Genomic DNA, 115,343 nt, shown 5'->3' with positions numbered 1-115,343 from the left:
GCCGATATTCACGTCGGCCACGCCATAAAAACTCCAGCGGAAGCCGCTGACCAGATAGAGCACCGGGTTGAACAGCGTGACCTTCTGCCAGAAGGGCGGCAGCATATCGATGGAATAGAAACTGCCGCCGAGGAAGGTCAGTGGCGTCACGATCAGCATCGGCACCAGTTGCAGCTTCTCGAAACCGTCGGCCCAGATGCCGATGAGGAAGCCGAACAGGCTGAATGTCACCGCCGTCAGCACGAGGAACAGCATCATCCACAGCGGATGCTCGATGTGCAGCGGCACGAAGAGCGCCGCGGTCGCAAGGATGATCAGCCCGAGGATGATGGATTTCGTCGCGGCGGCACCGACATAGCTGACGACGATTTCCAGCGAGGAGACCGGCGCGGACAGCAGCTCGTAGATCGTGCCGACGAACTTTGGAAAATAGATGCCGAAGGAGGCATTGGAGATACTTTGCGTCAAAAGCGAAAGCATGATCAGCCCCGGTACGATGAAGGAGCCATAGCTGACACCGCCGATTTCCTTCATATGCGAGCCGATGGCCGAGCCGAAGACGACGAAATAGAGCGAGGTCGAGATGACCGGCGAGACGATGCTCTGCAGAAGCGTGCGCCACGTGCGGGCCATTTCGAACAGATAGATCGCGCGGATGGCATAAAAATTCATGACCGCTGCTCCCGCACCAGGCTGACAAAGATTTCTTCCAGCGAATTCTGCTTGGTCTGCAAATCCCGGAAGCGGATGCCCGCTTCGTTCAGGTCGCGCAGCAGCGTGGTAATGCCGGTGCGTTCCTGCTGCGTGTCGTAGGTATAGGTCAGCTCGTCGCCTTCCTGCGACAGCTCCAGCCCGTGCTTTTCGAGTGCTGTGGGAATGTTTTCCAGCACGCCCTGCAACTGAAGCGTCAGCTGCTTCTTGCCGAGCTTGCGCATCAGTTCGGCCTTTTCCTCGACGAGGATGATTTCGCCCTGGTTGATAACGCCGATGCGGTCGGCCATCTGCTCCGCCTCTTCGATGTAATGCGTGGTGAGGATGATGGTGACGCCGGTGTCGCGCAACGAGCGCACGACTTCCCACATGTCACGCCGGAGTTCGACATCAACGCCGGCGGTCGGCTCGTCGAGGAACAGGATCTGCGGCTCGTGCGACAGCGCCTTGGCGATCATCACCCGGCGCTTCATGCCGCCGGAAAGGGTGATGATCTTGCTGTCTTTCTTGTCCCACAGCGAAAGCTCGCGCAGCACCTTCTCGATATGGGCCGGGTTCTTCGGCTTGCCGAACAGGCCGCGGCTGAAGCTCACCGTCGCCCACACCGTCTCGAAGGCGTCGGTCGTCAGTTCCTGCGGCACGAGCCCGATCCGCGAGCGCGCGGCGCGATAATCCTTGATGATATCGTGGCCGTCGGCCATCACCGACCCTTCGCTCGGATTGACGATGCCGCAGATGATGCTGATCAGCGTCGTCTTGCCGGCACCGTTGGGGCCGAGCAGCGCAAAGATCTCGCCCTTGCGGATATCGAGATTGATGTCCTTCAGCGCCTTGAAACCCGTGGCGTATGTCTTGGACAGATGGGAAACGGAAATGATCGGCTGCATGAAGGTGCCTGTCGATGGCCGCATTTGCGGTTGCTGTGGAGAATGCGGCGGAGAAGCCCGGGGCCCGAGTTGGGAAGCGAATGGAATATATGGTTCGCATTTCGATGCACAAGGGCAATCGGAGCCCCTCCTGACATCATCAGTGAAGAAAAAACATCCAAAGTTTCGTCATGAAATCCAAGGTCGGTGGATGGCAGCGCACGCTCCCTTGACGCGCCCATCGCCGTGGCCAACAGTCCGCAGTCGAGGGAGAAATCATGCCATTCGACAGCCAAAGGCTTCATGAGTCGCCAACCGGCGCAAAGCTCAACCTTTATATGAAGCGCGCCAAGGGTGCGCCGCGCGGCGTGATCCAGATCAATCACGGCCTGGCCGAACATGCCGCCCGTTACGCGCGCTTTGCCGACTTCATGGCCGCGCGCGGCTTTCACACCTACGCGCACGACCATCGCGGCCACGGCTACACCAAGGCGCCGGATGCGCCGCAGGGCATGTTCGGGATCACCGGCGGCGGCGATAAGGTCATCGCCGACATCGCCTCTATCCACGAGTTGATCCGCAAGGAGCAGCCATGGCTGCCGGTGATCATTTTCGGCCATTCGATGGGCGGCATGATCACCCTCAACTATGCCATGCGCCATCCCGAGGGGCTTCGCGGCGCAGCCATCTGGAACGCCAGTTTCTCGGCCGGGCTGCTCGGCCGTGTGGCGCAGGCGGTCCTTGCCTATGAGCGTTTTCGCCTTGGCTCCGACGTGCCGTCGCGGATATTGCCGAGGCTGACCTTCCAGGCATGGGCGAAGAAAATACCCAACCACCGCACCGGGTTCGACTGGCTGTCGCGCGACCCGGTGGAGGTCGACAAATATGTCGCCGACCCGCTCTGCGGCTGGGATGCAAGCGTCTCGCTGTGGCAGGATCTGTTCGGCTTTGTCTTCCATGGCGCCGATGACGCCAATTTTGGGAATGTGCCGAAGGACCTGCCGTTCAACATCGTCGGTGGAGAAAAAGACCCGGCGACCGATGGCGGCAAGGCCATAACCGATCTTGCCGGCCGCATGGAGCGGCTGGGCTTTTCGAATCTGGTTTCAAAGGTTTACGGGCAAACCCGCCACGAAAGCCTGAACGAGATAAATCGCGATCTCATCTTGGAAGAATTCGCCGCCTGGGCCGAGCAGGTGGTCAGAAAATAGCGCCGGCACAGGCTGGCACAGCGCATCGACGGTGACAGGCCGGCGCAAGATTGTTACAGCGTGCCAGCACCGCAACCGTCAGGTCCTTCATGGCTCAACCTCCCCTTCACGGCATCCGCGTCATCGAACTTGCCCGCATCCTTGCCGGCCCATGGGCGGGCCAGTTGCTGGCCGATCTCGGCGCTGATGTCATCAAGGTCGAGAGCCCGGACGGCGGCGACGACACGCGCAAATGGGGTCCGCCCTTTGTCGAGGGCCATGACGGCGAGAACCTGTCGGCCGCCTACTACCATTCCTGCAATCGCGGCAAGCGCTCGATCGCCGTGGATTTCTCGACGCCGGAAGGTGCCGAGACGGTCAAAAAACTCGTCGCGACGGCGGACGTGCTGATCGAGAATTTCAAGCTCGGGGGCTTGGAGAAATACGGGCTCGACTATGAAAGCCTGAAGGCGATCAACCCGCGCCTCGTCTATTGCTCGATCACCGGATTCGGCCAGGACGGCCCCTATGCGCCCCGCGCCGGCTACGATTTCATCGTGCAGGGCATGTCGGGCCTGATGTCGATCACCGGGCCGGCCGGCGGCGAGCCGCAGAAGGTGGGCGTGGCCGTCACTGATATCTTCACCGGCCTCTATTCCGTCGTCGCCATTCAGGCCGCTTTGCGCCACGCGGAAGCCACCGGCCAGGGTCAACAGATCGACATGGCGCTGTTCGACGCGCAGATGTCCGTGCTTGCCAACCAGAATCTGAACTATCTCGTCTCGGGCGTTCCGCCGAAGCAGATGGGCAATGCCCATCCCAACATCGCGCCGTATGAAGTGCTGCCGGTCAAGGACGGGCATTTCATTCTCGCCGTCGGCAATGACGGCCAGTTCCGCAAATTCTGCGCCGTCGTCGGGCTCGATGCCATGGGTACCGACCCGCTCTATGCGACCAACGCCGCGCGCGTGGCGAACCGCGTCCCCCTGCGCGAAGCCATGGTTGCCGCCCTGGCAAAGTTCGAGCGCGAGGCGCTGCTGGCGGAACTGGAAAAAGCCGGCGTGCCGGCAAGCCCCATCAACACCATCGGCGAGGCGTTCGCCGACCCTCAGGCGATCGCGCGCGGCATGCGGCTCGATCTGGAAGATAGCGACGGCAACAGGCTGCCGTCGGTACGTGCGCCGATGGTGATGAGCGCGACGCCGCTAGTCTATGAGCGGCCCTCGCCGCGCCTTGGCGAGCACACGGCGGAAATTCTGGCGGAACTGGAGAAGGCAGGCGGATGAAGACTGGCGGAAAACTGATCGTCGAAGCCCTCGAAGCCAATGGCGTCGACCGCATGTATTGCGTGCCTGGCGAATCCTATCTCGCAGTGCTCGATGCGCTCTACGATTCCTCCATCAAGAGCATCGTCTGCCGGCAGGAAGGTGGCGCGGCGATGATGGCCGACTGCCACGGCCGGCTGACCGGCAAGCCCGGCATCTGCTTCGTCACGCGCGGTCCCGGCGCGACCAACGCCTCGGCCGGCATTCACATCGCCATGCAGGACTCTATCCCGCTCATCATGTTCATCGGCCAGGTTGCGAGCCACGCCCGCGAGCGTGAGGCGTTCCAGGAAGTCGACTACCGCGCCTTCTTCGGCCCGATCGCCAAATGGGCGACCGAGATCGACGATGCAGCGCGCATCCCCGAAATCCTCACCCGTGCTTTCTCCATCGCGACATCCGGCCGCCCCGGCCCAGTCGTTATCGCACTGCCGGAAGACATGCTGACGAGCGAGGTTGAAGCGTCCGCCGCGCTGCCCTTCACGCCCGTCGAAACACGGCCGGGAGAGGCGGAACTGGCCGAACTGGAACGACTGCTCACCGGCGCCAAGCGTCCCTTCGCAATCCTCGGCGGCTCGGGCTGGAATGAGGGGGCCGTCGCCGGCTTCCAGGAGATTTCCGAGAACTGGTCGCTGCCGGTCGGCGTTTCGTTCCGCCGGCAGATGCTGTTCGACCATCTGCACCCGAACTATGCCGGCGATGTCGGCATCGGCATCAACCCGAAGCTCGCCGCCCGCGTCAAGGAAGCCGACCTAATCCTGCTGGTCGGCGGGCGCTTCGGCGAGATGCCGTCGTCGGACTACACGCTGATGAAGAGCCCCTACCCGGACCAGACGCTGGTGCATGTCCACCCGGACACGAACGAGCTTGGCCGCGTCTATCGCCCGACGCTTGCCATCAACGCTTCGCCCGCGGCATTCGCGCAGGCTTTCGCCAAGAGAAAGGGACCGACTTCTCCGGGCTGGGCAGAGGCAACGGCTGCGGCACACGCAGACTATCTCGCTTGGTCGACACCGCCCGAAACCGGACCCGGCGCGGTGCAGATGGGGCCGATCATGACCTATCTGGAAAAGGTGCTGCCGGAAGACGCGATCCTGACCAACGGCGCCGGCAACTACGCCACCTGGGTGCATCGCTTCCACCGCTTCCGCCGCTTCGCCACGCAGGGCGCACCGACATCCGGCTCGATGGGCTACGGCATGCCGGCAGCGGTCGCGGCCAAGGGGCTGTTTCCCGATCGCGAGGTGGTCTGCTTTGCCGGCGACGGCTGCTTCCTGATGAACGGCCAGGAATTCGCAACAGCCGTGCAATATGACCTGCCGATCATCGTCATCGTCGTCAACAACGGCATCTACGGCACCATCCGCATGCATCAGGAGCGCGAATATCCTGGCCGTGTCGAGGCAACCGACCTGAAGAACCCGGATTTCGCAGCACTGGCCCGCGCTTATGGCGGTCATGGCGAGACGGTGGAAAAGACCGCCGACTTTGCCGCGGCCTTCGAGCGCGCCAAGGCAAGCGGCAAACCGGCGATCATCGAAATCAAGCTCGACCCGGAGGCGATTACGCCGACGCGGACGATGACGGATATTCGCGAGAAGCGGTAGGCTGCAAAGACCCCCTCTCCGTCTCGGCTTCGCCGAGCCACCTCTCCCCCGCTTCGCGGGGGCGAGGAACCGGCGCCCACCGAGGTCACGGGAGAGCGAAGGTTGCGGCGTTGCAGAACCTGGGTTCCTCGCCCCGCTTGCGGGGAGAGGTGGCGCGCGAAGCGCGACGGAGAGGGGAATATCGCTGCACGCCATACGTTGCGACAGCTTCAACCCCTCAAATATCGATATCCACCCACACCGCCGCGTGATCCGATCCGGCATCATGCGGCTTGGTCAGCTCAGCATAACAATCCCACCGCCGAGGCCGTGAGCCCGGCCACATGCCCGTCCGGAACACGCCGCCCGCCACGACCTTCTCAAACAGCTTCGGCGACAGGAGAATATAGTCGATCTTGTTGCCGGCGTTGCAGAGGCCGAAGGTGCCGGGAAAGCCACCATTGTCGAAGCCCGGATGCGTAAACACATCCCTGAGGTTCGTGCCCTCGATCAGCGGCTTGAGTGGATTGCTGCCCGGCGTATCGTTGAGGTCGCCCAGCACGACGATCAGTTCGTTGCCTGCCACCACCAGCCCCTCATAGATCGCCTTGACGCGCTCCGCCTGCGAACGCCGCTTGGCGTTGGATGACGCCATCGAACCAAAACCCTTGCTCTTGAAATGGTTGACCATGACGATGAGCGTCTTGCCGGACGGCAGCGTCACATGGAATTCGGGACAGTCGCGCGAAAATATCCGCTCGCCGTTCGGCGCGAGATCATCGACATGGCTGCGCATCAGGCCGATGACATGGTCCGGCTTGGTAACCAGCCCGACATCGATGCCGCGCTCGTCATTGCCGTCGATGACCATGACTTGCCGGAACGGCACGCCGCCGATCGCCGGCAGGATGGTGTCGTTGAAGGCGGCGAGAACGGGACGGCTCTCGGCCTCCACCACCGCCAGAATATCAGCCTCGATGTCGATCATGACGCGGGCAGTGTTGCGCATGGAATGTTCGTTCACCGGCTCGTCGCGCAGTTCGAGCGAGCCGACCCAGTCGGCGCGGCCATCAGCCAGGATCTCGATGCCGCCGGCCGTCGGCCTTTTCAGCAATCCGCCGCGGTTGCGGCGCAGGATGACGAAGGGACCGGTATCTGATTTCTCGAGGCCGAGCTTGATCATCAGCTCGACCATCTTTGTCTTCATCGCCGGCGTGTAGGTGATCTCACCCAGAAGCGCGTTGAGCGCTGCGAAGGCCTCCAGAACCGGACGGCCCTCCTCCCAACTGTCGAGGTTCATCGCCTTGGCGCGATCGAACAGGTTTTCGACATTGTAGCTTGCGATCCGCATGGCTTGGTCCTCGAACAAGAATGCAGGAACGCCAATCGTCTCACGGTCGGTTTACGGTGTCATGACACCAAAAAGGGGCGGTTGCCCGCCCCTTTACTGTCTTGCGCTTTGGAAAGCGGATTTTACTTGATCGCCTTGTCGGTGATCACCGTCGTGAAGGCACCCTCCGGCTCCTTGGTGATGATCTTCTGTGCCAGCAGAGCCGCTGCCGTGCGCTCGTATGCGGCCGGGATCAGCTTGCCGTCGGCATTGTCGATCAGCTTGGCGACTTCGCCCATCATACGCTTCTGGTGGTTCTCGTCCTGGCCACCATTTTCCACGACGATGCCGGCTGCCTCATCCGGATTCTCGGTGGCGTATTTCCAGCCCTTCATCGAGGCGCGCACGAACTTGACCATCTTTTCCTCGAAGGCCGGGTCCTTGAGCTTGTCGCCAAGCGCATAGAGGCCGTCTTCCAGAAGGTCGTTACCCATCTCGGTGTAGTTGAAGACAGTGAGGTCCTCAGGCTTGAAGCCGGCATCGATCAGCTGCCAGTATTCGTTATATGTCATGACCGAGATGCAGTCGGCCTGCTTCTGGATCAGCGGCTGCACGTCGAAGCTCTGCTTGAGAACGGTCACGCCGTCCTTGCCGCCTTCGGTCGGCAGGCCGAGCTTGTTCATCCAGGCGTAGAACGGATATTCGTTGCCGAAGAACCAGACGCCGAGCGTGTGGCCCTTGAAGTCGGCTTCGGTCTTGATCGGGCCGTCCTTCGGGCAGACCAGTTCCATGCCGGCCTTCTTGAAAGGCTGGGCGATATTGACCAGCGGAACGCCCTTTTCGCGGGCAGCCAGCGCGCCGCCCATCCAGTCGACGATCACGTCGGCGCCGCCGCCGGCAATCACCTGCTCAGGCGCGATATCGGGACCGCCCGGCTTGATGTCGACGTCGAGGCCTTCCTCTTCATAAAAGCCCTTGTCCTTGGCAACATAGTAGCCGGCAAACTGCGACTGCGTCACCCATTTGAGCTGCAGCGTCACCTTTTCGGCCGCCCAAGCCTGGACAGCCGCCAGCGACATCGCGCCGGCCAGCATGGAAACCATCAGTTTTTTCATTTTTTTCACCCTCTGAAGTGCGCCTACCCACCACGGACAGACGGATGCCAAAACGTAACGGCCCTTTCGACAAGGGCAATCGCGCCATAGAAGACCGAACCCGCAAGTGCTGCAACTGCGATTTCAGCCCAGACCATATCGATATTCATGCGGCCGACCTCCGTCGAAATACGGAAGCCCATACCGACGACGGGGGTGCCGAAGAACTCCGCGACGATAGCGCCGATCATCGCCAGCGTGGAATTGATCTTCAGCGCGTTGAAGATGAATGGAGCAGCCGCCGGCAGCCTAAGCTTGAACAGCGTCTGCCAGTAGCTGGAGGCATAGGTGCGCATCAGATCGCGCTCCATATGCCCGGACGCGGCAAGACCGGCGACCGTGTTCACCAGCATCGGGAAGAAGGTCATGACGACGACGACTGCCGCCTTGGACGGCCAGTCGAAGCCGAACCACATGACCAGAATGGGCGCGACGCCGATGATCGGCAGCGCCGAAACCATATTGCCGATTGGCAGAAGCCCGCGCCGCAGGAACGGCACGCGGTCGGCCAGGATGGCGGTGGCAAAGCCCGCGCCGCAGCCGAGGATGTAGCCTGCGACCACCGACTTGAAGATCGTCTGGTTCACATCCGCCCACAGGATCGGCAGGGAGTTCGCAAGCCGCACGCCGATAGCGCTGGGCGGCGGCAGGAGCACGAAGGGAATGCCGGCGCCCCGCGTGATCGCCTCCCACAGGATAAGAATCCACGCGCCGAAGATGACGGGAATCAACAGCCGCAGCAGTGTATTCGCCAGGCGGTCCACCGGGCGGAGCACCGACAGCACGGTCACGCAGCGCCAGGCCAGCAACCAGGCAGCCGTTATCAGCAGGAAGAACGAGGTTCGCGCGGTGCCCTCATTGCCGGTAATGCCGGCAATGAGCAGCCAGGCCGCGCCATGCGCGCCGACGAACAGAATGGCGGCGGAAATCAAGTTCGGCAGGGAAAGAGCAGACGCCAATGCCGCGCCGGCAACAAGGATGAAGATCAGAGCGGTGGTGCCGCCGCTATAGGGAGCAGCCGCACCCGCCAGCGGCAGCATGATGGCCGCGGTCACGCAGAAAAGCAGCGCCAGTCCCGCCTGCCATGAAAGCTTCAGCCCGCTCATGCCGGCCTCCCGCCCATGGAGCGCTCGACGATGTTGCCGACGATGCCGACGACAGTGACCAGCAGGATCGCCACGATCGACCCAGCGACGAGGGCCGCCCATATGTCGATGGTCTGGCTGTAATAGGAGCCGGAGAGCAGCTTTGCGCCGATGCCGGCGACCGCGCCTGTCGGCAGTTCGGCAACGATGGCGCCGACGAGGCTTGCCGCCACGGCCACTTTCATCGAAGCGAACAGGAACGGCACCGAGGCCGGCACGCGCAGCTTCCAGAACGTCTGCGAGGCGCTGGCATTATAGGTGTGCATCAGGTCGAGATGCATCAGTTCGGGCGAGCGCAGGCCCTTCACCATGCCGACCGCGACAGGGAAGAACGACAGATAGGTTGAGATCAGCGCCTTGGGGATGACGCCGGTGATGCCGATGGCGGCGAAGACGACCACCACCATCGGCGCGATCGCCAGGATGGGAATGGTCTGCGAGGCGATGATCCACGGCATCAGGCTGCGGTCGAGCGAGGTGAAATGCACGATGCCGACAGCAATCAGAATGCCGAGTGCCGTGCCAAAGGCAAAGCCCAGCAGCGTCGACGAAAGCGTCACCCAGGCATGGTAGACGAGGCTGCGATTGCTGGTGACTTTGCGCAGGAAGGTGTTTTCAAAGAAATTCGCCGCCACCTGATGCGGCGCCGGCAGCGTCGGCTTGGGCTGCGACCACGTCTTGCCGACGAACTCGACAAACCCCGGCGTCTCGCCGGCGCGCCGATCGAGATCGCGCTGGAACGGCCCGTTTAGGATGATGGCGAAAACGTACCAGACGATGACCAGACCCAAGAGAATGCTGGTAATGGGTACGATTTTTTGGCTTAGACGATCCATCGGCGCTAACACAGTCCCCCTCCCCCTTGTGGGGAGGGGCTAGGGGTGGGGGTAATTTCCAAATCCGGCATCAGCCCAAGTTCGCGCAAAATTTCTTCCACGCAACCGTCAAAAGATTCGGATAGCTCGCCTGTGTTGAACCTCAGTGTCTTATAGCCTTGGCTAGCTAACCACTCGTCCCGTTTGCGATCGCGCGCATGCCCGGTCGCCGTGAAATGATGTTCGCCATCAACTTCGATGATGAGGTGCCTCTCATGAATCACAAAGTCGGCGATGTACGGACCTAGCGGCGCCTGCCTCCTTACATGAATGCCGTAAAGTCGGCGAAACTCCCTGAGTTCCAACCAGAGCTTTCGCTCGCCTTCAGTCATGTTTCGTCGCAGTCGCCGAGCACGGCGAATTGCATCTGGACCGATCCCGGTCGGCATGAGAAGAACCCCCACCCCTAACCCCTCCCCACAAGGGGGAGGGGAAACTTTCCACGCCTCAATCATCATAGCTGTGCCCTGCCCGCAGGCCATCCCGAACCCGTGCGGCGATGGCCAGGAATTCCGGCGACTCGCGAATATCCAGCGGGCGCTCATGCGGCAGTGTCGATTCGATGACGTCGGTGACACGGCCGGGGCGCGGCGACATGACGACGATGCGCGTCGACAGATAGACCGCTTCCGGAATCGAATGGGTGACGAAGCAGATCGTCTTGTTGGTGCGCTTCCAGAGTTCGAGAAGCTGCTCGTTGAGGTGGTCGCGCACGATCTCGTCAAGCGCGCCGAAGGGCTCGTCCATCAGCAGAAGGTCGGCATCGAAGGCCAGCGCACGCGCGATCGAGGCGCGCTGCTGCATGCCGCCGGACAGCTGCCAGGGAAATTTCTTTTCGAAGCCCGACAGGTTGACCAGTTCCATGGTGCGCTTGATGCGCGCTTTCTGGTCGACCCCGGAAATGCCCATGATCTCCAGCGGCAGCGCGATGTTGCGCTCGATGGTGCGCCATGGATAGAGCGCGGCAGCCTGGAAGACATAGCCATAGGCGCGCGCCTGCCGTGCCTGCTCCGGTGTCATGCCATTGATGGAAATGGTGCCGGAAGTCGGCTTTTCGAGATCGGCGATAACACGCAGGAACGTCGTCTTGCCACAGCCGGACGGGCCGATGAAGGAAACGAATTCGCCCTTCTTGATGGTCAGGTCGACATCGGACAGCGCCTGCACGGGGCCGTCTCCGGTCTGGAAGGTGAGACCGAGTTTACTGGCTTCTACGACGGTTTGTTGTGCTGGCTGCAAGCTGGCTCTTTCCAAAAAATTCCATCGCTCTATTAGAGCAGTTTTCCAACGATGGGGACACTGGCTGATGAAAGGAAGATTCGCGAAAACAACAGGATAAGCGCCGACCTTGATTCAGTTTGAACCAAGCTGCCTGCCGTAGTCAAAAGACGGCAATTTCCGTCCGCCAACGTCCGGTGACGCAGCACGCCCCATGCCAAAAATCCCGCCCTGCACGAAGATGCAGCCGGTCATGGCGCGCCATTTTCGATTTTTTCGATCATTCTCCCAGTTCCCCTTTTTAAACCGCGCGCTTCTTTGCGAGCGCGTCGGCTCTTGGTTAAGTTATGTTGCCCTCGGTTCAGAGCCTTTCATAAACGCCTGAATCTCCCTTGCCAGTTTGGCATCGAAGCTTGATTGGTCAAGCTTGCTCACGATCGTTCGTAACCGCTCATGTAGGTCGGAAGCTGATGTCCAGAAATCGGATTTCACACGAAGGCAGGCAGAAAGCAGGTCACCCTCATAGTGGGTGACTCCAATCATCGGGTTTATATCCAGACCAGCAAGAGCCTTAGGCATCAGGTATTCGAGCCCGAAACCTTGTCCAATCAACAACCTGATCTGCTCCATGCTGAGAGCACCTAGCGGGGTGTTCAACGCAATCTCACATCTCTCGATGAGCGATGTCGAATAGGGTGGCTCGCTTGCCGGCCAGGCAAGCAGAACCCTAAGCGTCCGCTCCTCGTCGAGATTGCGCCTTGGCTTCACTCCACGATCACCGCCGTTTCGACAACCGCGTGGAACAGCACGTCGCAGCCGGCGGCGGCCCATTCCGGAAAGATTTCCTCGGCCTCGTTGTGGCTCAGCCCGTCAACGCAAGGGCACATGACCATGGCCGTCGGCGCGACGCGGTTGATCCAGCAGGCATCGTGGCCGGCACCCGAGACGATGTCGCGGTGCGAATAGCCCAGACGAACGGCGGCATCGCGGATCGCCTTGACGCAGCCTTCATCGAAGGTCACCGGGTCGAAATGGCCGACCTGCTCGATTTCGAAGGAGATATCGAGCGCCTCGCAGATGGTCGAAATGCCGTCGCGGATGCGCTCGTCCATCTCGTCCAGCACTTCCTTGTTGGGCGAGCGGATGTCGATGGTGAAGACCGTGCGGCCGGCGATGATGTTGCGCGAATTCGGGTAGACTTCCATGTGGCCGATCGCACCGACGGCGTCGGGCTGGTAGTCCATGGCGATCTCGTGGACCAGTTCAGTCACGCGCGCCATGCCGAGGCCGGCATTGCGGCGCTTGGGCATCGGCGTCGAGCCGGTGTGTGCCTCCCTGCCGGTCAGCGTCACCTGCAGCCACTTCAGGCCCTGGCCATGGGTGACGACGCCGATATCGACCAGTTCGCCCTCAAGTATCGGCCCCTGCTCGATGTGAAGCTCGAAGAACGCCTTCATCTTGCGCGCGCCGACCTTCTCCTCGCCTTTCCAGCCGATGCGCTCCAGCTCATTGCCGAAAAGCTTGCCTTCGGCGTCCTTGCGGCCATAGGCCCAATCCTGCTCGAGCACGCCGGCAAAGACGCCGGAAGCGAGCATGGCCGGCGCGAAACGGGTGCCTTCCTCGTTCGTCCAGTTGGTGACGACGATGGGGTGTTTGGTCTTGATGCCGAGATCGTTGAGCGAGCGGATGATTTCGAGCCCGCCGAGCACGCCCAGCACGCCGTCAAACTTGCCGCCGGTCGGCTGCGTATCGAGATGCGAGCCAACATAGACCGGCAGCGCATCCGGGTCGGTGCCTTCGCGGCGGGCAAACATCGTGCCCATCTGGTCGACGCCCATTTCAAGCCCGGCCTCGTCGCACCATGTCTTGAAAAGGTTACGCCCCTCACCGTCGAAGTCCGTCAGTGTCTGGCGATTGTTGCCGCCGGCGATGCCGGGGCCGATCTTCGCCATCTCCATCAGCGAATCCCACAAACGATCTGAATTGATTCGCAAATTTTCGCCGGGGGCGGCCATGCTCGTCCTACTCTAAAAAACTCTTGCAATGAGAAACGCCGGGAAGCCTTTCGGCCTCCCGGCGTTACTGTGTTAGTCGATCAGATTCAACACTTCACGCACATGATCGATCAGTTCGTCGATCTGGCCCTTGGTGATGATCAGCGGCGGCGACAGCGCGATGATGTCGCCGGTGGTGCGGATCAGCGCGCCGCGCTCGAAGGCCTTCACGAAGGCCGAGAAAGCGCGCTTGGTCGGTTCGCCGGCAATGGGCTGAAGCTCGATCGCACCGATCAGGCCGATGTTGCGGATGTCGATGACATGCGGCTCGCCCTTGAGCGAATGCAGGGCTTCCTCCCAGTGCGCAGCAAGCTCGGCGCCGCGCGTCAGAAGCCCTTCTTCCTTGTAGGTATCGAGCGTGCCGAGAGCGGCTGCGCAAGCCATCGGATTTCCCGAATAGGTGTAGCCGTGGAAAAACTCGATCATGTGTTCGGGGCCGGTCATGAAGGCGTCGTGGATTTCCTTCGTGACGAACACAGCGCCCATCGGGATGACGCCGTTGGAGACGCCCTTGGCGGTCGTGATGATGTCCGGCGTGACGCCGAAATAATCCGCCGCGAACGGCGTGCCGAGGCGACCGAAACCGGTGATGACCTCGTCGAAGATCAATAGGATGCCGTGCTTGGTGCAGATGTCGCGCAGCTTCTGCAGATAGCCCTTCGGCGGAATGAGAACGCCGGTGGAACCGGCAACCGGCTCGACGATGACGGCGGCGATGGTCGAGGCGTCATGCAGCGCGACGATGCGCTCCAGCTCGCTGGCGATATCGGCGCCATGCTCCGGCTCGCCACGGCTGAAGGCGTTCTTTTCCGGCAGATGCGTGTGCGGCATATGGTCGACGCCGGTCAAAAGCGTGCCGAACATCTTGCGGTTGGAGACGATGCCGCCGACGGAAATGCCGCCGAAATTGACGCCGTGATAGCCGCGCTCGCGGCCGATGAGGCGCGTGCGCGAGCCCTGGCCTTTCACGCGCTGATAGGCGAGCGCGATCTTCAGCGCCGTATCGACCGATTCCGAACCGGAATTGGTGAAGAACACATGGTCCATGCCTTTGGGCGCGATGTCGACCAGGCGGTTCGCCAGTTCGAACACGATCGGGTGGCCCATCTGGAATGCCGGCGCATAGTCGAGCACGGCGGCCTGTTGCTGGATCGCCTCGGTGATCTTCGGACGGCAGTGGCCGGCATTGACACACCAAAGGCCGGCAGTGCCGTCGAGGATCTTGCGACCGTCGCTTGCCGTGTAATGCATGTCCTTGGCCGCGACCATCATGCGCGGCGCCTGCTTGAACTGCCGGTTCGAGGTAAACGGCATCCAGAATGCGCTGAGATCGTTCGGCGCGATATTTTTTCTATTCGACATGACCAAGCTTTTCCCTTGTGTCCCCTGTTTCGATACGGCCAACGCTTGGTCTTTGCTTCGCTTCTGTGCTACGCAAATTTTGACCGATTGGACAAACGTTAGCACCGCCAGATGGGCGGTCAAGGGAATAGTAGCCCAGATGCGCGGGCAAAATCGCGTTCCACACAACGAGAGAAACTGGTCCAGCGGATTGGGCCACAGCCGGTACTCTCCCGGCATCGCGAAGAGGCCGCAATGACAATGGAAGGCTCCACTGCTCCGCGCCGCACCCGCATCCAGCAGGAGAAACGCGAGCTTATCCTGGAAGCCGCGCTCGAGGTGTTTTCCGTCAACGGTTTTCGCGGCTCGACCATAGACCAGATCGCGGAAGCCGCGGGTATGTCGAAGCCGAACCTGCTCTATTATTTCCGCCGCAAGGAAGACATCCACGAAACGCTGATGGAGCGCCTGCTGGAAACCTGGCTGGCGCCGCTGCGCGAACTGGACGACATCGGCGACCCGATGACGGAACTCAGAAGCTACATTCGCCGCAAGCTGGAAATGGCGCGCGACTTTCCGCGCGAAAGCCGGCTCTTCGCCAACGAGATCATCCAGGGGGCGCCGCGCATCATGCCGCTTCTGGAAGGCGAGCTGAAAACGCTGGTGGACGAGAAGGCCACCGTGATCCGCGGCTGGATGCGGAGTGGCAAGATCGCCAAGACCGACCCCTATCACCTGATCTTCTCGATCTGGGCGACGACCCAGCATTATGCCGATTTCGACGTGCAGGTGCGCGCCGTGCTCGGCCCCGACCGCGGCGGCGAAGGCCGCTTCGAAGACGCCGCGCGCTTCCTCGAGAACCTGTTCATTCAGGGCCTCCTGCCCAAGCGCGACTGATCCACCGGATGCACGAATAGGGGACTTTGGTCCGGGTTCTCAACATTCCGGCGATAGTTCATCGTGCCTCGCTTTCAGCGGAGGAGACGTCGATGGCTAAGCTCATAGCAATGTACAAGACACCGAAGGACGCGGCCGCTTTCGACCGCTATTATTTCGCCACCCATGTGCCGCTCGCCAAGAAGATACCGGGCTTGCGCAAATATGACGTCAGCACCGGTACGGTCGAGACGCCCGGTGGCCCTGCCGGCTATCATCTCGTGGCTACGCTTCAGTTCGATTCGCTTGCCGCCTTAAAGACCGCGCTTGGTTCGCCCGAGGGACAGGCGGCCGCCGGCGATATCCCCAAATTTGCCGATGGCGGCGCGGATCTGTTTTTCTTCGACACCAAGGAGGTCTAACCGGACGGCTCTACGCTGAAGCTGCCATGGCAAGGATAAAACCGCCGGTCAGCGCGATATTGGCAACGACGCCATTGATGCGGGCAGCGCGCTCGGCGCCCTGATGGTCCCAGAAATTGTGGAACATCAGGGTGGCGACGATCAGGAACCCGATCAGTCCCGCCGCCGCCAGCGCCGTCCAAAGACCGGCGATCAGCAAAGCGCCGCCGACAATCTGCACGATGATGCCAGCCCATAGCAGCAAGCCGGCCTGCGGCACACCGCGCGCGGTCATGATGCTCGTCAGCAAAGGCCTGTTTGCGATATTGCGGATGCCGGCGAAAACGAAGGCACCGCCGAGCAGAAGGCGGCCGGCAAAGGCGAGTGCGGGAAGGGCGTCTTCGAACATGTTCTTCTCCCTTGCGAGGGCGACCGGACGGCCGCCCTTCTGACGAGTTGATTAAAAGCTCAGGCGGCCTTGGCTCTTTCGACCGGATGAATGGCGTGGAAAGGCACGCACAGGCGATTCCAGACATTGATCATGCCGACCGCGACAGAGAGTTTCACGAGTTCCTGCTCGCTGAAATGCTCCAGCATCTCCGTATAGAGGCTGTCCGTCACCGGCTTGTCGGCGAGCCGCGTCAGCGTTTCCGTCCATTCGAAAGCGGCGCGTTCGCGGTCGGAATAGAGCGGCGACTCCCGCCAGGCGGAGACGAGATAGACACGCTGCTCGCTCTCGCCGTCAGCGCGTGCTTCGCGCGTATGCATGTCGACGCAATATGAGCAGCCATTGATCTGCGATGCCCGAAGCTTGATCAGATGCAACAGGCTCTTTTCGAGGCCGCACTGATCAACCTTTGCGTTGAGGGTTTGCACGGCTTTCAGCAGTTCCGGATCAGCTTTGAAGAACTCGAGACGTGGTTTCATGGTCTTTTCCTTTCCTTGGATGATTGATGAGGTTCAGGCCTGTGGCCGCTGGTTGCGGGCGAGATATCCGCAGGCGAATGTGATGGCGCGCGGGTCGGCTTCGGCCTGGTAGCCGGCGATGATGTCCGAGAGCTTGGTTTCGGCCAGAACCGTGCGATAAGCCCGCTCGGCCCGCAACATGGCGGCATTGATGCCGCAGGGTTTGGTGTACGCCGCAGGCTCCAGCTTGCCCGGGCCACGCTGCCGGATTTCGGCGCAGCGGAATGCAGGCTCCCTGCCCTCCACCGCCAGCACGATATCGAGAAGGCTGATGCGGTCGGGAGTGCGGGCGAGACGATAGCCGCCGTGCGGTCCGGACACGGATTCGAAAACCCTCGCCGCGACAAGTTCCTTCAGATGCTTGAGCAGATAGCTCGGCGAAACGCCGTGATACTCGGCCAATGCACTCGCCGGCAGCGTGCGCCCCTCTTCGAGGCCTGCCAGCATATTCGCGCAATGGATCGCCGCTTCTACGCCGTCACCAAGTTTCATCGCTTATCTCCAATTGTGGATAATTTATATCATGGATATTTTTTATCTACAATAAGAAAAACGAAGCCCGCCACATAACTATGCGGCGGCGGCTCATTACCCGATCTTCCAGATCGTGCCCTGCGCGGCGGCGCACTGTTTCTCCTCGCCATTGTCGACGGAGAAGATATCGCAAGCGCAGACCGCCTGGTTCGCGCCGCTGCCGATCACCCTGGCACGCGCGATCAACCGAGCGCCTTTGGCCGGGCGCAGATAGTTTACCTTGAACTCCAGCGTCAGCACCTTGATGCCGAGGACTGAGCCGCCTGCGAAGGTGAGCGCGTTATCGGCCAGGTAGCTGAGTATGCCGCCATGGGCGAAACCGTTCTGCTGCAGGTGCTCCGGCTTCAGGTCCAGAGCAAGCTCCGCCCGGCCTTGCTCGAAAACCAGAAGCTCGGTTCCCAGCAAGGCGCTGAAGGGTTGTGCGGCAAGTACCTTCCGTCCGGTTTCCAGCATGCGGCTCTACTCGGCCGCCACCTTCGCCATCGGGTTGTTGGGATGTTGCGTCCAGTTCGCATAGACCGGCGAGACTGGCTGGCCGGTGCGCTGGTCCATTACGCCTGCGGCCAGCGGCTCCATGGTGATGCAGTTCTCGACCGGGCAGACGTTGACGCACAGGTTGCAGCCGACGCATTCCGCCTCGATCACCTCGAAGTGGCGCACGCCGTCGACCATGTTGGTGATCGCCTGATGCGAGGTGTCCTCGCAGGCGATGTGGCACCGGCCGCACTTGATGCAGGCGTCCTGGTCGATATGCGCCTTGGCGACATAGTTGAGGTTGAGATACTGCCAGTCGGTGACATTGGGCGTCGCGCGGCCGATGACATCGTCGAGCGATGCATGGCCCTTCTCGTCCATCCAGTTCTTCAGCCCCTCGATCATCTCCTGGACGATCTTGAAGCCATAGGTCATCGCCGCCGTGCAGACCTGCACATTGCCGGCGCCAAGCGCCATGAACTCGGCCGCATCGCGCCATGTGGTAATGCCGCCGATGCCGGAAATCGGCAGTCCCCGCGTTTCGGGATCGCGCGCGATCTCGGCCACCATGTTGAGCGCGATCGGCTTGACTGCCGGGCCGCAATAGCCGCCATGGCTGCCCTTGCCACCGATGGAAGGCTCGGGCGAGAACGTGTCGAGATTGACGGCCGTGATCGAGTTGATCGTGTTGATCAGCGACACGGCATCCGTGCCGCCGGCGTGCGCGGCGCGCGCCGGCTTGCGGATGTCGGCGATGTTGGGCGTCAGCTTGGTGATGACCGGCATGCGCGTGTACTGCTTGCACCAGCGCACGACCATTTCGATATATTCTGGCACCTGGCCGACGGCGGCACCCATGCCGCGCTCCGACATGCCGTGCGGGCAGCCGAAATTGAGCTCGATGCCGTCAGCCCCCGTCTCTTCGACCACCGGCAGGATTGCCTTCCAGGCATTCTCCTCGCAAGGCACCATGATGGAGGCGATCAGCGCCCGGTCGGGCCAGTCGCGCTTGACCTGCTTCATCTCCTGCAGATTGATCTGAAGCTGACGGTCGGTGATGAGCTCGATGTTGTTGAGGCCCAGCAACCGACGGTCGGCACCCCAGATCGCGCCGTAGCGCGGGCCGTTGACATTGACGACCGGCGGACCTTCTTCGCCCAGCGTCTTCCAGACCACGCCGCCCCAGCCGGCCTGAAAGGCGCGGATGACGTTGTAGGCCTTGTCGGTCGGCGGCGCAGACGCCAGCCAGAACGGGTTCGGCGACTTGATGCCTACGAAATTGTTGCGGATGTCTGCCATGCTCATGCCCTCCCGTTAGAGGTGAGTGCCCGGTGGATGCTCTCTGCCGCGTCGCGCCCCTGCGCGACGGCCGAAACCGTCAAATCGTCGCCGCCCAGAATGCAGTCGCCGCCGGCCCATACCTTGGCAAGCGAGGTGCGCCCCTCTGCATCGACGACGATCCTGCCGCCTTCCATGGTGATCGACGCGCCGCTTCCATTGAGTGCCGCCGGCTCAAATGCCTGGCCGATCGCCTTGAACACCTGGTCGGCAACCAGCCGGACGGTCTCGCCGGTGCCAGTGAGTTTATCACCTTTCAGCGCGGTGTATTCGAGCTCGATACCCGAGACCTTGCCATTCTCGGCAATGACCTGTTTCGGCTGGAGCCAGTGGCGGATGATGACGCCGTTGGCGGTGGCGAGATCCTGCTCGAACTCGGAAGCGTTCATATGCTCCTGCCCACGCCGGTAGCAGATGGTCACTTCCTCAGCGCCAAGCAGCTTCGACTGCACGGCCGCATCGATCGCCGTCATGCCGCCGCCGATGACGACGACACGCCGCCCGACCGGCAGCTTGCCAAGATCACTGGACTGCCGCAGGTCTGCGATGAATTCGACGGCGTTCTCGACGCCCGCCGCATCCTCACCTTCGGCACGCAACGCATTGATGCCGCCAAGGCCAAGGCCGAGGAACACTGCGTCATAGCTCTTGGTGAGTTCGGAGAGAGAATAATCGCGGCCGAGCGCCTTGCCATTCTCGATGGCGATGCCGCCGATGGCGGTGACATAGTCCACCTCGGCCTGCGCAAAATCGTCGGTGCTTTTATAGGCAGCGATGCCGTATTCGTTGAGACCGCCGGCCTTCGGCTTGGCCTCGAGCACCGTCACCTCATGGCCATGGCGAGCAAGGCGGTGAGCGGCGGCAAGCCCGGACGGGCCAGCGCCGACGACGGCGATCTTCTTGTTGGTGGGCAGCGCGCGCTCATAGAACTGCTTGTTCTGTTCCATCGCGATGTCGGTGGCATAGCGCTGGAGCCGGCCGATCTGCACCGGCTTGCCTTCGGCCACCTCGCGCACGCAGACCTCCTCGCACAGCGTCTCGGTCGGGCAGACGCGGGCGCACATGCCGCCAAGAATGTTCTGGTCGAAGATCGTCTTGGCGGAACCGACCGGGTTTCCGGTCGAAATCTGGCGAATGAACATCGGAATATCGATCGATGTCGGGCACGCCTGCATGCAGGGCGCATCGTAGCAAAAATAGCAGCGATCGGATTCGACCAGCGCCTCGTGATGATCGAGCGGCGGGTGCAGATCCGAAAAATTCTCGGCATACTGCGCCGGCGCGAGGCGCCCTCCGGCTATGCCTTCCTTGAATTGACCTTCGGCCATTCCAGTTCCCCATTATTGTGGTTTTGAGGAAGGCTAGCACGTTTTATTTTTTTATCAATTGGTCAATTTTCTGGATAAGCATTTGAATTGGCAGGATAAAAACATGATTTTTCTAGTCATGTTTTATCCCACGCTTAGCCGTAACGCTTGGGAAGAACGTATCGCTTACCGCAGCCGCAATCCGGGCGGCCAAGCAGTGATGTCCACGACGATCCAGAAAAGCCGCGCCTGATCAAGTGGATGCTCTGCTCAGCGGCAGGAGCCGGCGTAAGATCCCGAGCCGATCGGTGGGCAGCCCGGCTTCATGACGGGCACCTGCGGTTGCTGCTGCGGCACGATCCGGCGATCCTGCTCGCGGTTGAACTGCTGCTGCAGCTGGAAGATCTCGCGCTGCTGGATGCCTTGCTGGATAGCCTGATTCTGAATGGTGATCTGGGCCGCCCTCGCCTGCGCTGCCGCCTGTTCGGAAGCAGTCTGGGCCGATGCACCGGGAATGCCCGCTCCAAGCGCCGTCGCTATCGTGAGAACGCCGAGCGTCGATTTTATCGCGGAATACGAACGCATGACCGTCGCCTTCATCGAGTTTGAAACCATTTCACTCTGAATGTAGGGCGTTACCGCCTCGATTCCATGCTGAATCTGTCCAGCGCGCGCAAATGTGAATGCCGTTTACCCCCGCATCCGGCCCTGATTGGCATCGAACAGAGGTGCTGCCTGCATCCTAGCTGAATGCCGCTTGCCGAGCAGTTCGATCTCGAAGCCGTCCGTCTCTTCGGCAATCTCCTTCGGCACATAGCCCATGGCGATGGAAACTTTCGCACCATGCGCATAGCCGCCGGAGGTGACCCAGCCGCGCACTTCATCGTTGAACCAGATCGGCTCGTCGCCGATGACGTCGGCATCGACTGCGTCCATCACAAAGGCGCGCAGGCGCAGCTTGCCGCCTTCCTTGCGCTCGGCAATTGCTGCCGCCTTGCCGATGAAATCCGCATCCTTGCCGTAGGCTACGAAACGGTCGAGGCCGGCTTCCAGCGGCCCATAGATCGGCCGGTATTCGCGCGCCCAGGAGCCATAGTTCTTTTCCAGCCGCAGCGCATTCAGCGCCCGTGACCCGAACAGGCCGAGCGAAAACTCCTCACCGGCATCCATCAGCACCTGAAAAACGTGGCGCTGATATTCCGGCTCGATCCAGATTTCGTAACCGAGATCGCCGGTATAGCTGACGCGGCCGACCAGACATGGCGCCATGCCGATATCGAGCTTTCTGATATCCATGAACTTGAAAGCATCCGCCGAAACATCGGCGCGCGTCACCTTGCTCAAAAGTTCGCGCGCCTTCGGCCCGGCGATGGAAAGCCCGGTGAGTTTCTGGCCGACCGCTTCAAGGCTTACCGAACCGTCCGCCGGAAGATGCTTTTCGAACCAGCGCATATGATACTGCTCGGCGATGCCCGAGCCGGCGATGAACCACTCGCCATTGCCGAGATTGGCCAGCGAAAAATCGCCGATCAGCTTGCCGTCTTCCTTCAGCATCGGCGCCAACGTCATGCGGCCGGGCTTCGGCAGTTTGCAGGCCAGCAGCCGATCGAGCCAGGCTTCAGCGCCCGGCCCCTTCACGCAGTACTTGGCGAAGCTCGAAATCTCCGACAGGCCGACGCCCTCGCGAACTGCCTTCACCTCGTTGGCGACATGCTCGAAATCGGTCGAGCGACGCCATGAGAATTCATCCTTGACGCCTTCCGGCGCATACCACAGCGGCACTTCCAGCCCATAGGCCACGCCCCATTGTGCGCCCTTGGCCGAAAGCAGGTCGTAGATCGGCGTCGTCTTCAGCCCACGGCCGGCCGGCAGTTCCTCATTGGGAAAGCGGATGGAGAAGCGCCGCGAATAGTTTTCGCGCACCTTGGCATTGGTGTAGCGCATAGAGGCCCAGTCGCCGTAGCGCGAAATATCCATCGCCCAGATATCGGCGCCCGGATCGCCGTGGATCATCCAGTTCGCAAGCGCCAGCCCGACGCCGCCGCCCTGGGAAAAGCCGGCCATGACACCGCAGGCCGACCAGAAGCCCGGCAGGCCGCGCACCGACCCGACCAGCGGGTTGCCGTCCGGCGCGAAGGTGAAGGGGCCGTTGATGATCTGCTTGATGCCGGTGTTCTGGAACGCAGGGAAATGGCGAAACCCGACCTCCAGCGACGGCGCTATGCGGTCGATGTCCGGCTCCAGCAATTCGTGGCCGAAGTTCCACGGCGTCTGGAACTCCGACCACGGCTTGTTGGCCTTCTCATAGGTGCCCATCAGCATGCCGCCGCGCTCCTGGCGCAGGTAAAGCTCGCCGTCGAAATCGACAGCGTGGATGATCTCGGTGCCGGTCTTGTCATTCCAGGCCTTCACCTCAGGCATGTCCTCGGTGATGAGGTACATGTGCTCCATGGCGAGCACCGGCAGTTCCAGCCCGACCATGCGCCCGACCTCGCGCGCCCACAGCCCGCCGGCATTGACCACATGTTCGGTGACGATCTCGCCCTTGTTGGTGATGACGCGCCACATGCCGTCTTCGCGCCGGACGATATCCTCCACCTTGGTGAAGCGCTCAACCTCAGCACCAAGCTTGCGCGCCGCCTTGGCGTAGGCATGGGTAACGCCTGACGGGTCCAGATGCCCGTCCTCCGAATTGCGCACCGCGCCAACGAACTGCTTGGGGTCGAGCAGCGGCATAAGCTCCGCCGCCTCCTTCGCCGATATCTCCTCGAGATCGAGGCCGAGATAGCGTCCCTTGGCGACGACGCCGCGCAGCCAGTCCATGCGCGCCTCGGTCGCCGCCAGAAGCACGCCGCCGGTGACATGCACGCCGGTCGCCCGGCCGGAAAGCTCCTCGATCTCCTTGTAGAGGCTGATCGTGTATTTCTGCAGCTTGGCGACGTTCGGATCGCCATTGATCGTGTGCATGCCGCCGGCCGCATGCCATGTCGAGCCGGAGGTCAGCTCGTCGCGCTCCAGAAGCACGACATCGGTCCAGCCGTGCCTTGCCAGATGAAACAAGACGGAGCATCCGACGACGCCTCCGCCTATGACCACGACCTGCGCATGCGATTTCATGATTTTGCTCTGTTTTCAGTAAGTTGGATGGGTTATGGGATTCTGGATGGGAAGTGGTTGAATCTGATTGTGAACGCTCAAGGCTCCTCCACCCCGATCTCCTCTTTCCGCCGAGCCACATAAGCCTCCAGCGCCTCCCGCACGGAGACATCCATCTCCGGCTCGACATATTCCTCCAGCGCTTTCTTCCACAGCCGCGTCGCCCGCGCGGTGGCATCGAGCCCGCCACCTTCCTGCCAGGCTTCATAATTCTGCCAGTTGGACAGCATCGGCTGGTAGAAGGCGGTGGAATAACGCTCCAGCGTGTGCGGCTCGCCGAAGAAATGGCCGCCGGTCGGGACGCGGCCGAGCGCGTCCAGCGCCAGTTCGCCTTCGTTCACCGCGATAGGCGTCAGGAACTCCATCATGTGCTGGATCATCTCGACATCGATGATCAGCTTCTCGAAACTCGCCGTCAGCCCGCCCTCCTGCCAGCCGGCGGCGTGGTAGACGAGATTGCCGTGGCCGAGAACCGCGCCCCACAGCGCCATCATTGTCTCGTATGTCCCTTGCGCGTCGGCAGCGTTGGAGGCCGAGCCGGGCGTCGTGCGATAGGGCAGCGAATAGCGCCGCGCGAGCTGGCCCGAGGCGATGTTGGCCTTGGTGTTTTCCGGCGTGCCGAAGGCGGGCGCGCCCGAACGCATGTCGACATTGGAGGTGAACGCGCCATACATCACCGGCGCTCCGGGGCGGACAAGCTGCGTCAGCACCACGCCGAACAGCGCCTCGGCGTTCTGCTGGGCGAGCGCGCCGGCAAGCGTCACCGGGCTCATCGCCCCCATCAACGTGAAGGGCGTGACGGCGACGGACTGGCCGAACTCGGCCATCGTCATCAGGCCTTCCGCCATCATGTCGTCGAAACGGCGCGGCGAGTTGACCGAGATGATGGTGGTGACGCCGGGATCGGCGCGCATCTGGTCGAGCGTCAATCCGCGCGAAATCGCCATCATGGAAATGCCGTCCAGTGCCCTGCCCCGGCCGATTGCCGAGACGTGAAAGCTCTTGTCGGTCAGCGTGACGTTGGCGAAATAGGTGTCGAGGTGACGGGAATTGGCCGGCATCTCGACCGGCGCACAGACCTGATTGCCGATCATGTGAATGCAGTTGAAATGCTGCGCCAGCCGCACGAGATCGCAGTAGTCGGCATAGTTGCCGGCGCGGCGTCCGCGCTCCATGTCGTGGACATTGGGCGGGCCGGCGACGAGCGTGAAATTGATATCGTTGCCGCCGAGATTGATTTTCCGCGCCGGATTGCGTGGCGTCAGCGTGTAGCTGGAGAGCGTCGTTTTCAACGCCTCGGCAACCAGCCCGCGATCGAGCCTGACGGTCTGCGTCGCGTGATCGACCTTGGCCCCGGCCTTCTCGAACAGCGACAGCGCTCGCGGGCTCATCACCTCGATGCCGAAGTTTTCGAGGATGTGCATGGAGGCTTCGTGGATAGCCTCGATCTGGTCGGCAGACAGAAGCGCCATCGGCGGATAGGGGTTTTGCACGCGGCGAAGCGGCAGTTGCGGGATGGCCGCAGTTCCCCTGCCCTGAGATCGTTCGCTGCTGCGTCGACGTCTTTCCGTGCTCATGGCAAGCATTGATAGGCCGCAAATCCGCGCGCTCTGTCAGAAAAGCGTCACCGGCGGACGGGTTTTTAGCCGGAGCGTCACTTTGGACTTTCTCCTAAGAAAATAGCGGCATTCAGCGCCGCTATTTTCAAACATCGCCAGATGAGGCTTCCGCCTATCTAGGCTTCTTGCCGAAGACCTTGATGTATTCGGCCTCGCCGCCCTTCGCGAGCGCCTTGGCCTGCCTGACCCAGTCCTCGCGCTCGATGCGGCCGTGGAAGCTCAGATGGTCGTCGACCCATTCGCGTTCCGCCTTTTTCCACGCGGCAACCTGCGCAAATGTGAAAACGCCGAGTTCATGCAGGATGCCCTCGATCTTCGGACCAACGCCGGAAATCATCTTCAGATCGTCCGGAGCAGCCGGACGCGCAATGCCTTGCGGACGGCCTTTTACGACCGGCGCGGACGGCTTGGCCGTTTTCGTCTGCGCGGGCGCGACGGCCTTCGTGCGCGACGGTGCGGTGGGCTTTGCGCCGTTGGCGGCACGTGCTGCGGCTGGAGACGACGCGGTCTTTACCACGCGAGGCTTCTGCCCGACCTTGCCCTCGGCGCTCGCAGCCTCCTTCGCGGTAGCAGCCGTTGCAGGCTTGACTTCGCCGCTGACAGCCTGACGCCCCTCACCCGTTTCGGTCAGGGACTTTTCCGGAGCCGATTCACCGGGCCGCGCGGACACCGCTTTTGAGGATGTCACTTTGGGCTGCGCCTTTGACTTCACCGCTTCGGCAGGCGTTTTCGGCGCTTCCAGATTGGCAAGGCCCACCGTTGGTGCAGCATGCGTCGCCTGGCGCGGCGCATCCGACGCAGGAGGCGCAACCGCCGGATCCGGCTTTTTCTCGTCCTTGGCGAAACTGATCACCGGCTCCATGCCGGCCAGCACGTCATCGGGCAGCCAGCACAAGCTCTTATGCCCGTCGCCGAGGTCCTTAAGCGGCGGCACCCTTGTCTCGCACAGATTGTCAGGCACCAGCGATTTATAGCGGCAGCGCGTCTGGAACGGACAACCGGAAGGCGGGTTCATCGCCGAGGGAATGTCGCCCTCGAGCACGATATGCTTCTTGATCACGCTGGTATCGGCGATCGGAATCGCGGAAAGCAGCGCCTCCGTATAGGGATGATAGGGCGGCGAGAATATCTGGTCGGTCGTGCCCTGCTCGACGATGTGGCCGAGATACATGACCACCACGCGGTCGGCGATGTAGCGCACCACCGAAAGATCATGGCTGATGAACAGCATGGTCGTCTTCGACTCGCGCTGGATATCCATCAGAAGCTCGGTCACCGCAGCCTGCACCGACACGTCCAGCGCCGAAACCGGCTCGTCGGCGACCACCACGCGGGCACGGCCGGCGAAGGCGCGGGCAACGCCGATGCGCTGCTTCTGCCCACCGGAAAGCTGGCGTGGCATGCGCTCGGCGAAAGCACGCGGCAGCTTCACGAGATCGAGCAGTTCCAGCATCTTCTTGCGGCGCTCGCCGGCATTGTTGCCGATCTTGAATTTCTCCAGCGTGCGGATGATCTGCGAGCCGACCGAATGGCTTGGATTGAGCGTATCGAACGGATTCTGAAACACCATCTGGATCGAGGAGACGGTATCGACGTCACGGTTTTCGATGGCGATGGACTGGATGTCGCGATTTCCCAGCGAAATCGTTCCGGAACTCGCCGTCTCCAGCCCGAGCAGCACCTTGGCGAGCGTCGACTTTCCGCAGCCGGATTCGCCGACAATGGCAACCGTCTCGGATTCTCGCGCCTCGAAGCTGATGCTTTCATTGGCCTTGACGACGCGGCCCTCGCTGCCGCCGAACACTTCGTTGGCCGAAACCTTGTAGTATTTCTTGAGGTTGTCGATCTTCAGCACGGGCGCGCCGGGAGTGATCGGCGGCTTGCTGGTCTTGGCTCCCTCGGGCAGCGCCGTCCAGTCGATCTCGTCAAAACGGACGCAGCGGCTGTGGTGGTTGTCGTGGCCTTCGACAGGGATCATCGGGATTTCGGCGGCGTTGCAGACGCCTTCGACGAAATGCTGGCAGCGCGGGCCGAAATTGCAGCCCGTGGGCCGCTCGTGCGGCAGCGGCAACTGGCCGGGAATGGCAATCAGCGGCCGCGAATTCTTGTCGGCGCCCGGCAGCGGGATGGAGCGGAACAACCCTTGCGTATAGGGATGGCGCATGCGGTCAAACACGTCCTCGACCTTGCCGGTTTCCACCGCCTCGCCCGAATACATGACGGTGATGCGGTCGCAGGTTTCCAGGATCAGGCCGAGATTGTGCGACACGAAGATCATCGACGTGCCGAATTCCTTGCCGAGCCCCTTCACCAGTTCGACGATGCCGGCCTCGACCGTCACATCGAGTGCGGTCGTCGGCTCGTCGAGCAACAAAAGTGCCGGCTTCGACAAAAGCGCCATGGCAATGACGATGCGCTGCTGCTGACCGCCCGAAAGCTGGTGCGGATAGGATTTCATCATCCGCTCGGGATCGGGCAGGCGCACCGACTTCAGCATCGCCAGCGAGCGGCTGTAGGCCTCCTCCTTCGACACCTTGTCGTGGATCAGCGGCACTTCCATCAATTGCTGGCCGACCTTCATCGCCGGGTTGAGGCTCGCCATCGGCTCCTGATAGATCATGGCGATCTTGTTGCCGCGAATGGCCCGCAGTTCCTCGTCCGACATGTCGCCCATGTCCTTGCCCTGGAACTTGATGCGTCCGCCGACGATCTTTCCGACATTGGACAGGTCGCGCATGATGCCGAGCGACACGGTCGACTTGCCGCAGCCGGACTCGCCGACGATGCCCATCGCCTCCCCCGGCATTACCGTGCAGGAGAAGTCCATCACAGCCGGAATTTCACCTCGCCGGGTGAAGAAGGAGATGGAGAGGTTCTCGATTTCGAGGATCGGCTTGGCGGGATTCCTTACAGCCTCGTTCATCGTCTCTCTCCGTCAGTCTTTCATCGATTGTTCGCGCAGCGCATCGGCCAGAAGATTGAGGCCGAGCACGAAGGTCATCAGCGCGATTGTCGGCGGTAGTGCCGGGTGGATGAAGGAACGCAGCAGCCGGCTCGCATCCTTGATGGCCGTGCCCCAATCCGGGCTTTCGGGTGCAAGGCCGAGGCCGAAATAGCCGAGAGTTCCAAGCAGGATGGTGGTGTAGCCGATACGCAGGCAGGCATCGACGATCAGCGGGCCACGCGCATTGGGCAGGATTTCCCAAAGCATGATGTACCAGGGACTTTCGCCGCGCGTTTGCGCCGCCGCCACATAGTCGCGCGTCTTGATGTCCATCACCAGGCCACGCACGATGCGGAACACGCCGGGGCTGGATGCGAACACCACCGCCACGAAGATATTCAGTTCGTTCGGGTCCATCTTGACGATGCCGAACGGGTCGGCGTTGAAGACGAGCCCGATATAGACCCAGCCACCAAACAGCAGGGTGAGGCCGAGAAGCAGATAGAGGCGCTCCGGCCGGTTCTTGAAGCGCGTGTAGAAGAGCGTGCAGAAGAAGATGATCGGGAACAGGAAGAACAACCCGGCCATCGCAAAGGGGATTGGCGTGTCCATGATGCCCGGCGTCACCAGCAGGTAGAACAGCAGGATAACAGGGAAGGCCAGCACCAGATTGGCGAGGAAGGACAGGAACGAGTCGATCCTTCCGCCGTAATAGCCTGCCGGCAGGCCGAGCGTGATGCCCACCATCAGCGCGAAGCCAGTCGCCAATGGTGCGATCGCCAGCACGATACGGCTGCCATAGATCATGCGGCTGAAGACGTCGCGGGCGAGCTTGTCGCCGCCGAACAGATAGGCGAGGCCCGAATTGGCGTCGATGGCGCCGGGCAGCGCATCCTTCATGATCGGTATCTGCCCGAGCGGATCGAACGGCGCGACCCGGTGGGCGAAGATCGCCGTGAACAGCCAGAAGAAGCAGATGACCACGCCGGCGATTCCCACGCCGCTGTCGAAGAGCTGGCCGTAGAGGCCGAGCTTCTTCTTGAACCAGAAGCTGGCGCCCAGCACGATCGCCATCGCCACCCAGACGGGCCAGAAGCGCGCAAGCACCGCAAGCACGATCTGGGTTGCGGACAGGAATTCCATCGTACCCATCTTACTGCACCCTGATGCGTGGATTGAGGTAGGCGTAGCCCAGGTCCGAGATGAGCTGGGTGAACAGCACGACGAAGACCGAGACAAGCGAACAACCGAGCAGGAGATCGATGTCGTTGTTGCCGGCAGCTTCCACCAGCGTGTAGCCGAAGCCCTGATAGCGGAACATCACTTCGACGATGACCACGCCGGTGAGCAGCCACGGGAACTGCAGCATGATGACGGTGAACGGCGCGATCAGCGCGTTGCGCAGCGCATGCTTGATGACGACGCTGGAGAAGCTCAGTCCCTTCAGCCGCGCGGTGCGGATATATTGCTGCGTCATCACCTCGACCATCGAAGCGCGGGTCATGCGGGCGATGTAGCCGATGCCATAGATGGCCATGGTCATTACCGGCAGGGTGAAATTGTAGAAGGTGATGCCTTGCGCCGTCGCTGTCGCGGCAGAGCCGTTCAGCCAGCCGAGCCATGAGGCAAAGATGACGGTGAAGATGATACCGGAAACATATTCGGGCGTCGCTGTCGTCGCGATCGAGGCGACAGACAGGGTTCTATCGGTTCGCGTGCCTTCGCGCATGCCGGCCAATATGCCGATGAGCAGCGCAATGGGCACCATCGTCACCATAACCCAGAACATCAATATGCCGGTCGCGCCCAGCGCCGGAAAGAGCTTGGCAGCTACCTTGGTCTTGAACTTGGTCGAGCAGCCGAAATCGCCTTGCAGCACCCCGCCATAATGCGGCTCTGGCGGCTCATTGCAGTAGGAGAACCTCGGTATGGCCTTGCCCGTGGCGTCTATGTTGGGCTGCTTCTTCACCACGCCGATCCACTGGCCGTAGCGCACGAAGAAATTCTGCCGGTAGCCGTTCTTGACCAGCCAGCTCTCGATCTGGTCGGCGGGAGTGCGCATGTCGAGTTGGCTGATCGCCAGCTTCTTCAGGTTCGGTTCCAGATTCACCATGAAGAAGACGACCATCGTCAGGCACAGCATGGTCAGAACCATGGTCCCGAGACGACGAACAATAAAAGCAAACATGGTCAGCCCCTGCCGTTGGGTTGGGGTCAGATGCGGTCAACCCGTTGGAATCGGGAGAGGGACACGGATGCCCCTCTCCGACGGTTGAAGCAGTTTCACGCCTCGGCGAGCCAGACCTTGCCGAAGTCGTGTTCGAAGGTCGGATGCATGCCGTGGTTCTTCACGGTCTGCGCCGAGTGATTGTAGAGCTTGCGCCAGTACGGCTGGATGATGATGCCGGAATCCTGGAGGATCTTCTCGATATCGGCCATCACCGTCTTGCGCTTTTCGGCGTCGGCGATCGACAGGGCCTCGTTGACCTTGGCGTCGAAGTCCGGGTTCGCATAGGCGGATTCGTTCCATGCCTCGCCGCTGCGGTAGCCGATGGCGATGACCTGGATGCCGAGCGGACGCATATTCCAATTGGTCATGGAATAAGGATACTTCGTCCAGTCATTCCAGAAGGTCGAGCCCGGCAGAACCGTACGCTTGACCTTGATGCCGGCCTCGCGAAGCTGGGCAGCGATCGCATCGCCCGTATTCTTGTGCCAGTCCTCGTCCACCGTGATCAGGTCATGCTCGAAATCGGCCTGGCCGGCTTCGGCCATCAGCGCCTTTGCCTTGGCCGGATCGCGCGCCACTTTCGGCAGCTCCGCATATTCCGGATGGATCTGGCAGACGTGATGGTTTTCAGCAGGCACGCCGGCATTGCCGTAGCCGAGCTGGAGCACCACAGCATTGTCGACGGCGAGCTGGAGCGCGTTGCGCACCTTCTGGTCGTCATAAGGCTTGTTTGCCACGTTGGTGCGCGCAACGATGGTCGAGGCGGTAACCACCTCGGACTTCACGAGGTCCAAGCCGTCGAGGATGGTGACGTAGTCGGCCGTCGTCTCGTGATTGGTCTGGACTTCGCCAGCCTCGAAAGCGCTGACCATGGCCGCCGGATCGGTGCCGTAGTCGATGAATTCGACGCCGTCGAGATAGACTTCGCCGTTCCACCATTTGCCGTCTTCACGGCGCTTGTAGACGACCTTGCTGCCGACATCGTAGGAGACGAGCTCGAACGGGCCGGTGCCGATCGGGGTCGCGACGAAATTCGCGCCCTTCTCGTCGAAGCTGCGATGCACCACCAGACCCGGATAGTCGGTCAAGTTCGGGATGAGCGCGATATCGGACTTGCTGAGCGTCAGCTTGACGGTGTTGTCGTCGACCTTGGTGATCGCGCCTTCGCGCAGCTTTTTCGTAGCGTCGTCGACCAGGCTGCCCATGCGGCCCGGCATGGAGTTGCCTTCCACCGTCTTGTCGCACCAGCGGGTGAAATTGAAGATCACATCGTCGGCGTTGAAGACGTCGCCATTGTTCCAGGTCGCGCCCTGACGAACCTTCAGGACATATTCCGTAGCGTCGTCATTCACTTCCCAGCTTTCGAGAAGGTAAGGCTCGAAGGTGAACTCGCGACTGTATTTCACCAATGGTTCGAGCGTCTGGCGCTCGGCGTTGGCGATTTCGGACCAGTCGGCGGTGCGCGGGTCCTTCGGATCCTTGATGGACATCGCCACCTTGAGGACGCCACCCTTCTTGGGTTCTTCCTGCGCCATCGCAGGGGTGGGCGCGGCAAGACCGATCATGCCGTACGCCATTGCGGTGGAAGCGCCGAACACGCTCGCCAGTGCGAGGAACTCGCGGCGGTCCATACCGCCGGCATTCACGCTCTTGGCCATTTCGACGATATGGTCTGGAACGCGATCCCCGTTGTTCTTGTAGAATGTCATCTTAGAACTCCCATTGTTGGCTTTCCGCCGATTAGCATTCCGCATCCGGCCCTCGATGTCAAAAGGAGCGGATCACAGAACTCGGGAGTAAATGTGCAACTTTGAATGGCTGGCAGTTCGCGCGAATACGACAAACTTGGCGCAAAATTGCTATTGCGCGGGCGGATTCGGCAGAATCTTCTGCGGACAATAAAACTGATACATTTGGAGCGTGCCGGCCAGCGCCAGACCGGTCATTCCTTGAGGCCAGGCAAGGGCTCGCGGGGCATCACCCACAGCCCTGACGTGTGGCTGCCACTAAAAATTGTGGAAACATGTATAGGCATATCTTTTGGTCGATGCCTGCGCCCCATATTCAGCACCTGACCGAATTCCCGATCGGGCTACATCCAAAAGACATGGGTGGAGATTAAACCTGCCGGGGCATCCATGTTGACAAGCGCCGGCCAAGCCGGATTCATGGGTCTCGAAACGACAGCGGTGTGGAGGAGACAATGTCTATGCGCGCGGCACGTGGTTTGTCGGTTTTCGTCTTTCTTTTATCCCTGCTGTTTGCTGGTGCCGGAGCGGCACTAGCCGTCGATGCGCGAACGATCGCCACCAGCGAGAATGGCGACTATTTCGGCTTCGACCTCAGGTCAGAGCAGAACGTCACGCTCGATCAGTGCAAGTCGACCTGCCTCGGCGATTCTTCCTGCCGCGCCTTCACCTATAACCAGAAGGCCAAATGGTGTTTTCTGAAGTCCGATTTCGCCACGCTGAAGCCGTTCCCGGGTGCGGTTGCCGGCAAGGTCGTGACGCTGAACAGCGATCCCGATATCGGCGCGCCGCCGGAGCTCTCTTTCTTCTCCGCCGGCATGATCGACGAGGCCCGCCAGTTCCGCACGAAGCTGACTGACGGCTCGGTGACGATCGGCCAGGAAGGCCTGGCCGCTCTGACCGAAGCAGCCGGCCAGGCGCTGCAGAACGGCGACCCGCGCACGGCAATGCAGAAATTCACCACCGCGGTCGCGACCTCACCCAATGACGGCACGCTTTGGCTCGGCCTCGCCCGCGCCATCGTCGGCGTCGCGCCCGCCAACGGTGAAGAGACCACAAAACTCCAGCGTGACGGAACCTCAGCCGCCTGGAACGCCTACCAGCTTCTGCGCACCACGCAGACACGCGCCGAAGTGCTGGCGGTGATGGCAGCGGCGCTCGACAAGCGCGAGATGTTCCGCCCTGCCCTGCAGGCCTATGAAGCAAGCCTGGCGCTGGTCAATTCGGCAACGATCCGCGCCGAATATGAAGACCTGAGGGCTCGCAAGGGATTCCGCGTCATCGACCATTCCGTCGACAATGACAGCGCAGCCCCGCGCATCTGCGCGCAATTCTCGGAGGAACTGGTCAAGAGCGGCGTCGACTACGCACCTTTCGTGACCGTCGACGGCGCAGCGCCCAAGGCGATCGAAGCCAAGGACAAGCAGATCTGCGTCGAGGGCCTCGAGCATGGCCGTCATTACAACGTCACCTTCCGCGCTGGTTTGCCTGCGGCGGTCGGGGAAGTCATCGCCGCGCCGGTCGTACTCTCCATCTATGTGCAGGATCGCACCGCCTCGGCGCGCTTCACCGGCGACAGCTTCGTGCTGCCGGCAACTGCGAGGCGTGGCATTCCGCTGGTCACCGTCAACATGGCGGCAGCCGATGTGAAGCTTTACCGTATCGGCGATCGCTCGCTGGCCCAGTTGCTCACCGGCTACCAGTTCCTGCGCCAGCTCGACAGCTACGACATTTCCAACATCTCCGACCAAATGGGAGAGCCGATCTGGGAAGGCCAGATCGAGATAGCCAACGAGCTCAACAAGGAAGTGACCACCAGCTTCCCGGTCGACGAGGCGCTGCCGCAGCGCAAGCCCGGCGTCTATGTGCTGACGGCGCAGCCGGTGAACGACCGTAGCGAGGATTACTCCTCCCGCGCCACGCAATGGTTCGTCGTCTCGGACATTGGCCTCTCGACCTATACCGGCCAGGACGGCCTGAACGTCTTCGCCCGCTCGCTTGGTTCGGCCAAGCCGAAAGCCGACATCGAACTGACGCTGCTGGCCCGCAACAATGAAATCCTCGGTACAGCCAAGACCGACGCCGAGGGCCGCGCCACCTTCACCCCCGGCCTGACCCGCGGCAGCGGCAGCATGGTGCCGGCGGTGCTGATGGCGAGCCAGGGCGACAGCGATTTTGTTTTCCTCGACATGACGCGTGCCGGCTTCGACCTGTCCGACCGTGGCGTGACGGGCCGCACAGCGCCCGGTGCGCTCGACGTCTACGCCTGGACCGAGCGCGGCATCTACCGCGTCGGCGAGGAAGTGCATGTCGCAGCGCTTGCCCGCGACGATGCAGCCAAGGCGGTCGAGAACCTGCCGCTCACCTTCATCTTCACGCGCCCTGATGGCGTCGAGGACCGCCGCATCATCTCGGACGGCGCCAATGCCGGCGGCCATGCCGTCGACCTGACGCTGGCGAACAACGCCATGCGCGGCACCTGGACGGTATCGATCTACACCGACCCCAAGCAGGCAGCCGTCGCCAGCCAGATGTTCCTGGTCGAGGATTTCGTGCCCGACCGCATCGAATTCGACCTGACAAGCGACAAGCCCGAGATCGCCGCCGGCGAAGCAGCCAATGTCACCGTCGATGGCCGCTTCCTCTATGGCGCGCCGGCTGCCGGCCTGGCGCTCGAAGGCGAAGTGACGCTTTCGACCACGCAGGAATGGGAAAGCTTCCCCGGCTATTCCTTCGGCCTCGCCGATGAGCAGGAAGGCGAAGCGACGCGCATTCCGCTGGCCGACCTGCCCGTCGTCGGCGACGACGGTAAGTCGACCTTCCCCGTCGCGATAGAGCAACTGCCCTCGACCACCCGCCTGCTGAACGCCGCAGTGACGGTGCGCATGCGCGAAAGCGGCGGTCGCGCCGTCGAGCGTGCGCTCGACATCGGCATTCGCCCGCAAGGCCGGATGATCGGCATCCGTCCGGATTTTTCGGGCGGCGAGGTGCCGCAAGGCGGAACCGCCAAGTTCAGCTTCATTGCCGTCGACCCGCAAGGCAAGCGCGAGGCGCTGCAAGGCGCGCAGTGGTCGCTCGTCAAGGTCGAGCGCAATTACCAATGGTATCGCAGCGGCAACGCCTGGAACTACGAGCCGGTAACCTTCACCAAGGCTGTCGCCAACGGCCAGATCGATCTTGCCACTGATAAGGAAGCGTCGATCAGCGCGCCGGTAGACTGGGGCCGCTATCGCCTCGAAGTCGAGACCGCCGACCCGGCAGGCCCGGCCACCAGCTTCGAATTCGACGCCGGCTGGTATGTCGCAGCGACCTCCACCGAGACGCCGGACGGGCTCGAAATCGCCCTCGACAAGGACCACTACGCCGCCGGCGAAGTCGCCAAGCTGCAGGTTTCGCCGCGCTTTTCCGGCGAACTGCTGGTGACCGTCGGCGCCGACAAGCTCCTCAAGACGATCACCGCAAGCGTGCCGGAAGGCGGCGCGACCATCGACGTGCCGGTCGGCGACGACTGGGGCGCAGGCGCCTATGTCACGGCCACGCTCTACCGTCCTGGCGAAGCGCAGGAATCGCGCATGCCGGCGCGTGCCATCGGCGTGAAATGGCTGAAGGTTGATCCCGGCGCGAAGCAGCTTGGCATCACGCTTTCGCCGCCTGAAAAGACCGCGCCGCGCCAGACCCTGTCGATCCCGGTTGCGGTGACGGGTGCGGCACCGGCCAGCGACGCCTATGTCATGGTCGCAGCCGTCGATGTGGGCATCCTCAACCTGACGCAATACAAGACCCCGGACCCGGAAAACTGGTTCTTCGGCCAGCGCCAACTCGGGCTTGAACTGCGCGACCTCTATGGCCGCCTGATCAACGGCTCGCTCGGCACGACGGGCAAGCTGCGCACCGGCGGCGACGGTGCGAATATGGCCTCCGAAGGCAGCCCGCCGACCGAAAAACTGGTCGCCTTCTTCTCCGGCCCCGTAAAACTCGACGCTGAGGGCAAGGCGACGGTCGATTTCGACATTCCGCAGTTCAACGGCACCGTGCGCATCATGGCCGTAGCCTGGAGCAAGGAGGCTGTCGGCCACGCAACAAGCGACGTGATCGTGCGCGACCCGGTGGTGATCACCGCCGGCCTGCCGCGTTTCATGGCCCCGGGCGACGCCGCCGAAATGCGGCTCGACATTTCCAACACCGATGCCCCGGACGGCGATTATTCTCTGGCTATCGATACGACGGGTAGTGTTTCAACCGGCACGGCGCCCGAAAAAGTGACGCTGACCGCCGGCAAGCGCCAGACGCTGACGGTCCCGCTCACCGCTCAATCGACCGGTGACGCCGGCCTGACCATTCGGCTCGCCAATGCCGCGGGCCTGAGCATCGAACAGAACCTGACCATCCCGGTGCGGCCTGCCGAACTGCCGGTGACGACGCGCACCGTGGTCGACCTGAAACCCAATGCCAGCCTACGTATCGATAAGGAATTGCTGGCGGCGAGCCTGCTCGACGGTGCTTCCGTCAGCGTCGGCGTGTCGCGGGCTTCGGCCTTCGACGTACCGTCGCTGCTGATGACGCTCGACCGCTACCCCTATGGCTGCGCCGAGCAGACGACCAGCCGCGCGCTGCCGCTGCTCTATGTCAGTGAACTGGCGGCAAGTGCGGGCATGGCCGACGACACCACCCTGCACGACCGCATCCAGCAGGCGATCTACCGCGTGCTGAACTATCAGGCGTCGTCGGGCAGTTTCGGCCTGTGGGGGCCGGGCTCGGGCGATCTCTGGCTCGACGCCTATGTCACCGACTTCCTGACCCGGGCGCGCGAAAAGAACTACGAGGTGCCGAGCGAGGCGATGCTGTCTGCATTGCAAAACCTGCAGAACGCCATCTCCTACGACATCGACCTGCAGGATCGCGGCAGCGAGATCGCCTATGCGCTGTACGTGCTGGCCCGCAACAAGAAGGCGTCGATCGGCGACCTGCGCTATTATTCCGACACGCAACTGGAAGCTTTCTCGAGCCCGATGGCGGTGGCGCAGCTTGCCGCCAGCCTCGCGCTTTACGGCGACCAGCAGCGCTCGGAAAACACCTTCCAGGCCGCACTGACGCTGGCCAAGACCAACACCGAGCATGATTATTCGCGCTCGGATTACGGTTCGCGCCTGCGCGACGGCGCTGCCATGCTGGCACTTGCCGCCGAAAGCCGCCCGGCACCGAAGATCGTGCCGGAGCTGATCAAGCTCGTCACCGCCGAGCGCAAGGCTGCGAACTACACCAGCACGCAGGATCAGGCCTGGATGCTGCTCGCGGCCCGCGCCATGCGCACCAACAGCGATACCATCCAGCTCACCGTCAATGGCGAGCAGCATGGCGGCGCCTATTCGCAGCAGGTGTCCGGCAACGACCTCGCCGACAACCCACTGGTCATCGCCAACACCGGCAAGGATGCCTTGCAGGCAGTGGTGACTGCGGTGGCGGCACCCGCCCAGCCGCTGCCTTCCGGCGGCGACGCCTTTCAGATCGCGCGCACCTATTATGCGCTCGACGGCTCCGAGGCCAATGTTACCAGCGTGGCACAGAACGAGCGCTTCGTGGTTGTGCTGAAGATCGACGAGTCCAACGACTGGCCCTCGCGCGTGCTGGTGACAGACCTGCTGCCTGCCGGCTTCGAGATCGACAATCCGGGACTGGTGTCCAGCGCCGACCTGGGCAATTTCCCCTGGCTCGCCCGCACCGAGGCCGCGCATCTCGAATTCCGCGACGACCGTTTTGTAGCCGCCTTCGACCGGACCTCCGGCGACAACGGCCAGATCACGCTGGCCTATGTCGTGCGCGCCGTGACGCCCGGCATCTATGCGCATCCGGCGGCAAGCGTGGAGGACATGTACCGGCCGCAATATTCGGCCCGCACGGCGAGCGGGATGATGGAGGTGAGGACGCCGTAGTCATGAAAGCGCTTGGCTACATGTCATCGACAGCGACTTACAATTCAGCGTCGAGCCGCCCCTCACCCTTACCCTCTCCCCGTAAACGGGGAGAGGGGGGCGTCAGCGTTGCAGCCGGCCTTCTTCTCCCTGTGAACGAGGAGAAGGCTGAAGCGTCAACGTTGCGGCCAGCCTTCTTCTCCCCGTCACTATACGGGGAGAAGGTGCCGGCAGGTGGATGAGGGGCGGCTATGCGCGTCCCAGTCAGAGTGCTGCGAAAATTGGCGGCTTACGCCACAGCCGGTGCAGCGGCCGTCGCAGTAGCGATTGGCGCTCTCTACACCCTCGACCGCGCCTACCCCCCGCCCCTGCCCGCCCAACTCACCGTCTCCTCGGAAGTGCTAGACCGCGACGGCGCGCTTCTCCGCGCCTACGCAACGCCCGACGGCTACTGGCGTCTCGGAACCTCTCTCGACCAGGTCGATCCGCAATTCGTAAAAATGCTGATCGCTTACGAGGACAAACGCTTCTTCGACCACGACGGCGTCGACGTGCTCGCCCTATTGCGCGCGGCAAAGCAGTTCGCGGGAAACCGCCGCATCGTTTCGGGCGGCTCGACACTGTCGATGCAGCTTGCCCGGCTGATCGAGCCGCGCGAAAGCCGAAGCTTCGGTTCGAAATTCCGGCAGATCCTGCGCGCCATACAGATCGAGCGGCGGCTTTCCAAGCGCGACATCCTCGAACGCTACCTGACGCTGGCGCCCTATGGCGGCAATCTCGAAGGCGTGCGTGCCGCCTCGCTCGCCTATTTCGGCAAGGAGCCGCGCCGGCTAACCGTCTCGGAAGCAGCCCTGCTCGTCGCCCTGCCGCAACTGCCGGAGCGCCGCCGCCCCGATCGCAACCTGAAGACCGCGCAGGCCGCGCGTGACCGGGTGCTGGAACGCATGGTGACGGCGGATATTCTGGGTGAGCGCGAGGCCGCGCGCGCCGCAAACGACGCCGTTTCCGAGGTGCGCTTCGCCCTGCCCGCGTTGGCCGCCCATGTTGCCGATGCAGCGCTGCGCAAGGCGCCATCGCAAAGCCGGCATCAGGTCACGCTGCGCAAGCGCGTTCAGGAAGGGCTGGAAGCCGTCGCGAAAAGTGCCGCAGCCAAGCTCGGCCCGCGCATTTCGGTGGCCATGGTCCTGGCCGATGCCCGCACCGGCGAAATCCTTGGCGAGGTTGGTTCGGCGAACTATTTCGACGCCAGCCGCTCGGGCTGGATCGACATGACGAAGGTATCGCGCTCGCCCGGCTCGACCTTAAAACCCTTCATCTACGGGCTGGCGATGGAACAGGGCCTCGTCGCGCAGGAAACGCTGATCGAGGACCGCCCGGCAGATTTCGCCGGCTACCGCCCGCGCAATTTCGACATGAGCTACCAAGGCGATGTCAGCGTGCGCCAGGCGCTGCAACTGTCGCTCAACGTTCCGGCCGTGCACCTGCTCGATGCTGTCGGCCCGGCGCGGCTGACGGCACGGTTCCGGCAGGCCGGCGTGACCCCTGCCTTGCCGAAGGATGAACCGCCGGGGCTCGCCATCGGCCTTGGCGGCGTCGGGCTGTCGCTGCGCGATCTCGTCCAGCTCTATACCGGCCTCGCCAACAGCGGAAAGGCGCGCATCCTGCGCGACGGCACCGAGGCGGTCGAGCCCGTGCAAGGCGGCGGCACGATCCTCGACGAGCAGGCAACGTGGCAGATCGCCGATATTCTGTCCGGCGTGAAGCCGCCGGAAGGGGCGAGCCATCGCGGCATTGCCTACAAGACCGGCACGTCCTACGGCTACCGCGACGCATGGTCGGTCGGTTTCGATGGCCGCTATGTGCTGGGCGTGTGGGTCGGGCGCGCAGATTCCGGCTCGGTGCCCGGCCTGTCGGGCTATGTCTCGGCAGCCCCCATCCTGTTCGAGGGCTTTGCCCGGTCCGGTCTTGCCGCGGTGCCGCTTGCACGCGCGCCGGCTGGAGCGTTGCGCACGGCGCGCGCCGACCTGCCGGTGACGCAGACGCGTTTCACCTCCGGTTCGGATGAGCTGATCGCGCTGGCCGCTCCGACCGAACCCCCGCCGCGAATCGTCTTTCCGCCGGACGGGGCGAGGGTCGATCTCGGAACAATCTCAAGCGCCGCCTCGCCGCTGGTGCTGAAATTGCAAGGCGGCCGCGCGCCGTTCCGCTGGCTCGCCAACGGCAAGCCGCTTGCCGAACTCGACCGCCGCCGCACCGCGACATGGCTGCCCGACGGCACCGGCTATTCGACGCTGACCGTCATCGACGCCGCCGGTAGAGCGGCGAGCGTGAAGGTGTTCGTGGAGTGATGGTTCGACGGGTTCGTTGCAGAGATGAACTCGTGAAAGTCCAGTTCCTTAGCACCCCCCTCTGGCCTGCCGGCCATCTCCCCCTCAGGTGGGGAGATTAGCAGCTCCGCCGCATCGCCTATCCTGCAACGTTCGTGATTAGCGAAAGTCGCAATGAAGGCTGATCTCCCTCCTTGCGGGGGAGATGGCCGGCAGGCCAGAGGGGGGGCGCGAAGGAACTCGGCCTATCCAAAGGCCCAGAACATCCCGTGGCTGTGTCTCTAACCACAGCCTCCCGCCACACCCGGCTTCGCCCAACACACCCTGTTCAGTTAACGGGGCTCGCACCCATTAGAAAAATATTTTCCTCCCTCACCCCCTCCAAAGCGAGGAAAATTGCTCACGCTCCCCTAAATTAGCATGTTTGGGTGCGTCTAATTTCTATCAAATCGATAGAGTACCCTTCGCGAACAACGGAGGCAGACATGACTCATTATCGACCTCGTTTCCTTATTGCCGGCCTCCTTGCCGGAGCACTGCAACTCGGGTCTCTCGGCTTGGCTGCGGCCGATACGACGATCCTCAACGTGTCCTACGACCCAACCCGCGAACTCTACAAGGACTACAACGAAGCCTTCGCCAAGCATTGGAAAGCCGAGACCGGCGAGACGGTGACCATCCAGAATTCGCATGGCGGCTCGGGCAAGCAGGCCCGCGCGGTGATCGACGGGCTCGACGCCGATGTCGTGACGCTGGCGCTGGAAAGCGACATCAACGCCATTGCCGAAAAAACCAAGAAGATCGCGCCGGACTGGCGTGGCAAGCTGCCCAACAACTCCTCGCCCTACACCTCGACCATCATCTTCCTCGTCCGCAAGGGCAACCCCAAGGCGATCAACGACTGGGGCGACCTGGTGAAGGACGACGTGCAGGTGATCACGCCGAACCCGAAGACGTCCGGCGGAGCGCGCTGGAACTATCTGGCCGCCTGGGCCTGGGCCGACAAGGAGTATGGCGGCGACCAGGCCAAGATCAAGGACTACATCGCCACCCTCTTCAGCAAGCACGTTCCGGTTCTGGATACCGGCGCGCGCGGCTCGACGGTGACATTTGCCGAGCGCGACCAGGGCGACGTTCTTCTCGCATGGGAAAACGAAGCCTATCTGGCGCTCGATGAATTCGGCGCCGACAAGTTCGACATCGTTTTCCCGCCCTCCTCCATCCTGGCCGAACCTCCGGTCGCGGTGGTTGACGGCAATGTCGATGCCAAGGGCACCCGCAAGGTCGCGCAGGCCTATCTCGAATATCTCTATTCCGAGGAAGGCCAGCGCATCGCCGCCAAGCATCATTACCGCCCGTCCAAGCCTGATCTTGTTCCGGCCGACGAGTTGCAGAAGCTGCCCGAACTGAAGCTCGTGACCATCGATGACCCGATCTTCGGCGGCTGGAAAAAGGCGCAGCCCGAGCATTTCGGCGACGGCGGCATTTTCGACCAGCTTTACAAGCCGGCCCAGTAATTCGGACTGTCTACTGACCAAGCCCTGCCGGGGCGTTTGACGCGACTTTTTTAAAAAGCCACGCCATTCGCCTCGGCAGAGCATGTTAAGACTAGCTGCGCAGCGATAAGGGACGACATGACCACAGAACCCGCCCAGGCGGGGTGGCGATTCAAGGCGCCGAGCGTCATTCCGGGTTTCGGATTGACGCTCGGCTTCTCGCTTGCCTACCTCACGCTCATCATCCTCATCCCGCTGACGGGTCTCGTCTGGCGTTCGGCGTCACTTGGCTGGACCGATTTCTGGGCAATCGCCACCGACCGCCGCACGGTCAAGGCACTGGAGATCAGCTTCGGCACGGCGCTGATCGCGGCTGCCGTCAATGTCGTCTTCGGCACCATCGTCGCCTGGGTTCTGGTGCGCTACCGCTTTCCCGGCCGCCGCGTCATCGATGCCATGGTCGACCTGCCTTTCGCCCTGCCGACGGCAGTGGCAGGCATCGCGCTGACCACGCTCTATGCGTCCAAGGGCTGGATCGGCAGCCTTCTGGCGCCGCTCGGCATAAAGGTCGCCTATACGCCGCTCGGCATCGTCATAGCCCTGATCTTCATCGGCCTGCCCTTCGTCGTGCGCACGGTGCAGCCGATCATCGAAGAGATCGACAAGGAGGTCGAGGAGGCCGCCGCCACGCTTGGCGCCAGCCGCTTCCAGACCATCACGCGCATCCTGTTTCCCGGCCTCGCACCGGCCATCGTCACCGGCTTCGCTCTGGCCTTCGCCCGCGGCGTCGGCGAATACGGCTCGGTCATCTTCATCGCCGGCAACATGCCTTATGTCTCGGAAATCGCCCCGTTGCTGATCGTCATCAAGCTCGAGGAATACAACTACGCCGCAGCAACCGCGATCGCCACGATCATGCTCGTCATCTCCTTCGCCATGCTTCTGGTCATCAACCTCCTCCAGTCGTGGAGCCGCAAACGCTATGGCTGAGCTTGTCGAAACCTCATCCAGCCGCGCTCGCGAAAACCGCGCCTCGGCCATCAACGAGAGCCGCACGACGCGCTGGGTGCTGATGGCGCTGGCCTTCGGCTTTCTGGCGATCTTCCTCCTGTCGCCGCTGGTGCTCGTCTTCGCTGAGGCGTTCAAGCGCGGCATCGGCCCCTACACCGAAGCGCTGGTCGACCGTGATACGACCGCGGCGATCCGCCTGACCTTGCTCGTGGCGGCGATCTCCGTGCCGCTGAACCTCGTCTTCGGCGTGGCGGCCGCTTGGGCAATCGCCAAGTTCGAGTTCAAGGGCAAGGCCTTCCTGATCACGCTGATCGACCTGCCCTTCTCGGTATCGCCGGTGATTTCCGGCCTTGTCTACGTGCTTCTGTTCGGCGCAAGCAGCGTGCTCGGCCCATGGCTGAAAAGCTACGGCATCGAAATCCTCTTCGCCGTTCCGGGCATCGTGCTGGCAACTGTGTTCGTGACCTTCCCCTTCGTCGCGCGCGAATTGATACCGCTGATGCAGGAACAGGGCACCGGCGACGAGGAAGCAGCCCTTTCGCTCGGCGCCAATGGCTGGCAGGCCTTCTGGTATGTGACGCTGCCCAACATCAAATGGGGGCTGCTTTACGGCGTTCTGCTCTGCAACGCCCGCGCCATGGGCGAGTTCGGTGCGGTTTCGGTCGTGTCGGGCCACATTCGCGGCCTGACCAACACCATGCCGCTGCATGTCGAAATCCTCTACAATGAGTACAACGCTGTCGGCGCTTTCGCCGTCGCCTCGCTGCTGGCGGGCCTAGCGCTGGTCACGCTCGTTTTGAAGACCATTCTGGAAATCCGCTTCGGCCACGCCATCGCCGGCAGCCGCGGACACTGACAAGAAGAATTCGGGGAACAAGGGTAGTTTTATGGAAGTTCGCGTCGCCAATGTGCGCAAGGAGTTCGACCGGTTTCCGGCGCTTCACGACGTCTCGCTCGACATCAAGTCCGGAGAGCTGATTGCGCTGCTGGGCCCTTCCGGTTCGGGCAAGACGACGCTGCTGCGCCTGATCGCCGGGCTGGAGAAACCGACCAAGGGCGCGATCTATTTCGGCGAGGAGGACGCATCGCATCGCACCATCCAGGAGCGCAATGTCGGCTTCGTCTTCCAGCATTATGCGCTGTTCCGGCACATGACGGTGGCCGACAATGTCGGCTTCGGCCTGAAGGTTCGTCCGGGCGCAACCCGGCCCGCCGCAGCCGAAATCCGCCGCCGCGCCTCCGAACTGCTCGATCTCGTCCAGCTTTCGGGCCTTGAAAAGCGCTATCCGGCGCAGCTTTCCGGCGGCCAGCGCCAGCGCGTGGCGCTCGCCCGCGCCATGGCGATCGAGCCGAAGGTGCTGCTGCTCGACGAACCTTTCGGCGCGCTCGACGCGCAGGTGCGCCGCGAATTGCGCCGCTGGCTGCGCGAAATCCACGACGCCACGGGGCACACGACGGTCTTCGTCACGCACGATCAGGAGGAAGCGCTGGAGCTTGCCGACCGCGTCGTCGTCATGAGCCAGGGCCGCATCGAACAGGTCGGCACCGCCGACGAGGTCTACGATACGCCCAACTCGCCCTTCGTCTACGGCTTCATCGGCGAATCCAGCTCCTTGCCGGTGAAGGTCGAGGACGGCCAATTGTGGGTCGCCGACCGCCCCATCGGCCTCTCCGTTCCGGACGCCCCGAACGGCAAGGCAGAGCTCTATTTTCGTCCGCACGACGTTGAGCTGCTGGAGGAATGCAACGGCTGCATAGCCGGCACGGTGGTGGCCAGCCGGCGCGTTGCCGGCACGCGGCGTGTCGAACTGGAGATCGGCGGCGAGAGGCAGCGCGTCGAGATCGAACTGCCGATCGAGCACCCTGCCGCGCAGAAAAGCCGCGTGGCGTTCCGGCCACGGCGGTGGAAGGTTTTTCTGGCTGAGGGTTGAGTGCGTTTCCCCACCTCCACTCGGCGAAGCTACCGCTCTACGTTGCCCCCCTCTGGCCTGCCGGCCATCTCCCCCACAGGTGGGGAGATCAGCCTTCAGGTCGGCTTTCGCCAATCACCAACGTTGAAAAAAGTGCGGGGCGGGAGACACAGCTAATCTCCCCGCCTGTGGGGGAGATGGCCGGCGGGCCAGAGGGGGCGCGAAGGAACGCAGCTTCGAAGGACAGCCTCAAGCCGCCCGCGCAAACTTGAAGCACGAAGCCAGCGCATAGCCATCCTCCCAGCGGCCGAAGCCGCTGGCGACGTTGATGTGCCCGGCATCGCCGATATCGACCAGCCCGCTGCCCCAGACGCCCGCATATTCCTGCGCGATATCGAAATCCATGTAGCTGTCGTTGCGGCTGGCGACGAAGATCGACGGAAACGGAAGCCGGCGGCGCGGCATTGCGCCGAAGTCGATCAGGCCGGGATGCCTAGCATTGGTCACGTCGATATCGCACGGCGCGACCAGCACCGCACCGGCGACATGCTCGGCAGCCGGCCGCCCGGCGAGCTTTGCCGCCAGGATGCAGCCGAGGCTGTGCGCGACGAGAACAGCGCCGGGATGGGCGACGAGTTCGCTTTCCAGCGTATGCAGCCAGTCTTCCAGCACAGGCTTGTCCCAATGCTCCTGTTGGACGAGGATCGCATCGTCATGGTCCACCAGCCAGTGGCGCTGCCAATGGTCCTCGCCGGAACCGTTCAGGCCGGGAAGTATCAATGTGGTCATGCTGCACTCCTCTGGAAGCCCCAGCCGGATTGGCGGCCCGTCGCCGCCGATTCATGTTTCTATTTTAAAGGTGCCGCCGCGCGGACAGAGGATCGCGTTTTGCGAATTTTCGCCGACATCGAAAACACTATTCCGCCCACTCGCAGCGATCGGCGAAAATGGATTCTCGCAGAGATGATTTTTCCCAAAATGGCAAAAATATCCGTCACACGAAAAGACGATGCGTCACCGGTGAAATGAAATTCTAACAAGGTGAGATCATTAGAATCCTGTTCTCATGCCACGCCGTCGAAAGGCAGCTACTTCCTCGCGGGGTTACATGCGCTTCGGCTAGGTTGAGCCTCAAACACAAAACAACTTTTGGGATCATGGAGTTATCCGAATGAGACGTTTCCTGCTCGTTGGCGCGGCAATTGCCGGCCTGCTCGCCGCCCCCGTATCGGCTTTTGCCGCCGACAAGCTCCTGAACGCCTCCTATGACGTTGCGCGCGAACTGTTCGTCGCAGTCAACAAGGCCTATGTCGCCGCCCACCCCGGCGTGACCATCGACCAGTCGCATGCCGGCACCTCCAAGCAGGCGCGCGCCATCGTCGAGGGGCTGGAGGCCGACGTGGTGACCTTCAACCAGGTGACCGACATCGATTTCCTCGCCAAGAACGGCTTCGTCTCGGACGACTGGAAGAGCGATTTCCCGAACCAGTCTTCGCCCTTCTATTCGCTGCCTTCCTTCCTCGTGCGCGCCGGAAACCCCAAGAACATCAAGGATTGGAACGATCTCGCCCGTGACGATGTGAAGGTGATCTTTCCGAACCCCAAGACCTCGGGTAACGCCCGCTACACCTATCTCGCTGCTACCGCCTACGCCAAGGAAGCCTTCAAGGGCGACGAGACCAAGGTGAAGAAATTCATCACCAAGATCTTCGACAACGTCCCGGTCTTCGACACCGGCGGCCGCGCCGCCACCACGACTTTCGTCGAGCGTGGCATCGGCGACGTGCTGATCACCTTCGAATCGGAGACCACCGGCATCCGCAAGGAGTTCGGCGAAGACAAATATGATGCCGTCGTGCCGCCGGTCAGCCTGCTCGCCGAATTCCCGGTGGCGATCGTCGACAAGGTGGTCGACAAGCGCGGCTCGCGCGACCTCGCCAAGAACTATCTCGACTTCCTCTACACGCCGGAAGGCCAGACGATCCTCGCTGAAAACGGCAACCGCGTTCACGACGAGAAGGTCGCCGGCGAGTTCAAGGACAAGTTCCCCGAAGTCCGCCTCGTCACCGTCGAGGACGTCTTCGGCGGCTGGGACAAGGTGCAGGCCGAGCATTTCGCTTCCGGCGCACTGCTCGACCAGATCTACGGCGAGCGTTGACCCTTCAGCTCGATTGCTGTTCAAGGGCGGGAAGCCGGTCATGCCGGCTTTCCGCTTTTTTGAGTTTCGATTTTCCGGAAGGCTTTGTCCGTGGCTCGTCGCGTCCTGCCGGGTTTGCCCCTGGCGCTCGGAATAACTCTGGTCTACGTCTCGATCATCGTCGTGCTGCCGCTCAGTGCGCTGGTCTACAAGGCGGCGAGCCTCGGTTTTGAAGATTACTGGCGCATCGTCTCGTCGGGCCGCGCGCTGGCGAGTTATCGCGTCACCGCGCTTTCTGCCCTCGCCGCCACCGCCTTCAACCTCGTCTTCGGCTTCGCGCTCGCCTGGGTTCTGGTGCGCTATCGCTTTCCCGGCCGCCGCTTCATCGACGCACTGGTCGACCTGCCCTTCGCCCTGCCGACCGCGGTCGCCGGCATAGCGCTGACGGCACTTTTCGCGCCCAACGGCTGGTTCGGCTCGATCCTCGGCGAAGCCGGCATTCAGGTTGCCTACACACCGCTCGGCATCATGATCGCCATGGCCTTCACCAGCCTGCCCTTCATCGTGCGAACCATCCAGCCTGTGCTGGAGGACCTCGACCCCGCACTTGAGGAAGCCGCCCAGTCGCTTGGCGGCTCCGACGCTTCAATCTTTGCGCGCGTCATCCTGCCATTGCTGACGCCCGCGATTCTTGCCGGCGTATCGCTTGCCTTCGCCCGCAGCCTCGGAGAGTTCGGCGCCATCATCTTCATCGCCGGCAACCAGCCCTTCTCGACCGAGATCACCGCGCTTCTGGCCTTCATCCGGCTTGAGGAATACGACTATCAGGCCGCTGCCGCGATCGCCTCGGTGTTGCTGATCACCGCTTTCGTGATGCTCGCCGTCACCAACATCCTGCAGGCCCGTGCCCTGCGCTACACGGCGAGGGGCTGAGCGATGGCTGGCAAAACCAGAAAACCACCGCGTGTCGGCGACCAGCCCGGCTTCCGCCGTGCCTTGATCGCCGCCGTGTTGGTGGTGACCGCGATCTTCATCGTCGCGCCGCTGGTCGTCATCGGCGTGCAGGCGTTTTCGCAAGGCTGGGCGGTCTATGCCGCAGCAATTGCCGATCCCGACACGCTCCACGCCATTCTCCTGACCGTCACGACAGCGCTCATCGCCGTGCCGATCAACACCGCCTTCGGCGTCGCAGCCGCCTGGGCGATCACCAAATTCGATTTCTGGGGCCGGCGTTTCCTGCTGGTCGTCATCGAAATCCCCTTCTCGATCTCGCCGATCGTCGCCGGCGTCGCCTATCTCTTCGTCTACGGACTACAGGGCCTGTTCGGGCCTGCCCTGCAGTCGGCCGACATCAAGATCCTGTTTGCGCTCCCCGGCATCGTGCTGGCCTCGATGTTCGTTACCGCCCCCTTCGTCGCCCGCGAGCTGATCCCGCTGATGCAGGCGCAAGGGCGCGATCTGGAAGAAGCCGCGACCTCGCTCGGCGCATCCGGCTGGCGCACTTTCTTTTCGGTGACGCTGCCCAACATCCGCTGGGCGCTACTTTACGGCGTGGTGCTGTGCAATGCCCGCGTCATGGGCGAGTTCGGCGCGGTGTCGGTCGTTTCCGGGAATATTCGCGGCCAGACCAACACGCTGCCACTGCATATCGAACTGCTCTACCACGACTACCAGACCGCCGGTGCCTTCGCCGCCGCCTCCATCCTCGCCGTGCTGGCCGTGGTTACCTTGGTTGCCAAAGTGCTGCTGGAGCGCCGGGGAGCCGGCCGTGGCGGCCGTCCGACACTGGCCGCAAACCAAACCGTTCCGGAGACAACGACGTGAAAATCCGCCTCGACACCGTCGTAAAAACCTTCGACACCTTCCGCGCCGTGCATGGCGTTTCGTTGGAAATCGAAAGCGGCGAACTGGTGGCGCTGCTCGGGCCGTCAGGTTCCGGCAAGACGACCATATTGCGCATGGTCGCCGGCCTCGAATATGCCGATGGCGGCAAGATCTATTTCGGCGACGAGGACGCCACCGACATTCCGGTGCGCGACCGTGGCGTCGGTTTTGTCTTCCAGCACTACGCGCTGTTCCCGCATATGACGGTGGCGGAAAACATCGCCTTCGGCATGAAAGTGTCGAAGGTGAAGCGCTCGAAAGCCGAGATTACCACCCGCGTCGCCGATCTCCTGCGGCTGGTGAAGCTCGATGGCCTCGGACAGCGCTTTCCCGGCCAGATTTCCGGCGGCCAGCGCCAGCGCGTTGCGCTCGCCCGCGCGCTCGCCGTTGACCCGAAAGTGCTGCTGCTCGACGAGCCCTTCGGCGCGCTCGACGCCAATGTGCGCCGCGACCTGCGCCGCTGGCTGCGCGAAATCCACGAGGAACTCGCCATCACCACCCTGTTCGTCACCCACGATCAGGAAGAGGCGCTCGACCTCGCCGACCGCGTCGTCATCCTCAAGGACGGCAAGATCGTCCAGCAGGGCACGCCGGAGGAAGTCTGCCGCGAACCCAATTCGCCCTTCGTCATGGGTTTTCTCGGCGACACCAACCGCCTGCCGGCAAATGTGTCGGGTGGACGCGCAGTGGTCGGAAATGCCGCCCTGCCCGCGCCCGGCGTGGCCGACGGCAAGGCGGAGATTTTCGTGCGCCCCAGCGACCTCGACTGGACCGAGCACGGCGACGGCGTGCCGGCAAAAATCCTGCGCGTTATCGACCGGCCCGACGGCAGGCGTCTGCTGGCCGCGACCGACCAGGGCGAGACGCTGGAACTCGACGTTGCGCCCGAAATCCAGGCCAAGGCCGGCGATGAAGGCTTTGTCACGGTCCGGCGCGGACGCATTTTCGCTGCGGGTTAAGGCACAGGATCGCATCTTTCGGCGGTTTGCGCGATCAGCGGTCAATATTCCTGACTTGCCTTGGTTCTTGGCAAATTCATGCTGATGATAAGTTTGGAGCGCAATGTCGTTCCAAGCCAAGCAGCTGAATGTCTACTACTCTTGTAGAATTATCTTCGAGGAGTGGCCGCCGTGACGAAACATTTCTCCCTGCATTCGGTCGATTCGGCTTCGCTGGTCGGGATCGAGCTCGCAGCCCGGCAACTTGCCATCCTTTTGGCCGCAATGCGGGCCGGCGGGGCTAAACACGGCGAAAATTGCATCAAATCGGCCACAGCAGCCTGAAAAGTCACCAAAAATCAACGAGTTTGAGCTTGTTTATCATGTCGCTCGATTTTAAGTCTGGGTGGTGCAGCGATGCGGGGGCTATCCGCCATGATTTGCACACAAACGATCGCCACAGGCTTAGGCGAACTTCTGATGAAATGTTGCGGGCATGCTCACTAAAAAAGGCAAATACGGCCTCAAGGCTCTCGTTCATCTTTCAGGCATGCCTGTCGGCCAGCTGGCGTTCGTCAACGACATCGCGGTTGCCAACAACATCCCGAAGAAATTCCTCGACGCCATCCTCGGCGAATTGCGCAATGCCGGCTTCGTCCAGAGCCGCAAGGGCAAGGACGGCGGCTATCGCCTCGCCCGCCCGGCTGCCGAGATCAAGATCGGCCATGTCGTGCGTGTTCTCGACGGCCCGCTGGCCCCGATCCCCTGCGCCAGCCGCACCCAGTATCAGCGCTGCGAAGATTGCGACGAGGCGACATGCCAAGTCCGGCACATGATGCTCGAGGTACGTCAGGCGGTTGCCGACGTGCTGGACAATCGCAGCCTGGCTGCCATGCGCGACGCCGACAACGACGACGTGCTGCAGGACATCAAGTACCACATCTGACATGCCCTGATATTCTGACGGGGCGGAGGCCATCTCATGGCTGAGCGCGCAACCGGCAGGCAATCGATCCTCATAATCGGCGGCGGCGCCAGCGGCGTCGTGCTCGCTGCGCATCTGTTGCGCGACCCCGATGCCGACATCCGCGTCACGCTGATCGAGAAGCGGGAGGCCTTCGGCCAGGGCGTCGCCTATTCCACCAACCTGCCCGACCATGTGCTGAACGTCAGTGCGTTCGGCATGAGCGCCTATGCCGACGATCCCGAGCACTTCTTCCGCTGGCTGGTCGGGCGCGGGCTTGCCGAACCGGACAATCCGCAGATCTACGTGCCGCGCAGCCTCTACGGCGAATATCTTCGCGAGATTCTCGATCGCCTCAACGAGCAGGAAAAAGGCACCGGAAGGCTGCACACGCTGAACGAGGCCTGCCAGTCGGTGACGACGACGCCTTCCGGCGTCGAGGTCAAGCTTGCCAATGGAACAAGCCTTGTCGGCCACATCGCTGTCCTTGCCGTCGGACATGAGGAGCAGGCGCCGCCAGATCATCGCGGCGCCATCCGGCCCGGATCGACCGAAGACACGCCACTGCCCGCCGACGCGTCCGTTCTGGTTCTGGGAACAGGACTCAGCATGATCGATCTCTGGCTGTCGCTGGAAAACCGTGGACACAGCGGCAAGATCGTCGCGCTCTCCCGGCGCGGGCTGCTGCCGGCGATCCACCGGCGCGGCAAACCGATAAGGCTGGACGCCGCAGACGTGCCGCTCGGCACCGACCTCTCCTATTTCATACGCTGGTTTCGACAGCTCGTGCGCGAGACCGAAGACGCCGGCGGCAACTGGCGCGATGTCGTTGACGGCATCAGGCCATTCAACCAGCGCATCTGGCAGAGCTGGCCTTCGGGCGCGAAGCGGCGTTTCATCGAACACACCCGCGCGTGGTGGGATATTCACCGCCACCGCATGCCGCCTGCCCTGCATGAGCGCGTCTCGCGCGCCCTGGCGGCAGGCGATCTGGAATTGCTCGCTGGCAAACTGGAAAGTGTGCACAAGGACGGCGATGGTTTCACCGCCACCATTCGCCCACGCCACAAGCAGGAAGCCGTGACGCTGCACGTAGCGCGGATTTACGATTGCACCGGCATCACCACCGACCTGTCGACGGGATCGAACCCCATCGTGCGCTCCCTGATCGAGCGTGGCCTTGCCCGGCCTGACCCGCTGCGCATCGGCCTCGACGTCACGCCGGGCTGCGCCATCGTCAATGCGGAAGGCGCTGCTTCCACCCGCCTGTTCGCCATCGGCCCGCTGACGCGCGGAACCTTCTTCGAGATCGAGGCGATCCCCGACATACGCACCCAGTGTTCGGCACTGGCCAGACGCCTGACGGAGAAGGTTGCCTGAATTTCCGTACCCTCTCGAACGTGATCGAGCCGGGATGGACACGCCGGAAAATCCCGTCCAGTTTCTGTTTGAAACGGCGGAGGAAACCGGCTCATGCGTGAAGGCTGGCCTGAAATACCCTACCTTCCGTGGCGCGACACATGCTCCGCGCTTCACCTCTACACCCAGATCGTCGGCAAGTACCGGCTCGCCCGGACGCCATGGGTCAACCATTCATGGCACGCCACGCTCTATCCGAACGCTCGCGGCCTCACCACTGGACTGGTGCCTGACCGGTCCGGTGGCATCGAGGTGAGCTTCGATCTCATCGACCACCAGATGGTCGGAGCTTCCACCGACGGGCGCAAGGCGAGTTTCGCGCTCGGACCGATGTCCGTCGCGGCCTTCTACCGGCGGTTCATCGATCTTGTCCGTTCGCTCGGAGGGACACCCCAACTGCACGGCTCGCCCAACGAAATCCCCGACGCCCTACCCTTTACCGAGGACCGGGCGGAGCGTCCTTACGATGCCGAAGCAGTCACCCGCTTCTTCCGGGCCCTGACCTCGGTATCCGGCGTGTTCCAAACTTTTCGCACCGGCTTTCTCGGCAAGGTCAGCCCGGTTCATCTCTTCTGGGGAAGTTTCGATCTCGCCGTGACGCGCTTTTCCGGCAGGCGAGCGCCGCTGCATCCCGGCGGCATACCTTCATTGCCCGACGACGTTACCCGCGAAGCCTACAGCCACGAGGTTTCGTCGGCAGGCTTCTGGCCGGGCGGAGGCGGCGTCGATTTTCCGGCATTCTATTCCTACGCCTATCCGGCACCAGCGGGGTTTGCCAATGCAAAAGTGGTGCCCGAAGCCGCCTATTTCGACAAGACGCTCGGCGAATTCCTGCTGCCTTATGATGCGGTTCGCCAGGCAGCAGATCCCGAGGCCGCTCTTCTGGTTTTCCTGGAAAGCACTTACCGCGCTGCAGCGCAGTCGGCCGGATGGGACGTGGCTACGCTCGAATGTTCAATCGGCCAGCCGCGCAGGCCCAGGCCCGTGTAAGGGCCAGAGCCGGCTCTCAACCTCGCTTAGCTCTCAACCTCGCTTAAGACGCGCGGCTACGGAACGGGAGGTAAATCGCCTCTCCGAATTCCGGCTGAGGCGCTTCGGACTCCTGGCGCGCCACCGAACGCTTGACGATCGCGGCCACGTCCCTGCCGAAGGTCGCAAGGTCGTGCGGTTGGTCGAGGCCGTGCAGGACGAACTCGCGAACGCCGAGATCGCAATAGGAAAGCAGGGCCAGCGCCACCTGCTCCGCGGTTCCGACAAGCCGGATCGCTTCGCCGTCATGGCCGAGCCGGTCGGCCTTGGCCCAGGCTTCGGCCCGCGTGCCGGCGATCACCGGCCGGACGGGCACGGAGAAGCGTATCTTGTCCGTCCGACCATGACAGGCAGCAGCAGCGCGCACCCGCGAAATGATCTGCCGCGCCTCGGCAACAGTGCCGGCGGGCAATTCGAACAAATCCGCATGTTTCGCTGCAATCTTGATCGCCGTGCCGGACAATCCGCCGAGAATGAAGGGAATTTGCGCGCGGCCAAAAGGCTTCGATCCGGCAAAGGCCTGCTTCAGGCTGTAATGCGGGCCTTCGTGGTCGAAAGGCTTGTCGTTTGCCCACAGCCGCTTGAGCAGCACGAGATATTCGTCTGTGCGGGCAAGGCTCGCCTCATGATCGAGCCCGCTATCACCGGCCACGATGCGGATGGACAGCCGCCCGCCGCTCAACTGGTCGAGCGTGGCGAATTGCTGAGCTGCGACCTGCGGCGCCAGAACGCCAGCGCTGTGGGATACGACCACGCCCAGGTTAAAGGTGTTGTGCAGAACGAAAGACGCAAGCTGGCCGTTGTCCGCAAGACCCTGATTGTCTGCGATGAGCAGCCGGTCAAGCCCGGCGCCTTCGACCGCGCGGGCAAGGCGATGCGCCTGGCTCTGGCGGGCGAGCAGATCGGATGAACGGGCAGCTTCAGCCTCGGTCCATCTTTCGATACGGCTGGTGAATTCGACATGCATGGCATTCTCCTCCATCATGTTCCCGGCAGCGCTGTTCAGCGCAAAACCTGATTTTCAGTTTTGTAAGGCTTGTTTTTTAGGTCCGCGCCCCCGCGCGGATTGCCTCTATTTTGTCTCGCTCCCGTCAGGGGATCAGCCCGAGCACGACGGCAACGGTGAAGCCGAATGCGAGCGCAAAGATCAACGTTTCAAGACCGACACGAATGCCGGCCGGGCGGGACGTCACGGAACCGCGAAGCGAAAGCCGCCTGGTTCCAGATTGCTGTATTAAAGACATCACGACCTCCGTAATTACAGATAGTCTATGAGTTTTGTAGACATTGTCGAGTGCGAAATTTACGCCGAAACGAGGAACACGTTTCTATCAAACATTAGTTTCGCGAACGAAATTCTACAAAATCAGGGAAATGCGAAACGGGCGGAATCGCCCGTCAGTTTCTGAGTCTGTCCACGCAGAGGGCCCGGAGCAACAGCGCGGCATGCGCATAGGTGATCTGGTCGCTGGCCAGTTCCTGCGCAGCTTTGGCGCCAACCACGTCACGAACGGCATCGAGCGTGCGGATCGGCAGGATATCGGTGCAGGTCCGCATCCGGCCGAACACGGCACTTATGGCGACATTGTTGCGGTCGAATTCGACAAAGGGTTCGGGTGCATCGAGCGCCCAGTCCTCGTAAGCATCCAGCGCGTCGTGGAAAGCCTGATGAAGAACGAATGGGGCATGGCCTTCATGAAGCGGGGGCAGCAAAGTTGGCATATCTGTTTCCTCACTTTTTCGGTCGTTGCGACAGTCTTCTTCTGAACTCATCCTCTTTGGGGGAACGCGAGTGAACACGGGTTACAGGCGGGCATGAAACCCGCTGAGGGGGTGTTGCGCTGAACCGGCCCTGGCTGGCAAAATGGCTCGGGCCTGGGGCAATCCTAGCACCAGTTTTCGGTTTTACCAAAGCCCGGGATACTGCCAGGCCCAATAAAAACCCTCCTCGCGCTCGGGAAGCCGGTTCTTCTCCGCCTCCTCCTTTGAAACCACTTGGCTTTTCCGTTTTTCCACAGGACGGCATAAAGCATCGGTCCTGCCTGCCCGCAAAAGATCGGCCAAAGCGCGAAACATCACAGTGTCTGTATGTGCCATAAAGGCCTCCTGATATTCATTCAGGAGACAAGCCTCGCTAATTCTACAAATATTGTAGAGTTAAAAAATTTCAAGTTTGGCCGAAATGGCGCAAAAATTCTGCGGTTGGATGAGAGCCCATTCATCCAGCCGCTATTTGCCGGACTTCAGTTTCCTCACGTCGATGGTGCGCCTGTCGGCCCAAACCGTGATCTCGAAATGGTCGGCCTGCACGACGTCTTCGATCTTTGACGGCCTGTAGGCAGCAACGCAGATACCGCCACGCAATCTGACCGAGTCATAGAGAATGCCGTCATTCCTCGATGCCCTTACGCCCTCTCCATAAGGCTGGGATTCGGCATAGCTGTGGGGCGCATAAAGCGCTGGCAACGATGCTTGCAGCCCTCTTATGTCGACATATTCGCCTTCCAGCCGGGCCGTGTAGGCGCGGTATTTCCGCTTCAGTTCCGTTAGTCCCCGCGCGACCGCCTCGCGGCGCAGATGGTGGCCGACCTCAGTGGCGGCTGTGGTCAGGTCGGCCGCCGCATACCATGCGCCCAGCTCAGGCCCGTTGAACCGTGCGCCGGTGGGCGGGACATGCAGGAAAGCGGCCATGACGATGCTGGCGTTCGGCCGGCCATAAACCCACTCGCTTTGCGGCAGGCGATTGATGCGATCGGCCACCAGCCGATCATTCGTCCAGCCGACGAGGTCCATGACCGCCGTCAGGTCGGCCGCTGTCGCGACGGTATCGAACAGGCCGATGGGCGGGAATTGCGACGGGATGAGGCGATGCGCCGGCCGCGGCGCGGGCGAAAGCGTCTCCGTCACCGGAAAACGACATCCGTTTCTTCATAGGGCTGAAAGGCCGCATCGACCGCGTTCGGTTCCATATAGATGCCGCCGCGCGCGCCATCGAGAAAACGGCGAACCGTCAGAAGCGCATCCTGCGAGCCGCTGGTGACCAGCGCCAGCGGCGGCCGCCCATTGAAGATGGTTCCGTCATGCGGTCCGCGCAGCCAGGCCACCCCTTCCCGGTCGCCACCATAGAGAATGCCGAGCGCCTGATGAATGCCGAGCACGGCCGATATGCGCGTCAGCGTATCCACGTCCAGCGTGAACTCCCGGTGTTCGCGGGCAAGCTTCGTCCAGTTCTGATAGGTCGAGCGCGATGGATAGCCAAGGATCAGCCGGCGCTCCTCCTCGTTGAGGCCCCACAGATCGGCGATCGAAACGAAGGTGCGCAAGGCCGGCGCGCTGAGCCGCCGCCTGTTGGCCGGCGCAAAGCGCGCGCTATCGAGCCGCTGCGGCTCCGGTGCGATGGTCTCGGTATGTTTGCGAAGGGCCTGGCTCATGATCACTTCCTTGTCCATGAATGGATATAGTCCATATTTGGACAAAAATCAACAATCTGTTGAATTGCGTCGTCGGATGATAAATTTGGGTCATGACGCATCGCAGCATTGAATGCTGCATTGCACAATTTGCAAGGCAGCCATGCACTATTGAGGGTTGCGAAAAGGAGGAAATAAACCGATTTTATATGAGTGATTTCGGCGGCGCCTACCTCCTCCCAGGCAATGCCGGATACGGTCGACCTTCACCTCCTCCCGATCGTCGACCGAACCATAGAACACCCGCCGAACCTCCTCCCTCGGCGGGTGTTTTCTTTTGTGGATGATCCTCGCAGCAGCCTACGCGGCCTCAGCGACATACTCAGCGCTGACGACTTGCGATAAACGCACCGCCTTCGTCATTCCGGGCGACCGGAGCGAAGCGGAGGAAAGACCCGGAACCCATTGGTCTGAAAAACATAGAGCACGGCCCGGTTCTCACCCTGGCGTGATCGCTTCGCATTGGCGCGGCTCACCACGCTTCCGTCACCGGCCGTGCTGCTCAATAGATTCCGGCTCGCAGTCGCTTCGCTCCCTTGGCCGGGATGACGATGGAAACTCTTCACCGCCGCGCGGATAAACCTCAGCTCCCGTACCCCACGATCCCCTTGGTCTCCAGGAAATCGTGGATGCCCCAGTCGGCATATTCGCGGCCGTTGCCGGACTGCTTGTAGCCGCCGAAGGGCGCGTGCGTGTCCCAGGCGGGATAGTTGAGATAGACCGAGCCGGCGCGCATCTTGCCGGCGACGCGGCGGGCACGTTCGAGATTTTCCGACTGGATATAGGCGGCAAGGCCATAGACCGTGTCGTTGGCGATGCGCACGGCCTCATCCTCGTCCTCATAGGAGATGACGGAGAGAACCGGCCCAAAAATTTCCTCGCGGGCGATCGTCATGTCGGGCGTGACATGGCCGAAGACCGTCGGGCGAATGTAATAACCGCGATTGAGCCCTTCCGGCCGGCCGGGCCCGCCGGTGACCAGCGTGGCACCCTCGGAAATGCCGGTTTCGATCAGCCGCTGGATCTTGTCGTACTGAAGCTGGCTGACGACGGGGCCGAGTTGCGTATCCTCGGAGGTCGGATTGCCGACCCGGTGCGCCTCGGCGGCTTCCTTGGCCACAGCCAGCGCTTCGTCGTGGCGATCGACCGGCACCAGCATGCGCGTCGGCGCATCGCAGGACTGACCGCTATTGCCGAAGCAACCATTGACGCCCTCGCGCACGGCATGGGCGAAATCGGCGTCCGGCAGGATGATGTTGGCGCTCTTGCCGCCAAGTTCCTGCGCCACGCGCTTGACCGTGTCGGCGGCAGCCTTGGCGACGATGATGCCAGCGCGCGTCGAGCCGGTGAAGGAAACCATGTCGACGTCGGGATGCTCGGCCATGACCTGCCCGACATCCGGCCCGGTGCCGTTGACGAGGTTGAACACGCCCTTCGGCACGCCGGCCTCGTCCATGATCTCGGCGAATACGATGCCGCTGATCGGCGCGATCTCGGAAGGCTTCAGCACCACGGTGCAGCCTGCCGCGATTGCCGGCGCGACCTTGCAGACGATCTGGTTGAGCGGCCAGTTCCATGGCGTGATCAGCGCGCAGACACCGATCGGCTCCTTAACCACCATGGTCGAGCCGCGCAGATGGCCGAATTCGTAGTCTTCCAGCGCCTTGATGGTCGATTCCATATGGGCCTGGCCGGCAGCCGCCTGCGCCTCGCGCGCCCAGGTGATCGGCGCACCCATCTCCTGCGAGATTGCCTGCGCCACGTCCTCGTAGCGCCTGTTATAGACTTCGAGAATTTTGTTCAGCAGCGCCAGGCGCTCTTTCTGCGTCGTTTGCGAAAAGCGGACGAAGGCCGCCCGCGCGGCAGCGACCGCCTTGTCGACATCAGCCTTGGAGCCGAGAGAGATCGCCGTATAGGCCTCTTCGGTCGAGGGGTCGATCACGTCCAGCGTAGCCGGGACCACCGGCGAAACCCATTTGCCGTCGATGTAGAAATTCAGGTGATTGCTCATGCTCTCTGCTCCGAACTTGGAAATGGGGTTTCGCGAAATGACGAGAGGCGGACAACCGCCTGCCTCTCAGAGAATGTCAGGCATTGTCGAAGCCGGTTAACACGCCAACGGCATTGATGCCGATTTCCTCGACAGCATAGCCGCCTTCCATGACGAACAGCGTCGGCAGGCCGAGCCTGGCGATGCGCTCGCCCATCTTCGGATAATCCGAACTCTTCAGCTTGAACTGGCTGATCGGGTCCTTCTCGAACGTGTCGACACCGAGCGAGACGACGACGACATCCGGCGCGTAGGCCGCGACCTTGGCGCAGGCGTCATCAAGTGCTGCGCTCCATTTGTCCCATGCCGTACCGGGAGCCATTGGATAATTGTGGTTGAAGCCCTCGCCCTTGCCCGCGCCGCGCTCGTCGGCATGGCCGAGGAAGAACGGATACTCGGTCATCGGGTCGCCATGCAGATTGATCATCAGCACGTCGTCGCGCTCGTAGAAGATTTCCTGCGTACCGTTGCCGTGATGATAGTCGACATCGAGGATGGCGACGCGCGCCGCACCCTGGTCGCGATACCACTGGGCAACGACGGCGGCGTTGTTGATGAAGCAATAGCCGCCCATGAAGGCCGCACCGGCATGGTGACCCGGCGGCCGGCAGAGCGCGAAGGCAGCACGTTCACCGGCCTTGACCAGTTCGGCCGCGGTCAGGCCGACTTCGTAGGAAGACTTGATCGCATCCCATGTACCTTTGACGAAGGTCGCGCCGGCGTCGAAGGAATAGTAGCCGAGCAGTGCGTCGATCCGCTTCGGCGGAACGTCGCCGCGCAGGCCGCGCGTCGGCCAGGTGAAGGCCATGGCAGAACCGGGAAAGCCGGCCTTCTGCCATTCCGGCCAAACCGTCGGCAGGAAATCGATGTAGTCGCTGGAATGAACGCGCTTGGCCGCGTCCAGCGAATGTTCCTTCGGCGCAAGGATGGGCCCGAGCTTCTCGGATTCGACCCGCGCCTTGATGAATTCGGCCCGCGAAGGCTTTTCGAAACCCGGCACGATCTGGCCCGAGACAAGTTCCATCTGGCCGCCATGACCGGCGTGGAGAGGAGAAAAAATCGTCTTCATTTTGTCTTTCTGTTCACCCCTGTTGGTATCGTCATTTCTTGACCGACTGCTTTGTGACAGAGAGTTTTGATGCCGCCAAGGGGCAATCGCGAATTGTAGTGAGCCAGCACCGAGACGGCTTGCCAGATGCCAATACTCTGCTAGCCTGAGCAAAAATGGGTGAACAGAATGCCGCAAAAGGCCGATCTTATCGTTGTGAATGCAAGTATTCTCACGATGGATCCAGATACCCCTCGCGCCGAAGCGATTGCCATCGAGGGCGGCGAAATCATTGCGATCGCAGATCGCGATACGATTCTGCAACTGAAAGGCCCGGACACCCGTATAATCGACGCGCAGGGCAATTCTGTACTGCCCGGCTTCGTCGAAGCGCACATGCATCTGTTCGCCGGTGCTGCCGAACTCGATCACCTTCAGCTGATGGGCGTCCACGGGTTTGATGCGCTTTCGCAGGCGGTGCGGTCTTATGCCGCAGCGCGGCCCAACCAGACCATCCTGCAGGCCCAGGGAGCGGACTACACCATTCTCTCAGCCGCCGAACGGGTCACCCGCCACCATCTCGATCGCATCCTGCCCGACCGGCCCTTCGTCATGGCCGCACCGGACCATCATACGATGTGGGCCAACACCAAGGCGCTTGAGATGGCCGGCCTGCTGCACGGCAAAAAGCTCGGGCCGGGCAACGAGATCGTCATGGGCGAAGACGGGCTTGCCGAAGGCGAATTGCGCGAGGGCGAGGCTTTCGGCCCGTTGCTTGCGCTTGCAGGAGAGGGTCGCGTGCGGCTTGGCCTCGCGACCGGCGGCGAGCCGGACCCGAAGCCGACGGCCGCCGAACAGGCTTCCGACCGCGCGATCATGAAGAGCGGCCTCGAATGGTGCGCCAGGCACGGCATCACCTCGATCCAGAACATGGACGGCAATCTGCACCAGCTCGAACTCCTTTCGGAGATCGAAGCCGAGGGCGGCCTGCTCTGCCGCGTGCAGATACCGTTCCACTACAAGAACTTCATGACCGTCGATGCGCTCGAAAAAGCCTCGCTGATGGCCGAGCGCTACAAGTCCGAATGGATTTCGTCGGGCATGGTCAAGGTGTTCATGGACGGCGTCCTGGATAGCTGGACCGCCGTCATGGTCGAGCCTTATGCCGACCGCACGGACTGGGTGGGCGAGCCGCTGTTTACGCAGGAGCAGTTCAACGCGGTTGCCACCGAGGCCGACCGGCGCGGCCTGCAGATCGCCGTACATGCGATCGGCGACGGCGCGGTGCGCTCCGTGCTGGACGGTTATGAGACGGCGCAAAAGGCCAACGGCAAGCGCGACAGCCGCCACCGCATCGAGCATATCGAGGTGACCACGGAGGCAGACATTCCACGTTTCGCCGATCTCGGCGTGCTGGCGTCCATGCAGCCTCCCCACCCACCCGGTGCGATGGGCCTGCCGCTGGAGCCGACCGTCTCGCGTATCGGCAAGGAACGCTGGCCGCTCTCCTACGCATGGCGGACACTGAAGAACGCCGGCGCGCGCGTCGTCTTTGCGTCCGACTGGCCGGTATCGCCGATTGATCCGATAGCGGGCATTCAAGCGGCTGTCGTGCGCAAACCTTGGGCAGACGGAGATCCGGACCAGAGCTTCAGCCTGCATGAGGCTATCGCCGGCTATACGGTCGAAGGCGCCTATGCGGAATTCATGGAGAACCGCAAGGGCACGCTGAAACCCGGCTATGTAGCCGATCTGGTGATCCTCTCGGGCGATCTAGAAGCTGTCGACCCGCATAATCTCCATACCATCCGCCCGGTGACTACGATCTGCGGCGGCAAGGTCACGTATCAGGCGTAAGCCTGGCACGGCGATTGCTAGACTGAATGCGATAATTGAACCGTGATTCAATTCCGGGTTGCCAATGTCCCGGCCGTGTGATCACAATAAATTGGGGACGTACTCCGCCGACAAGAGCGGGGCCAACAGTGAGGCGTAATCGTGCCGGACAAACCGGATAGGAATGCGATTGAAGTTATTGGGGTCAGTAAAATTTTCGGAACGGGTGAGGCGCGGGTAGCCGCGCTGGACAACGTTTCGGTACCGATCCGCGAAAATGAGTTTTTCACCCTCCTCGGCCCATCCGGATGCGGCAAGACCACGCTGCTCCGGCTGATTGCCGGTTTCGATTTCCCGACCGACGGGCAAATCCTGCTTTATGGCAACGACATCGCGCCGCTGCCGCCCTTCAAGCGACCGGTCAACACCGTCTTCCAGAACTACGCCCTGTTTCCACATATGACGGTCGCCGAGAATATCGGCTTCGGTCTCCAGATGCTGGGCAAGCCGAAAGCCGAGATCGAGGCCCGCGTCAGCCAGATGCTCAAGCTGGTCAAGATGGAGGCACTGGCCAAGCGCCGCACCAGCCAGATTTCCGGCGGCCAGCAGCAACGCGTTGCCCTCGCCCGCGCCCTTGCTCCACAGCCCAAGGTGCTCCTGCTCGACGAACCGCTTTCGGCGCTGGACTACAAGCTGCGCAAGGAAATGCAGATCGAGCTTAAGCGCCTTCAGAACGAAACCGGCATTACCTTCATCTTCGTCACGCACGACCAGGAAGAAGCGCTGACCATGTCCGACCGCATCGCCGTGATGTCGGCGGGCAAGATCCTGCAGGTCGGCACGCCCTGGGACATCTACGACAAACCGGCGGAGCGTTTCGTCGCCGACTTCATCGGCGAGACCAATTTCCTTACCGCGAAGATCGACAACGTCGCCAACGGCAAGGCAAAGGCCACTCTGAAATCGGGCAAGACGATCCCCGCGACTGTCGCCGAAGGCTTTACGCCCAAGGGAGAAGCCACGATCGTCGTGCGGCCCGAGCATGCCAAGGCGGTCAAAGGCCCGGGCGAGCTTTCGGGAACGGTGGAAAACATCGTCTATTTCGGCACCGACACGCATATCCTTGTCCGGCTTGACGATGGCGACCTCTTTACCGTGCGCCAGCAGAACAGCCGCAGCGCATCCTGCGGCTTCGAAGAAGGTGAGCGCATCGGCGTGTCGATCTCGGATGACGCGGCCCAGGTTTTGAAAGATTAAACCATGGCAACCGCACAAGAGACTGCCGAAAAGGCTGAAAGCGACGACATCCGCACGCGCTGGCTGTTGTCTGCGCCTGCGTTGCTGATCATCTTCTTTGCCGCGATCGGGCCGCTGTTCATCGTGCTCGTCTATTCCTTTCTCGCGCCGGGCAATTACGGCGACGTGAAATGGCAATTTTCGACCGATGCCTGGATGAACGTGCTGTTCGAGCGCGACATCTTCGATGACACGCTTTCATTCGCTAAGGCGAACCTGTCGATCTTCACACGATCGATATCGCTGTCGCTGCTGACGACGATATTGACCCTGATCTTCGGCTTTCCGACCGCCTATTTCATCGCCACCCGCCCCGAGGGACGACGCGAGATCTGGCTGTTCCTGATCACCATCCCGTTCTGGACGAACCTCCTGATCCGTACCTTCGCGATGATGGAAGTGCTGCGCAACGAGGGCCTGATCAACTCGCTGCTGCGGTTCCTCGGCCTCACCACCGCACCGATCCAGTTCATGTACACCGACTTCGCGGTGCTGGTCGGCATGACCTATGTCTACCTGCCGCTGATGGTGCTTCCGCTCTATGCCAGCATGGAAAAGATCGACTTCCGGCTCGTCGAGGCCGGCTACGATCTCTATGCGAGCCGCATGCAGGTGCTGCGCCGCATCATCGTGCCGCTGGTCAAGCCGGGCATCATCGCTGGCTCGATCCTCGTCTTCATCCCCTCGCTCGGCGCCTATGTCACGCCGCGCGTCATGGGCGGCGGCACCAATCTGATGATCGGCAACCTCATCGAGCTTCAGTTCGGCCAGGGCCGCAACTGGCCGCTGGGCGCCTCGCTGTCCATCACCCTGATGGCGATCGTCATGATCACGCTGATGTTCTATGTCCGCAACGCCAGCAAGACGGGGGCCGGACATGGCTAAGCGAGCAACGTTCGATATCCGCCAGCAGACCGGCTTCACCACTGTAGCGATGATCTGCTTCTTCCTGCTTTATCTGCCGATCGTCACGCTGGTGGCCTACGCCTTCAACGACAATGACTCGGTCGCCATCTGGAAAGGGTTTTCGCTGCGCTGGTTCTACTCGGCGTGGAACAACACCCAGGTCATCGACGCCTCGATCCGCTCGTTCCAGATCGCCATCGCGGCTGCCCTGATCGCGACCGTCGCAGCCACCATGGCGGCACTCGCCACGACCAGAACCAAGCCCTACAAGGGCCTGACCTTCAAATATGCCTTCATCAACCAGCCGCTGATGGTGCCGGAAATCGTCACCGCCGTGGCCTTGCTGGTGTTCTTCTCGCGCATCAAGATCTGGACCGGCTATTCCGGCCTCGGCTACCTGATCGCAGCACACACCGCCTTCTGCATTCCCTTCGCCTACCTGCCGATCCGCGCCCGCCTGGAGAACATGGACCTGTCGCTGGAAACGGCTGCAGCCGATCTCTACGCCACGGGATGGAAAACCTTCCGCTATGTGACGTTGCCGCTGCTGTGGCCGGGCATCCTCGCCGGGCTGATGCTGGCCTTCGTCGTGTCGCTCGACGACGTGGTGATCACCGAATTCGTCAAGTCAGGCGGACAGGACACGCTGCCGACCTACATGCTCGGCCAGCTCCGGCGCATCGTGACGCCGGAAATCAATGCGATCTCGACAGTCTTCCTGCTGCTGTCGGTAGCTATCGTCACAATCTTCTTCATCATCAGCAGGAAGCGGACCTGAAGCCGCAAAACGGCCGGTCCCAACAATGGGAGTAAGACGCATGAACTGGAAACTGACTGCGACGGCCGTGGGGCTGTCGTTGCTGGCCTCGGCGGGCATGGCGCGCGCCGAAGGCGAGCTCAACATCTACAATTGGGGCAACTACACCAGCCCCGAGCTGATCAAGAAGTTCGAAGAGCAATTCAAGGTCAAGGTTACCGTCACCGACTATGATTCCAACGACACCGCGCTGGCCAAGATCCGCCAGGGCGGCCATGGCTTCGACATCGTCGTGCCTTCAGCTTCGGTGATGAATGTCTGGATCGACGAAGGACTGTTGCTGGAAAGCCGCCCTGACCAGATGGAGAACTTCAAGAACATGGACCCGAAATGGGTCGACGTGCCGTTCGATCCGGGCCGTCATTACTCGGTGCCGTGGCAGTGGGGCACGACCGGCGTGACGGTCAACACCTCGGTCTATTCGGGTGACCCGAACACGTCGGCGATCTTCATGGACCCGCCGGCCGAACTCGTCGGCAAGGTCAATGTCGTGCCCGAGATGAGCGACGTGATGGCGCTCGCCATCCATTATGTCGGCGGCAAGCAGTGCACCGGCGACAAGGAAGTGCTGAAGAAGGTGCGCGACACGCTGGTCGCGGCCAAGCCGAAATGGCTGTCGATGGACTACGGCAACGTCGATCGCTACGGCAAGGGCGATATTTCGGCCGGCGTCAACTGGAACGGTGCTTCCTTCCGCGCGCGCCTGCAGAACGACAAGATCGTCTACGGCTATCCGAAGGAAGGCTACCCGATCTGGATGGACAACGTCGCCATTCTCAAGGACGCCAAGAACACCGAAAATGCCAAGCTGTTCGTGAACTTCATCATGGCCCCCGAGAATGCGGCCATGATCTCGGCCTTCGCCCGCTATGCCAACGGCATCAAGGGTTCCGAAGCTTTCATGCCGGAAGACATGAAGACCGCGCCCGAGGTGAACATCCCGGCCGAATTCGCCGAGAAGGGCGAGTTCAATATCGCCTGCCCGCCGGACGTGCAGACGATGTACACCAAGATCTGGACCGATCTTCTGAAGTAGGTGCGATCAAGGCCCTGGCGGCAAGCCGCCGGGGCCTGTTTTAAAACCAAGCCAAGAGATTTTTCGATACCAGCCCGCGTCCGGACATCGTCCGGCGAGCAATGGGGCATGGACACGAAGGAGGTGTGTCTATCATGAGCGATCTCGACCTTTGCTACATGCCGGCAAGCGAAGCCCTGAAGCGCTTCAAGGCCAAGAAGCTTTCGCCCGTCGAACTGATGGAAGCGGTGATCAAGCGCGCCGAGGCGACCAAGGACAAGGTCAACGCCTTCACCAACACGCATTTCGACGAGGCGATGGATCTGGCCAAAAAGGCAGAAGCCAAGTACGCCAAGGGCAAGAAGACCGGGGCGCTCGAAGGCCTCCCCATCGGCATCAAGGACGAGAGCTACATCAAGGGCAAGCCGACCACCGGCGGTTCGCTGATCATGAAGGATTTCGTCGCCGACTCCTCCTCGACCATGAACGAGCGCGTCATAAAGGCCGGCGGCATCGTCCATGCGCGCACGGCAACGCCCGAATTCTCCTGCGCGGCCTACACGTGGTCGCGGCTGTGGGGCGTCACGCGCAATCCATGGAACACCAAATTCACGCCGGGCGGCTCGTCGGGCGGCGCCGGCGCTTCGCTCGCCTCGGGCACGTCGTCCATCGCCACCGGCTCCGACATCGGCGGCTCGATCCGCATCCCGGCCTCGACCTGCGGCGTCGTCGGCTACAAGCCGCCTTATGGCCGCAACCCGGACGATCCACCCTTCAACCTCGATTTCTACTGCCACACCGGCCCGCTGGCGCGCACGGTGGAAGACGCGATCCTGCTCCAGAACGTCATGACCGGCCCGAGCCCGCTCGATATCGCCTCGCTGCGCCCCAAACTGACGCTGCCGACCAAGTTCAAACCGATCAAGGGCTGGAAGATCGCCTATTCGATGAATCTCGGCGGCTTTGAGGTCGATCCGGAGGTGGTGAAGAATACCAAAAAGGCGCTCGACGTGTTCCGCTCGCTCGGCGCAGAGGTCGAGGAAGTCGATCTAGGCTGGGGGCCGGAGGTGCTGGAAGCCGGGATGGCCTATCTGAACCATCTGTTCGGCGCGTTCCTGTCGAAGCTCCTGCCCGAGCATGCCGACGAGATGACCACCTATGCCCGCAAATTTGCCGAGGACGGCGCGGGTTCCAAGGCGACCGATTTCGTCAACAGCCTCGAAGTGGCCGGCCGCATGTATATGACGCTCGGGCCGCTGCTCGAAAAATACAATGTGCTGATCTGCCCGACCACGGCGCTGCCCTCGGTTCCGGCCGACCACGATCAGTCGAAGGACGAGGTCAGGATCAACGGCAAACTGGTCAATCCCTCGCTCGGCTGGGTGATGACCACGCCGTTCAACACGATGAGCCGCTGCCCGGTTCTGTCCTTGCCGTCGGGCCATGCCAAGAACGGCGTGCCGACCGGCATCCAGATCGTCGGCCGCACCTATTGCGACGAGGACGTGTTCCGCGCCGGCATGGCCTATGAAAAAGCGGTCGGTGGCTGGTACGGCGAAAAGGCCAAACGGCCGAAGCTGTAACCATCGGAACACCCAAGCTGGAAAGGCCCCGCAGGAATGCTGCGGGGTTGCATTTCCGTGGAGCAGGCAATGACTTCCTATCGCAACAGCGACCCCGCCCCTGCCATCATGCAGGGTTCGCCGCCGCAGATGGTGCCGCCAAGGCTCGACTGGGACCGCCCGCCATGGAACCGCTGGGCGTTCCAGCACATCCGCGAGATCCTGCCGACGGTCGAAGTCTGGCGCGGCGATGGGCCGGTGCGCGAGCTTGCGCGCAATGAGGTCGAGCTTGACGATGTGCCGACAGTGGACAGCACAGGTGCGCCAACCACCCTCGCCGGCCATCTCGACGAGACATACACGGACGGGTTTCTGGTGCTCAAGGGCGGCGCGATCGCCTATGAGCGTTATTTCAACGGCATGACGCCCCGCACCCTGCATCTGTCGCAATCCATGGCGAAGTCGGTCACGGCTAGCGTATTCGGCATTCTCGTCGGACGCGGTTTGATCGACCCCTCGGCACCAGTTACCCGCTATCTGCCGGAACTCGAAAACACCGGCTGGCGCGGCGCGGCGCTGCAGCATGTTCTCGATATGACGACCGGTGTTCGCTACAGCGAGGAATACACCGACCGCTACTCCGAGATGGGCCAGACGGACGTTGCGGCAGGCTGGAAGCCGATTCCACCCGGCAGCGATCCTGCATTCAAATGGCCGACGCATATCTGGGAGCAGATTCTCGGGCTCAAGGAGACCGAGCGTCCGCACGGCGAAAAGTTCGTCTACCGCTCGATCGAGACCGACGTGCTTGCCTTCACCATGGAGCGGGTTACCGGCAAACGCCTGGCACAACTGGTGTCGGAAGAGCTGTGGCAGAAGATCGGCGCGGAAGAGAGCGCCTGTTTCACCGTCGACCGCGCCGGCTACGCGCTGGCGGATGGCGGCTTCAACGCGACGCTGAGGGACTTTGGCCGCTTCGGCCAGGCCATCCTCGAAAACGGCGGCGGCATCGTTCCACCCGCCTGGATCGAGGCGACACGAACCGCCATCCACGGCCCCGCATTCAACGAAAGCCTTCCCAACGGCTCCTACAAGAACCAGTTCTGGCTCGAGGATGCCAAGTCGTGCACGCTGATGTGCCGGGGTGTCTTCGGGCAGCTCATCTACATCAACTGGGATTACGACATGGTCGTCGTCAAGCTGTCGACCTACCCGGATTTCGGCAACATCGCCTATTCGGTCGCGACGCTGAAGGCCATCCACGCCATCGCCGCCGCACTCGCCTGAGGCAAGACAAAAGAACATTCCTGAAGGACCATCATGACCACCCCGACAGCATTCGAAAACAAATACGGCTTTCGCCGCCCCGATGTGACGCTGGAGAACTGGCGCACCGAGCCCTACAATCGCTGGTCGTTCCAGAATGCCGGCGAACTGGTGCCGAGCGCCGAGATCGAAGTCGCGGAAGCCGGCCCGGAAGCGCCCATCGGCGACCTCGAGGATTTGCTGGCCAAGAAAGTTACTCTCGAAGGCGAGACGGAAACCATCGCCGCATTCCTCAAGCGCTCGCATACCGACGCTTTGCTGGTCATGAAGGGCGGCAAATTCGTCGGCGAATACAATGCCCGGCATATGAAGCCGGCGGGCCGCCACATCATCTTCTCGATCAGCAAGTCGCTGACCGCCATCATCGCCGGCGTGGCTCAAGCCGACGGACTGCTCGATCCTTCGGCCCCGGTCACGACCTACGTTCCCGAAGCCAGGGGCTCGGCTTTCGGCGACGCGACGGTCCAGCATGTTCTCGACATGACGGTGGCGCTCGATTTCGAGGAACTCTACCTCGATCCCGAAAGCGCCTTCGCCCGCTATCGCCGCGCCATGCTGTGGAATCCCGCACGGCCGGGCGCTCAGGAGACGCTGCCGGCCTTCCTGCTCAGCCTCCCCAAACTCGCCGGCAAGGAGCATGGCGAAGTCTTCCGCTACCGCTCGCCCTGCTCCGATTTCCTCGGCATCATCGTCGAGCGCGCTTCGGGCCGGCGCTATACCGACCTGATGAGTGACCGTCTGTGGGCACCCTTGGGCGCAAAGCTCAGCGGGCAGATCACGGTCGACGCCGAAGGCACGGCCCGAGCGGCAGGCGGCGTCTCCGTCTCGGCGCGCGACCTTGCCCGAGTCGGCGAAATGATGCGCTGCGGCGGCTCATTCGAAGGCCGGCGCATCCTGCCGCAAAGCTGGGTCGAGGACACGACGACCGGCGGCGACCGCGAAGCCTGGCGCAAGGGCGATTTCGCGTTCCTGCTTCCCAATGGCTGCTACCGCAACAAATGGTACCAGACCGGCTACGACAACGGTGCCTTCTGCGGCATCGGCATTCATGGACAGTGGCTCTATGTCGACCCGGCGACCGAAACCGTTGTGGTCAAGATGTCGTCGCAGCCATTCCCGGTCGATGACGCGCTGGACAAGCAGGCGCTGGCCTTGTTCCAGGCGGTCTCAGTCATGCTTTGAGACGGCTCATTCACCGGCCTTCAAGGAAATTCAGCCGGAACGCGTTATCTGTGCGGTTAAAACGGGCGGGGTTGGTAGTTTTGCCGCAATGGTGTAGGAGCAGGCGCCGTCGGATGATACAATTTGCCGGCGCAGACACCGAAGAATGACGTTGCACGATGACCTCTAGCAAGCCCGGCAGATCGCCAAGGCGCGGATTTTCCTCCGCCGCCTTGCTGTGGCTTGTCGTAGCGCTCGCTGCAGCACACGGTTTTCTCGGCGCAAATTCGCCGGTGCGCGCGGCGCGGCTGCTTGCCGACGGCATGGCTGCATCAGGCCAGGGTGCCGGCACCCCGAGCGGTGACCGGTCCGGCGCAGCCAACCCGCAGCGCCTGGTCGCCATTGCCGACTGGCGCGGCCTTGCGCTGAAATCCTTCCTCGCCGGCAGCGACACCGGCCCGGCCATATTGCCTGCCATGCAATGGCAGGTCACCGCCAGCCTGCATACTGGCCTCCTGGATCGCATCCCGGAGAGTTTTCGCGGGACTGCCACGACAGTCCTTCGCGCACGAGCGCCACCGCTGGCCGCGTAAGGCAGACGCCTTCCGCTCCGAAACGAATTTCCGAACGCGATCGCGTTTTGCCCGGTCAATTCAAAGCCGGCATTGCGCGCAGACAGGACCAGAACAATGAGAACATCAAAATGGGTGATAGGGGCCTATACCTTTATCGTCCTCATCGGCGTCATCGCCGCCCTTCCGAACATGTTTACGCCGGCACAGCTCGCCAAGCTGCCGAACTGGCTGCCCAAGCAGCAGATCACCCTCGGCCTTGATCTTCAGGGCGGCTCCCACCTCGTTCTCGAAGTGGACGCCAATGCCCTGAAGACCGACCGTCTACGCTCCCTGCTTGACGATGCGCGCGGTGCGTTGCGTAACGAGCGCATCGCCACGCAGTCGGCCCGCGTTGCCGGCGATGCAGTTGTTCTCACCATCACAGACGACACGCAGCGTGCCAAGGCGCTGGAGGTCCTGCAGAAGCTTGCGGTGCCCGTCAGCGCGACCGGTTTCGGCGGCGGCACTGCCGACATCGATGTAGCTTCGGCGCAGAACCAGATCACGATGAAGCTGACCGAGGCCGGTCTGCGCGATCGCCTCGATGCTGCCCTCCAGCAGAGCCTGGAAATCGTGCGCCAGCGCGTCGACCAGGTCGGCGTTGCCGAGCCTACCATCCAGCGCGTCGGCTCCGACCGCATGCTCGTGCAGCTTCCGGGCCTTCAGGACCCGACACGCCTGCGCGAACTGCTGGGCAGCACGGCCAAGATGGAATTCCACATGGTCGCCAACAATGTCGAGCAGGGCCAACCCCTGCCTCCCGGCGTGACCATGCTGCCGGACGCCAAGACCAGCCAGCAATATCCGATCGAAGATCGCGTCGCCCTCAGCGGCGAGCGCCTGACGGATGCCCGCGCCGGCTTCGACCAGCGCACGCAGGAGCCGATCGTCTCCTTCCGCTTCGACAGCGTCGGCGCGCGCCAGTTCGCCGAAATAACCACCGCCAACGTCAACCGCCCCTTCGCCATCGTGCTCGACGGCAAGGTGCTCAGCGCACCGGTCATCCGTGAGCCGATCACCGGCGGTTCGGGCCAGATCAGCGGCAGCTTCACCGTGGAGGACACGACCGTGCTCTCCGCCCTGCTGCGCGCCGGTGCCCTGCCCGCACCGCTCACCGTCATCGAGGAACGCACCGTCGGTCCCGATCTCGGCGGCGACATCATCCGCATGGGCGTCTACACCGGCATCGCCGGCTTCCTGCTGGTCGTGATCTTCATCGTCGCGCTCTACGGGGCGTGGGGCATGATCGCCAATTTCGCCCTGCTCCTGCACCTCGTACTGACCATCGGTGCCCTCGCCATGATCGGCGCGACGCTGACCTTGCCCGGCATCGCCGGCATCATCCTCGGCATCGGCTTCGGCGTGGATGCCAACATTCTCATCAACGAGCGAATAAGGGAAGAAACCAAGAAAGGCATGAGCGCCTTCGCGGCTCTCGACCACGGCTTCAAGCGGGCCTACTCGACCATCGTCGACGCCAACGTCACGTCGCTGATCGCCACCAGCCTGCTGTTCATGTTCGGCTCGGGCCCGGTGCGTGGCTTTGCCATCACCATGATGCTCGGCACCTGTATCTCGATGTTCACCGCCGTGGCCATCGTGCGCGTCATCATGGCGTCAGTGGTACGCCGCCGCAAAATGAAGACGATCACCATCGAGCCGCTTATCCGCTTCTTCCCGGACAAGACCTCGATCAACTTCATGAACGCCCGCTATTTCGGCATCCTGGTTTCGGTGCTGCTGTCGCTGGCTTCCATCGGACTGTTCTTCAAGCCGGGCCTGAACTACGGCATCGACTTCAAGGGCGGCATCCAGGTCGAGATCACGACGTCCCAGCCGGCCGATCTCGCCCAGCTCAGAAGCACGCTCAGCGACCTCAACCTCGGCGAAATTGCACTCCAGAACATCGGCGGCGAGAACAACGTCCTGATCCGCGTCCAGCGGCAGGAGGGTGGCGAGACGGCCCAGACGGCCGCTGTCAACGAGGTCAAGGCCGCGGTGCAGAAGCTCGATCCGAGCGTGAAGTTCGAACGTACGGAAGTCGTCGGACCCAAGGTCAGCGGCGAGCTGGCGCGCTCCGGCGTGCTCGCAGTGGTTCTGGCCGCGATCGCCATGCTCGCCTATATCTGGTGGCGGTTCGAATGGAACTTCGCCATCGGCGCGATTGCGACACTTATCCTCGACACGACCAAGACCATCGGCTTCTTCGCTCTGCTGGGACTGGATTTCAACCTGACGGCCATCGCCGCGCTCCTGACGATCATCGGCTATTCGGTGAACGACAAGGTCGTGGTCTATGACCGGATGCGCGAAAATCTGCGCCTCTACAAGAAGATGCCGCTGCGCGAAATCATCGACATGAGCATCAACCAGGTGTTCGCGCGCTGTATCTACACCTCGGTCGCGATCCTGCTCTCGATGCTGCCAATGGCGATCTGGGGCGGCAGTGCGGTCGAGAACTTCGCCATTCCGATGGTGTTCGGTGTTATCGTCGCGACGACCTCATCGATCTTCATCGCCGCACCGATCCTGCTGTTCCTCGGCGACTGGTGGAAGCGGACGCATCCGGATCGCGAGCTTACAGCGTCGAAGGCGGTTGCCGCCAAGGGCTGAAAAACTCCCTGACGACAAGATTGAACGGCGCCCTCGGGCGCCGTTTTCATTTCAACGGCCAGACCAGCATCAGCGCCGGCACCGCCACCAGAAGGACGATGAAGGACAGCGGCAGCCCGAGCCGTGGGTAATCGCTGAACCTGTAACCGCCCGGCCCCATGACCAGCGTGTTGCACTGGTGGCCGATCGGCGTCAGGAAATCGCAGCCGGCCCCGATTGCAACCGCCATCAGGAACGCTTCCGGCCGATAGCTGAGGCTTGCCGCAAACCCCGCCGCGATCGGCGCCATAACGAGCACGGTCGCGGCATTGTTGAGGAACGGCGTGATCGCCATTGCCGTTACGAGAATGAGCGCAAGCGCGCCATAAGGCGGCAGCGTGGCCCCAAGCTGGGCCAGCCAGCCCGCGATGACGTCCGTGGCGCCTGTGCGCCTCAACGAGTCGCTTACCGGGATGAGCGCCGCCAGCATCACCAGTATGGGGCCATCAATCGCGGAGTAGACTTCGCGGACAGGAATGACCTTGAACAGCACCATCGCAACGGCAGCGGCAAAGAACGCGATCGCCACCGGCAACAGGCCAACCGCGGTTGCGCCCATCGCGGCAAGCAGGATCAGGACCGGGACGACGCCGCGCCTGACGCTGCCTAACAGGATCGGCCGCTCGGCCAACGGCAGAAGGCCGAACTCGCGCAGGATTTCCGGGAACGCCTGGCGATTGCCGCGCAGCAGGATGACGTCTCCAAGCCGCAGTGTGATGGCGCCGAGGCGCTGGGTCAGCCGCTCGCCCTTGCGGCTGACCGCCAGCAGATTGACGTTGAACCGATCGTAGAGGCCGAGGCGCTGCGCCGACCAGCCGATCAGCATGGAGTTTTCGCCGATCACGGCTTCCACCGCGTCGATCTCACCGCTGCCGGTGTCAGCGCCTTCGCGGCCACCGGTCACGCTGAGCCTGGCCTGCGCCACCAGCCGGTCGAGCGCTTCGGGATCGCCCTCCATCAGCACGATGTCGCCTTCCCTCAGCAGCGCGTCGGGAAGCGGCGTGATGCGCACGCCGCGCGAGCGGATGATCGACGTAACATCGACATCGCCCTCGGCAAGCTTCATCAGGTCGGAAACCGGCTTGCCGAGAACGGACGAGCCGCTGACCACGACCGCTTCGGAGACGTAGTTCTTGATGTCGATCGCCTCGTGCAGCGAGGAACTGGAACGCGTGCGTTCGGGCAGCAGCTTGTAGAACAGCACGAGAAAGATGATGCCGGCGAGCGCCAGCACCGCTCCCACCGGCGTGAAGTCGAACATGCTGAAGGACGTGCCGGTGAGTTCCTCCCGAACGCGCGACACGACGATGTTGGGCGATGTGCCGATCTGCGTCATCAGCCCGCCCAGCAGCGAACCGAAAGCCATCGGCATCAGGAACACCGAGGGCGATACATTGGAACGGCGGGCGAACTGGATGGCGATGGGGATCATGATCGCCAGCGCGCCGATGTTCTTCACGAAGGCCGAAAGCACGGTGACAGTCGCGACCAGTAGGAACATCTGCGCCCGCACCGACGACACGTCGGGCAGGTAGCGCTTGATCGCATATTCCATGATGCCGGATCGCGCCACGCCGGCGCTGACCAGAAGCGCACTGCCGACGATGATGACGATATCGTCGCTGAAACCGCTGAATGCGGCATCATAAGGCACCACGCCGACAGCCAACGCCGCAAGCAGCGATCCCGCCGCGACCAGATCGTAGCGGAACCGCCCACACACGAAAGCGGCCATCATCAGGGCGATGACGACGAATGCCAGGATCTGTTCGAAGGTCATGCTGGTATCGTCCCCGTCCGCGAGACGCGGTGACAGGAAACGCACGGCACGCGAAATTGTTTCGCTCAAACGTGCCCCGGAACGATGGCGATGAAAAGAATATTCTCATCGCCATCGGCAAGTCTGGAATATTTGCGCTACGCGGCTGTGGCGCGCATTTCCTTCGTCGACGGCAGCAAGACCGTCAGAAGGCCGAGCAGCGGCAGGAACGAGCAGATCATATAGACGTAGTCGATGCCCTTGATGTCGGCGACGACACCGAGCACGGCAGCCGCCAATCCACCCATGCCGAAGGCGAAGCCGAAGAAGACGCCGGCGATCATGCCGACGCGGCCCGGCACCAGTTCCTGCGCGAAGACGACGATGGCCGAGAAGGCCGACGCCAGCACAAGGCCGATGATCACGGTCAGGATGCGCGTCCAGAAAAGGTCCGCATAGGGCAATGCCAGCGTGAACGGCAACACGCCTAGGATCGAGAACCAGATGACGAATTTGCGCCCAAAGCGGTCGCCGATCGGCCCGCCCGCCAGCGTGCCCGCAGCCACCGCGCCGAGGAAGATGAACAGCAGTATCTGCGCTTCCTGCACCGACACGCCGAACTTATGAATGACGTAGAAAGTGTAGTAGCTCGACAGGCTCGCCATGTAGATGTTCTTGGTGCAGACCAGCGTCGCCAGCACGATCAGCGCCACGACGACCTTGCGGCGCGGCAGCGAAATGGCCTGGGAATGCACAGGGCGCTTGGCATTTGCAATGCGGTAGCGGCCGTACCAGCCGCTGACCTGCCGCAGCACGATGATGCCGATGAGAGCAGCGATCGCGAACCATGCAACGCTATGCTGTCCCCTCGGCACGACGATGAAGGCTGCGAGCAACGGCCCAAGCGCGGTGCCGAAATTACCGCCGACCTGGAACAGCGACTGCGCAAGCCCGTAGCGTCCACCGGAAGCCATGCGTGCGACGCGCGAAGACTCGGGGTGAAAGACCGACGAACCGATGCCCACCAGCGCCGCGCCAACCAGCAGCACGCCGTAATTGCCGGCATAGGCCAGCACGATGAGGCCGATCATGGTCGAGGTCATGCCCATCGGCAGCGAATAAGGCATCGGCCGCTTGTCCGTATACATGCCGACGAGTGGCTGGAGCAGCGAGGCGGTGACCTGGAACGTGAAAGTCAGGAGGCCGATCTGCCAGAAATCGAGGCCATAGCTTTCCTTCAGCATCGGGTACAGGGCGGCGAGAAGCGACTGCATCACATCGTTGAGCATGTGGCAGAAGCTCACGGCCAGAAGGATGGCGTAAACGGTGTTGTCTGCTTGGATGCGGCCTGCGGTCGCTGAAGTATCAGTCACGATAGTGATCCTGCATTTGGCCAGCCGAGTACAGCCGGCGCCTACAGGCGCAGCGCCTGCAAACGTCTCATAAACCCGGTTGTGGGTTGCGTCTTAGGTCAGACGGCGATCTTCCCATGGGGCAGATCGCCATCTGGATTCTTTGTTCAGTTCTCGCCGAGGTCGCGCACAGCACCTCGGTCGGCAGAGGTTGCGAAGGCCGCATAGGCTTTGAGTGCGGTAGTCACCTTGCGCTTGCGCTGCTCGGTCGGCTTCCAGCCTTTGGCGTCCTGCTCGGCGCGGCGGGCGGCGATTTCGGCCTCGTCGACGCGCAGCGAGATGGTGCGGTTCGGGATGTCGATGTCGATCATGTCGCCTTCTCGCACGATGCCGATAAGGCCGCCATTGGCGGCTTCCGGCGAGACGTGGCCGATGGAGAGGCCCGACGTGCCGCCGGAGAAGCGGCCATCCGTGATCAAAGCGCAGGCCTTGCCGAGGCCCTTCGACTTCAGATAGCTGGTCGGATAGAGCATTTCCTGCATGCCCGGTCCGCCCTTCGGGCCTTCATAGCGAATGACGACGACGTCGCCGGCCTTGACCTCATTGGCAAGGATCGCCTTGACGGACGAATCCTGGCTTTCGAAAACGCGCGCCGGGCCGGAGAACTTCAGGATCGATTCATCGACGCCCGCCGTCTTCACGATGCAGCCGTTGAGCGCGATATTTCCTTTTAGAACCGCAAGCCCGCCATCCCTAGAGAACGGATGCTGCGCATCGCGGATGACGCCGTTTTCGCGGTCGATATCCAGTTCCTTCCAGCGCGCACTCTGGCTGAATGCGACCTGCGTCGGCACGCCGCCGGGAGCGGCGCTGAAAAGTTCGAGTGCTGCCGGATTGTCGGTGACGGCGATGTCCCATTTCGACAAGGCGTCGCCCAGCGTCTTCTCATGCACGGTTGGCAAGTCCGCATTGAGCAGACCGGCGCGGTTCAGTTCGCCGAGGATCGCCATGATGCCGCCTGCCCGGTGCACATCTTCCATGTGAACGTCGGACTTTGCCGGCGCGACCTTGGAAAGACACGGAACCTTGCGCGACAGACGGTCGATGTCGTCCATCGTGAAATCGACTTCGCCTTCATGCGCGGCGGCGAGAATGTGCAGAACCGTGTTGGTCGAACCGCCCATGGCAATGTCGAGCGCCATGGCGTTCTCGAAGGCACCCTTCGAGGCAATGGTGCGCGGCAGCGCGGTTTCATCGTCGCCCTCGTAATAGCGCTTTGCCAGAGCGACGATCCTGCGGCCAGCCTCAAGGAACAGCTTTTCACGATCCGAGTGGGTTGCCAGCGTCGAGCCGTTGCCGGGAAGCGACAGGCCGAGCGCTTCGGTCAGGCAGTTCATCGAATTTGCGGTGAACATGCCGGAGCACGAACCGCAGGTCGGGCAAGCCGAACGCTCGATGGTCTGGACGTCTTCGTCGGACATCTTGTCATCGGCGGCAGCGACCATCGCATCGACCAGATCGAGCGCGTGGATCTTGCCATCGGAAAGCACGACCTTACCGGCTTCCATCGGCCCGCCCGAAACGAAGACGGTCGGGATGTTGAGCCGCAGCGAGGCCATCAGCATGCCGGGCGTGATCTTGTCGCAATTGGAGATGCAGACCATGGCGTCGGCGCAGTGCGCGTTGACCATGTATTCGACCGAGTCGGCGATCAGTTCGCGCGACGGCAGCGAATAGAGCATGCCGTCATGGCCCATGGCGATGCCGTCATCGACGGCGATGGTGTTGAATTCCTTGGCAACACCGCCCGCCTTCTCGATCTCGCGCGCCACGAGCTGGCCGAGATCCTTGAGGTGCACATGCCCCGGCACGAACTGCGTAAACGAGTTTACCACCGCGATAATCGGCTTGCCGAAATCCGAGTCCTTCATGCCGGTGGCGCGCCACAGGCCGCGAGCGCCTGCCATGTTGCGGCCGTGGGTGGTTGTGCGGGAGTGATAAGCGGGCATCGGATTCTTCCTAAGCTAAGCCAGTGATCCCTGATTTTTCAGCCGGGATCGCGCGATAAAACAAACACTTGCAGGATACAGCCGATTCAATTTGTGAACAGCCGCAGCCTCACCCGCAGGCAACGTTTTGATAGCGAGAGGCGCCAAATTTCAGCCTCTCACACAGCAACCGTACCCGCGGGTACGGTTGTCATAGCGCAAAGCTTCGGCCACGTCACTAGGCTGGCACGAGATTTTGGCGGACGTGGTTCAGTTGGCGGAAAATCGGCGCGGCTATTCGGCAGCCGCGTTCTTCGAGGCGTTGGCGTCACGCATGAAATCGTCGAGTGCCTGGCGCTGCGCCTCGTTCATGTGCAGGCCGCGCTTGGTGCGCCGCCACAGCACGTCCTCGGCCGTCACCGCCCACTCATGCGCCATGAGGTAGCGCACTTCCGCCTCATAGAGATCGGCGCCGAAATTCCGGCCGAGATCGCCGGGCGAAATCGCAGAACCGAGAAGCTTCGACGCCAGCGTGCCGTAAAGCCGTGTCAGCCGACGGGCGTGGCCCGCATCGAGGAAGGGATAGGCCGCCATCAATTTCCTGACCTGCGCGTCAAAACCCGTGGCAAAGAAATCGCCACCCGGCAGCGGCGCGCCCGCCGTCCAGGGCGCACCGCGCTTGCCGAGATGCGCCTCGATCTTTTCCAGCATCGACTGGGCAAGCCGACGATAGGTGGTGATCTTGCCGCCGAAGACGTTGACGAGCGGCGGACCGTCGCTGGTGTCGGATTTCAGCACGTAGTCGCGCGTCGCTTCCTGCGCCATCGAGGCGCCATCGTCGTAGAGCGGCCGCACCGCCGAGTAGGTCCAGACGATGTCTTCGCGCCTGACGGGTGCCGCAAAATACTCGCTTGCAGCACTGCAGAGATAATCGGTCTCCGCCTCGCTGATCTTCACATCGTGCGGGTCGCCGTCGAAATCCCGGTCGGTGGTGCCGATGAGGGTGAAATCATCCTCATAGGGAATGGCGAAGATGATGCGCCCGTCCTTGTTCTGGAAGAAATAGGCTCGCGGATCGTCGAACTTCTTGCGGATGACGATGTGGCTGCCCTGCACCAGCCGCACATTGTGGACATCGTTGCGCCCGACCGCACCCGCGAGCACGGCATCGACCCAGGGACCGCCGGCATTGACGATCAGCCGCGCCCTCACCTCCTGCGTTTCACCCGTCCGCTGGTTCTCCAGGTGGACGACCCAGTGATCGCCCTCGCGCCGCGCACTGACGACCTTTGTCCGGGTGCGGATATCGGCGCCGCGATCGGCAGCGTCGCGGGCGTTCAGCACGACGAGGCGGGCATCGTTGACCCAGCCGTCGGAATATTCGAACGCCTTGGAAAACAACGGCTTCAGTGGCTTTCCTGCCGGGTCGCTGCGCATGTCGAGCGTTTTAGTCGCCGGCAGCAGTTTGCGCCCACCAATATGATCGTAGAGGAACAGGCCGAGCCGGATCAGCCATGCCGGGCGCAGGCCCTTGGCATAAGGCAGCACGAAACGCATCGGCCAGATGATGTGCGGTGCCATCTTCCACAGCACCTCGCGCTCCATCAGCGATTCCCGCACCAGCCGGAACTCATAATGTTCGAGATAGCGCAGGCCGCCGTGGATAAGCTTGGTCGATCCCGACGACGTGCCACTGGCAAGGTCGTTCATCTCGGCAAGGCACACCGAATAGCCGCGACCGACCGCGTCGCGGGCGATTCCGCACCCATTGATACCGCCGCCGATGATGAAGATGTCGTAGGTCGAGGGTTCGGTCACGATTTTCTCCGGCTGGTCGCCGCATTCTCTTCAGTTCCCCACTACCCAATTTTGAACTTTTTCGCAATCGAAACGAGCGCAAAACGAAAACACTCCGCAAGAAAAAACACATGGCTGAAAATGCCTGACCCCGCCATCCGGCGGATTGACGACCACAGGGATTTCGCGCCATACAGATTGCGTTAAGTTCTCAGGGCGGGGTGTAACTCCCCACCGGCGGTAAGAGTGAAAACTTGAGCCCGCGAGCGCTTCCCGGATTTCCGGGAAGGTCAGCAGATCCGGTTTAATTCCGGAGCCGACGGTCATAGTCCGGATGGAAGAGAACGAACGGGATCATGCCGCTTAACTGCGGACGAAGTCCTGTCTCGTGCGTCCTGATTCTGGTCATTGAACGGAGTAAGGACCCATGAATCAGATATCCCCTCGTGAATTCGAAACCCGCCGCGTCGCCGTCATCCGTGCGCGCTGGCATTCGGAAATCGTCGATCAATGCGTCGATTCCTTCGTCAGCGCCACGCAGGCGCTTTCGAACGGCAAGACGGTCGTTGAGGTCTTCGACGTACCCGGCGCGCTCGAGATCCCGCTTCACGCCAAGCTGCTTGCCGAAACCGGCCGGTTCGATGCCATTCTCGGCACTGCTTTCGTGGTCGATGGCGGCATCTACCGGCACGACTTCGTGGCACGCACGGTGCTCGACGGAATGATGAACGTCCAGCTTGCTACCAACGTCCCTGTCCTGTCGGCGGTGCTCACGCCGCACCACTTCCACGACAGCGAAGAGCACCGCAAATTCTTCTTCGACCACTTCAAGGTGAAGGGAAACGAGGCCGCCAACGCCTGTTTCCAGATCCTCAATGCGCGCGCGACGATCGCCGCCTAAATATCCAGAAAATCAGGAAAAAATGAACTGGCGCAAGCGAAGGAAACGCTTGCGCTGTTTCCCTTTTGTGGCCTGCTCAACAAGGATTTTTCGCCGGCATACGAATCCCGCTTGCCATCCAGAGATTCACTTAATAGCTTGTAAAGTGAACCGTGAGGAGACGGATGAAGCTGATCGATGATCAAAGCCCGGCAGATGGTGCCACGTCCGGGACGGAGGCTCGCCGCTCGACAATGCTCGGGGATCGCGTCAAGGCATTCCGCACCGCACGCCGCCTGACCTTGCGCCAGCTTGGCGACCTGACCAGCACCACGGCAAGCTTTCTCAGCCAGCTCGAACGCGGTCTCTCCGGCGCCAACACGTCGACCCTGATGTCGATCGCCAACGCATTGGGCATCAGCGTTGCAGATCTTTTCGAAGACTCCGAGGTATCGACGCACAAGGTGCTGACGCGCGCCGAGCGCCCGGCGCTGCCGGTCAGCGAAGGTTATCGCAAGACGCTGCTGTCGCGCCGGCCCATTCACGATGTCGAAGTCTATTCGGGCGAATTCGCGGTCGGCGGCTCCACCGGCGACCTGCCCTACACCCACGGCAACGCGCATGAGATGTTCCTCGTCCTGCGCGGCAGGCTGCAACTGACGCTCGGCGACGAAACCTTCATCCTCGAAGAAGGCGACAGCATCGAATACGCGACCTCGACCCCGCACAAGACGGTCAATGTCGGCAATGTGGCGGCCGAGGTTCTGTGGATCATTGCGCCCCCGACAAGCGGCGCAGTCGAGCTCGATGAATACGTGCCCCGGAAAAAGCTCGCACCCGGGGCGCCAAAACCAAACAGCGGGTCATCGGAGAATGAATAAAATGGGATATAGATCGACATTTGCCGGCATCGCCGGCGCGACCGCGCTTGCCGTTATTGCCGCCGTCGCTCACGCACAGGAAGCGCCCGCCGCCGGCACCATCGTGGACGGCTCGCTCAAGGGCAAGACGCTGACCTTCGTTTCCTACGGTGGCATCTATCAGGACGGCCAGGTCGCGGCGCTGAAGGAATTCGTCGAAAAGTCCGGCGTCACCCTGCTCAATGACGGCCCGACCGAGATTGCCAAGCTGCAGGCGCAGGTCGAATCCGGCAACGTCACCTGGGACGTGGTCGACACCGCCGACCTGCCACCCTACGTGCATTGCGGCAAGCTGTTCCAGAAGCTCGACCTGACCAAGATCGACGTCTCGCACATCCCGGCCGGCCAGGTCGGCGAATGCAGCGTTCCGGCGATGAACTACGGCATGGTCCTGATGTACAAGAACGATGCCTACAAGGATAACCCGCCGAAGAGCTGGAAGGACTTCTTCGATACCGAGAAGTTCCCCGGCATCCGCGCCATCGACGGCAGCGGCGATCCGATCGGCGCGCTGATCGAGCAGGGCATCATCGCCGATGGCGGCTCCGTCGAGAACATGACGCCGGCCGACATCGACAAGGGCATCGCCAAGATCAAGGCGCTCGGCCCGGACACGATCTTTTGGAAGACCGGCGCTGAATCGCAGCAGCTCGCCGAGTCCGGCGAAGCCGACATGGTCATGATGTGGACCGGCCGCGCGATGACCGCAGTCAAGAACGGTGCCGCCTACACGCCGGTCTGGAACGACTGGATGGTCGTGATGGACCAGCTCACCATCCCGGTCGGCGTCAAGGATACGGATGCCGCCTACGCCCTGATCAATGCCTATCTCGGCAAGCAGGCGCAGGAAATCCTCACCGAGCAGACCTCCTACTCGCCGATCAACGACGAGGCACAGCCGAAGGTCGACGATTCCGTCGCTGCCTTCCTCACCAACACGCCGGATCGCGTCAAGCAGGGCTACCAGCAGAACATCAAGTTCTGGGTCGCCAACTTCGACGCCGCGTCCGAAAAGTGGACCGCACTCATGGCCGGCAACTAAGCCAGCCCGTGCAAGCCTGGAACAGTAAAGCGTGAACCAGACAATCGACACGACAACGGCCGGGGGTTCCGATCCCCGGCCAGCAGGCCGCGCAGCATCCGAGCCGCGCCGCTGGCGGCTGGCGGACTATCCGTCGCTGCTGACGGTTCCGGCGATCCTGCTGCTCATAGCGGCCATGGCCTATCCGCTGCTGACGATCGTGCTGCGCAGCTTTTCCGAGCCCGAGTGGGGTTTGCAGAACTACGTCTGGTTCTTCTCCACGCCCGTCAACCTCACTGTTCTTGCTCGCACTTTTTCCATTTCCGCCTGGGTCACCATCGTCTGCGTGATCGCGGCCTATCCTTACGCCTACCTGATGACGACAGTCGGCCCGCGCATGCGCCTCGTCCTCATCATGTGCGTGCTGGTGCCTTTCTGGGTCAGCGGCGTGGTGCGCACGCTCGCCTGGGTGATCCTGCTGCAGGATTCCGGCGTCATCAATTCAACGCTGAAAGCAATCGGCTTCAGCTCGATCAGGCTTATCCGCACCCAGACCGGCGTCGTCATCGGCATGGCGCAGGTGCTTCTGCCGTTCATGATCCTGCCGCTCTATTCGGTCATGCGCGGCATCGACCTGCGGCTGGTGCAGGCGGCGCGCAGCCTCGGCGCACGCCCTGCCCTTGCCTTCCTGCAGGTCTATCTGCCGCTGTCGCTGCCGGGCGTGTTCGCCGGCGCGATCATCGTCTTCATCCTGTCGCTCGGCTTCTACATCACGCCTGCCCTGCTCGGCGGCCCGCGCAGCACCATGCTGTCGACGCTGGTGCAAAGCCAGGTGCTGAGCCTGCTCAACTGGGGCCGCGGCGGCACCATGGGCGTCGTGCTGCTGGTCTCGACCTTCGTGCTTCTGGCGGTCGCCGCGCCCTTGATGCGCCAACGCCATAAGCAGGCATCGAGGAGCTGACGATGAAACCATTCCGCATCATCCTCGGCCTGTTCTGCCTGCTGGTCGCCGTCTGGCTCATCATGCCGACGCTCGTCGTCATCCCGATGTCGTTCAACGACAAGAAGTCGCTGGCCTTCCCGCCGTCCGGCTTCTCCTGGCAGTGGTACGCCAACTTCTTCACCAATCCTGAATGGTCGAACAGCCTTCTCAACTCGCTGAAGGTCGCAAGCATCGTCGCGGTCGTCGCCACCTTCATCGGCACGCTGGCCGCGTTGGGCCTCAGCCGCATGAAGCATTCCGGCGCCGGCATATTGCGCGCCATCCTCATCACGCCGATGGTCGTGCCGGGCGTCGTGCTGGCGATCGGCATCTATGCCGTCTATCTCAACTACCAGCTCGTCGGCACCACATTTGGCTTCGTTCTGGCCCATACGATGCTGGCGATCCCTTTCGTCATCATCGCGGTCTCGGCCAGCCTCGAAGTGTTCGACGTGCGGCTGGAAACGGCTGCAGCGAGCCTCGGCGCTAACCGCTTCACCGCATTCCGCACCATCACGCTGCCGCTGATCGCGCCCGGAATGTTGTCCGGCCTGCTGTTTGCCTTCGTGACATCCTTCGACGAGATCATCGTCGCGTTGTTCATCACCAGCCCCTATCTGAAGACACTGCCAGTGCAGATCTTCACCAGCATCACCCGCGACGCCGACCCGACTGTCGCTGCCGTCGGAACCATCATCTTCTTCGCCACTTCACTCGTGATCGCCGCAGGGCTGATCATCGGCTCGAAATCCAAAAGGAGCTGACATGTCCACGTCTAAGACCAGAGAACGCGGCGCAGCGATCGATATCCGGGATGCCACGAAGCGCTACGGCAAGTTCACCGCGCTCGACAATGTCAGCCTGCATATCGAGCCGGGCGAGTTCATGACGCTGCTCGGGCCCTCCGGTTCGGGCAAGACGACGACGCTGAATGTGGTCGCCGGCTTCACCGACCTCACCGCTGGAGACCTTTCGGTCGGCGGCGAAAGCATCGTCGGCGTGCCGGCCCACAAGCGCAATATCGGCGTCGTGTTCCAGCACTACGCGCTGTTCCCGCACATGACGGTCGGCAAGAACGTCGCCTACCCGCTGACGCTGCGCGGCGTCGAAAAGGGCGAGCGCGAGCGCCGCGTCAAGGCAGCGCTCGACATGGTCAAGATGGCCGACTTCGCCCATCGCTACCCGAGCGAGCTTTCCGGCGGCCAGCAGCAGCGCGTAGCACTTGCTCGCGCCATCGTCTTCGATCCGCCGCTGCTCCTGATGGACGAGCCGCTCGGCGCGCTCGACAAGAAGCTGCGCGAATGGCTGCAGCTCGAGATCAAGCGCATCCACCGCGAACTCGGCACCACCTTCGTCTATGTCACGCATGACCAGGAAGAAGCCCTGGTGCTGTCCGACCGCATCGCTGTCTTCAACCAGGGCCGCATCGAGCAGATCGGCACCGGCCGCCAGCTCTACGACGAGCCGGCGACGCTGTTCGTCGGCAAGTTCATCGGCGAATCCACGACCTTGCGCGGCAAGGCCGAAATATCAGGCGGCGAAACCGGCTTGACGATTGCCGGCCAGAAGATCGTGGCAAAGGAAAAGCTCGCCGGCGGCGAGACGCCGGTGATCCTGCTGCGTCCTGAAAAACTGTCGCTCGCAGCCGCCAAGGCACCCGTCACCAACGGGCAGAACAGCCTTGCCGGCCAGGTCAGCGAGGCGATCTATCTCGGCTCGGGCTCGAAATACCAGGTCGTGCTGCGCGACGGCTCGATTGCCGTCGTGCGCTCGTCGCTGGAGGCAAAGCCCTTCGCCATCGGCGACGAGGTCGATCTGCGCTGGTCGGTCGAGGATTCCAAGCTGCTCGCCGATGATGACCGCGCCGACATGACGCTGACCTGATCCCCTCCTTACCCCCGCAGGATTTTTTGAACATGGACGCCAAAGTCAATGGCAACGTCTCCTTCTGGTATGCCGATATCGGCCTGCCGGCCTTTCGCGCACCGCTTCCCGGCGATCTCGAAGCCGACGTCTGCATCGTTGGCGCGGGCTACACCGGCCTGTGGACGGCCTACTATCTGAAGAAGGCCGACCCCTCGATCCGCATCGCCATCGTGGAAAAGGAATTCGCCGGCTTCGGCGCTTCCGGCCGCAATGGCGGCTGGCTGTCCGGCGGCTTCGGCTGGTCGCGCGAAAAATACCTGAAGACCTCGACGCGCGGCGCCGTCATCGACATGCAGCGGGCCATGTATGGCACGGTCGATGAGGTGATTTCGGTCACCGAGGCCGAAGGCATCGACGCCGACATCCTGCGCACGGACAACATCACCGTTGCCACCAACAAACCACAGCTCGACCGCGCTCGTGCCGAGTATGAAGAGGCCAAGGCATGGGAAATGCCCGCCGACCGCATCGAATTCCTGAGCGCGGCTGATGCACGTGCCCGCATCGCCATCCACAATGTGCAGGGCGCCTATGTGCTGCGCGGCATGGCGCGCGTGCAGCCGGCAAAGCTGGTTCGCGGCCTCTCCGGCGCCGTCGAGCGCCTCGGTGTGCCGATCTATGAGCAGACGACCGTGACCGCCATCGAAAAGGGCAAGGTCACCACCAATCGCGGCACGGTGCGCGCGCCCATCATCATCCGCGCCACGGAAGGTTTTACTGCCGGCATTCCCGGCAATGAAAGGCTCTGGCTGCCGCTCAACAGCGCGCAGATCATCACCGAGCCGGTTTCGGATGCCCTCTGGGATGAGATCGGCTGGAAAGGCCATGAACTGTTGGGCGACGCGGCCCACGCCTATTGCTACGCCCAGCGCACCCGCGAGGGACGCATCACCATGGGCGGGCGCGGCGTGCCCTATCGCTACGGTTCGCAAACGGACGTGCGCGGCCAGACCCAGCAGTTGACGATCGAAAAGCTCCACGCGATCCTCGTTCGCCTTCTGCCGCAGACCAAGAACCTGCGCATCGACCACGCCTGGTGCGGTGTGCTCGGCGTGCCCCGCGACTGGTGCACGACCGCTGGCCTCGACCCGGAAACCGGGATCGGCTGGGCCGGCGGCTATGTTGGATTGGGCGTATCGAGCTCGAACCTCTCGGGCCGCACGCTGCGTGACCTCATCCTGCGCCGCGACACCGAACTGACCCGCCTGCCCTGGGTCAATCGCCAGGTCAGCAAGTGGGAGCCTGAGCCGATGCGCTGGCTCGGCGTGCATTCGATGTATCAGCTCTACCGCATGGCCGACGAACGGGAAGAAGCCGGCCTCGATCACACTTCGAAGCTGGCAGCCATCGCCGATCGCATCACGGGGCACTGAGAAAACTCAAGCACCGCTGAATCGACTCATGCGCGCCAATTCGGCGCGTGACCCTCATCGAAACGCCAGCAGAGCCTATTCTCGCATAACTTTGGATAACATCATGACCGACTTCCAGACCTTCGCCCACCTCGCTTCCATCGATCTCGGCAAACCCGCGCCGAAGCCAACTTCCATCACCGGCGATCAGGTCGAGGCCGCAAAGACGCTGTGGTCTTCGCCGGACGGAAAGCTGGAAGTGGGTGTGTGGGAATGCACGCCAGGACGCTTCACGGCAGCGCGCGACACCAATTCGGAAACCTGCCACATCGTTTCGGGCCGCGTTTCGCTGCATGGTCCGGATGGCCGCAGCCAGGAAGTTAACGCCGGTGAAATGCTGGTTCTGCCGAAGGGCTGGCACGGCGAATGGACGATCCACGAAAAGACGCGGAAGCTCTACATCATTCATCAGGAAGCGTAATAGCCACCGGTTAGCCCAAGGCTTGCACAGCCCGGTAATTGCCGGAGGCAGTCGCCTGCTATCAGGCCTTGGAGCCGCCGGCCTTGCGCTTCGGCGCGACCGGATTGGCGGCGGCGCGGGCCAGATCTTCGGCCTCTTTCTGCAAGCGCAGCTCACGCAACCTTGCAGTCTTGGCTTCGCGTTCGTTGCCGATCGCGTCATGCTCGTCGACAATGCGATTGCGGGCAAGCGATTGGGTTTGCGCCTTGCTGAAGGCAAGCTCGGCCTGCTCGCGGGTCTTCTGGGAATTGTCGGCCATGGTTTGCCTCCTGGAGCAACCAAGCATCGCTTCGAAACGGGATCGGCCTTCGAAGAATGCGAAAACAAAAATTACACAGCACTGAAACGTGTCATCCGCCGCGCGGCTGTAAGCGCGGCTGGTGCTGAAACAAAAAAGGCCAGGCAATTGCCTGACCCTTCCTTGTCATTCGTCCTGCCAACGGTGCCAGTACATCCGTGGTCACCGGCTGGACGAATGGTGTTTATGCAGCCTGAAGCTGGTCAGCCGACATCTTGCCGGACTTGTTGTCCCGCACCATCTCGTAGCTGATCTTCTGGCCTTCGACGATGTCGCGCATACCAGCGCGCTCGACTGCGGAGATATGGACGAAAACGTCCTGGCCGCCATCATCAGGCTGGATGAAACCGAAGCCCTTAGTCGAATTGAACCACTTTACTGTTCCGGTGCTCATAACGAACCCTTTCACGGAAAATATTAATCATTCACCGCACGAATGCGCGATGATTTTCACATCTCGATTTTGAAGGGAAGTTCGCCTGGAGCGCGCTAAGCGTGCGCAAAAACAAAAATCGATCTAACAAATATCGATGAAAACCTTCTAAACTTCTTCAACCGAATAGTCAAATTATTTATTTTTATTGAGATTTCTCCGACGAAATACGTCGCTTCCAATTTTACTTGTCAGGCAAAATTCTTGGTAGCATCGTCTCGCATATCGATCCGTACCGCAGAAATTGAAAGACGCAGCATGACAGAAGCAGGCAACAGGCAGGGCGGCATTGCCTTTCGCGCACGCCAAAACGGCAAGGCAACGACAATCGACGCCGATCAAATCGAAGTCGCACTACCCAACGGCGTGACATTCCTGATCTCGGCCGCCGAGCGGCCGCAAGGCGGTATCGCCCTGCACATCCCTGCCAGAGGCCCGGACGATCCGCAGTTCGGTGTCTTCTCGATCGAGCCGGGTGCCGCCAACACGATCTTCGTTCGCGCCACGCTCTACGACCGCGACACGGATGACGGCCTGCGACCGGAAGACCTGAACGCCTCAAACGACGATTAAAGCCGGCAGTGGACGCAGCGGTTCGTTCCAAACCTTCCAGGCTTGGCTTGAAGCTCCAGCCTCCTGATCGTCCCGAAACAAGACCAAGCCGGAAACGGGTGACGCGGCCTTCGAAAAGATAACCTCGCCATAGCCGGCAGCAGTGCCGGCTTCGTCCGGAAACAGGTCTTCCCGTGAGACCGCGATCGTTAAGTCAAAAGCCTCAGCAAGCATCTGGAACGCTCGCACCGGAATCGGCTCGACGAAATCGAGATCAACGGAAAACCGCCAATGATCGGGCTGTGAAACGGAATGAACCAAAGCCAGATTTCTCTTGCCGATCGAATTGTAAAAGCCGTCTGCCTCCTCCGGTTTGTTCGAAAAGAAGACATCCCTGTCGCTCACTGCGAAAAAATCGGAAAGCGCCGAGACGAGCCGGCCTTCTTCGATGCTCCCCATCACAACCATGCCTGAGCAAATTCGCTTCATGCTTTGACTATGCCGGCGCGAGCAACAGGCTCGTTTCCGTCCTCGAAATGCCGTCGATCATGCGTACATCGTAGAGCACCCTGTCGAAGTCGAGCAGCGTCGCAACCTCAACCTCCGCCACCAGATCGAACGCGCCATTGGTGCTGTAGAGCGTCTTGATGCCGGGCATCGCCTTGAGCGACTGCACCACGCGGCGCGTATTCTTGCCCTCCACTTCGATCATCATCACCGCAGAAACCCGGTCGCCGGAAAGATCCGAGCGGACCCGAACGGTGAAGCCGGCAATCTCCTTGGTCTCGACCAGACGGTCGAGCCTGTTCTGCACGGTGCCGCGCGAAACGCCGAGAACAGTCGCCAGCTTCGAAAGCGGCGCACGCCCGTCTATACGCAAGGCGGAAATCAGGCGGCGATCAAGGTCGTCCATATTCGTTCCGATGATCGATTGAACAAAGCATCTGGCATTTTGCCCAAATGACTATGCAAATATACACATGTCTAGCATATTCTTTGATACTGCCTGACCGTAATTTCACCAAACCGGGTCGTTGAGCCAGAACAACAAAAGCTTCCCCGGCTTGGGATTTCGATCATGCTTCATCAGCCAAAAGACCTTTCCATCGTGCAGTCCGGCGCATTGCGGGCGCTCGACAGACTGCCCCGCAATATCGCCCTGTTCGGCGCGCCCGTCCAGGAAGGCGCAGGCAAACTTGGCTGCAAGATGGGCCCGGACGCCCTTCGCGTCGCCGACCTGCCCAAGGAACTGGCGAGCCTCGGCCATACCGTGACGGACCACGGTGATCTGGCACACGAAATCGTCACCGGCCTCACAATCCCCGGCGCTGCGCTCCACCCCGAAATCATAACCGGCTGGACGCGCACGCTCGACAAGGCCGCCCATGGCGCGCTGGCAGCGGGACAGTTGCCGATCTTCCTCGGCGGCGACCACAGCCTGTCGATGGGCTCGGTGTCAGGTGCCGCCCGCTTCGCAGCGGAAGCCGGCCGGCCGCTTCATGTGTTGTGGCTAGACGCCCATTCCGATTTCAACACGCCGCTGACCTCGCCGTCCGGCAACATGCACGGCATGCCGGTTGCCTTTTTCTGCGGCCGTCCCGGTATGGAGGGCATTCTTCCCAATGACCGGCCGCTGGTCAGGCCGCAGGACGTTTCGATCTACGGCGCCCGTTCGATCGATCATGACGAACGCAAGGCGCTGCGCGAAGCCGGCGTCAATGTCTTCGACATGCGCGTCATCGACGAGCGCGGCACCGGCAGCATCATGCGCGACATTCTCGGCCGCGTCGAAGCCGAAGACGCCATGCTGCATGTCAGTTTCGACGTCGATTTCCTCGATTCTGACCTTGCGCCCGGCGTCGGCACTGCCGTGCGCGGCGGCGTCACCTATCGCGAGGCCCATCTGGTCATGGAGATGCTGGCCGATCGTGGCGTGACGACCTCGCTCGACCTTGTCGAACTCAACCCCTTCCTCGACGACCGCGGCAAGAGCGCCCTGCTCGTCGTCGAATTGATCGCCAGCCTGTTCGGCCGGCAGGTCTTCGAACGCTAATCCAGTAAAGGCGGCAGGCGTCCGCGCTTACGCGACCCGCCTTGCCTGCGGCCGGGCCTCGGCGACGATCGCGCGCGCCATGGCGTCGGCTACGAAGTTCGGCCCTTCGCCGCTGGCCTCGGCCGCGTCGAGAACCGCAGCCAGCCGCTCGGGAATGCGGTGCACGCGCTCATCGACCGCAGCACTCGCCTCACCCATCTTCTCGGCCACGACATTGATGATGCCACCGGCATTCACCAGATAGTCTGGCGCATAGAGGATGCCGCGCGCAGCCAGCCGCCTGCCATCTTCCGGCACCGCAAGCTGGTTGTTGGCTGCGCCGCAGACCACCTTGGCCTTCAGGCTTTCAATGGATTGCGCGTTCAACACCGCGCCAAGCGCGCAGGGAGCGACAACATCGACATCTGCTGAAAGCACTTCGTCCGGCGAAACGACCACAGCCCCGTAGAGATGCGCAGCCCTGGCTGCACGCTCGGCCGAGCCATCGGCCACGACGAGATGCGCGCCGTCCTGATGCAGCAAGCGGCAAAGCTCCATGCCGACATTGCCGACGCCCTGAACGGCGACCGTCCTGCCGGCGAGCTTTCCACCCAACCGGCGCTCGACCGCATGGCGCAGCGAAAGAAACACACCAAGCGCAGTCCATGGCGAAGGATCGCCGCCGGCCTGGCTGCCATCCGATGGCAGGCCGGCGACATGGCGGGTCACGCTGCGCACCGCCTGCATGTCGGAGACATGCGTGCCGACATCCTCGGCCGTGATGTAGTTTCCGCCGAGGCTATCCACTGCCCTACCGAATGCCTTGAAAAGAGCCTCACGGTCGAACTCGCCTTCCGGCCGCATGATGACGGCCTTGCCGCCACCAAACGGCAGGCCGGCCAGCGCGTTCTTGTAGGTCATGCCCTCGGCCAGACGCTGCGCATCCGCCACGGCATCGTCCTTCTGTGCATAGGACCAGAAGCGGCAACCGCCGGCGGCAGGCCCGAGTGCGGTCGAATGAATGACGATGATGGCGCGCAACCCGGTTGCCGGATCGTCGAAGAAGCTGACCTTTTCGGCCGGCGCGTTGCCTGTGGTGAAAGTCTCGGTCATTTGAACCTCCCAATTCTCATCGGAAGAATAATAGCTGCGCCGATCGGGAATTTTCTGCCTAATATATTGCTATTATGAAAAATTGTGGCATTAATAATGCTTAACAAGCCCAAACATACGGGTGATCTATGCCGAATGATCTCGACCCGCTCGACCGTCGCATCCTGTTGCTTATGCAGGAGGACGCCTCGCGTTCCACAGCCGAGATCGCCGACATGGTCGGCATGTCGCAGTCGCCGTGCTGGCGGCGCATCCAGCGGCTGAAGGACGAGGGCTATATCACCCGGCAGGTTGCCATCATCGACCGCCGCAAGGTCGGGCTTAATGCGCAGATCTTCGCGCTGGTGAAGCTGACCATGCACGGCCGGCAGAACCTCGAGGATTTCGCCAACGCCATCCGCTCCTATGACGAGGTATTGGAATGCCACGTGCTGATGGGCACGTTCGATTTCCTGATCCGCGTCGTCGCCGCCGACAACGATGCCTATCAAACTTTCTTCTTCGAAAAACTCAGCAGCCTGCCCGGTATCCAGGAAGTGAACTCCATCGTCTCGCTTTCCGAGATCAAGTCGACGACGGCGCTGCCGCTATGACGCAACCGAGCCACGGCATGTTCGCGAACTTGACCATGGCTACCGAATGTAATTGGCTTCGGATCGAAGCCGGGAGGAAAGCATGACCGAAGGCAGCCCGCTTAGCCTGCATGTGCCCGAGCCGGAAGTACGCCCCGGCGGCACGCCAGACTTCTCCAATGTGCCGATACCCAAGGCCGGCTCCGTGCCGCGCCCGGAGGTGGATGCCGATCCGAAGTCGATCCGCGACCTCGCATACTCGATCATCCGTGTGCTGAACCGCGAAGGCGAGGCCGTCGGGCCATGGGCCGGCACGCTGACCGACGAGGAACTTGCCGAAGGCCTGCGCCACATGATGACGCTGCGCGCCTTCGATACCCGCATGCAGATGGCGCAACGGCAGGGCAAGACCTCCTTCTATATGCAGCATATGGGCGAGGAAGCGGTGAGCTGCGCCTTCCGCAAGGCGCTCAACCAGGGCGACATGAATTTCCCGACCTATCGCCAGGCCGGCCTGCTGATCGCCGGCGGCTATCCCATGGTCGACATGATGAACCAGATCTATTCCAACGAGCGCGACCCGCTGAAGGGCCGGCAGCTGCCGGTCATGTATGCCTCGAAGGAGCATGGTTTCTTCTCCATCTCCGGCAATCTGACGACGCAATATATTCAGGCAGTCGGCTGGGCGATGGCCTCGGCCATCAAGAATGACACCAAGATCGCTGCCGCATGGGTCGGCGACGGCGCCACCGCCGAAAGCGACTTCCACGCCGCCCTCGTCTTTGCCTCGACCTACAAGGCGCCGGTCGTGCTCAATATCGTCAATAACCAGTGGGCGATCTCGACCTTCCAAGGCATTGCCCGCGGCGGCTCCGGCACCTTTGCTGCGCGCGGTCTCGGCTTCGGCATTCCGGCACTGCGCGTCGATGGCAATGACTATCTAGCCGTCCATGCGGTGGCCAAATGGGCGACCGAACGCGCCCGCCGCAACCTCGGGCCGACGCTGGTCGAATATGTCACCTACCGCGTCGGCGCGCATTCAACCTCCGACGATCCTTCCGCCTACCGGCCCAAGACCGAGTCCGACGCGTGGCCGCTCGGCGACCCGGTGATAAGGCTGAAGAACCATCTCATCCTGCGCGGAGTATGGTCGGACGAGCGCCACAAGCAGGCCGAGGCCGAAATTCTCGACACTGTCATCACCGCGCAGAAGGAAGCCGAAAGCCACGGCACGCTCCATGCCGGCGGCAAGCCTTCAACGCGCGACATGTTCGAAGGCGTCTATGCCGAGATGCCGCCGCATCTCAGGCGCCAGCGCCAGCAGGCGGGGGTCTGATCATGCCCAGAATGACCATGATCGAAGCCATCCGCGGCGCCATGGACGTGTCGATGGACAAGGACGACGATGTCGTCGTCTTCGGCGAGGATGTCGGCTATTTCGGCGGCGTCTTCCGCTGCACGCAGGGCCTCCAGCAGAAATATGGCCGCACCCGCTGCTTCGATGCGCCAATCAGCGAACTCGGCATCGTCGGCGCGGCCATCGGCATGGCCGCCTACGGCCTGAAACCATGCGTCGAAGTGCAGTTCGCCGACTATGTCTACCCGGCCTATGACCAGATCGTCTCCGAAGCTGCGCGCCTGCGTTATCGCTCCAACGGCGAGTTCACCTGCCCGATCGTCATCCGCATGCCGACCGGCGGCGGCATTTTCGGTGGCCAGACCCACAGCCAGAGCCCGGAAGCGCTGTTCACCCACGTCTCCGGCCTGAAGGTCGTGGTGCCGTCGAACCCGCATGACGCCAAGGGGCTGCTGATCGCGTCCATCGAAGACCCGGACCCGGTGATCTTCCTGGAGCCGAAGCGCCTCTACAACGGCCCCTTCGACGGCCATCACGAGCGCCCGGTAACGCCCTGGTCGAAGCACCCGCTCGGCGAAGTGCCCGAGGGGCATTTCACCGTGCCGCTCGGCAAGGCATCGATCCGGCGCGAAGGCTCCGCAGTGACAATCCTCGCTTACGGCACCATGGTTTATGTCGCCGAAGCCGCAGCGGAAGAGACCGGCATCGATGCCGAGATCATCGACCTGCGCACGCTCTTGCCGCTCGATCTCGACACCATCGTCGCTTCGGTGAAAAAGACCGGCCGCTGTGTCGTCGTGCATGAGGCGACGCTGACCTCCGGCTTCGGCGCGGAACTGGCAGCCCTCGTCCAGCAGCATTGTTTCTACCACCTCGAAGCACCCGTTGCCCGCGTCACCGGCTGGGATACGCCCTACCCGCATGCGCAGGAATGGGATTATTTCCCCGGCCCCGCCCGTCTCGGGCAGGCCCTTCGCGAAACCATGGAGGCCTGATCATGGGTGAACATGTCATCAAGCTTCCCGATGTCGGCGAAGGTGTGGCCGAGGCCGAGCTTGTCGAATGGCACGTCAAGATCGGCGACCTCGTGCGCGAGGATACGCTGCTCGCCGCCGTCATGACCGACAAGGCAACGGTCGAAATCCCCTCGCCTGTCGATGGCGAGATCATCTGGCTGGGTGCTGAGATCGGCGATGTCGTGGCGGTTGGATCGCCGCTGATACGGCTGAAGGTAGAGGGGGGCGCAGATAAGGCCAACGACGAAGCGGACACCGCCGCCAAGCCCGAGCCGAAGCAGCCCGAGCCCGTTTCGGCGGACGCTTCAAAAGCTGAAAAGCCGGCGGAAAAGGCCGCGAGCACACCCGCAAAGCCGGCTGCTTCCGCCCCGCCCACCAAAGCTTCCGCTCCCTCTCCGGCTCGACCAATGTCCTCCGGCGCACCGCGCGCCGAAGGCGAAAGACCGATCGCCTCACCTGCCGTGCGATTGCGCGCCAAGGAAGCCGGGCTCGATCTACGCCAGATATCCGGCACCGGCCCCGCCGGCCGTATCAGCCACGAGGATATCGACGCTTTCATCGTTCGCGGCCCGCAAACCGCGACTGCCGCCGCACACGGGCTCGCGCAGAACACTTCGGTCGAGGATATCAAGATCGTCGGCCTGCGCAGAAAAATCGCGGAGAAGATGTCGGTCGCGAAATCGCGCATCCCGCACATCACCTATGTCGAGGAAATCGACGTTACCGCGCTGGAAGATTTGCGCGCCGCCCTCAACAAGGCCAAGCGTCCCGACCAGCCGAAGCTGACGCTGCTGCCCTTCCTGATGCGGGCGATGGTCAAGGCCATCGCCGACCAGCCCAACGTCAACGCCATCTTCGACGACGAAGCCGGCATCGTGCATCAATATGGCGGCGTCCATATCGGCATCGCTGCACAGACGCCCGGCGGCCTGATGGTGCCGGTGGTGCGCCATGCCGAAGCCCGCGACATCTGGGATTGCGGGACTGAGGTGAACCGCCTTGCCGACGCCGCCAAATCCGGCACGGCCACCCGTGAGGAGCTTTCCGGCTCGACCATCACCATCACCTCGCTCGGCGCCATGGGCGGCGTTGCCACCACGCCAGTCATCAACCACCCGGAAGTGGCCATCGTCGGTGTCAACAAGATCATGGTCCGCCCGATGTGGGACGGCACGCAGTTCCTGCCGCGCAAGATGATGAACCTGTCATCCAGCTTCGACCATCGCGTCGTCGACGGCTGGGACGCCGCCGTCTTCATCCAGCGCATCAAGACGCTGCTGGAGACGCCTGCCATGATCTTTATCGAAAGCTGAGCAAATGAAAGACATTTCCTGCAAGCTTCTGGTCATCGGCGCGGGGCCGGGCGGCTATGTCTGCGCCATCCGCGCCGGCCAGCTCGGCGTCGACACGGTCATCGTCGAGGCAGAAAAGCCCGGCGGTACCTGCCTCAATGTCGGCTGCATCCCGTCCAAGGCGCTGATCCACGCCGCCGAGGAGTTCGAGAAAGTGTCCCACATGGCGGGCGCGAAAAGCCCGCTCGGCATCACGGTCGAAGCGCCAAAGCTCGATCTCGCCAAGACCATCGCCTGGAAGAACGGCATCGTCGGCCGCCTCAACAGCGGCGTTTCCGGCCTCCTGAAAAAGGCCAAGGTCAAGATCGTGCATGGCCGCGCGAAATTCCGCGACGGCAAGACGGTCGAGGTCGAGACCGAAACCGGCACGCAGATCATCCGCGCCGAGACGGTGGTGATCGCGACAGGTTCGGCTCCGGTCGAACTGCCGTTCCTTCCCTTCGGCGGCCCGGTCATTTCCTCCACCGACGCGCTCGCTCTGACCAGGCTGCCGGAAAGACTCGTCACGGTCGGCGGCGGCTATATCGGGCTGGAACTCGGCATCGCCTTCGCCAAGCTCGGCTCGAAGGTCACGGTGGTCGAGGCTGAAGCCCGCATCCTGCCGCAATATGATTCCGAACTGACGCGGCCCGTTTCCAAGCGGCTCGGCGAACTCGGCGTCACCGTGCTGACGGGCGCGAAGGCCAAGGGCCTTTCTTCCAAAGGCGACGCGCTGCTCATCGAGACATCAGGCGGCGAAGAGCAAAAACTGCCTGCGGACAAGATCCTCGTCACGGTCGGGCGCAGGCCGGTCATGGAAGGCTGGGGGCTGGAAGAAATCGACCTCGACCGCGCCGGCAAATTCCTGCGCATCGACGACCAGTGCCGCACCTCCATGCGCGGCGTCTATGCAATCGGCGACGTCACCGGCGAGCCGATGCTGGCGCACCGGGCCATGGCGCAGGGCGAAATGGTCGCCGAGATCGTCGCCGGCAACAAGCGTTCATGGGACAAGCGCTGCATTCCCGCCGTCTGCTTCACCGATCCTGAAATCGTCACCGCCGGCCTCTCGCCGGAGGAAGCGCGCGCCCAGGGCCGCGAGATCAAGATCGGCCAGTTCCCCTTCGCTGCCAATGGCCGCGCCATGACGATGCTCGGCGAGGAAGGTTTCGTACGTGTGGTGGCCCGCGCCGACAATCATCTGGTGCTCGGCATTCAGGCAGTGGGCCATGGTGTGTCGGAACTGTCGACAGCCTTCGGGCTGGCGATCGAAATGGGCGCGCGGCTGGAAGACATCGCCGGCACCATCCACGCCCACCCGACACAGGGCGAAGGTTTTCAGGAGGCAGCGCTCAAGGCGCTCGGCCACGCCCTGCATATTTGAAACGGGATGGCTCTGCGGCGATAGAACCGCAGAGCCTTTCTCAAACTACCCGAACAGCACCGCCGTCTTTTGCAGCGTGACCCACACGCCCCACAGGATCGGAATGCCGACAGCCAGCCAAGCCAGTGCCGCCTTGGCGTCGAGGCCGCCCTTGCCGATGCCGAAGGAACCGGTCGGACCTGCCTGCGCGGCGGCCGACTTCGCCTGCAGCTTGGCCACTTCCGCTTCCGGCATGAACCATTTGTCGGAAAGCGGCTTCACCAGCATGTTGGCGATCAGGCCGAGAACCAGCATCCCGGCCAGGATGTACATGGTGAAGTTGTAGACCTGCTCGCGCGGGATGCCGGCGTTGATCTGGAACTCGCGGATATAGTTGACCACGACCGGGCCGATAATGCCCGCCGTTGCCCAGGCAGTCAGCAGGCGGCCATGGATCGCGCCGACGAACTGGGTTCCGAAGATATCAGCGAGATAGGCGGGAATGGTGGCGAAACCGCCGCCATACATGGACAGGATGATGCCGAACATCAGCACGAAGGCGACCTGGCTGCCCATATGCGCGGCGGTGGGTGCGAGCGCATAAAGCACGATGCCGATCAGGAAGAACGCATAATAGGTGTTCTTGCGGCCGATCTTGTCGGAGAGCGACGCCCAGAAGAACCGCCCGCCGATGTTGAACAGCGAAAGCAGACCGGCAAAGCCTGCCGCAATTGCCGCAATCGCCGTCTTCTGCGAGGGATCAAGCTGCGTGAAGCCCAGCTCCGGCTGGCCGAGCAGCCGTCCACCAAAGATTTCCTGCAGCATCGGCGAGGCCATGCCGAGCACGCCGATACCCGCCGAGACGTTGAGGCACAGCACTGCCCAGATCAGCCAGAACTGCTTGGTCTTGTGCGCATCGCGCAGATGAACGTGCCGCGTAGTGATCATGCCCGTCTGCGCTGCAGCCGGCGGCGTCCAGCCTTCCGGGCGCCAGCCCGCCGGCGGGATGCGATAGCCGAAAGCACCGCACATCATGAACACGAAGTAGATCGCCGCCATGACAAGGAAGGTCTGCCAGACGCCAACGGAGGTGGAGGTCTTGAAGGTGTTCATCAGCATGTCGGCCAGCGGCGCGCCGATCATGGCGCCGCCGCCGAAGCCCATGATGGCCATGCCCGTCGCCATGCCGCGCCGGTCGGGAAACCATTTGATCAGCGTCGATACCGGCGAGATGTAACCCAGGCCGAGGCCGATGCCGCCGATGACGCCAGCTCCGAGCCACATCACCCAAAGCTGGTGGGTCATGACACCGAAGGCCGCGATCACCATCCCGCCGCACCAGCAGAGCGCCGAAACGACGCCCGCCTTGCGGGGGCCGGCGCGCTCCAGCCAGCCGCCCCAGATTGCCGCCGAGCAGCCGAGAAGCACGAAGAACAGCGTGTAGATCCAGCCGAGATCGGCGACGCGCCAGTCACAGCTTGTCGTGAATAGCGAAGAAACCAGCGTCAGGTCGGCGCAGGCCACAGGCTGATCGATGCCGATGGCGCGCGAAAGCGGCAGCCAGAACACGCTGAAGCCGTATGCCATGCCGATGCAAAGATGGATGGCGAGGGCCGCCGGCGGCACTAGCCACCGGTTGAAGCCGGGTTTTGCGACGATCCTCTCGCGATCGAGGATGCCGATCTCTCCCGGGCTGCCGGTAAATGTGTCTGTCGATGTGGACATGAAATCTCCTCCGTACCGCCAAATCCCCTTTGGCGGTCGTTCATTGCGTTTCTGCTTTGCTTTGGGTGCCGAGCGTTTTTACGGGCATGTGCACGGCCGACCTCCCCTTCGGTTGCGACAATAGTTACGCAACACCCGTGCCAGTTGGCCGGGCGTTTGATTCCAAATACTTATCGATTGATCGGGAACTTCTATGGACAGGTTGTCCGTGAGGTCAGGACAAAATGTCCGTCACTCGGCCTGGGGAAGCCAGATGCTGAACGTCGTCCCTTTTCCCGGCGTGCTGACGACCGAGATCTTGCCACCCTGTCGCGTGACCAGCGTCTGGCTGATCGGCAGGCCGAGCCCGGTTCCCTGCTGGCGCTTGGTGGTGAAGAACGGGTCGAACACCTTCTGCACCAGTTCAGGCGACATGCCGACGCCCGTATCCGCCACTTCGATTGTCAGCCCGGCCCTGCCATCGAAATCTTGGTCGAAACTGCGAATGGTCAGCTTTCCGCCGTCAGGCATGGCGTGGATCGCGTTGACGACGAGATTGACGATCACCTGCTGCAGCTCGGTGCGGTTCATCAGGACGAGACGCGTGGCGGCGTCATCCCTCACCACGGCGATATTCGCCTTGGCGAGCAGGTGCTGGACCAGCGGCAGGCAGTCGGAAATGACCGTCGCCGGCGCATGTCGCTCGACATAGCCGGCATATTCCTCGGGCTTGGCGAATTGCAGCAGCTTGGTCACGATCTGGCTGATGCGGTGCACCTGCTCGTCGATCAGCCGGAATTCGGTTCGCGCCGCTTCTGCCCTGTCGCCGACGATATTGCGGACCACTTCCAGATTGCCCTGGATGACGGCGATGGGGTTGTTGATCTCATGGGCGACGCCGGCGGTGATCTCGCCGATCGCCGCCAGCTTTTCCGACATGATGAGCTGCTTGGTCGTCGCTTCAAGCTGCTGGTTGGCGACGCGAAGCTCGCGCGTGCGCTCCTCGACGCGATTGTTCAATTCCTCGTTCCATTCGCGAAGCTCGCGCTCGCGCTGCTGTACCCGGTCGAGCAGATCGTCGAGATGCAGCGCGACATGCCCGATCTCGTCGTTTACGCCGGTTATGCCCGTTCGCGCGCCGAGGTCGCCGCCTTCCACCTCCGCAATCGTGTCGGTCATCCGCTCCAGCGGCTTGAAGATACCGCTGGCCCAGCGCAGGAAAATCGGCACGCTGGCCGCCGTTATCGCCAGAAAGGCCAGCACGATCGTGGCAAGTGTCTGGTATTTGGCGGCGGTGAACGGCTTTTCGAGGAAGCCAACATAGAGCATGCCGACGCGCTTGCCGAAGCTGTCGGTGATCGGCTCATAAGCGGAAATGTACCAGTCATTGACGACAAAGGCGCTGTCGAGCCAGGTTTGCCCCTGCCCCAGCACAGCCGAACGCACGGCTGCCGACACGCGCGTACCGAGCGCCCGCTTGTCTTCGAACAGGCGGACATTGGTACTGATGCGGACATCGTCGAGAAACAGCGTGGCCGTGCCCTGACTGCCTTCGGGAAGGCTCGCCTCGCGATAGACGAGGTCGTTGATCGTATCGATGAAGACGAGGTTCTGGTTGAGCAGCGTGCCACCGACAAGGGCTGCCGCACGACCGTCGCGAAATGCAACCGGGCTTGCCGAATGCACGACCATGCCCCGCGTCTCGGTGTTGCGCTCGGTGGGGACGGCGTTGGGCGTCGACACCAATTCCAGATTGGCCCGCAGGGCAAGTGCCGGCGAGATTGCCGCGAGATCCTCGTTCTGGAAGATATCGATCGCAGTGGAGTCGGCGCCGGCCAGCGCCGTCTTCACGACCGGCCAATCCATTTTCACCGAAGCAGCAAGCGGCGGCGCGGAAGCGGAAACGTCGCTCGTGCCTTCGACAAGGAACAGGAAATCCAGCCCCAGCGCGTTTCGCTGCTCTTCAAGAAACCGCGACAGCGCCGTCCGGTCGCTCTCCCCGGCGATATCGCGAAACCGCGCCGAAGCGCCTAGCGCATGGATCTGTTCGCCGGTATTTTCCAGGATGCGCGACAGATATTGATGGGCGATCGTCAGGTCGCCATTCACCTTGGAGATCAGCAGCGCATCGAACTTCGCGTTCCAGCGAATGATGGTGACGCCGAGCAGCAGCGGCAGGATAACCAGCGTCGGCAGCAGCGCGATCGCCAGCAGCCGGAAGCGGACCGAACGCCCCGGCCGCAACCTTGCGAAGGTTCCTTCCGCCTCAGGCATTCCACAGCGCGCATTTGCGGTCGATGGTCTTGCGCGAGATGCCCAGCTTGCGCGCCGCCTCGTCGCGGTTGCCGCCGGTTTCCTCCAGCACGCCGAGGATATGACGCCGCTCGACCTCTTCCAGCGTCTCGTTCGATATTCCCGCATGGGCGCTTCGCTGGCCGCGGAAATCCTGCGGAAAGCTGCCAAGGATAAGCGAGCGCTCGATCAGGTTGCGCAACTCGCGCACGTTTCCCGGCCAATCGTAGCGCCCGAGTGCCGTTCGCACCGACGCATCGATCGGCACCGGCGGCATCCCGAGTTGTTGCGAAAGCTTGCGCATGAACAGCGTCGCCAGGTCCTGCACATCGTCACCCCGGTCGCGCAGCGGCGGCAGATGCAGCTGCATCACATTGATGCGGTAGAACAGGTCGGGGCGGAAGCGGCCTTTCTCGACCTCTTTTTCAAGGTCGGCATTGGTCGCGAAGATGAAGCGCAGATCGACGGGCACCTCGCGCTCGGCGCCTACCGGCCGCACGCGGCGGTCCTCGATCACCCGCAGCAGCTTGCTTTGCGTGGCCAGCGGCATCTCGCCTATCTCATCGAGGAACAGCGTCCCGCCCTGCGCATGCATGAACAGGCCTTCGCGCGCCGTCTCCGCGCTGGTGAAGGCGCCCTTCAGGTGCCCGAACAATTCGCTCTCTATCATATCCGGGGCAATGGCTGCGCAATTCACCGGCACGAAAGGCTTGTCGGCCCGGTCGGAGAGCGAATGCAGCGAGCGCGCCGCAACCTCCTTGCCGGTGCCGGACTGGCCGGTGAGCAGCACGGAGGTCGGCAGCGGCGCGACGCGGGCGATGGTGTCGCGCACCCGCGCGATTGCCGGCGACTCGCCGATCAGCTTGTCGCGCAGCAGCATGTGGTCGGAAGCCGAGCGCAGCTCATAGCGTAGCACGTTGTTTTCGCGCTGCAGCCGCACCCGGTCGAGGCAGCGCGCCACCGCATTGAGTATCTGGTTCGAGCGGAACGGCTTCAGGACGAAATCCACCGCGCCTGCCCGCAGCGCCTGGATAGCGGTTTCGAGATCGGCGAAGGCCGTCATCAGGATCGCATCGGCGAAGAAGCCGATAGCGCGTTGCTCGGCCAGCCAGTCGACGCCGTTCTTGCCCGGCATGATGTTGTCGAGGATGACGACATCGAAATGATGCGCGTCGAGCTTTTTCGACGCCTCGTCGGTGTTGGCCGCCTCTTCCAGGCGCTTGCAGCGGGGGCCGATGGTGCGGGCCAGAAAGTTGCGCATGCCCGGCTCGTCATCGACGATCAGGATCGACGCCTGCGCCAGCCACGGCCCGAACTCCGGGTCGCGCTTCATATCCGACAGTTTTCGCGTTGCCTCCACGCTCACCGTTCACCTCCCGCAGGCATCCGCTGGAACGCCTGACGGAATGAATAGCTGACGAAGAGAGGAAAACAAACCTCTGCCCGCGCCGGTGGGCAACATTCGCTCTGCCGGCACGAAATCACTGGACGAAGATATGTCGGGCTGGAGCCGGCGCTCGGTCGGGAGCAGTCAGCCGGCCTCAATCTCAGCCTGCAAGGCAACCATGTGTTGTTGCGCCGCCGCTGTCGCGGCCCGCTCGATGGCGCGGAACCGGCTCACCACTGCAAGGCCCACAGGCGTCAATTGCGCACCGCCGCCGCGTTTTCCGCCGGTCTGAGCCGAGACGACCTGCTTGCCGAACAGCTTGTTCATCTCTTCGACCAGATCCCAGGCGTGCTTGTAGGACATCTTCATGCCGCGCGCCGCCGCCGAGATCGATCCGAAGGCGGCGATCTGCTCCAGCAATTCGATCTTGCCGGGTCCGATGCGGCCGTCGGGATCGAGGTTTATCCGCAGGCTGAGCGATGGCATGGTCTTCGTTCCTGATGCTCACGCGCGTCGCGCGCCTCACTTGCAATGTTCTAGCCTGCCCACATCGCTATGTCATTGCGAACATAGCCGTTTCCCGTAATTCACGCCGGCTTGACGCTGGACATCGTATTCGCCCGGTCGAAACTGACGGTTTTCACCACGGCAAAGACCGGCTTGCCCGGCTGAAGCGCCAGAGCGTGGCAAGATTGCCGGGTGATGCGCGCCAGAATGGTCTGGCCGCTGCAATCGATCAGCACATCCGCCAGCGTTCCGTTGCCGGAATTGATACCGGCGATCTTACCCGACAGGATGTTGAGTGCGCTCAAGCCCCGAGGACGCTCCGTCGCGATGATCACGTCGCGCGCCCTGATCCGAACGCGAACCGACGCGCCGACGGGCGTCCCGAGCCCGGAAACGCGAATTTCGCCGGCAGCCGAATGCAGCACGGCCATGCCGAAGCTTTCATCATGGGCAGACACGGTCATATCGACCACGGAGCCGCCCTCGCCGATCTCCTCCTCGGAGAGCAGGTCGAGCCGCTGCATGATCTCGGCCGTAGGACCGTGCGCCGCCACCTTGCCGCCTGCCATGACGACGACATCGCTTGCCAGCCGCGCCACCTCGGCAATCGAGTGGCTGACATAGACGATCGGCGTTTTCGTCTCGTCGCGCAGCCGCTCGATATAGGGCATGATCTCGGCCTTGCGCGCGTCATCGAGTGCCGCCAGCGGCTCGTCCATCAAAAGCAACCTGGGGCTTGCCAGCAGCGCCCGGCCGATTGCGACGCGCTGCTTCTCACCACCAGAAAGATGGCTCGGGCGCCGGTCGAGCAGATGCCCTATGCCGAGCAGTTCCACCACGCGGCCCATATCGTCATGCCGCTCGCCCTTCGGCGTAAACCAGCGGCCATAGGACAAATTGCTGCGCACATTGAGATGCGGAAAAAGCCGCGGCTCCTGAAAGACATAGCCGATGCGCCGCTTGTGCTTGGGAACGAACACGCCTGCCTGTGTGTCGACGAAAACCCGCCCCTCGGCTGCGATGCGTCCCTGGTCTGGACGCAGAAGCCCGCCGATCAGGTTCACGAGAGAGGTCTTGCCCGAACCGGAAGGCCCGAACAGCGCCGTCAGCCGCCCCGCGCTTTCGAAACGCGCTTCCAGCAGGAAATCGCCGAGGCGATTTTTGACATCCACCGCGACCGTCATTCGAGATCCATCCTGCGGCCAAGCCGGCGCGACAGCGCTTCGGAAGCGATCAGCGCAGCCATGGAAATGACGATGGAAACCAGCGTCAGGCGCAGTGCGCCGGCATCGCCTCCGGGCACCTGCGTGAAGGTATAGATGGCAGACGGCAGCGTCTGCGTCTCGCCGGGAATGTTGGAAACGAAGGTGATTGTCGCACCGAACTCTCCCATCGCCTTGGCGAAGGAGAGGATCATGCCGGCGATAACCCCCGGCAGCGTCAACGGCAGCGTGATCGTCAGGAAAACCCAGATTGGATTTGCGCCCAGCGTACCCGCCGCCGCCTCGAGCCTGCGATCGACCGCCTCGATCGAAAGACGAATGGCACGCACCATCAGCGGAAAGCCCATGATGGCGCAGGCAAGTGCCGCACCTGTCCAGCGGAAGGAAAAGACGATGCCGAAATGCTCGGCCAGAAAGGCGCCAGCCGGGCCGCGGCGCCCGAAGGTCAAAAGCAGCAAATAGCCCGTGACCACCGGCGGCAGGATCAACGGCAGATGGACGATGCCGTTGACGATCGACTTGCCCCAGAATTTACCGCGCGCCAGAAGCAGCGCGATCAGGATCCCGGGTGGCAGGCTCGCCACCATGGCCCAGGTGGCGACCTTGATGGAAAGCCGGACCGCATTCCATTCTTCGGGACTGAGGTCCAGCCATTCCATGCTTTACGAAGAGCCCTTTAGTTCGATGCGACCGGTGCGAGGAAGGTAAAACCCTGCGCCTCGAAAAGCTCCTTGGCCTTGGCCGACTGGAGATATTTCACGAAGCCCTCGGCGTCTGCATTCTTCGATTCCGCTGTCAGCCCAACGGGATAGACGATCGGCGCGTGCGAGTCTTCCGGGAAAGTTCCGACGACCTTCACATCCGGCTCAGCAACGGCGTCCGTTGCATAGACGATGCCGAGAGCGGCCTCGCCGGTCGAGACCAGCTTGAGCGCTGCGCGTACATTTTCCGCCTGCGCGACCTTGCCTTCGACCGAGGCCCAGACGCCGAGCTTTTCAAGTGCGGCCTTGCCGTATTTGCCGGCAGGAACGGCCTTCACGTCGCCCATGGCGAGCTTGCCGTCGCCGAGGAGTGCGGCGAGATCGAAGTTCGGAGCGATGGTTGCCTCGGCAGTGGAATCTTTAGGCGCGACCAGCACGATGCGGTTGCCGAGCAGTTTCAGCTCGGTGTCGGGCTTGGTCAGCTTCTTGTCGGAGAGATATTTCATCCAGTCGAGGTCGGCTGAGATGAACACATCAGCCGGCGCGCCTTCCTCGATCTGCTTGGCCAGCGCCGAGCTCGACGCATAGGAAATGGTCGCCTGCTTGCCGGCATCGGCCTGCCAGGCGGTGTTGATGTTGTCGAGCGCGTTCTTGAGGCTCGCCGCGGCGAAAACAGTAACATTGTCCGCAGCTTGCGCGGCGGGTGCCGCCGCGAAGAACATGGCGGCCAAGCCGCCGACGGCAAGCGCCAATCCAAAACGTCTGCGTGTGAACATGATCTCTACTCCCGGTTCGGGTTGAATTCTGTCATATCGCGGATGGTCGAACGGTCACCCCATCAATATATCCACGCGGATATAACAATGAATCGATAGCGAAAGTAAACCGCCCTCACGAGCTATTACCGGCTGTAAGAGAGATTATTTCGCCGGCGAGATCGTTGTTCCTTAAGGGAATAACGATCCCGGCAGATCAGTTGCCCGATGCACATAAACACCTCGACAATCGCCGTTGGTTCGTAGCGCGGCGGCGCTCATATAGGCCGCGCGCCGGAAGAAAATGAGCAACCCAAAATCGCGATCCGGCTACCAGCTCAAATCCGGTCGCTTCAACGAAACAGCCCCATTACACCTAAAAGATAGTCTATTGACATATAGCCCTCCTCTGCATAGCTTGCCGCCGAGCTAAGACCGGTCGGCAAAGTTGAGGACACGCTGATGGTAGTTGCCGGCTGAAACAGCGGCGCAGCCGGCCTGGCTTGTTTGACCCAGTGGAGGAATCCCATGACATCCTTGCGCCTCGCGTTCTCCGCGGCGGTATCAACCCTTGCCCTAGGCATCGGTACAGTTGCCGCAGAGCCCGTGAAAATAGCCTTTCTGACGCCGAAGACCGGGCCGCTGGCCTTTATCGGCGCCATGTACGATCCCACGATCAATTTCGTGCAGCAGCCCTTCAATGAAGCTGCCGGCGAAACCGGGAACAAGATCGACATCACCGTTTACGACGATTCCGGAACCACGCAAGGTGCGGCGGACCGGTTCAAGCAGGCTATTGCAGATGGCGCACGCGTTTTCGTCGGCGCCGGTACCTCGCCACTCGCCGCGCAGAACCTTGCAGACATCCAGCGCTGGAACCAGCGCAACGCCGAAGACCCGGCAATGCTTCTGATCGTGGGCGCCGAAGGCTCCAACTTCATCGGAGCCGATTGCAGCTTCTACTCCTTCCATTTCACCACCACGCCCTTCATCCGCCAGAACGCGCTGGCGAAAGTCATGAAGGAGGATGGCTCGCTGGGCGAAAAGGTCTACTCGCTCCAGCCCGACTACACGATGGGCCGCGAGATGGAAGCAGCCACCACCCACAATGCCGAGACCTACGGCTACAAGGTGGCCGGCACCACGCGACACGACGTCTTCAAGATCAAGGACTTCTCGCCCTTCATCGAGAAGGCCCGCTCCGAGGTTCCCAACACCGTCTTCACCGCCAGCAGCGGCAGCGATCTCCAGCTTATTCTCCAGGCGGCATCGTCGTCGGGCCTGAAGGCGCGTTTTGCCGGCATGTTCCTCGACGAGCCGGGCAATCTTGCAGCGGCAGGCGAAGCAGCACTTCACAACTACGACGCCCAGATCTTCAACGCCGAAGCAGGCGGAGAGGCTGGCGAAAAATACCGCGCGGCCTTCAATGCCGCAGCCGGCCGCGATCCTGTTGCCTTCATGAACAACAGCGTTCTGACGCTGAACATGCTGGGTGCAGCCGTGTCAGCCCTTCCGAAGGCGGACAAGGTCGCAGTCAACGATCTGGTCAAGTCGCTTGAGACCGTAAAGGTCGACTGGCCGCTCGGCACGCTTTCGATGCGCGCAGACGACCATCAGGTCCAGCTGCCGCTGGTCATCTCCATGGTGTCCAAGGATGCCAAGGACAAGATCGACGGGACGGATATGGGCTTCAAGCCGGTCAAGGTGCTGAGCGCCGAGGAAACCTCGGTTCCGGTCAGCGCCGAGTGCAAGATGAAGCGGCCCTGATCCATCGCAAGAACCTGCGGATGGGAGCTCTTACTCCCATCCGCTTTGCGCTATAGGCACCCGTGTTGGGCCTGAGCCCCTCTTATTTCATCCCGGACGACATCCATGGAAACGCTCCTTGTAGCCCTGCTGAACGGGCTGATCTACGGGCTCCTGCTCTTTATGATCAGCTCGGGCCTGACGCTCATCTTCGGCATGATGGGCATTCTGAACTTCGCCCATGCCTCTTTCTACATGCTCGGCGCCTATCTGGCGTTCACGGCCATCCATATGTTCGGCTTCTGGGGCGGCGTAGTCTTCGGCACGCTCGGCGTGGCGCTGATCGGCTTCGTTTGTGAACGTTACCTGCTTCGTCATGTCAGGCGCTTCGGCCATGTCCAGGAACTGTTGCTCACGTTCGGCCTGTTCTTCGCTTTCGAGGAAGTCGTCAAGCTGTTCTACGGACCCTATGCGGTGGCCTATTCCGTGCCTGAGTCACTGCGTTTCACCGCCTTCCACATCGGCGAGGTGTCTTATCCGTTCTTCCGCGTCCTGATCGGCCTGACGGCCATCGTCATGTTCGCCGCCATTTTCTGCCTGCTCCGCTTCACCCGGATCGGGCTGGTGGTGCGTGCAGCCGTGCTCAATCCGACGATGGTGCAGGCGCTGGGCTACAACGTGTCCGTCATCTTCTCGGCCATGTTCGCTGTCGGTGCCGGATTGGCTGGCCTCGCCGGCGCGATGGGCGGCGCCTATTACACGACAAACCCAAACATGGCGACGGAACTGGGCGTGATCGTCTTTGTCGTCGTCGTTGTCGGTGGGTTGGGCTCGCTTGGCGGCGCGCTGATCGCCTCGCTGCTCATCGGCGTACTGGTCAGCGCCATCGTCTATGTCGACGTCACTTTCGGGCAAATTCTCTCCGCTGTCGGCCTCGTCTCCGACGAAGTCGCGCGGTCGACGCTCGATGTGCCGCTATCCAGTGCCGCGGGCGTGCTGCCGTTCCTGCTCATGCTTCTTGTGCTGATGTTCCGTCCCCAGGGTATCGCCGGCGACGAAAGGGCCTGATCGATGAAAACCGTTCCTTACATCGGTGCCGCCATTGTCGCGGCGGCCCTGCTGGCGCTGCCCATCTTCGGCGATCTCGGCACCATGAACCTGGTGATCAAGATCATGATCGCTGCGATTTTCGCGCTCGGCTTCAACCTGCTCTGGGGCCAGGCCGGCCTGCCGTCCTTCGGCCATGCCGCCTACTACGGCATCGGCACTTTTGCGACGATCTACATGATGAACGCCATCGATCGTGGCGGCTGGTTCCCCACCCCGTTGCTGCCATTGGTTGGTGCCGGTGCCGGCTTCGCCTTCGGACTTGTCGCGGGCTGGTTCGCCACCATCCGCTCAGGCGTCTATTTCGCCATGATCACGGTGGCGCTTGCCGAACTCGTCTCGGCCATCGCGCTGAAGTGGGAAGGATTGTTTGGCGGCGAGGCCGGCATTCGCTCGATCCGCACGGACTGGGGACCGTTCGGCTTCCAGTCCACGACCTCCGTCTACTGGCTGACGCTTGTCTGGATGCTTCTGGTCATGGCTTTCCTGTTCGGCCTGCAGCGCAGTCCTTTCGGCCTGGTGGTGCGCGGCATCCGCGAGCGCGAGTTGCGCGTGCGGTTTCTCGGCTACGATACCCATCGCGTAAAGACGCTCGTGTTTGCCATTTCCGCCGCCGTTTCCGGGCTTGCGGGCGGACTTCTGGCAATCTCCGACGAATCCGCCTCGATGGTGCTGTTCCAGGGTTCAGGATCGGCCTTCGTGGTGCTGAACACCGTGATCGGCGGTGCCGGTGTATTCCTCGGGCCGGTCATCGGCGCAGCACTCACAACAAGCTTCGCCTATTTCGGCGCGAACCTTTCCCATTTCTGGATGCTGTATCTCGGCATCGCCTTCGTGGTGACGGTCATGTATGCGCCGCAGGGCATCGGCGGCGCGATCGCTCAGCGCGCGCGTGCCGTGAGGGCCGGTGAGAAGGCAGCTTTCGGTACAGGCGACCTGATAGGAATCGTTGCTTTCGCCCTCACCTTCCTCGGCCTGATATTCCTGATCGAGATAACCGGAACGATCTGCTCGGAGCAGTATCGCGCCGGCATCGCGTCCGCGAAGGGGGTATGGCCGCCGGTCAGACTGCTTGGCTACGATTTCAATCCGCTTTCGCCGCTGCCCTGGCTGATAGGCCTCCTGTCTCTTGGCGCAGGCATCGCGATCGTTGTTGCCCAACCGCATCTTAGACGCCCGCGGCTTCTCGATCTCGTCACCACAAAAGCCGAGGCAGGAAAATGAGCGCGACCACTCTCAGCCTTTCGTCCGTCCAGAAAAGCTTCGCCATGGTCCGCGTGCTCGAGGCGATCGACCTCGACATCGCCAAGGGCGAGCGGCATGCGCTGATCGGACCGAACGGTGCGGGCAAATCGACCCTGTTCAACCTGATTTCGGGAGCTTTCGCGCCAACCTCCGGCAGCATCCAGCTGAATGGCGCCTCTGTTGCCGGGCTGGTTCCGCACAAGCTCAACCGGGCCGGCCTTGGCCGCTCGTTCCAGATCACGCATGTATTCGACAAGCTGACTGTTCGCGAGAACATCCGGCTCGCGGTCATGGGCCGCTTCGGCAAACGCTGGAGCTTCCTGCGCCGCGGGGCGGTGTGGGACGAGATCGATCGCGAGACAGATGCCTTGATCTCGGGCGCCAATCTGTCGCCGCAGTCGGAAACCAACGCCGGCGACCTGGCATATTCCGAGCAGCGGGCCGTAGAGATCTGCATGACCGTCGGCACCGGTGCCGAGGTGATCCTGCTCGATGAGCCGACCGCCGGCATGTCGCGCGAGGAGACGGCACACATCATCACCTTCATCCGTCGGATTACCGAAGGCCGCACGCTGGTGATGGTCGAGCACGACATGGATGTCGTCTTCAATCTGGCCGACCGTGTCTCTGTTCTGGTCAACGGCCGCATCCTGGTCACGGGCACGCCTTCTGAAATCCGCTCCGACGCTCGCGTGCGTGAAGCCTATCTCGGTGACGGAGAACACTGATGCTGAATGTTACGGATCTGCATGCCGCCTACGGCAACATCAAGGTTCTGAACGGGGTGACGCTCTCCGTCCCCGGCGGCTCGATCGCCACGATCCTGGGCCGTAACGGCTCGGGGCGCTCTTCCACCTGCAAGGCGGTGATGGGCTTGCTGCCGCCGATGAGAGGCCAGGTAACGCTGAAAGGGAAGGAACTCGCAGGCCTGCCAGCGCATGAGATTTCGCGCGCGGGCATTGGCTACGTCCCCGAAGACCGGCAGGTGTTCAAGAACCTCTCCGTCGAGGAAAATTTCAAGATCGGCATTCAGCCGGCAAAGGCCGGCCGCGCCGCCTGGACCGTGGACGAATTGCTCGACGTTTTTCCGCGCCTGCGCGAGCGGCGCCATATCAAGGCTGGCTTCCTTTCCGGCGGCGAACAGCAGATGCTCACCTTGTTCCGCACTCTGCTGACCAATCCCGACGTGATGCTCATAGACGAGCCGACGGAAGGACTTGCTCCGAAAGTGGTGGAGGCGCTCGCCGAAGTCATTCTCGAAATGAAGCGGCGCGGACTGGCCCTGCTGCTGCTCGAGCAGAAGCTGGCGATGGTCATGCGCCTGACCGACCGCGTCTTTGTAATGGGACGCGGCGAGATCGTGTTTTCCGGCAGCGTTGCCGACTTCCAGGCCGACGACGCGGTGCGCCGGACATGGCTGGAAGTCAGCTGAACGGCGCGGCGACGATGTCAGCCCTAAGACTTGAGACCGCCCCACCAGCGCGCGATTGCCGCGGCGGCCTCGCGCGGCTTTTCCGCCGGCATCGCATGGCTGGCATTGGGGATGGCTTCAGCCGTCACCCTGTCTCCAAACTCGCGAACAAGCTCGTCCTCGCTCCCAGCCGGCCGGAACGGGTCAGCACCGCCCATCAAATCGAGGACGGGCGCGGTGCCGGTTCCCCACCAGTCCGATTGCGGCGTAAGCGCGCGCGCAGCACGCTGGCTCGCCACCACTTCAGGATGCCAGCCGCTAAGCCATTCGCCGGCATCGTTACCTTCGGCGAAGAAGCCCAGACGCAGGGCAGCGAGACGCTCGGCATCCGAGGTCTCCGCCGCGTTGATGGCGGTGATGGCCGCGCTCAGATGCTGCGGCCATTGCTTCGCGCCCGACGCAAGCAGGACAACGCCGGCAACGAGATCCGGATGGTCCGCAGCAACCGTGCGGGCAACCCATGTGCCATAGGCATGGCCGGCCACGATGGCGCGTTCGCCCACAGCGAGCTCGGCGGAAAGCACGGTCGCAAAATCCGCAGCGAAGTCGTGGAAGCTCACGTTTTGCATGAGCCCAAAGGACGGCAGGATGCCGCGCGGTTCGACACGGGCGACACGAAAACCATGACCTTGCAGCGCTTTGGCCAACGGCCACAGTTCCGCGCAGCAGCGGCCAGTGGACGCGATCAGCAGCACCAATGGCCCCTCGCCGCCAATCCTGTAGCCGACCTGCCCGTCGCGGGTCGGCAGGATTCGCAGGTCGTCGTTGTCGGCGTGGTCGGTCATGGCTGCTCCTCTGCAAAGCCATTCCGCCCAGCGATTGACAGGCGGAACATCAGTAAAATATATAAAACTAGCTTTTTATCATAACAAGAGAATTATCGTGATCGGTTGGGCCAGACATGCGGATATTGCGGTTGTCACCATAGACAACCCGCCGGTCAATGCCGGTTCGCATGCCGTGCGCTCCGGTCTCGTGGCCGCGCTCGCCGAGATTGCCACCCAACCCGAAATTAAAGGCGTGATTCTCATCGGCGCCGGCAAGACCTTTATCGCCGGGTCGGACATTCGCGAGTTCGGCCAGCCGCTCGCCGATCCGCAACTGCCGGCGGTCATCGACGCCATTGAATCACTGTCCATACCTGTCGCCGCAGCCATTCGCGGCGCTGCGCTTGGCGGTGGGTATGAACTCGCGCTCGGGTGCGACCTGCGTGTAGCCGAGGAGAAGGCGGTTGTCGGACTTCCCGAAGTCAGCCTTGGGCTCGTTCCCGGTGCCGGTGGCACGCAACGGCTGCCGCGCCTGATGGGCGTGCCCGCCGCCATCGAACTCATCCTTTCCGCACGGCGGGTTTCTGTCCCGGAGGCACAGTCGCTCGGCATGATCGATCTTGTAAGCACCGGCGATCTGCTGGAAGACACGATATCCGCACTTCGCCAGCTTGCCGGCAAGCGCCGCCTTGCCGACATGCCGGTTCCAGCTTTCGATCCCACTGAGGCGAAAGCGGTGTGCGACAAGGCCGTTGCCCGCGCAAAAGGCCGACCCGCCGCGCAACAGGCAGCGCAACTAATCCTCAGCGCTTCCGAAAAGCCGTTCCGCGAGGCGCTGGCCGAGGAGCGCGCCGTCTTCCAGGCGATCCGTATCTCGCCCGAGGCCTTCGCCTATCGCCATCTCTTCTTTGCTGAGCGCGACGCCGCGCGGCTCGACACTGCCGCAGCGAGCGGCACGAAAATTTCGCACGTCGCCGTGATCGGCGCAGGCACAATGGGCGCTGGCATCGCGCACGCGTTTCTGTCCTCCGGATATCAGGTCATCCTGATCGAAAGGGATGAGCCGTTACTGGCCGCCGGTGTAACGCGCATCGCCGGCTTGCGCGACGAGGATTTCAAACGCGGCCGCATTTCCGAAGCCGCGAAGCAAGCGCAGGCAAACGCCTTGACTGCAATCGCCGCCCTCGATGCGGCCAAGGATGCCGATCTGGTCATCGAGGCCGTGTTCGAGGACATGGGCGTCAAACGCGACCTGCTCGCGCGCCTCGGCTCCATCGTCAGCCGCGAAACCATCGTTGCGACCAACACCTCCTATCTCGATATCGACGCGATGGCCGAAGGTTTCCCGCAGCTCAAGCGGTTGCTCGGACTGCACTTTTTCTCGCCCGCCCATGTGATGAAGCTTCTGGAGATCGTGCGCGCCTCGGCAACCAGTGATGAGACATTGGCGACAGCCCTTTCGGTGGCAAAGCGGCTCGGCAAGCAGCCGGTGGTGGCCAAGAACGCCTACGGCTTCATCGGCAACCGCATCTACGCCGCCTACCGCCGTCACGCGGAGTTCCTGATTCAGGACGGCGCGACGCCCGAAGCCGTCGACCGCGCGATGACCGGTTTTGGCATGGCCATGGGACCGTTTGCGGTTGCCGACCTTTCAGCACTCGATATTGCATGGCGTATGCGCAAGGCGCAGGCCGCAACGCGTGATCCCTCGGCACGCTATGTCGACATTCCCGACCGCCTCTGCGAGGCAGGACGGCTCGGACGCAAGACAGGGGCCGGCTATTACGACTATTCCGCGGGGAAGGCTCAGGCCGATCTCGCTGTGGAAGCCTTCATCGCTGCATCGCGGCAGGCGGCAGGCATCACGCCACGAACCATCGGCGATGAAGAGATTCGCGCACGCTGTCTGGGCTCCATGGTCAATGAAGCAGCTCTCTTGTTCGCGGAGGGCGTCGCCCAGCGACCATCCGACATCGATGTCGCCATGGTGCACGGTTATGGCTTCCCGCGCTGGACCGGCGGGCCGGTCTGGTGGTCCGCGAATCTGCCCGATGATCAGTTGAAGAGCATTCTGGTGCAGGTCGCTGCCGCCGAAGGGCCGCTATTCCGCGCCGGAGACGTCGACGCCCTGATCTCCGCTCACAAGCAATAACAACGCACGCCGAAACGAGGAACGCAGCCATGGCAATCATCATCGAAAAGGCCGACATGATCGCGACGATCTCCATCGATTGTCCGCCGGTCAACGCGATATCGATCGCCGACTATGCCGAGATTGCCGACACCTTCGAGGCGGCTAAGGACTGGGCCGACATCAACTGCATCATCTTCACCGCCACCGGCAGCAAGGCATTCTGCGCCGGGCTGGACCTCAACGAATTCCTTGCAGCCACGCTGGAACAGGACCCCGCCCGGGCAAGGATCGTGCGCCGCTGTTTTGCGGCCGTACGCCATGCCGCCGTTCCCGTCATCGGCGCGATCAATGGCCCCGCACTCGGTGCAGGAACGGTGCTGGCCTCGGTCTGCGACATCCGCATCGCTTCCGAGAATGCGCGGTTCGGCATGCCCGAGATCAATGTCGGCCGCTGCGGCGGTGCCGCACACATGATGCGCCACCTGCCGCAAGGCCTGCTGCGCCAGATGTATTTCACCGGCCTGCCGATCAGTGCCGCCGAAGCTTTGCAATGCGGTTTCATCCAGAAGGTCGTG

Annotated in this window: 100 protein-coding genes, 1 pseudogene and 1 riboswitch (2 of these 102 cut by a window edge); of the genes and pseudogenes, 51 read left to right on the top strand and 50 right to left on the bottom strand. The window is 62.3% G+C overall.

From position 1 onward, the window contains the following. Window positions 1–672: the 5' portion of an ABC transporter permease gene (locus WBQ96_RS06430; RefSeq protein ID WP_336548488.1), read on the bottom strand. Its footprint begins 90 nt before the window's first position; the window shows 672 of its 762 coding nt (coding positions 1–672); it begins with the start codon at window positions 670–672; the stop codon falls past the left edge of the window. Next, on the bottom strand, window positions 669–1,598 hold the full coding sequence (locus WBQ96_RS06425) for an ABC transporter ATP-binding protein (protein WP_336548930.1): 930 nt from the start codon (window positions 1,596–1,598) through the stop codon (window positions 669–671). Before WBQ96_RS06425 ends, WBQ96_RS06430 begins: the two co-directional genes overlap by 4 nt. 257 nt (window positions 1,599–1,855) lie before the next feature. Between WBQ96_RS06425 and WBQ96_RS06420 the strand changes: the two genes are divergently transcribed. The 3 genes from WBQ96_RS06420 to WBQ96_RS06410 all read left to right on the top strand — a co-directional run bounded on the left by WBQ96_RS06420 (window position 1,856) and on the right by WBQ96_RS06410 (window position 5,699). Continuing rightward, window positions 1,856–2,788, top strand: a complete 933-nt coding sequence (locus WBQ96_RS06420) for an alpha/beta hydrolase (protein ID WP_336548486.1) — start codon at window positions 1,856–1,858, stop codon at window positions 2,786–2,788. An 89-nt stretch (window positions 2,789–2,877) separates the two neighbouring features. Then, complete coding sequence (locus WBQ96_RS06415; protein WP_336548484.1) at window positions 2,878–4,053, top strand: CaiB/BaiF CoA transferase family protein; 1,176 nt, start codon at window positions 2,878–2,880, stop codon at window positions 4,051–4,053. Next, window positions 4,050–5,699: a thiamine pyrophosphate-binding protein gene (locus WBQ96_RS06410; RefSeq protein WP_336548482.1), complete on the top strand. Its 1,650-nt coding sequence runs from the start codon at window positions 4,050–4,052 to the stop codon at window positions 5,697–5,699. The genes WBQ96_RS06415 and WBQ96_RS06410 overlap by 4 nt, the downstream gene beginning before the upstream one ends. Window positions 5,700–5,916: 217 nt before the next feature. On the opposite strand, the gene WBQ96_RS06405 is transcribed toward WBQ96_RS06410, so the two are convergent. The 9 genes from WBQ96_RS06405 to WBQ96_RS06365 form a co-directional block, all read right to left on the bottom strand. Then, window positions 5,917–7,029 carry an endonuclease/exonuclease/phosphatase family protein gene (locus tag WBQ96_RS06405; protein WP_336548480.1) on the bottom strand — a complete coding sequence of 371 codons (1,113 nt, stop codon included), beginning with the start codon at window positions 7,027–7,029 and terminating at the stop codon, window positions 5,917–5,919. Between the two features lie 122 nt (window positions 7,030–7,151). Next, window positions 7,152–8,123, bottom strand: a complete 972-nt coding sequence (locus WBQ96_RS06400; RefSeq protein WP_336548478.1) for an ABC transporter substrate-binding protein — start codon at window positions 8,121–8,123, stop codon at window positions 7,152–7,154. A 23-nt stretch (window positions 8,124–8,146) separates the two neighbouring features. Then, on the bottom strand, window positions 8,147–9,268 hold the full coding sequence (locus tag WBQ96_RS06395) for an ABC transporter permease (protein WP_336548476.1): 1,122 nt from the start codon (window positions 9,266–9,268) through the stop codon (window positions 8,147–8,149). After that, a complete protein-coding gene (locus WBQ96_RS06390) occupies window positions 9,265–10,143 on the bottom strand; it encodes an ABC transporter permease (protein WP_336548474.1) in 879 nt (292 codons plus the stop codon). The genes WBQ96_RS06395 and WBQ96_RS06390 overlap by 4 nt, the downstream gene beginning before the upstream one ends. Before the next feature lie 5 nt (window positions 10,144–10,148). Continuing rightward, window positions 10,149–10,571 carry an endonuclease domain-containing protein gene (locus WBQ96_RS06385; RefSeq protein ID WP_336548471.1) on the bottom strand — a complete coding sequence of 141 codons (423 nt, stop codon included), beginning with the start codon at window positions 10,569–10,571 and terminating at the stop codon, window positions 10,149–10,151. A gap of 58 nt (window positions 10,572–10,629) precedes the next feature. After that, window positions 10,630–11,421, bottom strand: a complete 792-nt coding sequence (locus WBQ96_RS06380; RefSeq protein ID WP_336548469.1) for an ABC transporter ATP-binding protein — start codon at window positions 11,419–11,421, stop codon at window positions 10,630–10,632. 324 nt (window positions 11,422–11,745) lie between these two features. Then, window positions 11,746–12,231 carry a contact-dependent growth inhibition system immunity protein gene (locus tag WBQ96_RS06375; RefSeq protein WP_336548467.1) on the bottom strand — a complete coding sequence of 162 codons (486 nt, stop codon included), beginning with the start codon at window positions 12,229–12,231 and terminating at the stop codon, window positions 11,746–11,748. After that, entirely contained in the window at window positions 12,165–13,415 is a 1,251-nt protein-coding gene (locus tag WBQ96_RS06370) for a Zn-dependent hydrolase (protein WP_336548464.1), read from the bottom strand. Before WBQ96_RS06370 ends, WBQ96_RS06375 begins: the two co-directional genes overlap by 67 nt. 72 nt (window positions 13,416–13,487) lie before the next feature. Continuing rightward, complete coding sequence (locus tag WBQ96_RS06365; protein ID WP_336548462.1) at window positions 13,488–14,816, bottom strand: aspartate aminotransferase family protein; 1,329 nt, start codon at window positions 14,814–14,816, stop codon at window positions 13,488–13,490. 240 nt (window positions 14,817–15,056) lie between these two features. On the opposite strand from WBQ96_RS06365, the gene WBQ96_RS06360 reads away from it, so the two are divergent. Beyond that, a complete protein-coding gene (locus tag WBQ96_RS06360; protein WP_336548927.1) occupies window positions 15,057–15,692 on the top strand; it encodes a TetR family transcriptional regulator C-terminal domain-containing protein in 636 nt (211 codons plus the stop codon). 92 nt (window positions 15,693–15,784) lie between these two features. Next, window positions 15,785–16,093: an EthD family reductase gene (locus tag WBQ96_RS06355; protein ID WP_336548460.1), complete on the top strand. Its 309-nt coding sequence runs from the start codon at window positions 15,785–15,787 to the stop codon at window positions 16,091–16,093. Window positions 16,094–16,103: 10 nt separating this feature from the next. Here WBQ96_RS06355 and WBQ96_RS06350 read toward each other — a convergent pair whose 3' ends face one another. From WBQ96_RS06350 to WBQ96_RS06325, 6 genes are all read right to left on the bottom strand, one after another. Then, a complete protein-coding gene (locus WBQ96_RS06350; protein ID WP_336548458.1) occupies window positions 16,104–16,481 on the bottom strand; it encodes a DoxX family protein in 378 nt (125 codons plus the stop codon). 59 nt (window positions 16,482–16,540) lie between these two features. Continuing rightward, complete coding sequence (locus WBQ96_RS06345) at window positions 16,541–16,999, bottom strand: carboxymuconolactone decarboxylase family protein (protein ID WP_336548456.1); 459 nt, start codon at window positions 16,997–16,999, stop codon at window positions 16,541–16,543. 33 nt (window positions 17,000–17,032) lie between these two features. Then, entirely contained in the window at window positions 17,033–17,530 is a 498-nt protein-coding gene (locus tag WBQ96_RS06340) for an RrF2 family transcriptional regulator (RefSeq protein ID WP_336548454.1), read from the bottom strand. A gap of 96 nt (window positions 17,531–17,626) precedes the next feature. Then, on the bottom strand, window positions 17,627–18,025 hold the full coding sequence (locus tag WBQ96_RS06335; RefSeq protein WP_336548451.1) for a PaaI family thioesterase: 399 nt from the start codon (window positions 18,023–18,025) through the stop codon (window positions 17,627–17,629). Window positions 18,026–18,031: 6 nt separating this feature from the next. Then, complete coding sequence (preA, locus tag WBQ96_RS06330) at window positions 18,032–19,345, bottom strand: NAD-dependent dihydropyrimidine dehydrogenase subunit PreA (protein WP_165116210.1); 1,314 nt, start codon at window positions 19,343–19,345, stop codon at window positions 18,032–18,034. A gap of 2 nt (window positions 19,346–19,347) precedes the next feature. Next, the gene (locus WBQ96_RS06325; RefSeq protein ID WP_336548448.1) at window positions 19,348–20,712 is read right to left on the bottom strand and encodes an NAD(P)-dependent oxidoreductase; all 1,365 of its coding nucleotides are present in this window, start codon (window positions 20,710–20,712) and stop codon (window positions 19,348–19,350) included. An 82-nt stretch (window positions 20,713–20,794) separates the two neighbouring features. Here WBQ96_RS06325 and WBQ96_RS06320 point away from each other — a divergent pair, with 82 nt between their 5' ends. Continuing rightward, window positions 20,795–20,944, top strand: coding sequence for a hypothetical protein (locus tag WBQ96_RS06320; RefSeq protein WP_336548446.1), 150 nt, complete (start codon window positions 20,795–20,797; stop codon window positions 20,942–20,944). 17 nt (window positions 20,945–20,961) lie between these two features. Here WBQ96_RS06320 and WBQ96_RS06315 read toward each other — a convergent pair whose 3' ends face one another. From WBQ96_RS06315 to WBQ96_RS06285, 7 genes and pseudogenes are all read right to left on the bottom strand, one after another. After that, complete coding sequence (locus tag WBQ96_RS06315; protein ID WP_336548444.1) at window positions 20,962–21,276, bottom strand: hypothetical protein; 315 nt, start codon at window positions 21,274–21,276, stop codon at window positions 20,962–20,964. Between the two features lie 105 nt (window positions 21,277–21,381). After that, window positions 21,382–23,808, bottom strand: coding sequence for a GcvT family protein (locus WBQ96_RS06310; protein ID WP_336548443.1), 2,427 nt, complete (start codon window positions 23,806–23,808; stop codon window positions 21,382–21,384). 77 nt (window positions 23,809–23,885) lie between these two features. Then, the gene (locus tag WBQ96_RS06305) at window positions 23,886–25,424 is read right to left on the bottom strand and encodes a trimethylamine methyltransferase family protein (protein ID WP_336548442.1); all 1,539 of its coding nucleotides are present in this window, start codon (window positions 25,422–25,424) and stop codon (window positions 23,886–23,888) included. Between the two features lie 874 nt (window positions 25,425–26,298). Then, window positions 26,299–28,389 (bottom strand): annotated as a pseudogene (locus tag WBQ96_RS06300) (dipeptide ABC transporter ATP-binding protein); the annotation flags it as partial. A 12-nt stretch (window positions 28,390–28,401) separates the two neighbouring features. Continuing rightward, window positions 28,402–29,562, bottom strand: coding sequence for an ABC transporter permease (locus WBQ96_RS06295; RefSeq protein ID WP_442920919.1), 1,161 nt, complete (start codon window positions 29,560–29,562; stop codon window positions 28,402–28,404). A 1-nt stretch (window position 29,563) separates the two neighbouring features. Continuing rightward, complete coding sequence (locus WBQ96_RS06290; RefSeq protein WP_336548439.1) at window positions 29,564–30,598, bottom strand: ABC transporter permease; 1,035 nt, start codon at window positions 30,596–30,598, stop codon at window positions 29,564–29,566. Between the two features lie 95 nt (window positions 30,599–30,693). After that, the gene (locus WBQ96_RS06285; RefSeq protein ID WP_336548437.1) at window positions 30,694–32,349 is read right to left on the bottom strand and encodes an ABC transporter substrate-binding protein; all 1,656 of its coding nucleotides are present in this window, start codon (window positions 32,347–32,349) and stop codon (window positions 30,694–30,696) included. A gap of 494 nt (window positions 32,350–32,843) precedes the next feature. Between WBQ96_RS06285 and WBQ96_RS06280 the strand changes: the two genes are divergently transcribed. From WBQ96_RS06280 to WBQ96_RS06255, 6 genes are all read left to right on the top strand, one after another. Then, complete coding sequence (locus WBQ96_RS06280) at window positions 32,844–38,318, top strand: alpha-2-macroglobulin family protein (protein WP_336548435.1); 5,475 nt, start codon at window positions 32,844–32,846, stop codon at window positions 38,316–38,318. A gap of 230 nt (window positions 38,319–38,548) precedes the next feature. Next, window positions 38,549–40,645, top strand: coding sequence for a penicillin-binding protein 1C (pbpC, locus tag WBQ96_RS06275; protein WP_336548433.1), 2,097 nt, complete (start codon window positions 38,549–38,551; stop codon window positions 40,643–40,645). A gap of 464 nt (window positions 40,646–41,109) precedes the next feature. Further along, on the top strand, window positions 41,110–42,141 hold the full coding sequence (locus tag WBQ96_RS06270) for a sulfate ABC transporter substrate-binding protein (RefSeq protein WP_336548431.1): 1,032 nt from the start codon (window positions 41,110–41,112) through the stop codon (window positions 42,139–42,141). A gap of 117 nt (window positions 42,142–42,258) precedes the next feature. After that, entirely contained in the window at window positions 42,259–43,110 is an 852-nt protein-coding gene (gene cysT, locus WBQ96_RS06265) for a sulfate ABC transporter permease subunit CysT (protein ID WP_336548429.1), read from the top strand. Continuing rightward, on the top strand, window positions 43,103–43,987 hold the full coding sequence (cysW, locus tag WBQ96_RS06260; RefSeq protein ID WP_336548427.1) for a sulfate ABC transporter permease subunit CysW: 885 nt from the start codon (window positions 43,103–43,105) through the stop codon (window positions 43,985–43,987). The genes cysT (WBQ96_RS06265) and cysW (WBQ96_RS06260) overlap by 8 nt, the downstream gene beginning before the upstream one ends. A gap of 31 nt (window positions 43,988–44,018) precedes the next feature. Then, on the top strand, window positions 44,019–45,062 hold the full coding sequence (locus WBQ96_RS06255) for a sulfate/molybdate ABC transporter ATP-binding protein (protein WP_165116234.1): 1,044 nt from the start codon (window positions 44,019–44,021) through the stop codon (window positions 45,060–45,062). 228 nt (window positions 45,063–45,290) lie between these two features. On the opposite strand, the gene WBQ96_RS06250 is transcribed toward WBQ96_RS06255, so the two are convergent. Continuing rightward, a complete protein-coding gene (locus tag WBQ96_RS06250; RefSeq protein WP_336548424.1) occupies window positions 45,291–45,830 on the bottom strand; it encodes an RBBP9/YdeN family alpha/beta hydrolase in 540 nt (179 codons plus the stop codon). 382 nt (window positions 45,831–46,212) lie between these two features. Between WBQ96_RS06250 and cysP the strand changes: the two genes are divergently transcribed. The 7 genes from cysP to WBQ96_RS06215 all read left to right on the top strand — a co-directional run bounded on the left by cysP (window position 46,213) and on the right by WBQ96_RS06215 (window position 53,373). Continuing rightward, the gene (cysP, locus tag WBQ96_RS06245) at window positions 46,213–47,199 is read left to right on the top strand and encodes a thiosulfate ABC transporter substrate-binding protein CysP (RefSeq protein ID WP_336548422.1); all 987 of its coding nucleotides are present in this window, start codon (window positions 46,213–46,215) and stop codon (window positions 47,197–47,199) included. A 90-nt stretch (window positions 47,200–47,289) separates the two neighbouring features. Then, on the top strand, window positions 47,290–48,111 hold the full coding sequence (gene cysT, locus WBQ96_RS06240; protein WP_336548420.1) for a sulfate ABC transporter permease subunit CysT: 822 nt from the start codon (window positions 47,290–47,292) through the stop codon (window positions 48,109–48,111). Window positions 48,112–48,114: 3 nt separating this feature from the next. Further along, window positions 48,115–49,002, top strand: coding sequence for a sulfate ABC transporter permease subunit CysW (gene cysW / locus WBQ96_RS06235; protein ID WP_336548418.1), 888 nt, complete (start codon window positions 48,115–48,117; stop codon window positions 49,000–49,002). Then, window positions 48,999–50,021, top strand: a complete 1,023-nt coding sequence (locus WBQ96_RS06230) for a sulfate/molybdate ABC transporter ATP-binding protein (protein ID WP_336548416.1) — start codon at window positions 48,999–49,001, stop codon at window positions 50,019–50,021. Before cysW (WBQ96_RS06235) ends, WBQ96_RS06230 begins: the two co-directional genes overlap by 4 nt. A gap of 475 nt (window positions 50,022–50,496) precedes the next feature. Then, complete coding sequence (locus tag WBQ96_RS06225) at window positions 50,497–50,946, top strand: RrF2 family transcriptional regulator (RefSeq protein WP_165116248.1); 450 nt, start codon at window positions 50,497–50,499, stop codon at window positions 50,944–50,946. 36 nt (window positions 50,947–50,982) lie between these two features. Then, window positions 50,983–52,344 carry an FAD/NAD(P)-binding protein gene (locus tag WBQ96_RS06220; protein WP_336548413.1) on the top strand — a complete coding sequence of 454 codons (1,362 nt, stop codon included), beginning with the start codon at window positions 50,983–50,985 and terminating at the stop codon, window positions 52,342–52,344. A gap of 93 nt (window positions 52,345–52,437) precedes the next feature. After that, on the top strand, window positions 52,438–53,373 hold the full coding sequence (locus WBQ96_RS06215) for a DUF5996 family protein (RefSeq protein ID WP_336548411.1): 936 nt from the start codon (window positions 52,438–52,440) through the stop codon (window positions 53,371–53,373). Window positions 53,374–53,416: 43 nt separating this feature from the next. Here WBQ96_RS06215 and WBQ96_RS06210 read toward each other — a convergent pair whose 3' ends face one another. The 8 genes from WBQ96_RS06210 to WBQ96_RS06175 form a co-directional block, all read right to left on the bottom strand. After that, window positions 53,417–54,379 (bottom strand): LLM class flavin-dependent oxidoreductase, encoded by a 963-nt coding sequence (locus WBQ96_RS06210; RefSeq protein WP_336548408.1) that lies wholly within the window; start codon window positions 54,377–54,379, stop codon window positions 53,417–53,419. Between the two features lie 124 nt (window positions 54,380–54,503). Beyond that, window positions 54,504–54,656 (bottom strand): hypothetical protein, encoded by a 153-nt coding sequence (locus WBQ96_RS06205; RefSeq protein WP_336548407.1) that lies wholly within the window; start codon window positions 54,654–54,656, stop codon window positions 54,504–54,506. A 154-nt stretch (window positions 54,657–54,810) separates the two neighbouring features. Further along, entirely contained in the window at window positions 54,811–55,134 is a 324-nt protein-coding gene (locus tag WBQ96_RS06200; RefSeq protein ID WP_165116258.1) for a hypothetical protein, read from the bottom strand. Window positions 55,135–55,317: 183 nt separating this feature from the next. Beyond that, on the bottom strand, window positions 55,318–55,509 hold the full coding sequence (locus WBQ96_RS06195; RefSeq protein WP_165116260.1) for a hypothetical protein: 192 nt from the start codon (window positions 55,507–55,509) through the stop codon (window positions 55,318–55,320). Window positions 55,510–55,641: 132 nt separating this feature from the next. Next, the gene (locus WBQ96_RS06190) at window positions 55,642–56,319 is read right to left on the bottom strand and encodes an RES family NAD+ phosphorylase (RefSeq protein WP_336548404.1); all 678 of its coding nucleotides are present in this window, start codon (window positions 56,317–56,319) and stop codon (window positions 55,642–55,644) included. Further along, complete coding sequence (locus tag WBQ96_RS06185) at window positions 56,316–56,843, bottom strand: antitoxin Xre-like helix-turn-helix domain-containing protein (protein ID WP_336548401.1); 528 nt, start codon at window positions 56,841–56,843, stop codon at window positions 56,316–56,318. The genes WBQ96_RS06190 and WBQ96_RS06185 overlap by 4 nt, the downstream gene beginning before the upstream one ends. 622 nt (window positions 56,844–57,465) lie before the next feature. Further along, complete coding sequence (locus WBQ96_RS06180; RefSeq protein ID WP_336548400.1) at window positions 57,466–58,893, bottom strand: aldehyde dehydrogenase family protein; 1,428 nt, start codon at window positions 58,891–58,893, stop codon at window positions 57,466–57,468. A 76-nt stretch (window positions 58,894–58,969) separates the two neighbouring features. After that, complete coding sequence (locus WBQ96_RS06175) at window positions 58,970–60,001, bottom strand: histone deacetylase family protein (protein ID WP_336548398.1); 1,032 nt, start codon at window positions 59,999–60,001, stop codon at window positions 58,970–58,972. A 168-nt stretch (window positions 60,002–60,169) separates the two neighbouring features. Between WBQ96_RS06175 and WBQ96_RS06170 the strand changes: the two genes are divergently transcribed. The 10 genes from WBQ96_RS06170 (at window position 60,170) to secD (ending at window position 73,126) form a co-directional block, all read left to right on the top strand. Continuing rightward, a complete protein-coding gene (locus tag WBQ96_RS06170) occupies window positions 60,170–61,837 on the top strand; it encodes an amidohydrolase (RefSeq protein WP_336548395.1) in 1,668 nt (555 codons plus the stop codon). Between the two features lie 141 nt (window positions 61,838–61,978). After that, window positions 61,979–63,073 (top strand): ABC transporter ATP-binding protein, encoded by a 1,095-nt coding sequence (locus WBQ96_RS06165; RefSeq protein WP_165116272.1) that lies wholly within the window; start codon window positions 61,979–61,981, stop codon window positions 63,071–63,073. Window positions 63,074–63,076: 3 nt separating this feature from the next. Next, window positions 63,077–63,997, top strand: coding sequence for an ABC transporter permease (locus WBQ96_RS06160; protein WP_336548393.1), 921 nt, complete (start codon window positions 63,077–63,079; stop codon window positions 63,995–63,997). After that, window positions 63,990–64,796: an ABC transporter permease gene (locus tag WBQ96_RS06155; RefSeq protein ID WP_165116276.1), complete on the top strand. Its 807-nt coding sequence runs from the start codon at window positions 63,990–63,992 to the stop codon at window positions 64,794–64,796. Before WBQ96_RS06160 ends, WBQ96_RS06155 begins: the two co-directional genes overlap by 8 nt. Before the next feature lie 40 nt (window positions 64,797–64,836). Continuing rightward, entirely contained in the window at window positions 64,837–65,871 is a 1,035-nt protein-coding gene (locus tag WBQ96_RS06150) for an ABC transporter substrate-binding protein (protein WP_336548391.1), read from the top strand. Window positions 65,872–66,005: 134 nt separating this feature from the next. Next, entirely contained in the window at window positions 66,006–67,433 is a 1,428-nt protein-coding gene (locus tag WBQ96_RS06145; protein WP_336548390.1) for an amidase, read from the top strand. 69 nt (window positions 67,434–67,502) lie between these two features. Next, the gene (locus tag WBQ96_RS06140) at window positions 67,503–68,699 is read left to right on the top strand and encodes a serine hydrolase domain-containing protein (protein ID WP_336548388.1); all 1,197 of its coding nucleotides are present in this window, start codon (window positions 67,503–67,505) and stop codon (window positions 68,697–68,699) included. 33 nt (window positions 68,700–68,732) lie between these two features. After that, complete coding sequence (locus WBQ96_RS06135) at window positions 68,733–69,920, top strand: serine hydrolase domain-containing protein (protein WP_336548385.1); 1,188 nt, start codon at window positions 68,733–68,735, stop codon at window positions 69,918–69,920. A 158-nt stretch (window positions 69,921–70,078) separates the two neighbouring features. Continuing rightward, window positions 70,079–70,492 carry a hypothetical protein gene (locus tag WBQ96_RS06130; protein WP_336548383.1) on the top strand — a complete coding sequence of 138 codons (414 nt, stop codon included), beginning with the start codon at window positions 70,079–70,081 and terminating at the stop codon, window positions 70,490–70,492. A gap of 96 nt (window positions 70,493–70,588) precedes the next feature. Beyond that, window positions 70,589–73,126, top strand: a complete 2,538-nt coding sequence (secD, locus tag WBQ96_RS06125) for a protein translocase subunit SecD (RefSeq protein ID WP_336548381.1) — start codon at window positions 70,589–70,591, stop codon at window positions 73,124–73,126. A 46-nt stretch (window positions 73,127–73,172) separates the two neighbouring features. Here the strand turns inward: secD and WBQ96_RS06120 are convergent, their stop codons facing one another. From WBQ96_RS06120 to glpD, 4 genes are all read right to left on the bottom strand, one after another. Then, window positions 73,173–74,945: an SLC13 family permease gene (locus tag WBQ96_RS06120; RefSeq protein ID WP_336548379.1), complete on the bottom strand. Its 1,773-nt coding sequence runs from the start codon at window positions 74,943–74,945 to the stop codon at window positions 73,173–73,175. 137 nt (window positions 74,946–75,082) lie between these two features. Beyond that, the gene (locus WBQ96_RS06115) at window positions 75,083–76,297 is read right to left on the bottom strand and encodes an MFS transporter (protein ID WP_336548377.1); all 1,215 of its coding nucleotides are present in this window, start codon (window positions 76,295–76,297) and stop codon (window positions 75,083–75,085) included. Between the two features lie 146 nt (window positions 76,298–76,443). Further along, complete coding sequence (ilvD, locus tag WBQ96_RS06110; RefSeq protein ID WP_336548375.1) at window positions 76,444–78,285, bottom strand: dihydroxy-acid dehydratase; 1,842 nt, start codon at window positions 78,283–78,285, stop codon at window positions 76,444–76,446. A 273-nt stretch (window positions 78,286–78,558) separates the two neighbouring features. After that, window positions 78,559–80,082, bottom strand: coding sequence for a glycerol-3-phosphate dehydrogenase (gene glpD, locus WBQ96_RS06105; protein ID WP_336548372.1), 1,524 nt, complete (start codon window positions 80,080–80,082; stop codon window positions 78,559–78,561). Window positions 80,083–80,264: 182 nt separating this feature from the next. Further along, window positions 80,265–80,411: riboswitch (FMN riboswitch) on the top strand. A 77-nt stretch (window positions 80,412–80,488) separates the two neighbouring features. Between glpD and WBQ96_RS06100 the strand changes: the two genes are divergently transcribed. The 8 genes from WBQ96_RS06100 (at window position 80,489) to WBQ96_RS06065 (ending at window position 87,623) form a co-directional block, all read left to right on the top strand. Beyond that, window positions 80,489–80,962: a 6,7-dimethyl-8-ribityllumazine synthase gene (locus tag WBQ96_RS06100; RefSeq protein WP_336548370.1), complete on the top strand. Its 474-nt coding sequence runs from the start codon at window positions 80,489–80,491 to the stop codon at window positions 80,960–80,962. A 164-nt stretch (window positions 80,963–81,126) separates the two neighbouring features. After that, entirely contained in the window at window positions 81,127–81,822 is a 696-nt protein-coding gene (locus WBQ96_RS06095) for a helix-turn-helix domain-containing protein (RefSeq protein WP_336548369.1), read from the top strand. Window position 81,823: 1 nt separating this feature from the next. Further along, window positions 81,824–82,903: an extracellular solute-binding protein gene (locus WBQ96_RS06090; protein ID WP_336548366.1), complete on the top strand. Its 1,080-nt coding sequence runs from the start codon at window positions 81,824–81,826 to the stop codon at window positions 82,901–82,903. A gap of 31 nt (window positions 82,904–82,934) precedes the next feature. Further along, window positions 82,935–83,843, top strand: coding sequence for an ABC transporter permease (locus tag WBQ96_RS06085; protein WP_442920800.1), 909 nt, complete (start codon window positions 82,935–82,937; stop codon window positions 83,841–83,843). After that, a complete protein-coding gene (locus WBQ96_RS06080; RefSeq protein ID WP_165116803.1) occupies window positions 83,840–84,628 on the top strand; it encodes an ABC transporter permease in 789 nt (262 codons plus the stop codon). Before WBQ96_RS06085 ends, WBQ96_RS06080 begins: the two co-directional genes overlap by 4 nt. Window position 84,629: 1 nt before the next feature. Then, a complete protein-coding gene (locus WBQ96_RS06075; protein ID WP_336548364.1) occupies window positions 84,630–85,748 on the top strand; it encodes an ABC transporter ATP-binding protein in 1,119 nt (372 codons plus the stop codon). A 32-nt stretch (window positions 85,749–85,780) separates the two neighbouring features. After that, window positions 85,781–87,163 carry an NAD(P)/FAD-dependent oxidoreductase gene (locus WBQ96_RS06070; RefSeq protein WP_336548363.1) on the top strand — a complete coding sequence of 461 codons (1,383 nt, stop codon included), beginning with the start codon at window positions 85,781–85,783 and terminating at the stop codon, window positions 87,161–87,163. A gap of 103 nt (window positions 87,164–87,266) precedes the next feature. Next, window positions 87,267–87,623, top strand: coding sequence for a cupin domain-containing protein (locus tag WBQ96_RS06065; protein ID WP_336548361.1), 357 nt, complete (start codon window positions 87,267–87,269; stop codon window positions 87,621–87,623). Between the two features lie 61 nt (window positions 87,624–87,684). Here the strand turns inward: WBQ96_RS06065 and WBQ96_RS06060 are convergent, their stop codons facing one another. Next, window positions 87,685–87,921: a hypothetical protein gene (locus WBQ96_RS06060; protein ID WP_091913002.1), complete on the bottom strand. Its 237-nt coding sequence runs from the start codon at window positions 87,919–87,921 to the stop codon at window positions 87,685–87,687. Between the two features lie 223 nt (window positions 87,922–88,144). After that, on the bottom strand, window positions 88,145–88,354 hold the full coding sequence (locus WBQ96_RS06055) for a cold-shock protein (protein WP_091913004.1): 210 nt from the start codon (window positions 88,352–88,354) through the stop codon (window positions 88,145–88,147). A gap of 297 nt (window positions 88,355–88,651) precedes the next feature. Between WBQ96_RS06055 and WBQ96_RS06050 the strand changes: the two genes are divergently transcribed. Next, window positions 88,652–88,966, top strand: a complete 315-nt coding sequence (locus tag WBQ96_RS06050) for a hypothetical protein (protein ID WP_336548358.1) — start codon at window positions 88,652–88,654, stop codon at window positions 88,964–88,966. On the opposite strand, the gene WBQ96_RS06045 is transcribed toward WBQ96_RS06050, so the two are convergent. Further along, complete coding sequence (locus WBQ96_RS06045) at window positions 88,952–89,350, bottom strand: hypothetical protein (RefSeq protein ID WP_337035872.1); 399 nt, start codon at window positions 89,348–89,350, stop codon at window positions 88,952–88,954. The genes WBQ96_RS06050 and WBQ96_RS06045 overlap by 15 nt on opposite strands. A gap of 91 nt (window positions 89,351–89,441) precedes the next feature. Then, window positions 89,442–89,858: an Lrp/AsnC family transcriptional regulator gene (locus WBQ96_RS06040; protein ID WP_336548353.1), complete on the bottom strand. Its 417-nt coding sequence runs from the start codon at window positions 89,856–89,858 to the stop codon at window positions 89,442–89,444. A 165-nt stretch (window positions 89,859–90,023) separates the two neighbouring features. Between WBQ96_RS06040 and rocF the strand changes: the two genes are divergently transcribed. After that, window positions 90,024–90,998: an arginase gene (gene rocF / locus WBQ96_RS06035; RefSeq protein ID WP_336548351.1), complete on the top strand. Its 975-nt coding sequence runs from the start codon at window positions 90,024–90,026 to the stop codon at window positions 90,996–90,998. Between the two features lie 27 nt (window positions 90,999–91,025). Here rocF and WBQ96_RS06030 read toward each other — a convergent pair whose 3' ends face one another. After that, on the bottom strand, window positions 91,026–92,090 hold the full coding sequence (locus WBQ96_RS06030) for a Glu/Leu/Phe/Val family dehydrogenase (protein ID WP_336548349.1): 1,065 nt from the start codon (window positions 92,088–92,090) through the stop codon (window positions 91,026–91,028). Between the two features lie 128 nt (window positions 92,091–92,218). Between WBQ96_RS06030 and WBQ96_RS06025 the strand changes: the two genes are divergently transcribed. From WBQ96_RS06025 to lpdA, 5 genes are all read left to right on the top strand, one after another. Continuing rightward, window positions 92,219–92,683: an Lrp/AsnC family transcriptional regulator gene (locus WBQ96_RS06025; RefSeq protein WP_165116316.1), complete on the top strand. Its 465-nt coding sequence runs from the start codon at window positions 92,219–92,221 to the stop codon at window positions 92,681–92,683. A gap of 82 nt (window positions 92,684–92,765) precedes the next feature. Further along, the gene (locus WBQ96_RS06020; protein ID WP_165116318.1) at window positions 92,766–93,998 is read left to right on the top strand and encodes a 3-methyl-2-oxobutanoate dehydrogenase (2-methylpropanoyl-transferring) subunit alpha; all 1,233 of its coding nucleotides are present in this window, start codon (window positions 92,766–92,768) and stop codon (window positions 93,996–93,998) included. Between the two features lie 2 nt (window positions 93,999–94,000). Further along, window positions 94,001–95,014, top strand: a complete 1,014-nt coding sequence (locus WBQ96_RS06015; protein WP_336548346.1) for an alpha-ketoacid dehydrogenase subunit beta — start codon at window positions 94,001–94,003, stop codon at window positions 95,012–95,014. 2 nt (window positions 95,015–95,016) lie between these two features. Next, window positions 95,017–96,348, top strand: a complete 1,332-nt coding sequence (locus tag WBQ96_RS06010) for a dihydrolipoamide acetyltransferase family protein (protein WP_336548344.1) — start codon at window positions 95,017–95,019, stop codon at window positions 96,346–96,348. 4 nt (window positions 96,349–96,352) lie between these two features. Next, window positions 96,353–97,750 carry a dihydrolipoyl dehydrogenase gene (gene lpdA, locus WBQ96_RS06005; protein WP_336548342.1) on the top strand — a complete coding sequence of 466 codons (1,398 nt, stop codon included), beginning with the start codon at window positions 96,353–96,355 and terminating at the stop codon, window positions 97,748–97,750. A gap of 45 nt (window positions 97,751–97,795) precedes the next feature. Here lpdA and WBQ96_RS06000 read toward each other — a convergent pair whose 3' ends face one another. The 7 genes from WBQ96_RS06000 to modA all read right to left on the bottom strand — a co-directional run bounded on the left by WBQ96_RS06000 (window position 97,796) and on the right by modA (window position 106,319). Continuing rightward, window positions 97,796–99,454: an OFA family MFS transporter gene (locus WBQ96_RS06000; RefSeq protein ID WP_336548341.1), complete on the bottom strand. Its 1,659-nt coding sequence runs from the start codon at window positions 99,452–99,454 to the stop codon at window positions 97,796–97,798. Between the two features lie 231 nt (window positions 99,455–99,685). Then, the gene (locus WBQ96_RS05995; protein WP_336548339.1) at window positions 99,686–101,707 is read right to left on the bottom strand and encodes a sensor histidine kinase; all 2,022 of its coding nucleotides are present in this window, start codon (window positions 101,705–101,707) and stop codon (window positions 99,686–99,688) included. Continuing rightward, window positions 101,700–103,058, bottom strand: coding sequence for a sigma-54-dependent transcriptional regulator (locus WBQ96_RS05990; protein ID WP_165116807.1), 1,359 nt, complete (start codon window positions 103,056–103,058; stop codon window positions 101,700–101,702). Before WBQ96_RS05990 ends, WBQ96_RS05995 begins: the two co-directional genes overlap by 8 nt. A 198-nt stretch (window positions 103,059–103,256) precedes the next feature. Then, window positions 103,257–103,598, bottom strand: a complete 342-nt coding sequence (locus WBQ96_RS05985; RefSeq protein WP_336548337.1) for a winged helix-turn-helix domain-containing protein — start codon at window positions 103,596–103,598, stop codon at window positions 103,257–103,259. 101 nt (window positions 103,599–103,699) lie between these two features. Continuing rightward, entirely contained in the window at window positions 103,700–104,803 is a 1,104-nt protein-coding gene (modC, locus tag WBQ96_RS05980) for a molybdenum ABC transporter ATP-binding protein (protein ID WP_336548335.1), read from the bottom strand. Then, the gene (modB, locus tag WBQ96_RS05975; protein WP_336548333.1) at window positions 104,800–105,501 is read right to left on the bottom strand and encodes a molybdate ABC transporter permease subunit; all 702 of its coding nucleotides are present in this window, start codon (window positions 105,499–105,501) and stop codon (window positions 104,800–104,802) included. The genes modC and modB overlap by 4 nt, the downstream gene beginning before the upstream one ends. A gap of 17 nt (window positions 105,502–105,518) precedes the next feature. Further along, a complete protein-coding gene (gene modA / locus WBQ96_RS05970; RefSeq protein WP_336548331.1) occupies window positions 105,519–106,319 on the bottom strand; it encodes a molybdate ABC transporter substrate-binding protein in 801 nt (266 codons plus the stop codon). A gap of 507 nt (window positions 106,320–106,826) precedes the next feature. On the opposite strand from modA, the gene WBQ96_RS05965 reads away from it, so the two are divergent. From WBQ96_RS05965 to WBQ96_RS05945, 5 genes are all read left to right on the top strand, one after another. Then, complete coding sequence (locus WBQ96_RS05965) at window positions 106,827–108,065, top strand: branched-chain amino acid ABC transporter substrate-binding protein (protein ID WP_336548329.1); 1,239 nt, start codon at window positions 106,827–106,829, stop codon at window positions 108,063–108,065. A 105-nt stretch (window positions 108,066–108,170) separates the two neighbouring features. After that, entirely contained in the window at window positions 108,171–109,112 is a 942-nt protein-coding gene (locus WBQ96_RS05960; RefSeq protein ID WP_165116338.1) for a branched-chain amino acid ABC transporter permease, read from the top strand. Between the two features lie 3 nt (window positions 109,113–109,115). Continuing rightward, window positions 109,116–110,375, top strand: coding sequence for a branched-chain amino acid ABC transporter permease (locus tag WBQ96_RS05955; RefSeq protein WP_336548324.1), 1,260 nt, complete (start codon window positions 109,116–109,118; stop codon window positions 110,373–110,375). Beyond that, window positions 110,372–111,124 (top strand): ABC transporter ATP-binding protein, encoded by a 753-nt coding sequence (locus tag WBQ96_RS05950; RefSeq protein ID WP_336548321.1) that lies wholly within the window; start codon window positions 110,372–110,374, stop codon window positions 111,122–111,124. Before WBQ96_RS05955 ends, WBQ96_RS05950 begins: the two co-directional genes overlap by 4 nt. Beyond that, window positions 111,124–111,828, top strand: coding sequence for an ABC transporter ATP-binding protein (locus WBQ96_RS05945; protein WP_091913044.1), 705 nt, complete (start codon window positions 111,124–111,126; stop codon window positions 111,826–111,828). Before WBQ96_RS05950 ends, WBQ96_RS05945 begins: the two co-directional genes overlap by 1 nt. A gap of 23 nt (window positions 111,829–111,851) precedes the next feature. Here WBQ96_RS05945 and WBQ96_RS05940 read toward each other — a convergent pair whose 3' ends face one another. Further along, window positions 111,852–112,652: an alpha/beta fold hydrolase gene (locus WBQ96_RS05940; RefSeq protein WP_336548318.1), complete on the bottom strand. Its 801-nt coding sequence runs from the start codon at window positions 112,650–112,652 to the stop codon at window positions 111,852–111,854. A gap of 97 nt (window positions 112,653–112,749) precedes the next feature. Here WBQ96_RS05940 and WBQ96_RS05935 point away from each other — a divergent pair, with 97 nt between their 5' ends. Further along, window positions 112,750–114,786, top strand: coding sequence for a 3-hydroxyacyl-CoA dehydrogenase NAD-binding domain-containing protein (locus tag WBQ96_RS05935; protein WP_336548315.1), 2,037 nt, complete (start codon window positions 112,750–112,752; stop codon window positions 114,784–114,786). Between the two features lie 29 nt (window positions 114,787–114,815). Beyond that, window positions 114,816–115,343 carry the 5' portion of an enoyl-CoA hydratase-related protein gene (locus WBQ96_RS05930; protein WP_336548314.1) on the top strand. Its footprint extends 234 nt past the window's final position, so only the first 528 of its 762 coding nucleotides appear in the window; it begins with the start codon at window positions 114,816–114,818; its stop codon lies beyond the right edge, outside the window.

The sequence above is a fragment of the Mesorhizobium sp. CCNWLY176 genome (assembly GCF_037153935.1).
Classification (GTDB): Bacteria; Pseudomonadota; Alphaproteobacteria; order Rhizobiales; family Rhizobiaceae; genus Mesorhizobium_M; species Mesorhizobium_M zhangyense.
This window is presented reverse-complemented; position numbering and strand designations above follow the sequence as displayed.

Bases quoted from the DNA above. Each gene is read 5' to 3' on its own strand.
- WBQ96_RS06050 (WP_336548358.1), top strand. From the start codon at position 88,652: ATGACAGAAGCAGGCAACAGGCAGGGCGGCATTGCCTTTCGCGCACGC.
- WBQ96_RS06220 (WP_336548413.1), top strand. From the start codon at position 50,983: ATGGCTGAGCGCGCAACCGGCAGGCAATCGATCCTCATAATCGGCGGC.
- WBQ96_RS06305 (WP_336548442.1), bottom strand. From the start codon at position 25,424: ATGAGCACGGAAAGACGTCGACGCAGCAGCGAACGATCTCAGGGCAGG.
- WBQ96_RS06400 (WP_336548478.1), bottom strand. From the start codon at position 8,123: ATGAAAAAACTGATGGTTTCCATGCTGGCCGGCGCGATGTCGCTGGCG.
- modB (WP_336548333.1), bottom strand. From the start codon at position 105,501: ATGGAATGGCTGGACCTCAGTCCCGAAGAATGGAATGCGGTCCGGCTT.
- WBQ96_RS06290 (WP_336548439.1), bottom strand. From the start codon at position 30,598: ATGTTTGCTTTTATTGTTCGTCGTCTCGGGACCATGGTTCTGACCATG.
- WBQ96_RS06160 (WP_336548393.1), top strand. From the start codon at position 63,077: ATGGCAACCGCACAAGAGACTGCCGAAAAGGCTGAAAGCGACGACATC.
- WBQ96_RS06280 (WP_336548435.1), top strand. From the start codon at position 32,844: ATGTCTATGCGCGCGGCACGTGGTTTGTCGGTTTTCGTCTTTCTTTTA.
- WBQ96_RS06250 (WP_336548424.1), bottom strand. From the start codon at position 45,830: ATGACCACATTGATACTTCCCGGCCTGAACGGTTCCGGCGAGGACCAT.
- WBQ96_RS06020 (WP_165116318.1), top strand. From the start codon at position 92,766: ATGACCGAAGGCAGCCCGCTTAGCCTGCATGTGCCCGAGCCGGAAGTA.
- WBQ96_RS05995 (WP_336548339.1), bottom strand. From the start codon at position 101,707: ATGCCTGAGGCGGAAGGAACCTTCGCAAGGTTGCGGCCGGGGCGTTCG.
- rocF (WP_336548351.1), top strand. From the start codon at position 90,024: ATGCTTCATCAGCCAAAAGACCTTTCCATCGTGCAGTCCGGCGCATTG.
- WBQ96_RS06375 (WP_336548467.1), bottom strand. From the start codon at position 12,231: ATGGGCCGCCGCCGGCTGCGACGTGCTGTTCCACGCGGTTGTCGAAAC.
- WBQ96_RS06225 (WP_165116248.1), top strand. From the start codon at position 50,497: ATGCTCACTAAAAAAGGCAAATACGGCCTCAAGGCTCTCGTTCATCTT.
- WBQ96_RS05990 (WP_165116807.1), bottom strand. From the start codon at position 103,058: ATGAAGCGCGACCCGGAGTTCGGGCCGTGGCTGGCGCAGGCGTCGATC.
- WBQ96_RS05945 (WP_091913044.1), top strand. From the start codon at position 111,124: ATGCTGAATGTTACGGATCTGCATGCCGCCTACGGCAACATCAAGGTT.
- WBQ96_RS06390 (WP_336548474.1), bottom strand. From the start codon at position 10,143: ATGGATCGTCTAAGCCAAAAAATCGTACCCATTACCAGCATTCTCTTG.
- WBQ96_RS06100 (WP_336548370.1), top strand. From the start codon at position 80,489: ATGAATCAGATATCCCCTCGTGAATTCGAAACCCGCCGCGTCGCCGTC.
- WBQ96_RS06415 (WP_336548484.1), top strand. From the start codon at position 2,878: ATGGCTCAACCTCCCCTTCACGGCATCCGCGTCATCGAACTTGCCCGC.
- modC (WP_336548335.1), bottom strand. From the start codon at position 104,803: ATGACGGTCGCGGTGGATGTCAAAAATCGCCTCGGCGATTTCCTGCTG.
- WBQ96_RS06285 (WP_336548437.1), bottom strand. From the start codon at position 32,349: ATGACATTCTACAAGAACAACGGGGATCGCGTTCCAGACCATATCGTC.
- WBQ96_RS06040 (WP_336548353.1), bottom strand. From the start codon at position 89,858: ATGGACGACCTTGATCGCCGCCTGATTTCCGCCTTGCGTATAGACGGG.
- WBQ96_RS06130 (WP_336548383.1), top strand. From the start codon at position 70,079: ATGACCTCTAGCAAGCCCGGCAGATCGCCAAGGCGCGGATTTTCCTCC.
- preA (WP_165116210.1), bottom strand. From the start codon at position 19,345: ATGGCAGACATCCGCAACAATTTCGTAGGCATCAAGTCGCCGAACCCG.
- WBQ96_RS05960 (WP_165116338.1), top strand. From the start codon at position 108,171: ATGGAAACGCTCCTTGTAGCCCTGCTGAACGGGCTGATCTACGGGCTC.
- WBQ96_RS06410 (WP_336548482.1), top strand. From the start codon at position 4,050: ATGAAGACTGGCGGAAAACTGATCGTCGAAGCCCTCGAAGCCAATGGC.
- cysT (WP_336548429.1), top strand. From the start codon at position 42,259: ATGACCACAGAACCCGCCCAGGCGGGGTGGCGATTCAAGGCGCCGAGC.
- WBQ96_RS06425 (WP_336548930.1), bottom strand. From the start codon at position 1,598: ATGCAGCCGATCATTTCCGTTTCCCATCTGTCCAAGACATACGCCACG.
- WBQ96_RS06340 (WP_336548454.1), bottom strand. From the start codon at position 17,530: ATGAAACTTGGTGACGGCGTAGAAGCGGCGATCCATTGCGCGAATATG.
- WBQ96_RS06205 (WP_336548407.1), bottom strand. From the start codon at position 54,656: ATGTCTTTAATACAGCAATCTGGAACCAGGCGGCTTTCGCTTCGCGGT.
- WBQ96_RS06175 (WP_336548398.1), bottom strand. From the start codon at position 60,001: ATGAAGACGATTTTTTCTCCTCTCCACGCCGGTCATGGCGGCCAGATG.
- WBQ96_RS06090 (WP_336548366.1), top strand. From the start codon at position 81,824: ATGGGATATAGATCGACATTTGCCGGCATCGCCGGCGCGACCGCGCTT.
- cysW (WP_336548427.1), top strand. From the start codon at position 43,103: ATGGCTGAGCTTGTCGAAACCTCATCCAGCCGCGCTCGCGAAAACCGC.
- WBQ96_RS06365 (WP_336548462.1), bottom strand. From the start codon at position 14,816: ATGTCGAATAGAAAAAATATCGCGCCGAACGATCTCAGCGCATTCTGG.
- WBQ96_RS06075 (WP_336548364.1), top strand. From the start codon at position 84,630: ATGTCCACGTCTAAGACCAGAGAACGCGGCGCAGCGATCGATATCCGG.
- WBQ96_RS06355 (WP_336548460.1), top strand. From the start codon at position 15,785: ATGGCTAAGCTCATAGCAATGTACAAGACACCGAAGGACGCGGCCGCT.
- WBQ96_RS05955 (WP_336548324.1), top strand. From the start codon at position 109,116: ATGAAAACCGTTCCTTACATCGGTGCCGCCATTGTCGCGGCGGCCCTG.
- WBQ96_RS06215 (WP_336548411.1), top strand. From the start codon at position 52,438: ATGCGTGAAGGCTGGCCTGAAATACCCTACCTTCCGTGGCGCGACACA.
- WBQ96_RS06150 (WP_336548391.1), top strand. From the start codon at position 64,837: ATGAACTGGAAACTGACTGCGACGGCCGTGGGGCTGTCGTTGCTGGCC.
- WBQ96_RS06195 (WP_165116260.1), bottom strand. From the start codon at position 55,509: ATGGCACATACAGACACTGTGATGTTTCGCGCTTTGGCCGATCTTTTG.
- WBQ96_RS06145 (WP_336548390.1), top strand. From the start codon at position 66,006: ATGAGCGATCTCGACCTTTGCTACATGCCGGCAAGCGAAGCCCTGAAG.
- lpdA (WP_336548342.1), top strand. From the start codon at position 96,353: ATGAAAGACATTTCCTGCAAGCTTCTGGTCATCGGCGCGGGGCCGGGC.
- WBQ96_RS06060 (WP_091913002.1), bottom strand. From the start codon at position 87,921: ATGGCCGACAATTCCCAGAAGACCCGCGAGCAGGCCGAGCTTGCCTTC.
- WBQ96_RS06025 (WP_165116316.1), top strand. From the start codon at position 92,219: ATGCCGAATGATCTCGACCCGCTCGACCGTCGCATCCTGTTGCTTATG.
- WBQ96_RS05950 (WP_336548321.1), top strand. From the start codon at position 110,372: ATGAGCGCGACCACTCTCAGCCTTTCGTCCGTCCAGAAAAGCTTCGCC.
- WBQ96_RS05940 (WP_336548318.1), bottom strand. From the start codon at position 112,652: ATGACCGACCACGCCGACAACGACGACCTGCGAATCCTGCCGACCCGC.
- modA (WP_336548331.1), bottom strand. From the start codon at position 106,319: ATGTTCACACGCAGACGTTTTGGATTGGCGCTTGCCGTCGGCGGCTTG.
- WBQ96_RS06405 (WP_336548480.1), bottom strand. From the start codon at position 7,029: ATGCGGATCGCAAGCTACAATGTCGAAAACCTGTTCGATCGCGCCAAG.
- WBQ96_RS06000 (WP_336548341.1), bottom strand. From the start codon at position 99,454: ATGTCCACATCGACAGACACATTTACCGGCAGCCCGGGAGAGATCGGC.
- WBQ96_RS06155 (WP_165116276.1), top strand. From the start codon at position 63,990: ATGGCTAAGCGAGCAACGTTCGATATCCGCCAGCAGACCGGCTTCACC.
- WBQ96_RS06065 (WP_336548361.1), top strand. From the start codon at position 87,267: ATGACCGACTTCCAGACCTTCGCCCACCTCGCTTCCATCGATCTCGGC.
- WBQ96_RS05965 (WP_336548329.1), top strand. From the start codon at position 106,827: ATGACATCCTTGCGCCTCGCGTTCTCCGCGGCGGTATCAACCCTTGCC.
- WBQ96_RS06200 (WP_165116258.1), bottom strand. From the start codon at position 55,134: ATGCCAACTTTGCTGCCCCCGCTTCATGAAGGCCATGCCCCATTCGTT.
- WBQ96_RS06360 (WP_336548927.1), top strand. From the start codon at position 15,057: ATGGAAGGCTCCACTGCTCCGCGCCGCACCCGCATCCAGCAGGAGAAA.
- WBQ96_RS06185 (WP_336548401.1), bottom strand. From the start codon at position 56,843: ATGAGCCAGGCCCTTCGCAAACATACCGAGACCATCGCACCGGAGCCG.
- WBQ96_RS06140 (WP_336548388.1), top strand. From the start codon at position 67,503: ATGACTTCCTATCGCAACAGCGACCCCGCCCCTGCCATCATGCAGGGT.
- WBQ96_RS06010 (WP_336548344.1), top strand. From the start codon at position 95,017: ATGGGTGAACATGTCATCAAGCTTCCCGATGTCGGCGAAGGTGTGGCC.
- cysW (WP_336548418.1), top strand. From the start codon at position 48,115: ATGGCTGGCAAAACCAGAAAACCACCGCGTGTCGGCGACCAGCCCGGC.
- WBQ96_RS06350 (WP_336548458.1), bottom strand. From the start codon at position 16,481: ATGTTCGAAGACGCCCTTCCCGCACTCGCCTTTGCCGGCCGCCTTCTG.
- WBQ96_RS06325 (WP_336548448.1), bottom strand. From the start codon at position 20,712: ATGGCCGAAGGTCAATTCAAGGAAGGCATAGCCGGAGGGCGCCTCGCG.
- WBQ96_RS06070 (WP_336548363.1), top strand. From the start codon at position 85,781: ATGGACGCCAAAGTCAATGGCAACGTCTCCTTCTGGTATGCCGATATC.
- WBQ96_RS06315 (WP_336548444.1), bottom strand. From the start codon at position 21,276: ATGCGTTCGTATTCCGCGATAAAATCGACGCTCGGCGTTCTCACGATA.
- WBQ96_RS06120 (WP_336548379.1), bottom strand. From the start codon at position 74,945: ATGACCTTCGAACAGATCCTGGCATTCGTCGTCATCGCCCTGATGATG.
- WBQ96_RS06295 (WP_442920919.1), bottom strand. From the start codon at position 29,562: ATGGGTACGATGGAATTCCTGTCCGCAACCCAGATCGTGCTTGCGGTG.
- WBQ96_RS06420 (WP_336548486.1), top strand. From the start codon at position 1,856: ATGCCATTCGACAGCCAAAGGCTTCATGAGTCGCCAACCGGCGCAAAG.
- WBQ96_RS06370 (WP_336548464.1), bottom strand. From the start codon at position 13,415: ATGGCCGCCCCCGGCGAAAATTTGCGAATCAATTCAGATCGTTTGTGG.
- WBQ96_RS06095 (WP_336548369.1), top strand. From the start codon at position 81,127: ATGAAGCTGATCGATGATCAAAGCCCGGCAGATGGTGCCACGTCCGGG.
- cysP (WP_336548422.1), top strand. From the start codon at position 46,213: ATGAGACGTTTCCTGCTCGTTGGCGCGGCAATTGCCGGCCTGCTCGCC.
- WBQ96_RS06345 (WP_336548456.1), bottom strand. From the start codon at position 16,999: ATGAAACCACGTCTCGAGTTCTTCAAAGCTGATCCGGAACTGCTGAAA.
- WBQ96_RS06385 (WP_336548471.1), bottom strand. From the start codon at position 10,571: ATGCCGACCGGGATCGGTCCAGATGCAATTCGCCGTGCTCGGCGACTG.
- WBQ96_RS06180 (WP_336548400.1), bottom strand. From the start codon at position 58,893: ATGAGCAATCACCTGAATTTCTACATCGACGGCAAATGGGTTTCGCCG.
- ilvD (WP_336548375.1), bottom strand. From the start codon at position 78,285: ATGCCCGCTTATCACTCCCGCACAACCACCCACGGCCGCAACATGGCA.
- WBQ96_RS06015 (WP_336548346.1), top strand. From the start codon at position 94,001: ATGCCCAGAATGACCATGATCGAAGCCATCCGCGGCGCCATGGACGTG.
- WBQ96_RS06055 (WP_091913004.1), bottom strand. From the start codon at position 88,354: ATGAGCACCGGAACAGTAAAGTGGTTCAATTCGACTAAGGGCTTCGGT.
- WBQ96_RS06335 (WP_336548451.1), bottom strand. From the start codon at position 18,025: ATGCTGGAAACCGGACGGAAGGTACTTGCCGCACAACCCTTCAGCGCC.
- WBQ96_RS06170 (WP_336548395.1), top strand. From the start codon at position 60,170: ATGCCGCAAAAGGCCGATCTTATCGTTGTGAATGCAAGTATTCTCACG.
- WBQ96_RS05985 (WP_336548337.1), bottom strand. From the start codon at position 103,598: ATGCCATCGCTCAGCCTGCGGATAAACCTCGATCCCGACGGCCGCATC.
- pbpC (WP_336548433.1), top strand. From the start codon at position 38,549: ATGCGCGTCCCAGTCAGAGTGCTGCGAAAATTGGCGGCTTACGCCACA.
- secD (WP_336548381.1), top strand. From the start codon at position 70,589: ATGAGAACATCAAAATGGGTGATAGGGGCCTATACCTTTATCGTCCTC.
- WBQ96_RS06135 (WP_336548385.1), top strand. From the start codon at position 68,733: ATGACCACCCCGACAGCATTCGAAAACAAATACGGCTTTCGCCGCCCC.
- WBQ96_RS06395 (WP_336548476.1), bottom strand. From the start codon at position 9,268: ATGAGCGGGCTGAAGCTTTCATGGCAGGCGGGACTGGCGCTGCTTTTC.
- WBQ96_RS06210 (WP_336548408.1), bottom strand. From the start codon at position 54,379: ATGCATGTCGAATTCACCAGCCGTATCGAAAGATGGACCGAGGCTGAA.
- WBQ96_RS06310 (WP_336548443.1), bottom strand. From the start codon at position 23,808: ATGAAATCGCATGCGCAGGTCGTGGTCATAGGCGGAGGCGTCGTCGGA.
- WBQ96_RS06030 (WP_336548349.1), bottom strand. From the start codon at position 92,090: ATGACCGAGACTTTCACCACAGGCAACGCGCCGGCCGAAAAGGTCAGC.
- WBQ96_RS06255 (WP_165116234.1), top strand. From the start codon at position 44,019: ATGGAAGTTCGCGTCGCCAATGTGCGCAAGGAGTTCGACCGGTTTCCG.
- WBQ96_RS06270 (WP_336548431.1), top strand. From the start codon at position 41,110: ATGACTCATTATCGACCTCGTTTCCTTATTGCCGGCCTCCTTGCCGGA.